Here is a 113,463-nt window from a genome sequence, read left to right on the forward strand (position 1 = left end):
GAAACCACCACACAAAACCCCCCCCCCCCCCCCCCCCCCCCCCCCCCCCCCCCCCCCCCCCCCCCCCCCCCCCCCCCCCCCCCCCCCCCCCCCCCCCCCACCTCAGGTCGCGGGGGTTCAGGCGGTCACTTCCGTTCGCACAGCGCCGAGTCCAGCACCTGTTCCATCTGCGCCGCGGGGATGTTGGTCGCGAGGTGCGCATTGGTCACCACGGCGGCGTGCCGGCCGTCCTCCGTGACCAGCGTCTGCGTGTAGTACCCCGGCACCATGCCGTTGTGCCCCCAGGCCACGCCCCCGCACGGCAGCGGCTGCCGGATGAGGCCGAGCCCGTACCCCCAGCCGGCGGCCGGGTCCCCGACGGCGACCGCACGCTTCATCTCCGCCAGGCCCGCCGGCGACATCAGCCTGCCGCCGAGCAGCGCGTGGTAGAAGGCGGTCAGGTCCTGCTGGGTGGAGACCATCGCGCCGGCGGTGCTGAAGAAGGAGGGCTCGAAGGGCAGTACGTCGGTCCAGAAGAAGAACGAGCCCACCCGGACGCCGTGGTACCCGCGCACGGTGGGAGCGGGCAGGCTCCGGTCGCCGGGCGCCGGGAAGCGGGTCTGCGTCAGGCCGAGCGGTTCGATGACGCGGCGCGTGATCACCTCGTGGGCGCGCCCGCCCGTCACCTTCTCGATGAGCATGCCGAGGATCTCGTAGTTCGTGTTGGAGTACTCGAAAGCGCTGCCCGGCGCGGCGGCCGACGGCCGGCGCAGCCCGTCCTCGACGAGCGCCGCCAGAGCGTACGTGCCGTCCGGATTCGCCCGCGGGAGGGGCGCGTTGTTGACCGGGATCCCACTGGTGTGCTGGAGCAGGTGGCGCACGGTGACGGCGTTGCCGTCGTGCCCGTTCCCGGTGACCACGCCCGGCAGGTACCGCTCGACGGGCGCGTCGAGGGCGACCTTGCCCTCGTCGACCAGTTGCAGCACGGCCACCGCGGTGAAGACCTTGGTCTGGCTGCCGATGCGGTAGTGCTCGGTCGGCTGGATCGGCCGGTCGGTGTTGATGGTTCCCGTGCCGACGGACAGGCTCCAGGAGCCGGTGGCGTCGCCGGCGCGGACCGCGGCGCCCGGGCCGGCGTTCGCCTGGAAGGTCTTCAACGCCGCCAGCGTGGCCGCGTGGTCGGCGGGGGAGGGGGCCTCGGACCGGGCCCGGGTCTGGGTCTGGGGCTGGCTCTGGGGCTGCGGCCGGGTCCCGGGCAGTGCGGGGGACTGGGCGGCACGGGCCTGAGCCGGTAACGACAGCGCGAGCACCGCGGCGCAGACGGCAGCGGCCGCCGCGGAGAACCGGACCTGGCGTGCGATCGGGGGCATGTCTTCTCCTTGGTGGTGGGAGGGGCTCCTCGGGGGGAGGGAGGAGTGATCACATCCGGCCATGGGGCGCCGGGTGGTGGCGGTCCGGCCGGCCGTGCACGAGGGGCGCGGCGCCGCAGCGGCCCCCTTGGCAAGGGACCCCACGGCCAGGCTGACCCGAAGGCCTGTGAAACACCGCACAGCCCGCGCACGGGGGAAAGGCTCCGCGCCGCACCCCCATGCGGGTTGGATGAGTTCCCGGACGCCGCGGCCGCACACCCCCCACGCCGGATGTGATCCGTGGTCATTCAAACGGGCGACGCGGTCCGTGTCCCGGCCCGGTGACCTCGCCGAACGGTTCCCGGACAACCGCCGGACATCCGGCGTCCGCCGCGCCGCCGACGCGCTGCCCACGGACGAGGAGGAACGACAGATGGGACGCCGGGAACAGCCGCTCGACCCCGACCGGAGCCCCCTGGCCCGGTTCGCCCACGACCTACGGGAACTGCGGCGGCAGGCCGGGAGCCCGCCGTACCGCCAACTGGCCGCCCGGGCCCACTACTCCGCCTCCACCCTGGCCGAGGCCACGGCGGGCCATCGCCTGCCGAGCGCCGCCGTACTGGCCGCCTTCGTGAACGCTTGCGGGGGCGACCCGGAGGAATGGGAACGGCGCCGCATCGACACCCACCGCCTCATCACCGCGCCGGCGCCGGCCCGCGCCGCCCCTCCGGTCCCCGCCCTTCCAAGCCCTGTGCCGCCGGACCCGGATCCGGTCCCTGCTCCACTCTCCGCGGCCGCGGCCCCGGCCCGTACCACCCCCGGGCCGCCGGGGCCGACGGCCGGGCGCCGCCGAGCGGCCGGCCTCGTCCTCCTGGCCGGCCTCCTCACGCTCGGCGCGTTCACCGCCGGGGACACCGGCCCCCGGAACACCGCCGCTCCCGGCTTCGACGGGACCCGCGCCGCGGCCGCGAACCCGGCGGCCACGGACCCCCGACTCCCCGACGAGGGCCGGTGGTTGCGCGCCGACTCGGACGTCCCGGAGCGCTACCGTGCCCTGATCGTCGGGGCGGGCACCACCTGCCCTGTCCCGCAGGTGACCCCGGTGCTGGTGGCGGCCATGCTCAAGGCCGAGAGCGGGTTCGACCCCGGGCTCAGCGACCCGGCCAAGGACGAGTACGGCATCGCCCGTTGGACGCCGCGGGTCCTGCGCTACTACCTGCCGCCCGACCGGCAACACACGGTGCCGAAGCCGCCGTTCACCCCCGAGGACTCGATCCCCGCCATGGGCCGGATGCTCTGCGCCCTCGCCCCCGCACTGGAGGGCGTGCCCGGCGACCCCGCCCTCAACCTCGCCGCCGCCTACCGCACGGCCACGTGGATCGTGCAACGGCAGGGACCCGAGCTGGACCGCATCCGGCCCTATCTGGAGCAGGTCCGTACGGCCATGCTCGACTACGACCCCGGGCCGCCCCCGCCCCCGGCCGTGGCCGCACCCGGCGGGCAGTGACCCGGACGGAACCGGGGTCCGCGGGTCACCCGTTCACCAGGTCACCGGGTGGCGGCGAGGCAGCCGAGGCGGTCCGCCGTGACCGGCGCGCCCTCGACGACGTTCCGGTCGTAGGTGACCGGCTTGACGGTGACGGCCCGGGCGCCGACGGCCACGTCGAGGTACGCGTCATGGCCCGGAACGACCTGCCGGCGGGCGCCCGGCAGGGCCGCGGCCAGGGTGGCCGCGTCGCTCTCCCGCCCGGGCGCGTACCGGATCATCGGCGGGCCCGCCGGGCGTGCCTTCGGCGCCGCGGCGGAGGTGTCGGTGACGACGAACCCGCCGGCCAGCAGGGCCGCCGCCACGGCGGCGTCGTCCACCCGGACCTTGATCCCGGCGGGGTTGGTGGGCGCCGGGGTCTCTGGAACGGGCTGGATGCGCCGGTCGCCGGAGACGGGCCGGTCCGCGGCCAGCGCCGCCCACAGGGCACGGGAGCGTTCCTCGTCCCACAGGAGGGTCGACCCGACGCCGGGCACCCGGTGGTCGAAGGCCTTGATCGGGACGGTCGCGAACTCGGTCCGCTCCGGCCGCAGCCGCCCGAAGGCCGTGCCCAGCCGGACCAGGTCGGCGAGGTCGGTGCCGGTGTCGGTGCGTACGGACAGGAGCAGGGTGCGGGCCGTCTCCGCGGCGGTGAGGGGATCGGCCAGGGCCCCTTCGACGGTGAGGCGGGTCAGCAGGTCCGAGACGGCGCGCTGTTGGCGCCGGACGCGGCCGAGGTCCCCCGGGCGATCGACGTGTCGGGCGCGGACGTAGCGCAGGGCGCCGTTGCCGTCGGCGTGGTGCATGCCCGCTGTCAGGTCGAGGCCGGAGTTCTCGTCCTTGAGGGGTTTGTCGGTGCACAGGGCCGCCCCGCCCAGCCCGTCGACGGCCCGTTCGAAGCCGGTGAACCCGGTTTCGAGGTAGTGGTCGATCCGCAGGCCGGTCGCCTTCTCGACGGTCCTGACCGTCAGCGGACCGCGGCCGCGCGCGTACGCGCCGTTGATCTTGCCGAGGAACCCGCTGCCGTCCGCGTACTCGACGTACGAGTCGCGCGGGATCGACACGATGCTGGCCCGACGGGCGTCCTGCGACAGGTGCACCAGCATCATCACATCGGTGCAGTTGCACCCGGCGCCCCCGACGTGCAGCCGCTCCTTGTCCGCCTTCGACAGCCCGGCGCGGCTGTCGATCCCGACCACCAGGACGTTCGTCCCGTCGCCCGGCGCGGAGCGGTCGGCGGGCGCCGGCGGACCGGCCCAGGCCGCACCCGAAACCAGCGTCGTCAGCAGGGTCAGCGCAGTGGCAAGACGGAGCAACGCCTACTCCCAGGGCCGGGCGGACCGACGGGCCGGATGCCCGCCGGTCGGCGGATCGGACGCCGAACGCTAGCGATTGCGGAGCGGGCCGTGCCGGCGGCGCGCCGAGACGGCCCGGCCACCGTACGGAACGCCGCCGCGGGCAGCGGCGCACATCGAGCGGAACCAGAAGCGGAAGCGGATTCCGGGGCGGTCGGCTTGCGGCTACCGGGAGAGCGCGGTGCCGGCGTCCGGGGCCGGCAGCACCTCAGGACGGTCGAGGAAGGCCAGCACGGCCTGCTTCTCGGGGAGGTACACCTCGGGCAGGTCGATCTCCGGCAGGGTGATCTCCCCCTGCCGGACGAAGCCGAGCCGGTTCAGCATCGCGAGGGCCTTCTCGTTGCGGGCGTCGGGCTCGCCCACCGCACGCAGGACCGCCGGGTCGCGGAACGTGAAGCGGATGAGCGACCCGACGAGAGTGCGGCTGAAGCCGGGGCGCGGCCGGCCGGCCGCCGGGGCCAGCATCAGGTGGACGCCGATGTCGCCCTCCCGTACCTCGTAGCACTCGCTGACCCGGTCCTCCTCCGGCTGGTACGTCTGGAACAGCGCCACCGGCTCGTCGTCCAGCCGGACCATGAAGGCGTGATGGGTGTCGCGGCGGTCCACGTCCTCGTAGATCTCCTGGACCAGTTCACGGCTCGCGCCGTTCATGCCCCAGAACGATGCGCGCTCCTCGACGACCCAGGAGTGCAACACGGCGGAGTCCGCCGCGGGGTCGACGGGGGTGAACCGGACGGTGCCGAAGCCTTCGACGGTCTCGGTGTGGACGTCCGCGCGCGGGGAAACGAGGGCGGTGGAGTCGGGTCTCATACGGTGTTCTGTTCCTTCGTGTCGTCCATGTCGTAGGGCGGTGACCTGCGGGGTCGGTGCACACATCGCCGCCCAGATGCATTAGGTTAGGCTCGCCTAACTGTATCGGGGCTCAGGGGAAGGGGCGGACATGGGCGTCGCCAAGGGTTGGGAGGGCGTGGTCCTCAAGCTGCTGCGGGGCAAGGACTTCACGTTCACGGTCACGGCAGCCGAGCAGGTCACCCCGCACTACCGTCGGGTGTGGTTCACCGACGGCGGGCTGCTCGCGGCCGCGGGGGAGTCCCTGCACCCCACCATGTGGGTCCGACTGTGGTTCGACGACGACGGCAAGCCCCACCAGCGCGCCTACACCCTCGTCGACCCCGACGCCGAGACGGGCGCGTTCGCCCTGGAGTTCGCCCTCCACGACGGCGTGGCCAGCGACTGGGCGCGCAACGCCGCCCCCGGCGACACCGTCGAGGCCACCGTCCAGGGCACCGGCTTCACCGCCCCCGAACCGGCGCCCGAGCGGCTGTTGGTCATCGGCGACCCGGCCTCCCTCCCGGCCATCAACTCCCTGCTGGACGCCTACCCGCAGACCCCGGCCACGATCTGGTTCGAGACCCAGCACGAGGCGGACGCCGACCTGCCGGTACGCCTCGACCCCGACCGGCACGACATCCGCCGCGTCCCCCGCTCCGGCGACGGCGCCGCCCTCGTCGAGCGGATCCGCGCCGAACTGCCGGACCTGGCCTCCGACCCGGAGTCGGCGTACGTGTGGCTGGCCTGCGACACCGTGACCACCCGCACCCTGAACGGCTACCTCCGCAAGGACCTCGGTCTGCCCAAGCAGCGCGTCCACAGCCTCGGCTACTGGCGGGCCGCGGCCTGACCGCCGCCCCGAGGCCTCGCACGCCCGCCGTCGCGATGGCAGGATGCCGGGAGCGGGGCGGGCCCGCGCGACCTCCGGGGGGACCGTTGCAGGGGCTGGACGCGGTGGACTGGCACGGGCTGGAAGCAGAACGGCCCGACTGCTCGGCGGGGGAGATACCGAAGGTGCTGCGCCGGCTCGCGCGGGCGGACACCGCCACCCCGACCGGCACGCTCGAGCGGACCCAGGGCGAGCTACAGGACCTCCTGCTGGAGCACGGCCGGGTCACCGAAGCGGGCACGGCCGCCCTGCCGTTCCTGGTGGACCTCGCGCTTCGCCCGGACACGGTCGGCCGGCCGTTCCTGGTGGACCTCCTCGCCGACCTCGCCCACGACGGCGCAGCCGACCACCCCCGGGCCACGGCCTGGCGACAGCAGTGGCCCCGCGTGCGGACCCTGCTCGCCGACGCCGACCCGGAAGTACGGCGCACCGCACTGCGGTTCATCGCCGACCGGGCCGCCGCCCTGCTGGAGCGGTGGCAGCAGGAAACGGACCCCTCGGTCCGGGTGCCCCTGCTCCTGGCCCTGGGCAGGGCCGCGGCCGCCGGTGCCCCGGCCGCCGGCAGCCGTGCCTCCGACGGCCCGGCCGCCGAAGTACGAGCACTGCTGGACGGCCTCCTCCACGGCGACGACCGCGTCCTGCGGGTCACGGCCGTGGTCGCCGCTGCGCCCCTCGACCCGCAGACACCGCAGCGCGCCCTGCCCGTGCTGCTGGAACTCCTCGCCGACCCGGCCCTCGCCCCGGAGTTCGAGAAGGTCTGGTACGAGATCGACTGCGAGTACCCGTACGACCGCGACGACGTCGTGTCCCGGGTGGTCCACCTGCTGGAACAGCACGACCCGCAGACCACCCTCGCGTTCGTCGCCGACCTCGCCACGGCCGGACGCCGCACGGGCGACGCGGGCCTGCGCCGGTGCGCGCTCGACGGGGCGTGGGAACTGCTGCGGGACCAGCCCTCCACGGCCGCCGCGGTGCTGCCGCTCGCCGCCGGGCTGCTGGAGGACGAGGACGACGGCGTGCGCTACCGGGCGGCACACCTGCTGGCGGTGCTCGGCCGCCGGGCGGCACCCCACGCCGACCGGCTCGCCGCACGCCTCGACGACCCGGGCGAGGCGGAGTTCTTCGACGGCACCGTCGGCGACCACGCCCGCTGGGCCCTGACCCGGATCGGGGACCCGCGCGCCCTCCCGGACCTCGTCGAGCGGCTCGTCGCGCCGTACCGGGACATGCAGGGCCGGGGCTACTGCATCGGCGACCCGCGGCAGCCGGACGTCGCCGACGTCCTCCGGCCGCTGCGCGCCCACGCGCACCTGCTCCTGCCCGCGGTGCGGGAGGCCCTGCGCGACGAGGTCGCCCGGACCGGCTGGCTCGTCCGGGACCTCCGGGACGTGCTCCGGGCCTGGGGCGAGGACTCGCTGCTCCCCGGCGAGACGGACCTGCACCACCCCCACTGGGCACCGCGGCCGATGGAGCCCGCCGATGCGGAGGCGACCGTACTGGCCTATGCCGCGGACGGCGAACTCCTCGGGCGGTTCGGCCACGCCCTGGATTCGATCACCGCCCGCGGCCACCTCGACTCCGGGCCGGTCCGGGAGGCGCTGACGGCCCTGCGGGCCGCGGACCGTAGACTGACGGCGTACGGCGACTACCGCGCCTTCCTCCAGGACGAGGAGATCCGCGCTCAGATCGACTCGGTCCTCGCCCTGCCCGACGGCACCGGCGCCCGAGGAGCACCCGGGGGAGGGGCCCACGGATGAAGATCGCACTGCTGGGGACGGGCGGCGTGTGCCACGCCCTCGCCCCCGCCTTCCTCGCCCTCGGGCACGAGGTGACCGTCGGGACCCGTGACCCCGCTGCCACCCTGGCCGGCAACCCGGCCTACGCACGGCTGGCCGCCCGCTGCCCCGAACTGGACCTGCGCACCGTCGAGGAGGCCGTACCGGGCGCCGACCTCGTGGTGAACGCCATCGACGGGCCGTCCTGCGTCGCCGCGCTCACCCCGCTGGCCGGCCTGCTCGCGGGCCGGACCGTCATGGACGTCTCCAGCCCGTACGACTGGTCCGCCCCCGGGGGCGTCCTCGACCCCGTCAACACGGACAGCCTCGGCGAGCAGCTCCAGCGGGCGCTGCCGCAGGCCCGGGTCGTCAAGACGTTCAACACCCTCGCCGCCGAGGTCATGCCGGACCCGGCGGCCGTCGGCGACGGCGACCACACGGTCTTCGTCAGCGGCGACGACGCGGAGGCGAAGGAGACGGTGACCGCCCTGCTGACGGCCCTCGGCTGGCGGGACGTCCTCGACCTCGGCGGCATCCGCACCGCCCGGGCGACCGAGATGATGCTGCGGATGTTCATCGACGCCTCCGCCGCCGTGGGCACCCACCTGCTCGGCTTCAAGATCGTCCGCTGAGGGTCAGGAGCAGCGGGCCCGCTGGTGGTCCACCCGGTGGTGCATCCACACCACCACGTCGCAGACCCGCAGCGCACTGACCGTCCCGGGAAGGCCGGCGGCCCGCCGCAGGTCCGTCAGTCCGCGCTGGAGCGCCCGGCCGTCGGCGCGCAGCGCGGCGTGCAGGTCCGGCCAGAAGGACTGCGGCCGGCCGAGGGCGCAGCGGACGACCTGGTCGTAGACGGGCAGGAGCCGCGGCCGCTTCCGGGCGAGGAGCTTGCCGGCCGTGACCCACCCGATTCCGGGCCGGTCGTGGAGGACGTCCCAGGCGGTGTGCGCCGGCGACCCGGGAGCGAGGTCCGCCGCCTCGGCTTCGGCCATGTCCAGGTCGTGGGGGATGCGGCTCAGCAACTCGGACAACCGGGCGCCGAGGTCGCCCTCGAGGAGGTCGAGCGCAGCCCGAGCGGGAATCCTGACCGACAGGGTCTGTACGGCGATCAGGTCGTCGGCGGTGACCGTGTGGGCGACGGCAGGGCGGTCGCCGCCCCCGGCCAGGTGCTCGAACCGGGCGCCCGCGAACGGCACTTCGCGCCGACCGCCGGTTCCGAAGCAGCGCCGCAGGTCCGACGCGGCCCGAGGGGAGGCGATGAGACCGGCCAGCCGCTGCCGCAGCGTCTTCACCGCCGCAGCCAGGCGGCGAAGGCCTCGACGAGGCCGGCGTAGAACCGCTCGTCCGGCACCGATCCGGGGTTCTTCGTCGCGTCGTAGAAGGCCACGTTGGTGAAGGCGGCGGAAGCGGACGCGTTGAGGTTCCGGTAGAACGCCAGCTTGCCCCGGCCGAATCCGACGAAGAGCCAGAAGACCCCCAGGGGTGCGGTGTTCTGCAGCAACGCCCGGACCTCGGCCTTGTCCAGGGGCTCGTCACCGACCTGCGTCACGACGAAGGCGGGGTCGACGGCTCCGGACTCCTGGTAGTGCCCCACGGCGCGACGCATCGCCGCGGCGATGTCGCCCCAACCCCAGTCCACCTGGGTGTGCAACCGCCCGATGCGGCGCCGGTAGTTGTCCAGCCGGATCTCCTCCAGGAACGGCTGCTCCCCGCTGGAGAAGATCACCGGCACGGTGCCGTCGTCGTCCAGGTTGGCCGACAGCGCCAGGACCCGCTCGGCGAAGGCCTGCACGGCGAACGACTCGTACAGCTCCTCCATGTGCCAGTCGTGATCCAGGATCAGGTACACCGCGGCCCGCCGGTCGGCGATGCTGCGGTCCGCGAGGATCCTGCCGGCCTGCCGCGCCGGGGACACCAGCCCCGGCGCGAGGCGTTCGACCTTCGACAGGTCCACCTCTGCCCCCGAAGGGCCCGGCTTCCCGCCCTCCCGGGCGGGCGGCGGCAGCGGCGGCGCCGCCGCGGGTTCGGATTCGACGTCGACGTCGACGCCGTAGTCGGTGGCCACCCCGGCGAGGCCCGACGCGTAGCCCTGCCCGACGGCGCGGACCTTCCAGCCGGCGGCGCGCCGGTAGAGCTCCGCCAACACCACGACGGTCTCCCCGCACGTGAAGTCCGGAGCGGTGAAGGACAGCGCGGGGGATCCCGGCTGGGTGATCAGCAGGAGCGGTGCGCGGGTGAAGACCGCCCCCGGCTGCAGCGGGTCGGCGCTGGCCATGACGGCGACCCGCTCCACGCCGGCCGGCACGCGTGCCAGGTCGGCCGTGACCGTCGAGCCGTCGACGGACACGGCGTCCTGGGACGGGTGGTTGTAGAACACCAGGTCGTCGTCACTGCGGACCTTGCCGTCCGCGCCCAGCAGCAGTGCGGAGACATCCGCGGCCAGTCCCTGAACGGACACGGCCAGCGTCACCGGTGCCGCCCTGAGCGCGGCGTTCTCCCCTTTGCGCAACGACGTCATGTGCTGCTCCGCCCCCCTTGATCGCCGAGAGGGAAACCGTAGCGGCGCCGTGCTCGACCGTTGCGGGTTTCGGTGGAATCCGACCGGCTCGCCCCCCGGCGGGGTGCGGGAGCAGTGGCGCCCGCGCCGACGGGAGGGGGCGGTCACCCGGCGTCGGACAGGCGGAGGCGGAGCACCGCATCCGAGACGTCCTCCAGGTGGGTCAGGAACACCCACATGTGACCCGAGGGGTCCTTGAGGATGACGGTGCGATCACCGTGGAACATGTCCGTCGGCGGCTGGAGGACCTCGGCACCAGCGGCACTCGCGCGTTCCGCGAGGTCGTCGACGTCCGGAACGAAGACGTGCAGCGTGACGGTGGTGCCGCCGCCGAGCGAGGCAGGGGAGGTGAAGGCACCGGCCTCCGCCTCGTCCACGCTGGCGTCGCCCAGCATCAGCACCGACCCTCCGATGCTGATCTCGGCGTGCAGGATCCCGCCGCCCGGGGCGCCGATCCGGAATTCCTCGCGGGCGCCGAACGCCCGCTGGTAGAAGTCGATCGCCGCGGCGGCGTCATCGACCATGATGTGCGGGATCACGGCGTAGCGGTACCGGTCGGGGGTCGCGGCGTGCTCGGTCATGGTGAACTCCTCGGCCAGGCGCCCCGGGTCGACTCCCGCGGGCACTGCCAGGACCGTAAGAGCTCAAGTTTGGTTCAGGTCAAGCGTCCGCCGCGGCCGGGCGCCCCCGCGACCGGAGGCCTGGGTTCCGCCAGCGGCGCGGGATGGGTTAGGATCGATCTCGAGCTCGCCGCCGCAAGACGTGGTGGTGGGTCCGGCGTTGGTGGTCCAAGGAAAGGCACCCCACTTCCTGTGGGGGGATGCAGGTGCAAGGCCTGCCCAGCGCTCGATCAAGGCCCCGGCCTCCGCGAGGAGACCGGGGCCTTCGCCGTGCGTCGGCCGGGATCAGGCGGGCTGCTTCACGCAGGTGCCGACCACGTATCGCGTGACGCCGTGCTCGGTGACCTTCACCCAGCGATCGCCGGTGATGCCGCACTTGGCGTGGAACCGACCTGCGGGCGGTGTACCGGCGGCGGGAACGGCCGGGCGCCGTGCCGCGTCCTCACCGATGAGGGGCGCGCCGGATGCCGGATGCCGGATGCCGGATGCCGGATGCCGGGCGCCGGGCGCCGGCGGCAGGTCGGGAAGGACGGGAGGCGGCGCGGTGCGCGGAGAACGGCGGTCAGGGGCGGGACTCGTGGTGCTGGCCGTGGCGTTGCCGCTGGTCGCGGCGGCGGTCGTGATGGCGGTGGTGTTCACCGGAACCGGTGCGGCGGGGCGGAGTCCGCTGCACCGGGCCGCGCACGACTACCTCGACGTCGTGGGCCGCGGCGGGCCGGCACCCGCGGCCGGCCCCGGAACCGACTGTCCGGGCGGGCAAGGGGATCCGGCGGCCACGCTGCGCGGCCTGGCACCGGTCTTCGGACACCGCATCGTGTCGTCCACGCAGAGCGGTGGCACGGCGGAGGTCAACGTGGACCTCACCCCGCCGGACGGCGCCCCGGTGGCCGTCGTCCTGGAGCTGCGCCGGACGGGAGACCGCTGGGACGTCTGCGCGGCCTCCACCGGCCGCGTGGTGATCGACCCGTTCTGACGCGCCCCGTCAAGACGCCGCCCCGGCCTCAGCTCGTCCGGTGCGCCGTGAGCAGGAGGTACTCCCACTCCATGGCGCCGTCCCGGGTGTGCTCCTCTGCCAGCGCGTCGAGTTCGCCGTCCAGCGCGGCCTCGCGGTCCCGGTCGTCACCGAGGGCGCGGTAGACGGCGATCGTCGGGCCGTAGCAGGCCTTGAAGAACGTACGGAAGTCCCCGCGCTCGGGGAAGGCGTCCACGCGGACGGTCATGCGACGGGCGTCCACGTCGGTGACGCGGTCGCCGAGCAGCCCGTACACGTGCTCCTCGTCGCCCCACAGGGGCGGCGGCTGGGCCCCGGGCGGAGGTGGGGGCGCGTACGGCTTCATCGCCGTGAACATCCGCCCGATGAACCCGTCCGGCGTCCAGTTGGCGAGGCCGACCGTGCCGCCGGGGCGGCACACCCGGAGCATCTCGTCGGCGGCCGTCTGGTGGTGCGGGGTGAACATGATGCCGAAGCAGGACATGACGACGTCGAACTCGCCGTCCGCGAACGGCAGGTGTTCCGCGTCCGCCTCGCGCCATTCCAGCTGGGCGCCGCGCACCGTGGCCAGGTGCTGGCCCACTTCGAGGAGTTCGGGGGTGAGGTCGCTGGCCACCACGTCGGCCCCGGCGAGAGCGGCCGGGATGGCGGCGTTGCCGGAACCCGCGGCGATGTCGAGTACGCGGTCCCCGCGGCGCACGCCGCACTCGCGGACGAGTTCGGCACCGTTCTCCGGGATGACGTGGGAGGCCACGGACGGGTAGTCCCCCATGGCCCACACGGCCCGGTGGCGGGCCTTCAGCGCGAGATCGGCCGCGACCGGATCGGTCGCCTCGGACATGACCGCCTCCAGGGCTCGGACGTGCCCCTTGTCCGAGCATAGGCGGGTCCGGCCGGAGCCGCCGTTCGGGTGAACGGCGGCCCCGGGGCCGGCGGGCTACCGGGCCGTTCGGGACAGGGCCGTACGGGACCGGGCCCACGCCCCGGCGAACTGTTCGTGCGGCGGCAGCGGCGGGAGCAGCCGCAGCAGCGGGGTGTGCAGGATCGTGCCCGATGCCGAGGCCAGGTGGGCTGGGAGCTTGTCGCCCTCCACCGGCAGGTGCGGCGCCTTCAGCTGGACCCACGGGCCCGGCGCGAACAGGGTGCGTCCGGCGCGGGCCCGCTTGCCGCTCTCCACGGCCCCGGTGGTCAGCAGTTCCGCCTGGGCGGCTTTGTGCCGGGCGGCCGTCCAGCCGTTCCAGCGGCGTACGGCGCGGTCGGTGGGCCGGGCGAGGGCCAGCAGCTGGAGGTACAGGGCCGCCGCGTCGGGGCCCGTACCCAGCGCGGCGGCGACCTCCGCCACCAACTCGGGGGCGCTGAGCGCCGGGTCGTTCTCGTAGCCGCCCTCCGGAACGGGCGTGGTCGTGGCGCGGGCCGCGAGCCGGTCGAGCCCGTCGAGGAGCTGCTCGGTCTGGCGCAGCTCGGTCAGCAGCCACGGCCGGCTGTCGGCGGCGGCCAGGGCCTCGGCCCGTGCCAGGCGGGCCGGGTCGGCCAGGGCGGCGGGCCGCAGGAACGCGTCGCCGGCGGGTACGGCGACGACGAACAGCCCGTCGTCGACGGCGGTGGAGACGGACGGCGCCTTCTCCCACAGCGGTTCGGGGCAGGGCCGCACCTCGCCGCCGTACGGGACGAACGCCGGGTCGGCGGCGGCCGTGGCGGCGAGGTCCTCGAACCCGCCGAGCGGGACGAGCGTCCCCGGGTCGTCGAGCCGGGCCCGCAGCCGCCGGTACAGGGCGAGGGCGCCCCGGGCGGCGGGATCGCCGACCGGGCGCTCGGTGAGCGCCCAGGCGATCACGGAGGCGGCCGTGCGGTGCGCCGGCTCGCCGGGCCGGACGTAGCCCCAGACGGACCGCTCGGGTGCGCGGTGCTGGACGACGAGGCCCCCGGTGCGGCTGCCGGTCAGGACGAAGCCGGCCTCGCCGTACGGCGCGTCCTCGGGAGCCCGTCCGGCGGGCAGGCTGCGGGCCCAGCCGTCGCAGAGCCCGAGGTCGGCGGCGAGGGCGGTGGCGAGCTCCTCGTCGGCGTACTCGTCGGCGCCCAGCAGCCCGGTCCAGACGGCGGCCATCCGCTCGGCCGCGGCCGTCGTGGCGGCGGGCTCCCACAGTTCGGCCGGGTCGCCGGGCAGGCCGGCGGCGAGGACCGCGCGCCGCCCGGCCGGGCCGAGCCGGCGGCACAGCTCGTCGTAGAGCGGGATGACGTCCTTGCCGGCCTTGTACGGGGCGGAGCCGAGCAGGGCGAGGTGCTCGTCGTGGCGTTCGCGGCCGGGGAGGCCGGCGAGGACCAGGGCCGCGACGGGCACCCGCACGCCGGTCAGCCGGGCGAAGGCCTCGACCGCCTCGGGGCCGGCGGCGACCGGGCCCCGCTCGGCGAGCAGGGCGAGGAGCCGGGGCAGGCGTGCGGCGTCGTCCTCCTCGACCGTGACGTCGGCGGTGTCGGCGGCGCCGTCCGGTGCGGGCGCTGCGGACGGCTGGACGAACCAGGCCGCGCCCTCGCGGACGGCGCCCGAGGCCAGCGGGTGGCGGGCGTCGGCGGCGCGGCGGGCGGCCAGGGCCCCGGGGGTGGCGCGGCCGGTGCGCCAGGTGCTGCCGCGGACGGCGAAGGGCTGGCCGCTCCAGGTCTCCAGCAGGGAGACGAGCGCGGCCCGGTCCGTGTCGGAGGTGGGCGCGACGGCGGCGCGCCAGGCCGCGGCGCCGATCCCGCCGCCCAGCAGGGCCTGCCAGGCCTCGGGGGCGGCGGGCAGGGCCAGGACGCGGGTCTCGTCGTCGATCTCCCCGCGCAGGTGGCGGCCGTCGGCGGCGACGGCGGTGAGCAGGGCCGGCTGCGGTGCGGGGCCGGGTTCGTCGTGGCGCCGCCGGGCGTCGGCCAGCAGCCCGTGCAGGGCCGGGACCAGGACGCTGTCGGGGGTCTCGGCGGGCAGGGTCACCACCGGCCCGGCGCGCATCACCGCGACCTTGCGTGACAGGGCGCGGCGGCGCCGCAGCACGTCGGCTGCGAGCAGGGCGGCCCGGCCCGCACCGGCTGCGATCCGCGGCTCCAGAGGTCGGCCGGGCGCGGAGTCGGGCAGGGCTGCGGTCAGGGCGGCGTCCGGTTCGCCGCGCAGGGCGGCGTCGAGGAGGCCCCGTACGGCAGGGTCGGCGACCGCGCGCAGGGCGGCGGAGGAGTCCGCGCAGCGGGGCGTGAGGAAGTGCCAGAACGCGGGCGGCGGGAAGGGGCCGGCCGCGTCCCCGAAGCCGGTGGTGCGCCGGCTGCCGGAGCCGGGGAAGCCGTGGGTCTGCCAGAGCAGGGAGTTGTCCTCGGCGGCGTGGACGCGGAAGGTCTCCTGGCCGGCCAGGACCGCGTCCTCGCCGCCGGCCGGCATCCGGATGACGCCCCAGGGGCGGCGGCCCCAACGCCGGCTGCGGTAGGCGGCGGTGCGGCCGTCGATGCCCTCCAGGACGAACGAGGTGGGGGAGGGGCCCGCGTACGGGGTGTGGCACAGGACCCGGCAGCCGACGAGCCGGCCGTCCTGGCCGAGCGGGGAGGCGGGGGCGCCCGGGGGCAGGGCGGCGAGGGTCAGGAGGTCGCCGAAGTGGGCGGTGCCGGGCGGGAGCGGGGTCGCGGTGTGGAAGGCGGGCAGGTTGCTGCCGTCCGAGAGCCGGGCGTGGCGGGTAGTGGCCCGTCGGGCTCCGGTGCCGGCGTCGAGGGGGGCTCCGGTGGCGGGGTCGAGTCGGGCGCCCGTGGCGGGATCGGCCGGCATCCAGCTGCCCGCCGAGCCGAAGACCTCGGTGGTCCACAGCCGCCGGCCGTCGCTCATCTGGACGTCGTGGGAGCCGATGCCCTCGCGGCCGCCGGGCCGCAGGACCCGTTCGCCGTCGTACCGTCCGCCACCGTCCGGGGTCTCGAACTGGTAGCCGAGGCCGCCCTGGATCATGCCGCCGTAGCGGCGCAGGCCGAGTTTCTCCGCCGGCTCGAACACCTCGTCCGGGCGGTCGGACCAGAAGGCCAGCTCGCCGAAGGAACTGCCGTCGCCGCGGCAGGTCCAGCTGACGAGGAAGCGACCGCCGACGTAGTGCACGGCGTGGGCGACCGCGTCCTCAGGGAGACGGAACGCGCAGGTGGCGCGGGTGCCCGCGTGGTCGACGGCCACGGCCCGGTCCCGGCCGTGGACGGTGAGCACCGGCCAGGTGGAGGTGACCCCCGTGACCCCGGTGGCTCCGGTGCCCCCCGAGCCCCCGGTGGCCCCGCCGGCGTCGAAGCCGGCGACGGCCTCCTCCAGCGCCGGCCACCCCCACTCCTCCGGCAGCCCGGCGCGCAGGGCGCGGGCGAGCGGGCCCGTCAGGTCGAGGGCGGCGAGCGCCTCCTCGATGCCGTCCAGGGCGCGGGCGGTGGGCCGGTCCAGCAGACCGTCGAGTTCGCGGACGGCCTCGTCGGCGGCGGCCAGACCACCGCCGCGCAGGGCATCGAGCAGGGCCTCTACCCGGCCGTGCACCTCGGCGGTGATGCCGGGGTTGCGGGGGAGCCGGGTGATCGCCGTCCCGGAGCCGCGCAGTCCGGCGTGGACGGTGCCCTCCAGGCGGGCGCCGAACACGGGGTCTGCCGCCAGCGCCAGCAGGTCGCGCCGCAGGTCGCCGTCGCGCAGGACGAGCGGCACGGCCGGCCCGGGGTCCACGACGGCGATCCCTTCGGCGAGGCAGGCGTCGAGGAGCTCGGCGTCCAGCCCGGGCCACTGGTAGCGGTCCTCGTGCAGGGTGAGGGGCGCGGCGGCGGCCCGCAGTCGCGGGGCGAGCCGGGTGAGCACCTCGAACAGCTCGTCCGGCAGCGGCTGCCGGGTCACACCGCCCCCGCCGGCGGGACGGTGCGAGTAGCGCTGCGCGTACCGGCCGAACCACGCGCCGGGGCCGCCCTGCGGGACGATGCGCCCGGCGGCGGCGGCGTCGACGGCGCCGCACCCGAGGAGCAGCCGCAGCCAGGCGGAGCCGTCGCCGCGGGTCTCGGGGAAGAGGTCCAGGAGCAGGGCGTCGGTGGCGTCGCCCTGCGGGTGGGCGGTGAACAACTCGCGGGCGGCGTCGAGCAGCCGGTCGGGGACGGCCTTGCCCTGCGCCGCTCCGAGTACGTGGCCGAGCACGCGGGCCTCCTCGGCGGGGCCCAGCCCGGCGGTGCGGGCCGAGAGCCGGACGCGGCGGGCCAGGTCGGCGGGGAGGTCGCCGGGGGAGGCGGCCCAGGCGCGCAGGACCCGTACGTACTCCTCGTGGGCGGCGGCCGGCTCCGAGCGGTCGGCCAGCCAGGTCTGGTGCTCGCCGAGGGCGGCGGCGGGCAGGGCGCCGCCGGCGGCGAAGACGAGCACGTTGGCCCGGTGCCAGTCGGGGTCGGGGGCGAGTCCGTGCGTGCGCTCGGCGGTTCGGGCCAGGGTGTAGGCGCGGGCGGCGGAGCGGGCGTGCCAGGCGATGAGCCGGTGTCCGACGGTGTCCCAGAACCAGGGCAGGTGGGCCGGATCCAGGCCCCGTACGCGCCGCTCCAGACCGTCGACGAAGCGGCCGGGCCTGTCGTAGGCGCGGTGGATGCCGCCGCGCACCTCGTCGAGCAGCCCGGTCGCGGTCTCCTCGGCGGCGGGGCCCTGGAGGCGGGCCCAGTCGGTGTAGGCGGTGGAGGACTGCGGGTCGGCGGGCGCCGCGATCTGGATCTTCATGCGCCCGATCCTGGCACGCCCGTCCGACACCGCCCGCGGCGGCCACCGGGACCGCCGCACCCGCGGGACACCGACCCGCGGCGGCATCCGGTACCGCCACGCGCCCCGGCTTCCCCGCCGAACAGCGGCTCAGCGCGTGTACAGGCGCGGCCGGGGCACGTACGCGACCGCCACCAGCAGCACGACGGCCGACGCGACCAGCAGGAGCCCGGCCACCGGCCAGCCGGCGTGCACCCAGGCCGCGCCCGCCACACCGCCCGCGAACATCGCCCCGACCGAGGCCGCGCGCCGGGCCGTCGTGGTCGGCCCGCGGGCGAGGAGGTCGTCGTTGCCGAGCGCGGACCCGGCCATGAGGGCGGTCATGGCCCGGGTGACCAGGGTGGTGGGCAGGTCGGGGACCTGCACCCGCAGGGTGGTCACGTTGCGGACGCCCATCGCGGTCGACAGCACGGCGATGGTGGTGAGGTGACGCGGGGTGGGGGCCCGGTGCACGGGGTGCAGGCCCCAGGCCGTGGCGGCGGCCGCAGCCACCAGCAGGGCCTCCGCCACCAGCGCGATGACGAACCACCGGTGCCGGCCGGTCTCCAGCCGGGTCTCCAGGCGGGCGCCGAACAGGGCCCCGGCGAGGAACGCCGCGAGGGACACCGCCGGCGCCGCCACCGACAGCCCGCCCTCGCCCACCAGGCCGAAGCCGAGGAAGAGGACGTTGCCGGTCTGCATGGCCGTGAACACCGGCCCGAGGGTGAGCAGACTGGCGGCCTCCACCAGCCCCGTCGTCACCGTCAGCACGACCATGTACGGAGCCAGCGCCACAGCGGCCTTCGCCTGCACGTCCCCTCCCGAGCGGCCCGGGGCCACCGACGGGCGACCCGCCCCCAGTCTCGGCGCCGTTGCCCGCCCCTCGCCGCGCCGTGGACCGCGTCGCGCCGCACACCGCACCTTCGGCGCAAGCGGCCGGGCGAGTGGCCGGGCGAGTGGCCGGGCCTCAATAACGTACAGTGTACGTAGAGAAGGGAGTGGAACCATGTCCTCACGAACCGTCAACACCCCCGTCCCGAAGCCCGCCCGGGTGCCGCCGCCCGGCAAACCGCCGCTGTCCGCCCGGCTGATGCGGGCGACCTGGCGCGGCCTGCCGGCGAAGCGCTACGAGGTCGGCCTGGAGCAGGGGCTGGAGGTGCCGGCCGCCGACGGCAGCCCGCTGGTCACCGACCACTACTTCCCGCGCGCCGAGGGCGACTTCCCGACGCTCCTCGTGCGCTCCCCGTACGGGCGGGGCCTGCCGTGGTCGCCGATGTACGGCCTGCTCTTCGCCGAGCAGGGCTTCCACGTGGTCCTGCAGAGCTGCCGGGGAACCGGCGGGTCCGGCGGCCGGTTCCACCTCTGGCGCAACGAACCCGCCGACGGCCGGGCCGCGGTGGCCTGGCTGCGCGAACAGCCCTGGTTCGACGGGCGCCTCGCCACCCTCGGCCCCAGCTACCTCGGCTACGTCCAGTGGGCCCTGGCCCTGGATCCGCCGCCGGAGCTCAAGGCGATGGTCGTCCAGCTCGGCCTGCACGACCCCCGCGCCCTGTTCCACGCCGGAGGGGTGCTCCACCTGGATACCGCCCTGGCCGTCGGCGCCGGCATGACCTACCAGCACCGCGGCACCGGCCCCTTCCTGAGGGCCACGATGCGCCTGCAGCGGAGCCTGCGCGCCATCACCACGGCCCGGCCGCTGCGCAGGGCGTACGAAACCGCGCTCGGCGAAGTGCCCTGGCTGGACGAGGTGATGACGCACCCCGAGGCCGACGACCCGTACTGGGACGGCGCCTCCCTCGCCCACGCGGCGGACCGGACGACGGTACCGACCGCCCTCGTCACCGGATGGCACGACGTCCTGGCCGACCAGGTGTTCGAGCAGTACGACGGGCTGCGCCGCGCCGGCTGCGAGACCACCCTCCTCGTCGGTCCCTGGACCCACACCTCCGCCCTGCAGCAGGGCTGGCCCGCGGTCTTCGCCGAAAGCCTGGCCTGGCTGCGCGCCCACCTGGACGACGACCGCTCCGCGCTCCGGCCCACCCGCGTACGGGTGCACATGGGCGGGGCCGAGGAGTGGCAGGACGTGCTCGACTGGCCGCTGCTCACGCCCCCCACGGCCTGGTACGCGACCCCTGACGCCCATCTCGGCCCCGACGTCCGGCCCTCCGCCGGGCCGGCCCCGCTCGCCGCCTTCCGCTACGATCCGGCCGACCCCACCCCCTCCGTCGGCGGCCGCCTGCTCTCCCGCACCGCGGGCGCCCGCAACAACCGCACGCTGGAGGCCCGCGACGACGTCGTCACCTTCACCGGACCGCCGCTGACGGCCCCCGTGGAGATCCTCGGCCCGGTCACGGCGCGGCTGACGCTGTCCACCGACACCGGCCACTGCGACGTCGTGACCCGCCTGTGCGACGTCTCCCCCGACGGCCGGTCCACGAACGTCTGCGACGGCGTGGCTCAGGTCCGGTCCACCCCGGACCTACCGACCGAGGTGACCGTGTCCATGTCCTCCGCCGCCCACCGCTTCGCCCCAGGCCACCGCATACGCTGGCAGATCAGCGGCGGCGCCCACCCCCGCTACGCCCGCAACCCCGGCACGGGCGTACCACCGGCCGAAGCCACCGAATTCACCCCCACCCGCATCACCCTCCACACCCCCTCGACCCTGCTCCTCCCCGAACGCTGAGAACACCTGCTCCCCGCCGAGGAGTTACACAGGGGCCTGGCGGGGGCTCAGGGGGACAGGGCGGTGCCGAGGGAGGCGGCGGCCAGGGGTCTCGGGGCGCCCTCCTCGTAGAACACGTCGAGTGCGGTGATCACGAAGCCCGCGGCCGTCAGCATGCCGACCGTCGACCGGGTGAGGTGGCAGCCGCCGAGCAGCCGCTTGTTGACCGGCTCCAGGCGCCGCTGCCAGCGGCGTACGCCCTCGTCCTCCTCCGGGGCCAGGCCGTGCTCCACGAAGTGCAGGGTGCCGCCCGGCTTCAGGACGCGCCGCAGCTCGCGCAGCGCCGCCACCGCGTCCGGGACGGTGCACAGCGTCCAGGTGGACAGGGCCGTGTCGAACGTGTCGTCCTCGAAGGGCAGTGACTGCCCGTCCAGGCCGGCCCGCCGTACGGGGACGGGGGAGGCAAGGACCCGGTCGCGGGCCAGCCTCCACCCGACGTCGGAGGGCTCGACCGCGGCCACGCCGGTGACGGCCGGCGGGTAGAAGGGGACGTTGTGCCCCGTGCCGAAGCCGATCTCCACCACCTCGCCGTGCAGCCCCGCGCACACCCGCCGCCGCAGCGGCCGGGCGACCTCGGCGCCGCAGGCGACGTTCACGATCCGTGGCAGGACCTGGTCCGCGTACCAGCCCATCGCGGCCTCCCTCTCCCGTCGCACCAGCATGGCACCGCAACGGGCCGCACGTCCGTCGGCCGCCCGCCCGACGCCGACGGTACGACCGCCGCCTCCCCCGTCCGGGGGAGGCGGGTCGGGACGCGAGCAGGACGTGGCCCGGCCGCCGCCCACGCCAGGCTGGACCCATGCCCCGAACCCCGAACCGACCCCGAACGCAGCTGGCTGCAGCCGTCATCGCCTGCCTCGGTGCGCTCGCCTACACCGTCAGCAAGGTGGACCTGGCGCGGAACGACGAGCTCGGCATGCCCGGTTTTCCCGCACCGGCCGGCGCCTACGCCGAGGTCGCCGACGTCGGGCCCGCCCAGCTGGCCAACGCGGCCCTGGGCCTGCTGATGGCCGCCGTCGCCCTGCTCCTCGCCCGCCTGCCGCAGACCCGCCTCGTCCGCTGGCCCGTGCTCGCCGTCTCCTGGGCCGGCATCGCGATGGTGGCAGCGGGCGTCCTGGGCTTCGGCGGCCGCGCGGCGGGCCTGGCGCCGGGCCTCGGGCCCACCCCGCCCGACCTGCCCACCGCGCTCGCCGCCCTGCTCGTCGGCGCCGCGTGGGCAACGGCCTGGACCATCGCCACGGTCACCGCGGTACGTGCCGGCCGGCATCTGCACGTCGAGGCACTGCGGGGTAGCCGCGGTACGAACCGGTTGGCCCTGACGGGCGGGCCGGCGCACTGCGCGAGCGTGGCGGTCCCGGGATGCGGGCCGGCCCGTGCTGCAATGCCCCGGGTCACTCGTCTGTCGGCGATCGGGAGGCCGCCATGCCCAACCGGTGGTTCGGGGCGCTGCCCTCGCCGTTCTCCCGGCAGGCGGGCCTGCTCGCCGGAGTGCTCGCCGCAGGCCTCGTCAGCCTGCTGCTCTACGCCGTCCACTGCGCCCAACCGGCGGCCGTGATCGGCTCCGGTCTGATGGTCTTCGGGGCCGCAGCACTGGTCGGGGGAGGCATCGGCTTCCTCTTCGGCGTTCCCCGCACGATCTCGTCCGGTGACGCGTCCGGGGGCGACGGCGGCGAAGCGGGCACCGCCGCCACGAAGACCCTCTACGAGCCCAACACGAACCTGGAACAGGTCTCGGACTGGTTGACCAAGCTGCTGATCGGCGCAGGGCTGACGCAGCTCCCCGCGCTGGGGCAGGCCTTCCGGCGGCTGGCGTCTGCGCTGGCGCCCGCCCTCGGCGGGCGGCCGGACAGCGCGGCCTTCGCCGGTGCCCTGGTGGCGAGCTCCTTCGTGTTCGGCTTCCTGTGCGGCTGGCTGGCCACCCGGCTGTACCTCGCACCGGCGCTGCGGGGAGCCGACGTCCGGGTGCTGGCCTACCTGCGGCAGGCGAACCGGGCCGAGTCGACCGGCGATCGCACCTCGGCGGACGAGCTCCGCTCCAGGGCGGCCGCGACCCTGCAGGGCAGCCGGCGCCCCTGATGCTGCGGCAGGTCGTTCCGGGCAGCGGCGCCGGTGAACGGCCGGGCCCGTCCGCCGGTATGACATATGTAACGGATCGTCAGTGAGTCGCTTCCTCCCGGAGGTTGAGACGGGAAGCGGGCGACTCGTCCCGGTGGAGGACGAAGCGGGGTGGAACGCGGCGGAAGAATCGAGGTGTTCGTGATCACCAGGCCCGGGACCCGGGCCGCCGACCCAGGAGAGACCCGTGGACCACTCCCGCCCCGGCCGTTCCCACCCCCGCAGCCCCCGTCGGCTGCGCCGTGCCGCGGCGGCGAGCGCCGTCGCCGTCGCCCTCCTCGCCGGTCTCGCCCCCACCGCGTTCGCCGCCGGCCCGGACACCGCCGTTGCCGCCGCTCCGGCCGCCGGCCGCCTCGACCGCGCGGAGCTCGACAAGAAGCTGCGGGCCGTCCACGAGGCCGGCATCTACGGCATCTACTCGACGGTCCGGGACGGGCAGTCCCGTTTCGACGGGGCGGCCGGCTTCGCGGACGTGGACACCAGGCGCCCGGTCCGCCCGGACTTCCGGCACCGCGTCGGCAGCGTCACCAAGACCTTCACCGCCGTCGCCGTGCTCCAGCAGTCCGCCCGGGGACGCATCGAACTCGACCGGCCGGTGGGCGACTACGTGCCCGAGCTGCTGCCGGGCGAGCGCGGCCGCAAGGTGACCGTACGCATGCTGCTCAACCACACCAGCGGCATCAACGACTACATAGCGGACGCCTTCCCCTCGCTCCTCAAGGGCACCACCGAAAGCCTCGACGACCACCGGTTCCGCACGGTGCGCCCGGCCGAGCTGATCGGATACGGGGTGGCCCGCCCGCAGCTCAGCGAACCCGGTGCCGAGTGGCACTACTCGAACACCAACTACGTCCTCCTCGGCGAGATCCTGCGCAAGGTCACCGGTGAGGACCCGGAGCGGGTCATCACCCGGGACGTGATCCGCCCGGCCGGCCTGCGGAACACCTACTTCCCCGGCACCGACCCGAAGATCCACGGCCCGCACGCCCGCATGTACGAGAGCTTCTACGGGCTGATCGACCCGCCGCGCGACTACAGCGACTACAACATGACCTGGGCGGGCACCGCGGGCGCGCTCGTGTCGACCACGCAGGACCTCAGCACCTTCTACCGGGCCCTGCTGAAGGGCGACCTGCTGCCGCGGGCCCAACTGGACCAGATGCGCACCACCGTGGACGTCAGGACCCCGTCCGGGGAGGTCGCCATGCGCTACGGCCTCGGCATCTACTCCATGGACACGCCGTGCGGGCCGGCGTGGGGCCACGACGGCGGCGTCTTCGGCGCCGGCACGTGGGTGCTGTCCAGCCCCGAGGGCAAGCGGCAGTTCGCGATCGGCTACAACCTGATGAAGTACCAGCGCCTCAACGAGGCCGGCACGGAGCTGCTCGACCACCCGGCCGACGCCGCGATGCGGGCGTACAAGGACCAGGCCCTGTGCGGCAGTACGGCCCCGGCCCCGACTCCGGCCCCGGCCGCCCCCGTGCCCGACGCCAAGCGCGGCGGTCCGGCGGGTCCGCCGCTCACCGACGCGCCGGCGGCCCTGGTCGCCCCGCGCGCCGCGCAGCACCGCTGACGCGCGCCGGTCACCGGAGCGCCGCACCCCGCACCCCGCACGCCGCACCCCTGGCACTGTGGGGTGCGGCCGTTTATCCGGGGGCAGCGGGGAAATGCCCAGGACGTACCGCCCGTACCGCCCGTACTGCCTGTCCTGCTTTCACCGTGAACGGGGAGATCTGATGAGCCACCGTCCCGCCGCCCCCACCTGCCTCGCCGCCGCCGCCGCCGTCGCGGCCGTGGCGACCGCCGCCCTGGCGGCGCCGTCCGCCGCCGCCGCGGACGGGCCCGCCTTCCTGGACGCCCGCGAGCTGCCGCGGCAGACCGGCACGGCCTGGCACGCGGGCCCGGTGACCGCCGGGGCCCCCGACCCGCTGCCGTTCTGCGTCGGCGAGGCGCTGCCCGGTGCCACGTCACGGCACCGCGCGTTCTGGACGGACGTCGACACCAACGCGGTCCAGGTCACCGTCGTGGAGCGCGACGAGGCCGCGGCGCGCTCGCTGGCCGCGCTGTTCAACGCGGCGGTCAAGAGCTGCGCGGACCGCGTGGCGCAGCAGGATCCGGACGTCAGGGCCGAGTGGCGCGACTTCGGCCGCGTCGAGGTCGAGGAGGGCGCGCGCGTCCAGGGCGTACGGACCACGCACGCGTGGGCCGGCAACGACGTCCACCTGTTCGCCGTCGGCAGGGACGGGCGCACCGTCACCGTCGTGCACTGGGGCCGCATGGGCACCTTCCAGGACGCCCCCGTGAACGCCTTCAAGAACACCACCCGTACCGCGGTGAACAAGCTCTACCGCGGCTGACCTCCCTCGCCGCCCCGCCGGCCCCGCGGCTCCGGCGGATCCCGGCTCCGGCCCGCGCCGGCGGGGGCTGGGATATCGTCCCCGGCATGAAGATCATCGACCTCGGCGTCGGCGACCCGCGCCTGACGTCCGACCTGCTCCCCGTCCTGCGTGAGCTGCGCCCGCACCTCACCGAGGAGCTGTTCCGCCAGGTGTACGAGCGCGGCCACGACCAGGGCCTCCGCTTCACCGCCGGCTACGCGGACGACGGGGCGTGCGTCGCCGCGGCCGGCTGGCGCATCGTCGACACCACCAGTTGCCTGCGCAAGCTCTACGTGGACGACCTGGTGACGTCCGAGGCCGCCCGCTCGACCGGTGTCGGCCACGCGATGCTCGCCCACCTGGAGGCGCACGCCCGCGCCGCGGACTGCTACGAGTTCAGCCTCGACTCGGCCACCCACCGCACCGGCGCCCACCGCTTCTACCTCCGGGAACGCCTCGACATCGTCGCCTTCCACTTCGCCAAGGAGCTGAAGCCGCTGGAGGGTTAGGGCGGGGCATGGATGGGCCCCGCCCGGGGGTGCGTCCGGGCGGGGCCGGGGGCCTCTCCGCGGGGGAGGGGGAGGGCCGCCGTGCGCCCAGCATTGCACTGTTTCCAGCCATGCAACAGGGGTGTTGGCCGGAAAGAGTCAGCCGAGGTCGGCACGTGTCACGGCCCCGCCGACATCGCCGTCCGACCCCGCTACGGGGCGCAGTGGTAGGCGAACTCCACCGCCGCCGTGCGCCGGGCCGGCTCCAGCAGCTCCCGTTGCGCCTTCGCCGGGTAGTTCCCCGTGCCCTGGAAGGTCCACTCCAGGTGGAGCCGGGCCTCCTGCTGCCCCCGGGCCACCCGCTCCGTCAACCGCTCGGAGCGGGTGCCGTCGCTGCGGATCCACCGGTAGGCAATGGTCCCGGGGCGGCCGTCCGTCCGTACGACGGCGACCACATCGGCGGTCGCCCCGCACCCCGGTCCGGCCGGATCGGTGGTCACGGCCGCGTCCCGCACCGCGACGCCCGGCCCGTACTGCTGCCAGCACAGGTAGCCGAGGACGCCGGCCAGTACGGCGCCCGCGAGCGCGTACCGGCGCAGGCCGCCCCCGGACCGGCGGGTGGGCGCGGGTTCCGGCACGACCGGGAACGGTGCCACGGCGGCGGCGGTCACCCCGGGTCCGAAGCGCAGCACGGAGCCGTCGACCCGGTCGGGGGCGACGTCCGGCCGTTCGGCGGGGGGCCCGCTGATCCAGTGGCTGCCGAGCGCGGTCGCGCTGTACTCGTCGTCGTTGCTCATCGGATGTCGCACCGCCTGATCAGGAACTGCTGGACCGCTGCCCCGCCGCCCGCCGCGGGCGTCGTCGTGGCCCGTACGCCCCAATAGCAGCCCGCGCCGCGGAACGTGAGGGTCCGGGCGGTCGCCGCCGTCGAGGAGGGGAAGGTCAGGGAGCCCTCGGACGCGCCGAGCGAGCCCCGGGCGTCACTGCTGAACCACTCCAGCCGGACGGTCGCCGGGCCGGATGCGTCGACGGACAACGTCACCTGCGCCGCGGTGACACCGGTCTGCCGGAACGAGGTCACGCTCACCGCCCTCACCTTCACCGCCGGGGAGGGCGTGGGGGACGGGGGCGGGGTGGTCGGCGGCGCCGGCGTCGGCTGGGCCGGGCCCGTCGGTACCGGGGCGGACGACGAGCCGGGACCGGGGCCGGGACCAGGGGAGGCTCCCGCGGAGGCCGACGCCGAGCCGGACGGCGACGCGGACGGCGAGGCCGACGCGTCGGGCGAGGCCGAGGCCGAGGGGGACGCCGAACCCGACGGCGACCCCGACGGGACCGGCCCGCCCGTCGGCGGCGCCGCGCTGGTCGTCGCGAAGGAGCTCAACGCGGCCGCACCGACCGGCCGGTCCGTGGCCGCCGCCTGGGTGACGACCACCAGCAGCCCCAGCACCAGCGCCACGCCCGCGCCCAGCCAGCCGCGCCGCCCGGGCGCCCACAGCGAGGTCGTGGCGAACGCCGTGGTGGTCGCCGGTGCGCCGCCCGCCGAGGGGAACAGCAGCGGCAGGAGCGCGGCCAGCGCCGCCAGCTTGCGCTGGCCGCGCTCCTCCCAGTCCGGGCCGTACGCGCCGCGGGCCACGGCCTCCAGCTCGGCGACGAACGCCTCGGCATCCTCCGGGCGCTCGTCCGGCCGCTTCGCCAGGCCCCGCCGGATCAGCGGGCGCACCGGCCCGGGGGCCTCGGACTCGGGGACCGGGGCCTCGATGTGCTGGAGCGCCAGCTCGGCGAAGTTCTCTCCGGCGTACGGCTTGCGCCCGGTCAGGCACTCGAAGAACGTGGCCGTCGCCGCGTACACGTCGGCCGCCGGGGAGGCGGGCCGGCCCTGCCACTGCTCGGGCGCCATGTACGCGGGCGTACCGGCCACACCCGGCGTGGCGCCGTGGTCCGTGGCGATACCGAAGTCCACCAGCTTGGACGAGCCGTCGGCGGCGACCAGCACGTTCTCCGGCTTGTAGTCGCGGTGCACGACGCCGGCCCGGTGCGCGGCCGCCAGGCCCAGCAGAGAGCCCTTCAGTACGACCAGGGCCGCCTCGGGGCCGGTGCCGCCCTGCCCGGACTGCTTCAGCAGCTCGCGCAGCGCGACGCCGTCGACGAGCTCCATCACGATGGCGGCGCCGTGGGGCGCCTCCACGTACTCGTACAGCCCGACGACGTACGGCGACCGGAGACCGCCGAGCAGGCGGGCCTCGGCCCGGAAGCCCTGGACGAACGCGGGGTCGCCGCGCAGCCGGTCGTTGAGGTACTTCACCGCGACGGGAGTTCCCGTCCCGTCGTGCACCGCCAGTACGACCCGGCCACTGGCTCCCGAGCCGAGTTCTCTGGTCTCCGTGTACCCGGGGACCACCCACGCCTTCATCTACCCGCCCCTTCGCCGTGGATCCCCACCCCCCTGGAACCCGGGCGAACGAACACGGGACCTTCGATGTGGGTGCCGTCGTCGTCAGCGCCGTGCCGCGCTGTCGCGTACGGCGTCGCCACGCAGCGCCGGGAACGGCGCCCGGCCTGCAGCCGGGGTCATGATAGGGGCAGTCGGTGACGGCCACCGCGGAGGGGCCCCGGGTGGATCGGTCCCGCCGGGCGGCGACGGTCCGCCGCCCGGCCTGGAGCCGTTCAGAACGCCGCGTACCCGGACCTGACCTGTGCGAAGGCGTTCATGGCCCGGATGCCGGGCGCCGGGGCGGCGGCGTCCGTGAAGGACATCACCGTGCCCAGCGAGTCCGTCAGGGACTTGAGCTTCTCCAGCGTCACCCGGTCGTCGACGAACTCCGCGGCCGGATGGGCGTCGTGGACCTGCTTGAGGACCTGGATGTGTTCGGTCAGCCTGCGTCCGGCGGCGGCGCGGTCGTTCTCGTACAGGTCGTCCAGCGCGTGGTACGTGACCTCGCTGGTCCGCAGTCCCACGGCGTGCACGAGTACCGTCTCCCCGGCCAGCAGCGGCCCTTCCGCCAGGGTGATGCTGCGGCTCCGGCTCTCCCGCGCGACGGTGTCGGCGTACTGCACGGTCGCCGTGCCGAGCCCGTCCGAGGCCGTCCGGCCGTCCGGGACCTGCACCTCCAGGACCACCCAGTACGTCTCGCCGAACGCCAGGTCGGGGGCGAAGATCCGGATGCCGTGCTCGTCGGTGATCAGGTCGGGCAGCACGGCGGTGCCGTACTCCGCCAGCGCGAACCGGGCCGCCTCCTCGGCCTCGCGGAACACACCGGCCCGCGCCCTCGGGTCGGACACCAGGTCGTGCCCGTACAGGTGCCACACCACGACCTCCGGGTCGATGTCGATCCGGAGCTGGATGTCGATGGCGGCCAGGTGGTCGCGCCGCTCCAGGTCCTCCAGGAGGCCGGTGCCGACCTCCTCGGGACGGGTGACGAAGGTGGCGTGCCCGCCCGCGGTTCCGGCGAGCGCCGACAGCTCGTCCATCCGCGCGTCACCGCCGAAGCCGAAGCAGGAGACGGTCAGGTCGCCGCGCAGCTTGACCGCGAGGTTCTTGCGGATGACCGTCCAGTTCGTCTCGCCGGAGGTCGGGTCGCCGTCCGAGAACAGGTACAGCCGGTTGACGGTGCGGGCGGTGCCGGCCCGGCGGCCGATCTCGGCGATCCCGTACTGGATGCCGAGGTTGATGTCGGTCCCGCCGTCGGCCTTCATGCCGGCGACGAGCTGCGCGAACCGCTCGGGCGGCAGGTCGTCCTTGCGGGTGGCCGGGAGGAGGGTGGAGACGTTGGTGGCGAACGTGACGATGCCGAGGGTGTCGGTGGGCCGCAGCCGCCGGTGGATCTCCTGGAGGGCCGCCTTCACCGTGTCGAGCTTGCTGCCCGTCATGGAGATGCTGGTGTCGACGACGAAGACGAGGTTGACCGGCAGGGGCTCCTCGGGCTGCGCCGCCCCGCCGGACGGCGCCGCGCCGGCCTTGAGGGCGATCTCCACGAAGTGGGTGGTGGCGTCGTGGGCCTTGGAATCGCCGGGCACCGCCGCGAGGCCGTGGCTGACGGCGACCGCCTCGCCCTCGGCAGGCCCGGGCACCCGGTCGGTGCGCGAGGCGACGAAGTCGTCGAAGCGGATCTGGTCCTGCCCGATCAGGACACCGTTGTCGATGAGCTCCGTGATCCCGAGGTGGGCCCGGGTGCCGTAAGCGGTGGTGCGGCGGATGAAGAGGCCGTCACGGGGGAGGGGCTGGCTGGGGTCGCGGCGGGGCGGTTCCGGCTCGCGGGGCGGACGCACGAAGGCCGGGCCCAGGAAGTCGGGTGAGGCGTCGTGGTCGCCGACGATGAGGTGATCGGCGTACGCGTCTTTGGCGGTTGCATGGAGGTCGATGAAGGCGGGACGGTCGTCCAGGGCCGCATCGGCGGCGTCCCAAGCGTCGTCGTAGTAGACCTCCGGTCCGGCTGTCGGCTCGGGCCCCGGTTCGATGTTCTGCTCCCGCCGCAACCGGTCCATGCGACGCTCTTTCGGACGCGAGCGGAGGTGGCCGCGCAGCTCGTCCACCCCCTCCGACTCCTGCCCCACCCGCCCCGCCGAGTGGACGACCGCGCCCCGGCTCAGCCAGCGCCAGACCGGGCTCTCGTGGCGGTGCGGCCGCCCGTGGATGTCGGGGCCCCCGGTGGACGCCGCGGGGTGGATCACGACCGTGACGCCCGCCGCAGCAGGGCCGGAGCGGAGTTCCTCCTGCACGAAGTCCATGTACGACGGGTAGTCCCGGATGCGACTGCCGGGCCGCAGTCCCAGTCCCCGCGCGTACCTCTCGCAGGCCGTCGTACGGCGCCACTCCTCGTCGGGGAGCAGGCTGAGCGGGGCGAACGGGTCGGTGACCAGGAGCACCGCCTCGGCACGTGCCCAGTGCCGTACGGAGACGCCCGGGGCGGGCCCGGACTCCTCGTCGCAGACGACGAGCGTGGCGCCGAGGGCGATGAGGGCGTCGACGAGTTCGTGGTCCCCGTCGAGGAGCGGCCGGAGCAGTGGGCGGTGGCCGGGGAGCGCGGACTGGACGAGCACGGCGGCGCCCGGGTGCCGGTCCAGTAAGGAGTCCACCTCTTCCGGTTCGCGGGCCGTCCCCTCCGCCAGGTGTAGCCCCCGGCTCCTGCCCCGGCGGCGGATCTCCTCCTCGGCCTGTGGGGCGGCCCAGTGCCAGGGGCCCGGTCCCGAGGGACGCGGGATGTAGAGCACGGCGGGGGAGCCGTCCATGGAGCCCCCGAAGTCGATCGTCATGCGCACCTTCTCCGAATTCCTGATTCCGTGTTGCGTGTTCCGTGTTGCGTGTTCCGTGTTCCGTGTTCCGGCGCGGTGATCCGTCCGCCGGTGTACGAGGGGTCGGGGCGGCCCGGCTCAGCGGGACGCGGCTCGGCCGCCTTCCCGGGCGGGCAGCGGGCAGCGTTCGTCCAGGGCGGTGTTGGTCCGTACGCCGACCTCGAACATGCCCTCGGCCCGCAGCCGCCGCAGCCAGACGTCCAGCTCCTCGCTGAGGCCCTGGCCGTTCTCGGCGAGCTGCACGGCCCGGCCGAGGTCCGCCGGGTCCTGGCCGACGAGCAGGATCCTGATCTTCAGCGCGAGGGCGTGCGGGTTGCGCGGTTCGAGCTTCAGCGCCTCGTCGACGTAGCCTGCGGCCACCGCGGTGTTCCCGCCGGCCAGCGCGATCCGGGCCTTCCAGTACCAGAACTCCTCGGAGCTGCGGTCCGTGCCCGGAGCCTCCAGTGCCCGTTCGGCCTGCACCGGCTCACCCGCGGCCACCAGCCGCGCCACCCGGGCCAGGGTCCGTTCCTCGGCGGCCCCGCCGTCCGACCCTCTGCGTCCCGGGTTCACGAACCGGCCCGCCAGCAGCAGCGCCAGCAGCAGGAAGGCGAGCAGGACCCCGACCAGCACCATGAACCGCCTCGCCCCCGCCCCCTCCGCGAGCGTGGCGAAGATCCCGAGGATGGCGATGGCGAAGGTGAAGGTGATCACGGCTCCGAAGAGTCCGGTGGCCTGCGCGGGCGTCAGCGTCCGGAACATCTTCTGCCGGATGAGACTGCGGACGAAGTCCCGGTAGACCACGAACAGAACGCCGAGGGCCACGCCCCCCAACCCGGCGATCGCGCCGAGGAGTTGAAAGTCCAACATGCAACGGACTGTAGGACCTCGGGCCAGGGCCACGCAGGGATACGGCCCGAGAACCCCCTGTGGGGGACGGGGAGGGCGTGACTTGTCCGGCGCTGTTCCGCCGCCCAGTATGGGGCGGTAACGATCTCGTGAGGGCGCCGGCCGCGCGGCTACGGCGACCAGGTGGAGGGGGAACGCAATGACATCCCGAAGGGACCGGGGACCGGTCATCGCCGTGCTGGCGGACGACCTCACCAGTGCCGGCGACGGCGCAGCGCCCTTCCGCCGGACCGGCCACGAGGCCCGCATCCTCTTCCGCCTCCCGGCGGCGCCCGCGGTAGCGGCCGGTCCGTCCGGCGGCGTGACCGCGGTCGACCTCGGGACGCGCGTCGCCGACGAGCGGACCGCCGCCGCCCGTATGCGGGAGGCCGCCCACCGGTACGCCGGCGCCGGCCTGCTGCTGAAGACGGTGGACTCCACCCTCCGGGGGCACGTCGCGGCGGAGATCCGGGCCGCCCGCTCCGGCTCCGGGCGCCGGGCCGTGATCGTCGCCCCCGCCTTCCCCGCCGAGGGCCGGGTGACGGTGGGCGGGGTGCAGTACGTACGGGGCGTCCCGGTCCACGAGAGCGAGTTCGCCCGCGACCCCGCACACCCCGTACGGTGCTCGGACCTCGCGGAACTGCTCCCGGAGGCCGTCCCGGCCGGCCCGGACCGGGTCGCCGAACTGCCCCGGCTGACCGGCGCGGGCGCGGTGGTGGCGTACTCGGCCCAGCAGGACGCCGACCTCGACCGGCTCGTCGAGAGCGTGCCCCGCCCCGAGGAGGTGTTGTGGGTCGGCTCGCCCGGGCTCGCGGCCGCCCTCGCACGGCACTGCGCACGGGCCGCGGTCGTCCCCCCTCCCCTACCCGGTCCGGCCCGGCGGACGCTGGTCGTCGTCGGCAGCGCGAATCCCGCCACCCGCCGGCAGCTGGCCGTGCTGCGCGCCCGGGTGGACGTACGGACGGTGACCGCCACCGACGACCCCGCCGCGACGGTCGCCGACCTGAGCGCCGCGACGGCACCCGTGCTCGCCCTGCACACCCCGGACGAACGCCGGCCGCGGGACGCCGCCCGGGCCCTCGGCCGCGCCATGGCCGACGCCGTGCGCAAGCTCGTCGAGGAGGACCGGATCGACGCGCTGGTGCTCACCGGGGGAGAGACCGCCGCCGAGGTCCTCGACGCACTCGGCGCCCTCGGGGTCACCGGCATCAGCCTGGCCGACGAGCCCGAGCCCGGCGTGGCACGCGGAACCCTGCTCGGCGGCCGGCCCGCCCTCCCCGTACTGGTCAAGGCGGGTGGCTTCGGCGACGACACCACCCTCCTACGCCTGTGCCACCTCGTCCGGCAGCAGGGCGACGCTTGACGGTACGACGGGCCGGAGGGGGCGGGCGGCTCCCGGCAGCGGTACACCGACGTGCGGTCAGGTGACCGGCGCCGCCGTTCGGCCCCGCCCGGATTGCCGGGCCCCCGCGGATCTCCTGTGATGGGTCGGGGCGTTTCTGACGCCCCGTGGACTCGATCTCCCGGAGGTTTCTGTGGCATTCCCCCGTTGGTGCGCGAGCCTGGCCACGACGGCCGGGTTCACCGGTTCCGTCCTGCTCGGCGCCCTCCCGTTCACTGCCGTGGAGGCACAGGCCTCCACGGTCGGCCAACCCCCGGCATGGGCAGCCTCGGTCCCGCCCCCGGCCCCCGGGCGGGCGAGCGGCGACGAGGACGACAAACGGGACGAGGGCAGGAAACACAAGGGCGACAGGGAAAAGGGCAAGGGGAAGCGGAAGGAGCAGGAGAAGGGCCAGGGCCAGAGCCAGGAGAAGGCCCAGGAGAAGGAGAAGGCCCAGGAGAAGGAGTCCGGGCCCGCCCCGGAGGCACAGACCGGTTCCGACGCCAAGACCGGCGCGGAGTCCGGGACCGGCCCGGAAGCGAAGACCACCGGCTCCGAGGCGAAGACCGGGTCCCAGGCCAAGAGCACCGAGTCCGACGCCAAGAAGACGCGCTGCCTGGGGCTGGTCCCCTCGCCCTACCCGTACGCGCACACCGAGTTCAAGTGCAACGACTGGCGGTTCGGCCCGGCCAAGCTCCCCACCACCGGGGTGCTCGGCGCCATCCTCACCGGCTACCAGCGGTTCGGTGAGCTCACCCCGGTGGAGTTCCTCAACACGTGGTGGGACCCCACGGCCGACAGCGGGCTGGGCGGCTACAAGTACCCGAGCAGCGACGGCTTCGCCCGCGACGCGAGCGGCCAGATCATCGCCACGGAGATCACCCTCGAGCCGGGGCTGTTGCTGGACCGCTTCGGGGCCGAGTTCGGGAGCTTCCTCGCACCGGCCGGCACCAAGTACGGCGAGCGCTCCATCCCGCCGTCCAACCTCAACACCCAGGACCCCCGCTGGCCCTTCGACTACCACCTCTACCGGGTGAAGAAGCCGATCCTGGTCTGCGCCGGCCCCACCCTCCCGTGGTTCGAACAGCCCGGCCTCGGCGTGCAGTACGTCACGAGCGTGAGGCCCGCGCAGGGCGACTCGTACTGCCCGAACGTCCAGACGGGCACCCGGGTCAGCAACCTCGTGGCGGACGGCTCCCTGGAACGGGCGAACTGACGCCGAACGCCGAAACGCCGAAGGGAGGCCGGGGCATGGACCGCCACCGGCTGTGTGAGGCACTGCGCGAGGCCGGGGTTCCGCCCGGCCTGTACGAGGTGCCCGACTGCCCCGGTCCTCCCGGTCTCCCCCGCGCGGAGGACCGCCTCTACCTGGCGGAGCAGGCCGGCACATGGGTGGTGGGCGTCCGCGAGCGGGGGGCGCGCACCGTGCTGGAGCGGTTCCCCGACGAGGACCGGGCCTGCCGCAGCCTCCTCGCCAGGCTGACGGACGCGGGCCCGCCGCCCGTGCCGCTCACCCCCGCGGAGACCGGGATGCTGCTGCGCGACAGCGAGGGGCCGACTCCGGACGACCACGCCCCGCCGCCCCCCGGACGCCGCACATGACGGTGCCGTCGCCGGGTAGGCGCGGTCCATGGACTCAGACCGCATGCACCACGCGGCAGTGGCCTCCGGCCCGGGACCGCTGCTCTCGGCCGTCGAACGCCTGGAACGGGCGCCGTACGCCGATCCCCTGATCCGCACGCTCCGCCGGGCCGTACGGGCGGTGCCGCTCGGACCCGTGCGCGACGTGCTCCACGGCCGCCCGCTGGGCCATCCGGCACACCCCCTGCTCGTCCAGGTCCCGATCGGGACCTGGCTGTCGGCCGCACTGCTGGACCTCGGTCCGGGCCGGTGCCGAGCCGCGCACGTCCTGGTGGGCGCCGGTCTCGCCGCGGCGGCGCCCGCCGCGGTGTCCGGCTGGGTGGACTGGGCGGAGCTCCCGCCCGAACAGGCCCGCACCGGGCTCGTCCACGCCCTGGGCAACACCACCGCCGTCGTGCTCTACGCGAGCTCCTTCGCGGCCCGTACGCAGGGCCGCGTCCTGCGCGGCAAGGCGCTCGGCATGGCCGGCCTCGCCGTGGTCGGCGCGGCGGGCGCGCTGGGCGGCCACCTCGCCTACCGGCAGGCCGCCGGCGCCAACCACGCCGAGCAGGTCACCCACCTCGTACGGGAGGGCTGGCACCACCTCGGAGCGGTGGCCGCCTTCCCCGTGGGCCGGGCCGTACGCGCCCGGGTGGACGACGTGGACGTACTCGTCGTACGCGAGAGCGGCGGCGCCGTCCGCGCGCTGGCCGACCGCTGCGCCCACATGGCGGGGCCGCTCGCGGAGGGGGAGATCGCGGACGGCTGCGTACGGTGCCCCTGGCACGGCAGCGTGTTCCGCCTGGCGGACGGCTGGAACGTCCGGGGCCCCGCCACCGCACCCCAGCCCGCGTTCGACACGCGCATCGTGGACGGGCACGTGGAGGCCAGACTCCAGCACGGCCACCACCGACGTCCGCCGACCGGATGAGCGAGGAGGCCCCCCGTGCGCGCACTGACCTGGCAGGGCCGGGAGGACGTCCGCGTCGAGACCGTCCCCGACCCCCGCATCGAAGAACCCACCGACATCATCGTCAGAGTGACCACGACCGGCATCTGCGGATCCGACCTCCACCTCTACTCCGTGCTCGGCGCCTACCTGGACCCCGGCGACGTGCTCGGCCACGAGGCGATGGGCGTCGTGGAGGAGACCGGCCCCGAGGTCCGCACCCTCGGGCGCGGGGACCGCGTGGTCGTGCCGTTCAACATCTCCTGCGGCACCTGCTACATGTGCGGCATGGGGCTGCACTCCCAGTGCGAGACCACACAGGTCCGCGCACACGGCAAGGGCGCCGCCCTCTTCGGCTACACCAAGCTCTACGGGCAGGTCCCCGGCGGCCAGGCCGAGTACCTGCGCGTCCCCTTCGGCGACACCCTGCCGGTGAAGGTCCCCCCGGAGCCGCCCGACGAGCGCTACGTCTACCTGTCCGACGTCCTGCCCACGGCCTGGCAGGCGGTGGAGTACGCCGAGCTGCCCCGGGACGGGACCCTCACCGTCCTCGGCCTCGGTCCGATCGGCCAGATGTCCGCGCGGATCGCACAGCACCGCGGCGCCCGGACCGTCATCGGCATCGACCTCGTCCCCGCGCGCCTCGCACGGGCCCGCAGCCAGGGAGTCCACACCCTCGACCTGCGCGCCCACGGACCGGACGGCGTGGTCGAAGCGGTCCGCGACCTCACCGACGGGCGCGGAACGGACTCGGTCATCGACGCGGTCGGCATGGAGGCCCACGGCGGTCTCGCCGCGTCCCTCGCCCAGAAGGTGACCGCGCGGCTGCCCGACGCCGTCGCACGCCCCCTCATGGAGCGCGTCGGGATGGACCGCCTGAACGCCCTGCACACCGGCATCGAACTCGTCCGCCGCGGCGGCACCCTGTCCGTCTCGGGCGTCTACGGCGGCGCCGTCGACCCGATGCCCCTGCTCACCCTGTTCGACAAGCAGATCAGCCTGCGGATGGGCCAGGCCAACGTACGCGCCTGGACCGATGCCATCCTGCCGCTGCTGACCGACGCCGACCCCCTCGGCGTGGAGGGCTTCGCCACCCACACCCTGCCGCTCGAGGAGGCGCCCGACGCATACGCCCGCTTCCAGGCGAAGGAGGACGGGATGATCAAGGCGCTCCTCGTCCCGTGACGGTCGGGGGAATGAACGGAAGGAGCTTGTGATGGACGACATGGACCAGGGAGGCGCCGGAGGCGCTCCCCTCCACGACGACGACCCGCAGAGCCGGCGCAGGCGCCCCTCGGCCCGCGGCGACGACAAGCCGGCAGCCGGCCGTGACGCGTCCGCCGAGGACCTCGCGGCCGCGTCGGGCAAGGAGGGCGAGGCCGCCGATGCGCTCAGCCCGAGTCCGCGCGCACAACGAGATTCCACCCGCAGAACGTGACCGAATCGGTCGGCGGCTCCGGTTCCCGACGGTCACGGCGGTGACTCCGCCCAGCCCTCGGGGCCGGCGCCGCGCCATTCGACCACCTCCGGATCGCCGAGGTCGAGGGCTTCGGGAGCGGCGACTCCGGCCCGGCGCAGCAACTCGACGACGTCGCTGGGCCGGTCTGCGGTGCCGAGGACGGCGCCGTCGTAGCGGACCTGGCGGCTTCCGTTCTCGTCGGGCGGGTGGATGGTCAGCCTCGCGGAGGTCATGGTCCCAGCCTTGCCGCTCGGCGGTCGGCTCGCATTTCCGCGTCTTCCGTAGGAGCCTGCCCGTGTCGGAGGTTTGCGCGCCCGGACGGTGGTCAGGCGCGTGGGCAGCAGCCCTCCTGGCGGTGGGCTGGGGCCCACCCGCACGCTCGTGCCGGGAGGCCCCGCTCGGCACCTGCGTGCCGAGAGGAACGGAGGTGTGCCGTGACCGGCCGCGGTGAGAGCCCGTACCGCGCCCGCGCGGGCCGGTCCGGCCTGTCGGCGTTGGACGACGCGCTGAACGACGCCATCCAGCGGACGGGCGCGTCGGCCGGCGGCCTGTACCTCTGGAACGGGCAGCGGGGGAACCTGGGGCTGGCGGTGCTGTGCGGACTGCCGGAGGAGGTCGTCCGCCCCTGGCTGCGGATCTCCGCGGCGGCTCCGACACCCGTCGCCGCAGCGGTGCGCGAGGACCGGCTGGTGTGGGTCGGCTCCCAGGAGGACCTGGTCCGCGACTTCCCCAGGGCCGCCGCCGGCCTGCCCTACCGGTTCGCCCTGGCCGCGGCGCCGCTGCCGGGCCGCAAGGGCGTCAGGGGCGCGCTGCTGCTGCTCTGGCCCGCCAGCCACCCGCGCAGTGCCAGCCGGCGCGAGCAGCACCACATCACCGCGGCCGCCCGCCGCATCGCGCGGCTGCTGGACGTCCCCGGGCCCCCGCCGCCGGTGCCGGAGCGGCCCCGCGTCGTCCCGGTCGCACCGACCGGCCCGCACGGCGTCGACCGGGCCGCGGAGGCCGCCGCCGACTGGATCGATCGTCTGCCCGAGGGGGCCCTGGCCCTGGACCTGCAGAGCCGGATCACCTTCGTGGACGGCACCGCCGCCGCCCTGCTCGGCCGCAGCGCCGCCCAGCTGCTCGGAACCCGGCCCTGGCAGTCCCTGCCCTGGCTGGAGACCCCGCTGGTCGAGGACCGCTACCGCACGGCCGTCATGAGTCGCGATCCGGTGGAGTTCACCACCCTGCACCCGCCGGACGACTGGCTGCACTTCCAGCTGTACCCGGACGCCGGCGGCATCAGCGTCCGCATCACCCCCACCGGCCGCCCCGCGGCGACGCAGCAGCCCGGGCCGTCGCCCGGCGGCCGCCCGCAGACGGGCCGGATCTACCAGCTCCTGCACCTGGCGGCAGCCCTGACGGAGACCGTCGCCGTCCGCGACGTCGCCGAACTGGTCGCCGACCAGGTCCTGCCCGCGTTCGACGCCGACGCCCTGGTGCTGTCCACGGCCGAGGCCGGCCGCCTGAAGATCACCGGATCCCACGGTTACGACGCCGCCACCCTCGACCGCCTCGACGGGCTTCCGCTGGACACCGGCGCGACCCCCGCGGGGAAGGTGCTGACCAGCGGTGTCCCCGCCTTCTTCGACGACGCGGAGGAGATGGCCCGCCTGTATCCGGGCGCCCCCCGCATCAGCGGCAAGCAGGCCTGGGCCTTCCTCCCGCTGATGATCTCCCGACGCCCGGTCGGCTGCTGCATCCTCTCCTACGAGCGCCCCCACACCTTCACCGCCGACGAGCGCGCCGTCCTCACCTCCCTGGCCGGACTCATCGCCCAGGCCCTGGACCGGGCCAGGCTCCACGACGCCGCCCACGACCTCGCCCACGGCCTCCAGCAGGCGCTCCTGCCGCACTCCCTGCCCGACGTGCCCGGACTCGAGATCGCCGCCCGCTACCTGCCCGCCGGCCACGGCATGGACATCGGCGGCGACTTCTACGACGTGATCCAGCTCGACACCACCACCGTCGCGGCCGTCATCGGCGACGTCCAGGGGCACAACGTCGCCGCCGCCGCGCTGATGGGCCAGGTCCGCACCGCCATCAGGGCCGCCGCCGGGGCCCCGCCCGGGGAGGTCCTCACCCGTACCGGGCGCCTCCTGGAGGACCTGGACACCGGGCTGCTCGTCTCCTGCCTCTACGTCCACTTCGACCTCGCCCACCGGCTGGCCATCCTGTCCAGCGCGGGCCACCCGCCCCCGCTGATACACCGCCCCGGCACCCGCCCCCACCTCGTGGACCTGGACCCCGCCCCGCTCCTGGGCGCCGACTCCGACACCCCGTGCCCCGTCACGCACCTGGACCTGACCCCCGGAACCCTGCTCGCGCTCTACACCGACGGCCTGGTCGAGAAACCCACCGCCGGCGGCATCGACCCGGACCGGGCCACCCTCGAACTCGCCTCCGTCCTCACCGCACGCCCCGGAGCCGACCTCGACACGCTCATCGACGCCCTCGTGCACGCGCCCGCCCCCGCCTCCCCCCAGACGGACGACATCGCCGTGCTCCTCCTGCGCATCTGAAGGGCCGCCGGCCGCCGGCCGCCGGCCGCCGGCCGCCGGGCTGGGCTGGGGCCGGCGGTGTCGGTGCGGTGTCCTACAGTCGGGCCGCATGACCACCCCGATCACCCCGATCACCCTGATCACCCACGCCGGCCCGGCCTCACCCCACGCGGCAGCGGTCACCCGTATCGGTGGCGTGCCCGTGGCCGAGCCCGGGACGGCATGGCCGACCTGCGCCGAGTGCGCCGGCCCGCTGAAGTTCCTCGCACAGATCCGCCTGGACGCGTCCGGTTCCGCCCTAGCGGGCCGCGGCCGGCTGCACACCCACCTGCTGGTGCTGTTCGCCTGCCAGAACCGCCCGGGCTCGTGCCAGGACTGGAGCCCGTCCTCCGGCGCCAACCTGGCCCTGGTCCTCCCGGCCCGCGGCCTGCGCCGCATACCGCGGCCCCGGGCCGTCGACGGCGAGAAGCTGTTCCTGGGCGCCGCCCACGCCGCCGAGCCGCAGGTCCTGGCGGACGCAGCGGACTACGACGGCGCCCGCGCCGCCTGGGCCGCGCGGACCGGGCGGCGCGTGAACGACGTCCTCGGTCAGCTCGGCGGCACACCGGCCTGGCTCCAGGACGACGAGACCCCGGCCTGCCGGAACTGCGCCGCGCCGATGAGGCTGGCCGTGCAACTGCAGGAGGGGCCGGACCCCGTGACCGCCATGAACTTCGGCACCGGCCGCGGCTACGCCTTCACCTGCGGACCCTGCGCCGAGGCGACGTTCCTCTGGCAGTGCTGACCGCCCGGCCGGCCGGTCACGCCGTACGCCGGCGCGTGACGCCTCACGCAGGGGACCCGGCCGAGGCGTAGGCGCAGGGGCGCAGACGTATCCGCTCCCCGTCGAACTCCACCGTCTCGCCCGGGAGGACCAGCAGCCCCGCTTCGGCCTCCGGGCACGCGCTGTCGATGCGGCGGACCTGGACCGCCGGGCCCAGGACCCCGGCCATGAACACGGTCGGGTCGATCTCCCAACCGTGCCGGGCCAACCAGCGCTCCAGTTCCTCGCTGTCGGCCGCCTCCGCCCCGCGCGGCCACGTGTACGTGCTCGCCATGCCTACCCCCTGTAGCTGGTCGGATCACCGCGGCAGATGGTGTCACCCGCCTCTGACAGCGGCCCGGCATTTCGGTGGCGCGCGCTCCCCGCGGCCGGCACCTTCGGCTGGGCCTCGGCGGGGAAGAAGGGCCCAACAGCCTGGGATCGAAGACCGAAGCCCCCGGCGAGGCTTCGATTCCTCACTTTCCGTGTGTGTGCGACACCACTCCGACACGGCGGCGCACGCCCCCCGGCGCGACCGGACGGGGGATCCTCCCCCCTTCGGCGGTCATCCCGGCGGGCGCGCACCGCATGCCGTCCTCCGCGCGGCACGTCACGCTGCGACCAAGGGCAGCCATCACCGCACAGACGAGGACCGATCCATGTCCCACCTCCGGCATATCGGCGTCATCACCGGGGCGGCAGTTCTGCTGCTCACGGCCACGGCCTGCTCGGCCGGCAAGACCACCGTGGGCACGCTCACCTTCCGCGGCCACGACTCCCCGGTCGTGCTGACGTACTCGAACACGCCCGTCCAGGGCTGCCACAAGATCCGCCTTCAGGACGGCGCGGCCCACGTCGAGAACAACACCCAGGCCGACGTCATCCTGTTCCGGACACCGGAGTGCGAGAAGACCGACAAGGCCCCCGGCGTCTACGTCCCCATGTCCAGTGCGAACGTCACCGCGCCCGGCACGCTGCCGTGGCGCAGCTTCTCCGTCGTCCACTGACCGACTGACCGACTGACCGACTGACCGACTGACCGACTGACCGACTGACCGACGGACCCGGCAGGTTCCGGGACCGGCCCGGAACCATGTCGTGCTCCGGGGCACGCCCGCCCCGTTCAGCGGCAGTCGGCGGCGGGCCGGTCGTGGGTCAGGGCGCAGATCATCTGCTCGCCGCGGCGGCCCGGGTAGGCGGTGTGCACGGCGGCCCGGAAGTCGTTCCACTGGCGGGTCACGTCCCGGGCGGCGAGGTCGGTGGCCCGCCCGAAGTTCCCGTGGGCCGAGCGGCGGGCGGCCGGGGTGTCCTTGGCCAGGGTGCCGTTGTGCCGGACGCGTCCGTCGCAGCCGACGGAGCGGGTGCCGGTGGAGTCGAAGTCGGGGTAGCAGCCGGTGCTGAGGTCCTCGGGTACGAGGGCTGCGGCTTCGGCGGTCCAGACGGCGTCCGCCATCGTGCTGTAGCGGCCCACGGCGAGGAACGGGGCGACGGCCGTCCGGGCCAGGCCGGGCGGGTTGGTGACGCCGAGGGCGCCGGTGGTGCGGTCGGACCAGTTGCTGTGCGCGTAGAAGTCCTCGATCTGGTGCCAGCCGCGGCCCAGTTCTTCGAGCACCCGGCATTTGGCGCGGTCCGGTCTCCCGTCCCAGGTGCAGGGAGTTCCGAGGTCGGTTTCGCGCGCACGGACGCGGCCTTCGGCATCCACGAGCCCGTCCGCCGCGCGGACGGCGGCGCGGAAGCGGGTCACGGAGCTGCGGATGCAGGCCAGGAGCTCGGTGGTCGCCTCGTCCCGGGTGCGCGGGTAGGCGGGGGCGTGGCGCGGGGCGAGGTAGTCGGCGTTGTCGCAGTGCAGGATGCCCAGCGTGAAGTACTCGCCGTGGTCGTTCGCGTTGATCGCGCCCGTGCGGGCGTCGGCCAGGGCCGTCAGGGTCCGTGACTGCCAGGGCAGTGCCGCCCTGGTGATCGTCTCGTGGTCGCCCCCGGTGAAGGCCCGTGCCGGGGTCGGTGCCAGGACGGTCGTGGCGGCGACCGCGCAGGCCAGCGTGACGAGCGCCGTGGGCGGACGCCGCCGTGGCGCCCCGGGGGCGGGGGTGAGGGGCACGCGGGCCTCCTCGCGGGAACGGTTCGGCCGTGGCCCCAGGATCACCCGGCCCCCCGGGTCCTGCATCCGCGGGCGGGCCTCAGCCCGCGCCGCCGAAGCTCCAGGCCTCGATGTCGCGGTAGTGGATGGGGCCGGGGCCGCGGCCGAAGTTGCTGCCGACCAGGTGGAGGCGTTCGGTCCGCCAACGGCGGCCGGCGAACCCGGCGAGCCCCGCGGCGGCCGCCACCGCGCTCGAGGAATCGGCCCGGCGGGACCGGGCCAGCGTCAGGTGGGGGTTCAGCGGCCGCCCCTGGAACGGGACACCGCTGTCCTCGACCAGGGCCCGTACCTCGGCGGCGAGCAGGTGCAGTCCTTCCAGGTCCCCGTCGATCCCGCTCCACAGCACCCGCTCGTCGAAGTGCCCGCCGCCGCGCAGGCCCAGGTGCAGCGGCCGGCGCGCCGCAGCGAGCTCGGCGAGCGGCGGCTTCAGCAGCGGCACGGTGGCGGCCGGGACCTCGCCCAGGAACGCGAGGGTGATGTGCCAGTCCTCGATGCGGTTCCACCGCATGCGCGGGTACGCCTCGTAGGCGGGCCGCAGCTCCCGTTCGAGCTCCACCTTCGCGTCGTCGGGCGGTGCGAGCGCTATGAAGACGCGGAGGGTCTCGGCCCGTGTTTCTTCCTTCACGAGAGACTTCGTACCGCGTCCGGGCGGGTTCCGTCACATCCTGCCCCGTACACCCGTCGCAGCCGCCGCCCCCGAGAACCTGTTCGCCGCCCGCGGGCGCGGCTATCGTCCTCCCGGGCGGGGCCGCCGGCCGGCCGGACGAGCGGAAGGACGCCATGTCGGTCGGACGACGCAGGACGAGCACGCCGCGGCTCCCGCCGCGCTGGTTCATCCGTCTCGTCTGGTCCCTGCACCGCGGGGCGTACCGGGCCCTCGGAGGCCGGATCGGGCTGTGGCGGCCACGGGCCCGCGGCTGGGGCGCGCTCCGGCTCACGACCACCGGGCGCCGCACCGGCCGGTCCGGTGCGGTGCCGCAACCGGCGACGAGCGGTCGCGGCTCTGGGCCCGCTGGCGGGAGATCGACGCGAACCTGGACGCCTACGCGGCGCTGAGGCCAGCCGAGACGGCGGTCGTGAGCCTGGAGCCCGATCCCGGCGGACCCGACGCGCCGCGCAAGAACTGACCGGCCCGCCGCTCCCCGGGAACCCGGGCCGTCCCCCGCGTGCAGGCGGTCGGGGAGGAGGTGCGGGCAGGCCGCTCAGCCGAGGACGAGGGGGAGCCGCGCGCCGAGCCCGCCCCGCCGGTCCGGCCCGTCCGTCCCGGCCAGCACGGCCTTCTCCGCGTCGGTCGGGGGCCGCCGCCCGGTGCCGACGAGCAGTACGTCCCGGTCGGAGAACGACGGGGGGAACGCCGCCCCGGCGATCCGCTCCAGCATCCGGCGCGACCAGGCGAGGCCCTCCGCGGGCGGCCCGGCCGCGTGCGGGAGATGGGCGACGAGGTCGAGGTGGTGCAGCGTCCACTCCAGGACGTACGCGGACAGGTAGTCGCCCGCGGTCAGGACCTCGCCGCGGGTGCCGACCCGCAGGTCGGGGTCGGCGAGGTCGGCGGCCCGGCCGGCGGCGGAGCCGACGTCGTCGAGGTGGAACCTGAGCAGCCACGGCTCCCCGTACGCGGCCGCCAGCCGTACGGTCAGCGCGTCGAGCGGGTCGTCCCCGGTCGGCGGGGCGCCGGTGACTTCCCAGTAGGTCACCGCGTCGCGGGTCGGCCGGCCCGCGACGGGGGTCACGAGGGTGATCAGAACGTCCTGGGCGTCGATGACCAGGTGGCAGACGAGGTCCCGCACGAGCCAGCCGGCACATCCGGAGGGCCGCGTGAATTCCTCGTCCGGAAGTTCGGCAACGGCCGCACGCAAGGCGGCCCACGAGCGTGAGAAGAGATCCACGGCGGCACGCTAGCGCGCCCGCCCACCGCGCCGAACCGTATGGACCTGCGCGTTGGCCGAAGCTCGATGATGCCGACCTGCCACATCCCGACCTGATGCGTCGGAGCCTTCGCCCGACGCAGCGGCCCGCCCCCTCCAGCGCACGGTCCTCGACGCCGGGCCCGGCCAGGCGTCCCGGCTGATCGACGAACACGCGCCGAGCGTGCCGCTCGCCACGCTGCAGGGCCCCGTACTCGCCGGCGCGGTCGAGCGGGTCCTGACCGCCGCCGCACGGGAACCCGGCCTGCCGGTGCTCGCCGGCCTGCGCACCGAGGCGGACCGGGAACGGTCACCCTGACCGCGACCGACCGCCACCGGCTCTCCACCCGCGCCCCGGCCCCGCCGAACCGGCCGGCGCCCCCTGGGCCGCCACCGTCGACGGGGACGAACTGCGGGCCGCGGCAGCCGAGATCCGCCGCAGCCCGCTGGTGCGCGTCGAAGCGACCGCTGAGCCGGCCCGGGACGCCCGCGGCCGCCGGCCCCCTACACCTCCCCGGAGGCGGATTCGAGGAGGGCGATTTCTCTCGCCACGGCGGACGCCTCCTCCCCGCGCTCCATGAGATTCAGCTGATCCCGCAGGGACGCGAGCGATCGGAGGAGAACTCCCTGACGGCCCGATTCCAGTTCGCACAAGCGGCGTGCGGCGTCGACGGATTCGACCCGCAGGGCCAGTGCTATCTCGGGCCGGTCGGCGAATTCCTTGCTGTACTTGATGAGGTCGACGGCCAGTCGGGACAGGTACGCCAGCGGGCTGACCTGCACCAGAACCCGGTAGGCCGCGACGCGCCGACGGACCGGGGGCTTCTCCGACTCCAGGAGGGAAACCCTGGCGCGCAGCACTGCATGGTGATTGATATTCGCCGAGTGATTCATGACCGGAATTCTGAAAGACCGACAGTCCCTGAACAAGGCCGAGAACATGTGCCGTTCGCCCTACGAAAAACCCGTCAGACCTGTCATGATGGATACGTCTTAACCCGTGCGCCCTCCCCCGGAAGCACCCCGAAGCTCCCGGAAGTCGCCCGAGGCCACCCGGACGGAGCGGTTTCCCCGGAACCGTCGGCCCCCCGGCCGCGGCCGTGCGAGAGTGGGCCGTGAGGCGGGGCGGGGTGAGCAGGGGGCAGGGTGGGCGTGCGCAGACTGCTGTCGTTATCGGACGCGTTGGTGCTGCTCGGGGGTGATCCACCCGCCGTGGCCGCCCTGGACCGGGCCCTGGGCGGGGCGCTCAACGCGGCGACCGGGGGCCTGGGGGACGGACTGCTGCGCGTCGCCGACGCCCGCGGAAGCGTCCTGGGCCTGGGCCGCGACGCAGTGCGCGGCCTGGGTCGGCGCCTCGGCCGCGCGCAGGGCCGGGCCGAGCGCACGGACCTGCTGCACGCCGCGCACACCGTGATCGTCGTCGTCGCCTGGTTCCAGGCGCTGGAGGAGTCGGACCTCCCGTTCCGCATCGACGACCTCGAACTCACCCGCGCCGAACAACTCGGCCTCGCCGGCGCCCCGCAGCCGGGACCCCGCGGCACGGCGTTCGCGCACGCACTCGCCGCGGTCGACGCGCCCCATCCCGCACCCCACCGCCCCTTCGAGGACGTGACGACGGAGCTGCGCCGGTGGTACGGAGGGCTGTCGGAGCGGTTCGTCGTCTTCGCCGAAGGGCTCCGCGCCTGGGCCGACCTGACGGAGTCCGACCGGAGCACCGCACTGCGCGTCCTCACCACCCGCCTCCCCGACACCTCCGTCCGGCACTACACCGACCTGTACGCACAACTGGCCCAACAGGCACCCGAGTTCGGTTTCTGGGCCGCGCAGGTCGAGCACCAGGCCACCCGCGACCGGGTGCGGACCGCGCTGGCCGGAGTCGAAGAACTGCTGTCCGCGGCGGCGCACACGATGCGCCCGCCCACCGACGTCGCGGCCGCCCTCGCCCGCTCCCACGAGGCCGCCCTCACCCGGCCCGTGCTCGACGCCTCCACCGCGCCCGACGGCATCAGCGTGCCCGCCCTCCAGGACATGTACCTCGACCCGGACTTCCGGGTGCGGGCCGTGGCCGGCACCGGCGGCCCCGCCAGCGAGTCCTGGTGGGAGGAGGTCCCCGTGCGCCGCGACCTGACGGGCTACCTCGCGGGCGCCCTCACCTCTCCCGGAGGGGCGGGCTCCCCGCTGCTGGTGCTCGGCCAGCCCGGCGCCGGCAAGTCCGTGCTGACCCGGATCCTCGCCGCCCGGCTGCCCTCCGCCGGCTTCCTCCCCGTCCGGGTCCCGCTGCGTGACGTACGCGCGGAGGACGACCTCCAGGAGCAGCTGGAGCAGGCGGTCCGGGCGGCCACGGGGGAGCGGGTGACCTGGCCGGAGCTGGTCCGCTCGGCCGGCGGCGCGGTCCCCGTCCTGCTCCTCGACGGCTTCGACGAGCTCCTGCAGACCACCGGGGTCCACCACAGCGACTTCCTCGTCCGCGTCGCCCGGTTCCAGCAGCGCGAGGCCGAACAGAGCCGGCCCGTACGCGCGCTGGTCACCAGCCGCACCGCCGTCGCCGACCGCACCCGCTACCCGGAAGGGCTCGTCGCCCTGCGCCTGGAGCCGTTCCGCCCCGCCCAGATCCGCCGCTGGCTGGAGCTGTGGAACGACGCCAACGCGAGCAGCTTCGCCGCCCGGGGACGGCAACCCCTGCCCTGGGCCGCCATCGCCCGGCGCGAAGCGCTCGCCGCGCAGCCGCTCCTGCTGACGATGATGGCCCTGTACGACGCCACCGGCAACGGACTGCGGCGCGACGGCGACGACCTGCTCGACGAAGCCGAGCTGTACGAAGAACTCCTCACCTCCTTCGCCCACCGGGAGGTCGACAAGACCGCCCCCGGCGCCCTCCCCGAGCACGGCCTCGCGGAGCGGGCCGAGCAGGAACTCCAGCGCCTGTCCCTCGTCGCCTTCGCCCAGCTCAACCGGCGGCGGCAATGGGTGTCGGCCGCCGAGCTCGACGAGGACCTCACGGCGCTGCTCGGCCGCCGCTCCACGGCCGCCTCCGGGTTCCGGGCCCCGCTCGGCGCCGCCGAGGAAGCGCTGGGCCGCTTCTTCTTCGTCCAGCGCGCCCAGTCCATCCGCGACGGCCGGATGCTGTCCACGTACGAGTTCCTCCACGCCACCTTCGGCGAATACCTCGTCGTACGGCTCGCACTGCACGTCCTCACCAGCCTGCTCACCGACCGGCCGGCCCTCTCCCTCGGCACCAGCCGCGTCGACGACGACCTGGCCTACGCGCTGCTGTCGTACGCCCCGCTCTCCTCGCGGCAGATCCTGCGGTTCGGGGGGTCGATGGTCCGGCGGATCCCCGACGGCGAACGCGAACGGCTGGGCCGCCTCCTCGTCCGCGTCTTCCACCAGCACACGACCCGCACGGACGACCCGCACCCGGCCTACCGGCCCGCCGTCCTGCGCACCTCGTCACGGCACGGCATCTACGGAGCCAATCTCGTCCTCGTGGTGCTGCTGCTGACCGGGGGCATCACGGCCGCAGCCCTCTTCCCCGGCTCGGCGGACCCCGTCTCCGCCTGGCACCGGCACGCCCTGCTGTGGCGGTCGTCGTTCGACGAGCAGCAGTGGACGGACTTCGCACTGTCGCTCTCCGTCCACCGCAGTCGCGCGGAGAACGACCGGAGTCTGGAGGTCCGCCTCAGGTCCGGGGAACTGCGGCCGCCCGAACCGTTGGACATGTACTGGCTGTTCCGCACTCCCGGACCGGGCGTCGCCTTCTGGTCCCGGACCTACTGGGACGAGCTGTGGCACAAGATGGACGTCTCCTCCGGCACCAACGACTCGGTGGTACGGCACGCCATGGATCCGGTCATGGAGTGGCTGGGGCCGACCGTGACCATGTTCACGTGGTCCAGGGAGGGGCAGCCGGCCACCTCGCTCGCCCATGACCTGCTGCGCCTGACGATCGGCGGCAGCGTCGGGCTCTCCGCCGACGAGCTGATCGGCCTGTACCTGCGGGCCGCCGGCACCCTGGCCCGACTGCCGGAGGACTCCCCGGTCGTGGAACCGGCGACCCGGCTGCTCGCCGACATGTTCGACCGGGACCGCCCGGCGCTCGGGAGAAACGCCTCCGCCGACCTCCGGGACCACTTCCGCTCCCTGTCCCGTCTCAACGAGCGGTTCTGGCCCCTCGACGCGCCGGACCGGACGGTCCCGGAACAGCACTGACGAGCCGGCGGTACGATCCCGCCGGGCGCAACGTAGGGGGGCGCGTAGCGGCGAATTCACCTACTGGTCGGTAAGCGGTTCTCGGGCAGCCGCCCACCCGCGAGAGCGTGTCGCCGCCGACGCCAATCCCCCCTGAGAGAAGGAACATGACGACACGTCCTGTGGGACGCGCTCTCGCGCTCGTCCTGGGCGGGGTGCTCGCCGCCTCGTTCGCGCTGCCGGCCGAGGCCCACGGAATCAAGGCCGTCCACCCGAGGGCCGAGACCCGGGCCCTCTTCGACGACGAGGCCGGCGGCGACGCCAACGCGGACGACCCGGCGATCTGGCGCAACCCCGCCGACCCGGGCCGCAGCCTGGTGGTCGCCACCGCCAAGCAGGGCGGCCTGCGCGTCTACGACCTGGACGCGAAGGAGGTCCAGTCGCTGCCGGCCCCGGCCGGTCCCGGCGCCGACGACGCCCCCGGCCGGTTCAACAACGTCGACCTCGTGCACGGCCTGCGCATGCGCGGCGCCCGCGCGGACGTCGCCGTGGTCAGCGACCGCGGCAACGACCGGCTGAGGATCTACCGGATCGACCGCGACCGGCCGGGCGGCCCGCTCACCGACGTCACCGACCCCGGTGCACGGCCCGTGTTCTCCGCCGACCAGGCCGAGATCAACGAGCAGGCCACCGCCTACGGCCTGGCCACGTGGACGGACCGCGCCACCGGCCGGTCCTACGCGCTGGTCAGCCAGCGCAACCGCACCCGGATCGCACTGCTGGAACTGGTCACGACCCGCTCCGGCACGGTGGACTACCGCCGCGTCCGCACCCTGGACCTCCCGTCCTCCTTCCGGCTGCCGAACGGGACCACCTGGGCGCCCTGCGCCGAGCCCGGCGAACTGCCGCAGGTCGAGGGCATGGTGGTCGACCCGGCCGACGGCACGCTCTACGCGGGCCAGGAGGACGTCGGTATCTGGCGGATCAGGGCGGACCTCACCGGGACCCCGCAACTGATGGACAAGGTCCGCGAGTACGGCGTCCCCGGCACGTACGACGAGGCCACCGAGGAGTGCACGCCGGGCACCGACCCCGGCTACGGCGGCACGCACCTGTCGGCCGACGTCGAGGGCCTGACCCTGGTCACCGAGCCCGACGGCGACGGGTACCTGCTGGCCTCCAGCCAGGGCGACAACCGGTTCGTCGCCTACGACCGCGAACGCGACGAGGACAACGAGTACGAGGGCTCCTTCCGGATCACCGCGGCCTCGGCCGTCCTCGACGGCTCGGAGGTCTGCGACGGCGCCGCCGCACTGAACGCGCCGCTCGGCGCCACGTACCCGAAGGGCCTGCTGGTCGTCCAGGACGGACAGGAGACCCCCGGCGACGGCGCCCGCGAAGCCACCGGCTTCAAGTTCGTCGACCTGGGCGACGTCCTCCACGCCCTCGACTGAGCCCTGCCCCGGTCCGCACGCCCCGCCGTTCCCGAAAGGAGGCGGGGCGTCCGGCTCCCGACGCCGCGGCCGCGGCGCCGGCCGCAGGCCCGGTCAGCTGCGCGAGGTGGCCCGCCGGGGCGGCGCGATGCGTATCCGCTGCTCCTCGGGCGCGTTCTCGATGTCGTCCAGCTGCGCGAGGATCGTGCTGCGCAGGTCGTCGTAGTCCTCGAAACGGTGGTCGTTGAAGAGCGTGTAGCCCGTCCACATCAGGTTGGCGCACACCCGGGCCGGTACCCGGCCCGTCCGGGCGCCCATGCCGACCAGGGCCACCGAGCGGATGCTGCCCGGCTGCGCCAGGTTCTGCCGGTGGACCGCCTGGAACGCCGCGGCGCAGGCCAGGGCCACGTTCAGCGTCTCGCTCACGTTCTGCGAGGACGTCTCCATCGTCGGCGTCGAGATCAGGAACCTCGGGTTGACCGCCCCCGAGGGAACGCACACCGCGCTCCCCACCGGAAGACCGCCCGCGAACTCCTCGCGGATCGCCCGCTGCACCCGGAGCTGGATGCCCGCCCCGAGGTGCCGCTTGATGACGGCGTCCACGCCGCCGTCCATCCGGCCCCGGGAATTGGTCGGGCTGACCCAGGCGTCGACCTCCTCCGCGAGGATCGACCCCTTGCGGATCTCGATCTCCGGGGTGTCGGCGAACGCGGCCCGCCACGACTCCACCACCTTCGTGTTGACGTCCGCCAGCACCACCCGGAGCTGCGGCTGCACACGGTTCACGGTCATGATTCGACTCCCGTCGACAAGGGTTCTGCCCACCGGGAACGACGCTATCGGCCCCCACTGACAACGCCCCTTCCCCAGCGCCCCGGTGATCGACCGTCACGATTGCGGGGCGTCCGGCGGGGTGTTAGCCTTCCGCCGGATTCCCGGTGATCGAGCTTCGGCGACGTGTGCCCACCCGCCCCGCCGCATGCTCCCGGATCCGTTCTTCCGCTTCTGTGTCCGCCGCTGCCGCGGGGACACCGACCACCGCGCCCACCGTGCCCGAGCCGGCACGGTGTGATCCTTCGGAGTGCCTCCACCCATGAGCGACGCCCCCATCCAGGCCCAGTCCGACCCCAACGACCCGCTGGCCCTCGCCGACCTGTTCAAGGGCGGCGGCGAGCCGTGGCTCCCCCTGCTCAAGCCGGTCATCGAAGCGCAGCCGGACGCCGCCGCGTTCATCGGCCCGGGCCGCGGACCGGAGGTCGTTCCCGTCCGCGAACTCACCTTCCAGGCGCTCAAGCCCAACCCGCCGCACAAGTGGCGGGTCGTCGTCTTCGGCCAGAACCCGTACCCGCGGCCGGAGAGCGCCACGGGCATCGCCATGTTCGACAACACCTTCCACGACTGGACGGACAGCCAGTTCGGCCGGGTCGTCAGCATCCGCTGCATCATCAAGGCGGCGGCGATGTGGAAGTACGGGATCCCCAAGAAGACCCCGATCGCCGACGTCCGCGCGCTGCTGAAGAAACAGGACACCGTCCAGCCGCCGGAGTGGTTCCAGGCGATGCTCACGCAGGGCGTCCTGCTGCTGAACGCGGCGCTCACCGCGGGCAGCGACGGCTCGACCGGGGCCGACCGGCACACCGCGTTCTGGCGCCCGGTCGCCGAGCGGATCGTCGAGGAGATCCTCAAGGCCAAGCAGGACGCCGACGAGGAGGACCGCGGAGTCGTCTTCGCCTGGTGGGGCGCCCACGCGCGGAACCTGAAGAAGGTCGTCCTCCGACTGCAGCAGAAGTACCCCGACGTCGAGGTCCGGCACATCGACCACCCGAACCCCGCGGCGCAGGGAGACGTCTTCTGCGAGGGCGACCACTTCGCGATGGTGAACGAAGCCCTCGCCTCGCTGGGCGCCGACCCGATCGACTGGCTGCCGAGCAAGGGCTGGAACCAGGCCGCGGCGGACGCCACCGGGCCGGACGGCGGTGTCGCCGAGCGCATGGGGGCGTTCATCGCGTCCACCATGGAGCTGCACCAGCTCTACCTGGAACGACTTTCCAGCGTCAAGGACGAGGGACTCGTCCTCCCGGCGATCACGGGCGTGTTCGACACGCCGCTCATGGAGTTCCAGGACGCCGTCACCCCCGTCGCCAGGCTGCTGGCCGGGCTCGACGGGCACGTCAAGCGCTCCCACGAGTTCGGCAAGAGGCGCGCGGACGAAGCCGCCGGCGGCCTGTCCGCCGACGCGATCGCCGCGCTCTACCTCTACACCTGCGAGTCCGCGTTCTACCGGGAGATCAACGCCGTCCTGCGCTCCCCGGACCGGGCCGAGCTCGTCCCGTACCTCCCGTACCTGCGGCTGCTGTTCTCGGCGGTCTCCCAGCTGCCCGCCCGCACCGACCCCCTGTTCCGCGGTGTGGCGCTGGACCTGCGGGCCCAGTACCCGGTGGGCCGCACCGTGACCTGGTGGGGCGTGTCCTCGTGCACGCCCAAGCTCGGCGTGGCCCGCGCGTTTCTCGGCAGCCGCGGCAAGCGGACCCTGTTCGAGGTGGTCCCCTCCCGGGCGGTGGGCATCCGCAACTTCTCCGCCTTCACCGAGGAGGAGGAGTACATCCTCGCGCCCGGTACGCAGCTCAGGGTGACGGAGGTCAAGACCGAGCGCGGCGGCCTGTGCACGGTGAGGCTGGCCGAGCTGGAGGAGGGGCCGCTGGTGTCCTGAGCCGGGGCGGCGGACCGCCGGGCGGCGGCGGGGAAGGCGTCAGAGGGTTTCGCTCAGCGAGTCCGCCAGGCGCCGCCGCGCCGCCCGGGCCGCCGGCAGTGCCGCGGCCGTGACGGCACCCAGCACCGCCCCGGCGACCACCGTCACCAGCACGGGCAGCGGCGGCAGCTGGGCGATCCCGGAGCCGATCCCGCTCGACGCCCCCTGGGCGTCCACCAGCCAGCGGCCGGCGAGCGCACCCGCGACCGTCCCCAAGCCGGCGGACAGCAGAGCGGTCAGCCCCGCCGCCGTGACGATCATGGCCCCGATCTGCCGCGGCGTGAGGCCGATCGCCTTCAGCGCGAGCAGGTCCCGGCCCCGGTCGCGGACGCCCGTGCTGATCAGCGTCAGCAGCTCGGTCAGCCCGATCAGGGCCAGCACCGCGACCAGGGCGGCGATCACCGCGCGCGCCGGCTCCAGCCGGTCGGCCGGATTGGGGGTCTCGCGGACCTCCAGCGTTCCGGCCGCCGACCCGGCGAGCGCGCTGCGCACGGTGCGGGGGTCCGCACCGGCCTCCAGCACCAGCGCGTGGTAGTCGGGCCGCAGCTGGGGATCGCGCTCCCGCAGGGCGTCGACCGTCGTGGTGATCACCCGGCCGCCGGAGTCGGGCTCGATCGTGCGGCCGACGAGGTGGAGGATCTGCGGCCGTCCCGCGACGGTCATCCGCACCCAGTCGCCGACGCGGACCCCGAGGAGGTCGAGCAGTCCCTGCCCGGCCACCGCCTCGTCCGGACCGTCGGCCGCGCGCCCCTCCACCACCGCCGAGGGGTACGGGTCCCGGGCCGTGCCCAGCCCGCGGAGCGTGATCGTGCCGGTCTGCCCCGGCACGAGCGCCGCCAACTCCGCGCCCGGATGGACCGCGGCGACACCCGGGACCGCCGCGAGGCTCCGCTCCAGTTCCGGGTCCGACGGGCCGCCCGGCTGCTGGGCGCGGACGGTCAGCGCCGCGGGCACGCCGACCGTCGCGGGCCGGCTGCGGAACTGGTCCAGCGTGGACCAGGCGACGAGCGCGACCGTGATGAGCGCCAGCGGCAGCGCGAGCCGGAGCACCGGCACCACCGTCCGCCAGCGGCGCGGGAACGCGGCCCGCCACCCCAGGACAAGCGCCGGGGGCACCCGTATCCCGAGCGCCCGCCGGCCGAGGGCGGTCATCGGCGCGGCGGACGGCAGCGCCGCCCGCGCCACCGGCACCGGAGGCACCCGCCCGGCCCGCCAGGCCGACAGCCCGGTCGCGGTGGCGATCAGCAGCACCGCACCGCACGGGATCCCGATCATCAGGGCGGTGTGGCCGGGCAGGTCCTGCCACACCCCGGCCGCGTCCCCGATCCGCCCCGGTATCCGGGCGCCGAGCAGGGCGATGGCCGCCGTCCCGAGGGCCACGCCGAGCAGGGCGAAGGCCAGGTGCTGGACGAGGAAGCCCCGGACCACCTGGCCGGGGGTGAAGCCGACGGCCTTGAGGACGGCGATGTCCCGCAGCTGACCGCGGACCCGCGCGGCGATCGCCCCGGACGCGGCGAGCGCCGCCGCGAGCAGCGCACCGAGCCCGAAGACGGCGAAGACCTGCCCGAGGAGCCGGTCGTCCCCGCCCGCCTCGGCCCGCGCCTGCTGCCACTTGGTGACCTGGGCCACGCGGTCCGCGCCGAGGACGGTCACGGCCCGCTGGACGATGAAGTCGGTGTCGCCCGGATCCTCCAGGCGCAGCCCCACGCTCTGCCCGAAGGGTCCCCGGGCCATGGCGTCGAGGGTGGGGGAGAGGACCCATCCCGTACCCGGTGCACCGCCCGGCCGGTAGCGGGGCTCGGCCGTCTCGGCCACGCCGCTGACCCGCAGGGTGCGCGGGGCGCCGTCCGGCCCGGTGACCCGTACGGTGTCGCCCGGCTCGGCCCACAGTGCGCGCGCGACCGAGGCTTCGAGCACGACGGTGCCGTCCCGGTCGGCGGCGCCGTCCGGCGGGGTCAGCCAGCTGCCCGCGGTGACGAGCGGCCGCCCCGTCTCCGGCGGCGCCGTCCCGGCGGCGCGCAGGGTCACCGCGGCCCGGGCGCCGCGCGACTCGACGGTCGCCGCCGCGGTGCGGAACGGCCCGGAGACCGCGGCGACCCCGTCCAGTCCGGACAGGGCGGCCACGTCCGCGCCGGCCCGCGTGTGCAGCCAGACGTGCGCGCCCCGGGACTGGTTGAAGCTCCGCTGCCAGGGGTTCGCGGCATAGCCGAACAGCGCGCCGGCCAGCAGCAGCGAGGCGATGATCCCGGCGCTGGCCAGGACGACGAAGAGGGCTTCGCCGCGGTGTGCGCGGAAGTCGGCGTGCGCCCAGCGCAGTGTGGCCCGCACGGTCAGTCCTTCAGGTCGAGGACGCGGGACACGCCGCCGGCCCGCCCGGGGCGGCCGTCCCCGGCCCCGAGCCGGGCGTCGTCGGAGATCTGCCCGTCGAAGAAGCTGATGACGCGGTCCGCGGCGCTGGCCATCCGGGCGTCGTGCGTGACCATCATGATCGTCTGGCCGCGCTGGTGGAACCGGGAGAGCAGCCGCAGCACCTCGCGGGTTCCCTTGCTGTCGAGGCTGCCCGCCGGTTCGTCGGCGAGGAGCAGGGCGGGGTGGTTGACCAGGGCCCGGGCGAGGGCGACCCGCTGCTGTTCGCCGCCCGACAGTTCGCCGGGCATCGCCCGCTCGCGGCCCTCCAGGCCGAGCTCGCAGAGGAGCTCGGCGCGGGACGCCCGGGCTGCCTTGGGGGAGGTGCCGGCGAGCAGGGCGGGCAGTTCGACGTTGTCGGCGACGGTGAGGTTGGAGACCAGGTTGAAGAACTGGAAGACGATGCCGATGCTGCGGCGCCTGAGCACCGCCCAGCGGGCCTCGCGGTAGGCGTCGACCCGCTCCCCGCCGATCCACAGGCTGCCGGCGTCCGGCCGCTGGAGGCCGCCGATCAGGTGCAGCAGCGTGGACTTCCCGGCTCCGGAGGGCCCGGTGACCGCGACGAACTCGCCGGGCTGGACGGTCAGGTCCACCCCGCGCACCGCGTGGACCGGGGCGCCCTCGCCGTGGTGCGTCTTGGCCAGGCCCTCGGCCCGGACTATGGGCACGTCCGGAGCGGCGGTGGCGGCGTCGCTCATTCCAGCTCCTCCTGGCAGCGTTCCAGCCAGTCGAGGTCGGCCTGCAGGTGCAGCATGGCGCCCTCGATCAGCAGTTGGGAGATCTTGTTGTCGCGGTCCTCGGCGGCGGCCAGCTTCGACAGGTCCCGCATGGTGTTCAGGTACTGCCGCCGCTGCTTGTTGATCAGCGCGATCGGATCGGCCATTCCCGATTCCGGTGCGAGGGCGAGCTTCATGAAGAACTCGTCCCGTACCCGGGGTTCCTCGGCGGTGTCCTCGAACCAGGCCTGCACGGCCTCGCGCCCGGCGTCGGTCAGCCGGTACGTCCGCTTGTTGGGCCGGCCGGACTGCTCGACGTCCTCGCCTGCGATCAGGCCGCTCTTCTCGAGCCGCCCGAGGGTGACGTAGATCTGGCCGACGTTCGGCTGAGGGTACGCGGCGCCCAGGAGCTTCTCAAGGTCCTGCTTCAGCTCGTAACCATGGGCCGGGCCGCGCGTGAGGAGTGCCAGGAGCGGCAGACGCACTCGCTCCCCCCTCCTTTTCGCTCCGTAGCCGACCGTTCACCGGGCAGCGCACCGGTCGGCGCCGCCGCCCACCCCGTCTGCCTGGGCATCTAGTATCGCGCATGCCTAACAGGTATATATAGGCCGCATGCGTCGGCAGCGCAGCCGGATCGTGCACCAGGAGGAACCTATGCGGTGGATGCGTGCCGCGGGTAGGGCTCTCCTGGTCGCGGCGGTCGTGCTGACGGGGTACGTCGGCTTGGGCGTCCCCGCCGACGCGGGCGCCTCCGGGGCCCGCGGCCCCCTGACGCTCGCCACGGCGGGCGACCTGACCGACTACCTCTCCCCGCTGCTCGCCGACTGGAACGAGGACCATCCCGACGAGCGCGTGACGCTCGTCGAGCTGCCCGACTCGGCCGACGAGACCCGGGCCCAGATGATCAGCGAACTGCGTTCGGGCGGCAACCGCTTCGACGTGCTCAACATCGACGTCGCCTGGACGTCCGAGTTCGCCGCGGCCGGATGGATCGCCCCGCTGGAGCGCGGCCGCTTCCCGCTGGACGCGTTCCTGCGGCCGGTCGTCGACACGGCGACCTTCGACGGCCGGCTCTACGCGGTCCCGTACGTCACGAACGCGGGACTGCTCTACTACCGCAAGGACGTCCTGGACCAGGAGGGCGAGCAGCCGCCGCGGACCTGGGCCGAACTGGCCCGCCAGGCCCGCACCATCGCCCCCAGGCACGGCCTGGACGGTTACGCCGGCCAGTTCCTGCCCTACGAGGGGCTCACCGTCAACGTCACCGAGGCCGTGCACTCCGCGGGCGGATCGATCCTGCGGGACGACGGCGCCCGCGTGGCCGTGGACTCCGACGCGGCCCGCGCCGGCCTGAGGTTCCTCGCGGACGGCGTGCGGGACGGCTGGATCCCCCGTGAAGCCCTCGGGTGGAAGGAGGAGGAGTCCCGGCAGGCCTTCCAGGACGGCCGGCTGCTGTTCCTGCGCAACTGGCCCTACGTGTACGCGAACGCGGGCGCCGCGGGCTCGAAGGTCGCGGGCCGGTTCGGCGCGGTTCCGCTGCCCGGGGCCGACGGGCCCGGCGCCAGCGTGCTGGGCGGCTCCAACCTCGCCGTCAGCAGCCACGCCCGGCATCCGGCGACGGCCGCCGACCTGATCTCCTACCTGACCAGCGAACCGGTCCAGCGGAAGGTCCTCACGCAGGGTTCGCTGCCGCCGGTGCGCGCCGCGCTGTACGAGGACCCCGAGCTGGTCCGCGCGTACCCGTACCTGCCGACGCTCCGGCAGAGCGTGCTGTCCGCCGTGCCGCGCCCCAAGAGCCCGCGTTACGACCAGGTCAGCATCGCCGTGCAGGCGGTGGCCCAGGACCTGATGGCGCTGCGGCAGACGCCGGAGCAGGCGGTGGCCCGGCTCACGCGCGAGCTCGAGGCCCTCTCCCGCAAGGGCTGATCGCACTCCTGCTTCACCTCCCCCGAAGGGCATCTACTTACATGTTAAGTAGATGCCCTTCGTCGTGCTACCCGGATGTACCGGTACAAACCACCCCAACTTCCGGCTAGTTCTGGACACATCGTTGACACCTTTCGGTCGCCGCTACTTAACATGCATGCATAACAGCGCACCTGATCAGGGCGCTCTCGCATTCAGCAGAAACAGGTCGACGCGAGATGCTCAGCACCCTTCCGGCCGACACCGGCCTCCCCTCCCGCAGCGCCCCGGCACGCGACGCCTGGTGGCGCGACGCGGTGATCTACCAGGTCTACGTCCGCAGCTTCCTCGACAGCACCGGGGACGGCATCGGCGACCTGGCCGGCGTACGGGCCGGGCTGCCCTACCTCCGCAAGCTCGGTGTCGACGGCATCTGGCTCAGCCCCTTCTACCCCTCGCCGCAGCACGACCACGGCTACGACGTCGCCGACTACTGCGGCGTCGACCCCGTCTACGGCGACCTCGCCGAATTCGACCGGCTCGTCGCCGACGCCCACCGGCTCGGCCTCAGGCTGCTGCTCGACATCGTCCCCAACCACTGCTCCAGCGAGCACCCGTGGTTCCGCGAAGCGCTCGCCGCGGACCCCGGCAGTGCCGCCCGCTCCCGCTTCCACTTCGCACCCGGCCGCGGTCCGGACGGCGCGCAGCCGCCCAACAACTGGCACGCCATGTTCGGCGGCCCCGCCTGGAGCCGGGTCACCGGCCCCGACGGCTCCCCGGGGGACTGGTACCTGCACCTGTTCACCCCCCAGCAGCCCGACCTGAACTGGCGCGACCCGGCCGTGGGTGACGACTTCGAGCAGGTCCTGCGCTTCTGGCTGGACCGCGGTGTCGACGGCTTCCGCATCGACGTCGCCGCCGGCCTCTTCAAGCACCCCGACCTGCCCGACTCGGACGACCCGGCGGCCGACGAGCGGGCCCGCGACGCCGTCAACCAGCTGGCCTGGAACCAGCCCGAGGTCCACGGCGTGTGGCGCCGCTGGCGCGCGGTGTGCGAGGAGTACACCGCCCGCGACGGACACGAGCGGCTGCTGGTCGGCGAGGTCTCCGTACCGACGGCCCGCGAGCACGCCGAGTACGTCCGACCCGACGAACTGCACCAGGCCTTCTTCTTCGACCTGCTCAGCGCACCCTGGGACGCCGACGCCTTCCGCCGGACGATCACCGAGGCGATACGCGACATCGCGGGCACCGGCTCCACCGTCACCTGGGTCCTCAACAACCACGACCAGGTCCGCACCGTCACCCGCTACGCCGGCGAGCCCGGCGTGGAAGGCAGCGGACTGGGAGCCGCCCGCGCCCGCGCCGCCGCCCTGCTGATGCTCGCCCTCCCCGGCGCCGCCTACGTCTACCAGGGCGAGGAGCTCGGCCTCCCCGAGGTCCTCGACCTGCCCGACGAGGTCCTCACCGACCCGATCTTCCACCGCACCGGCAGCCGCAAGCACGTCCGGGACGGCTGCCGCGTCCCCCTCCCCTGGTCCGGCCACGCCTCCCCGTTCGGCTTCAGCCAGGCCGCCGCCGACGTCAGGCCCTGGCTGCCGCAGCCCGCCTGGTTCGCCGAGCACGCCACCGACCGCGCCCTCGCCGACACCCGCTCCTTCTGGCACCTCTACCGCGAGGGCCTCCAGCTGCGGCGCAGCCTCCCGCAGCTCGGCGACGGCACCCTGCGCTGGCTGGACACGCCCCCGCAGGTGCTGGCGGTCGTCCGCGGCGACGGCCTGGTCTGCGCCGTCAACTTCGGCACCGAGCCGGTCCCCGCCCCCGTTCCCGGAACCCCGCTCCTCGCCAGCGGCCCCTGCCCCGACGGGGTGCTCCCCGCCGCCACGGCCGCCTGGTGGACGGGCGAGTTCCCCGCCCCGTCAGCCCCGTAGCCCCCGTACGCACCCCCGCCCCACCCCGCCCCGACCGCCCCTCACCCGCCCCTTCGAAAAGGAGCCGATCATGCGACGACCCAGCACGACGCCCCGCCGGATCGCCGCCGCCACCTCGGCGGCCCTCACCCTCGCCCTCGGTGCCACCGCCTGCGGCGGCGGCACCACCGCACCAGCGTCCGGCGGCGAGCTCAGCGGCCAGACCGTGACCGTGGCCGGCGTCTGGACCGGCAGCGAGCAGAAGAACTTCAAGAAGGTCCTGGACGCCTTCACCGCGAAGACCGGCGCCAAAACGGTCTTCGTCCCCTCCGGCGACAACGTCTCCACCTTCGTCGGCAGCAAGATCGAGGGCGGCAACGCCCCCGACGTCGTGATGGTCCCCCAGGTCGGCGTCCTGAAGCAGTTCGCCAAGGAGGGCTGGCTCCAGCCCCTGTCCGAGCAGACCGCCAAGACCGCCGACTCCTCCCTCGCCCCGGTCTGGAAGAACTACGGCACCGTCGACGGCACCTACTACGGCCTCTACTTCAAGGCCGCCCACAAGTCCACCGTCTGGTACGCCCCCGACGCCTTCACCCAGGCCGGCGCCGGCGAGCCCAAGAGCTGGGCCGACCTGCTGAAGACCGGCCGCTCGCTCGCCGACTCCGGCCGCCCCGCCTTCGCCGTGGCCGGCGAGGACGGCTGGACCCTCACCGACTGGTTCGAGAACGTCTACCTCTCCCAGGCCGGCCCGGAGAAGTACGACCAGCTCGCCCAGCACAAGATCAAGTGGACCGACGACAGCGTCGTCAGGGCCCTCACCACCCTCGGCGAGCTCTTCAAGGACGACCAGCTCGTCGCCGGCGGCGCCCAGGCGGCCCTCCAGACCGACTTCCCCTCCTCCGTCGAGCAGGTCTTCGGCCCCGCCCCCAAGGCGGGCATGGTCTACGAGGGCGACTTCGTCGGCGGCGTCGCCAAGGACCAGTTCGGCAAGAAGCCCGGCACGGACGCCAAGTTCTTCCCGTTCCCCGCCGTCGACGGCGGCAAGGCGCCGGTCGTCAGCGGCGGCGACGCGGCCGTCGTCCTCAAGCAGGGCAAGAACGGCAAGGCCGGCATGGCGCTGGTCGAGTTCCTCGCCTCCCCGGAGGCGGCCGAGGTCTGGGCCGGAGCGGGCGGCTTCCTCTCCCCGAACAGCAAGGTCGCCCCCTCCGCGTACGGCGACGCCACCGCCCGCAGCACCGCCGAGTCCCTCGTCGCGGCCGGAGACTCCGTCCGCTTCGACATGTCGGACCAGGCCCCGGCCGCGTTCGGCGGCACCAAGGGCGCGGGCGAGTGGAAGCTCCTGCAGGACTTCCTGCGCGACCCCTCGGACCCGCAGGGCGCCGCCGCCAGGCTCGAGGCCGAGGCCGCCAAGGCCTACGGGAACTGAGGCGTCCGCCATGGCTGACACCTCCACCGCCCGCGCCGCGGCCGACCCGCGGCGCCGGGCCCGCAGGAGGCAGCGGCGCCTCGCCGTCCTCTTCGTCCTGCCGGCCCTGCTGCTGCTCGGCGCGCTGGTCGTCTACCCGGTGGTCTTCTCCTTCGTCCGCAGCCTTTTCGACGCCAGCGGCGACCGGTTCGTCGGCGCCGGGAACTACGCGGCGATCTTCCAGGACCCGGCCACCCTCAAGGCGATCCGCAACAGCACCATCTGGGTCGTCGTCGCCCCGACCCTGCTCACCGGCCTCGGCCTGGTGCTCGCCGTGCTCACCGAGAAGGTGCGCTGGGCGACCGCCTTCAAGCTGGTGCTCTTCCTGCCGATGGCCGTGTCGTTCCTCGCCGCCGGCATCATCTTCCGCCTCGCCTACGAGCAGGACCCCGACCGTGGCGTGCTCAACGCGGTCGCCGTCGGCATCCACGACACCTTCGAGGACGCCGCCGCCTACCCGACCGCCCGTCCCCGCGAGGGCCACGGCCTGACGGGGGGCACGGGCGGCCCGTACGGCACCTCGCAGCCGGTACGCCCGGGCGCCGCCGCGGTCCCCCTCGGCTTCGTCGGGGTGGCCCCCGGGGCGATACCGGCCGGAGCCGAGGCCGCGGCCGCACCGCCGGCCCCCGGCCCGGACGCCATCGCGGGCGTCGTCTACCTCGACTTCGCGCCCGGCGGCACCGGCACCCCCGGCAAGGTCGACCCCGGCGAGAAGGGCCTGCCCGGCATGACCGTCGAGGCCGTACGGAACGGCACGGTGGCCGCGACCACCACCGCCGGCGCGGACGGGTCGTTCCGCTTCACCGGACTGGCCGCCGGCGAGTACACCGTCCGGCTGCCCGCGGCCAACTTCGCCGCCCCCTACCAGGGGGTGAACTGGCTCGGCCCCGCCCTCGTCACGCCGGCCATCATCGGCGCCTACCTGTGGGTGTGGACCGGCTTCGCGATGGTGCTGATCGGCGCCGGGCTCGCCGCCATCCCGCGCGACGCGCTGGAGGCCGCCCGGATGGACGGCGCCACCGAGGGCCAGATCTTCCGCAAGATCACCGTGCCGCTGCTGGCGCCGGTCCTCACCGTCGTCTTCGTCACCCTCGTGATCAACGTGATGAAGGTCTTCGACCTCGTCTACATCATCGCGCCCGGACCGGTCCAGGAAGAGGCGAACGTACTGGCCACCCGCATGTGGCTGGTCTCCTTCGGCGGCGGCAACGACCAGGGCCTCGGCAGCGCGCTCAGCATGGTGCTCCTCCTGCTGGTCGTCCCCGCGATGGTCTTCAACATCCGGCGGTTCCGAAGGAGTGGAACATGAGCAGCCAAGGCACCATCGAACGCCGGCCGCCCCGCCGCGCGACGGCACCGCCGGACGCCGCCGCCCCCGCCGCGTCCGCCCCCGGGCGGCGCCGCGGGAACGGGCTGACGCGCCTGCTGAGCAGCTCGGCCGTCCAGGTCCTGCTCATGCTGGTCGCCCTCGTGTGGATCACCCCGCTGGCCGGTCTGCTGCTGTCCTCGATGCGCTCCGAGCAGGACAACGCCTCCGGCGGCTGGTGGACCGCCCTCGCCGACCCGGCCCAGCTGTCCCTGGACAACTACACGGCCCTGCTGGAGGACTCCGGCATCGCGGCGGCCTTCGGCAACACCGTCCTGATCTCCGTGCCCACCACCGTCCTGGTGGTCGGCATCGCGGCCCTGGCCGGCTACGCCTTCGCCTGGCTGGAGTTCCCCGGCCGGGACGCCGTCTTCCTGGTGGTCGTCGGACTGCTGGTCGTGCCCGTGCAGATCGGCCTGCTGCCGGTGGCCAAGCTGTTCGGCGCGGTGGGGCTGTTCGGCACGATCGCGGGCGTCATCCTCTTCCACGTCGCCTACGGGCTGCCGTTCGCGGTCTTCCTGCTCCGCAACTACTTCGCCGAGATCCCGCGCGAGATGTTGGAGGCCGCCCGGATGGACGGCGGCAGCGAATGGCGGATCTTCTTCCGGCTCGTGCTGCCGCTCGGCCGGCCGGCCATCGCGAGCCTGGCCATCTTCCAGTTCCTCTGGGTCTGGAACGACATGCTCGTGGCGCTGCTCTTCGCGGACAGCGGGTCCCAGCCGCTCACGGTCGCGCTGCAGTCCCAGATCAGGCAGTTCGGCAGCAACATCGGCGTCCTCGCGCCGGGCGCCTTCCTGTCCCTGGTGGTCCCGCTCGTCGTCTTCTTCGCCTTCCAACGGCACTTCGTCCAAGGCGTGATGGCGGGGTCGGTGAAGTAGCGCAGCCGGTGGAACGGCGCCGCCGGGCCCGTGCCCCGCAACGGCTTCCCCCTCCCGCAGCCCGGGGGGGTGGAAGCCGTTCGGCGTCAGGTCGGGGTCAGGCCGACGGGGCCTCGCCGACCGGGCGGATCACCACCGGGTACTCGGGGGATCCCGCCGGCACCGGGCACTGGGTGATCCGCGCGGCGATCTCGGTGACCCGGTCGAGGCCGGTGCACTCAAGCAGCCAGTAGCCGGCGGTCAGGACGTCGGTGTCGGCGTACGGGTGGTCGGTGACCACGGGCTCGCGGCCGGGGGAGCCGGTGACGAACCGGGCCTCGGCCGGTGCGGTGAACCCCTGCGCGTCCAGGAGTTCCCCGGATCCGGCGAGCTCCCGGTTGAGTTCGCTCATGAAGGCGACCATGGCCGTGATGTCGTCCCGGCTCCACAGGGGGGAGTCGGGCGAGGCCTTCCCCTCCATCGCGTCGTAGTCCACCTGGTTCGCCTGGACGGTCACGAAGTACTTCATCCCCCCAGCCAACCAGCTCCGGCCCCGCAGGGCCCGTTGCTCCGGCCGGGGGCGGTCCGTGTCGTCCCCCGGCCGGAGCGGGGTCCGGCGGCCGGGCGGTCAGCGGGTCAGGAGCGCCCGGTCCCCGGTTCCTCTGCGAGCCGCCCCTTCTCCGCCTTGAGCTTGCGCCACACCGTGCCGAGGGCCTCGATGTCCTGCGCGTCGAGGAGGTCCGTGAAGACCGGGGCCAGGGCCTCCCGGCGGGTGGCGTCGGCCTCGGCGAAGACCCGGTGGCCCTCGTCGGTGAGCGAGACCTCCACCGACCGCGCGTCGCGCGCCGAGGGCGTACGGGACACCAGGCCGCGGGACTGGAGGGCGTCCACGACCCGCGAGACCTGGCTGCGGCTCAGCATGGTGCTGTTGCCGAGGACGGAGGCGGGCACCGGTTCGGGGCTGGCCGCCAGCCACAGCATGACCTCGAACCAGGACACGGGGAGGCCGTGCGCCTTGGTGAGGGCCCGGTCGACGCGTTCGGTCATCACCGTGCCGGCCCAGACAAGCCCGTAGAAGGCGTAATCGGCGGCTGGCATCTCGGCCTGGGTCAGTTTTTTCGGCATGGACGAAGTATAGGGATGGGGTTGCGTGTGCACACACACAAGTCTATGGTTGTGTGTGCACGCACATAAGACTTTCGTCCGAAAGGCCCCGCCATGTCCACTGCGCCCGCCACCCCCCGTACTGTCCTCATCACCGGCACCTCCTCCGGCATCGGCCTCGCCGCCGCCGTCGCCGCGGCCCGCGCCGGCTGGCGCACGGTCGCCACCCTCCGCGACACCACCCGCGCCGACGCGCTGCGCAAGGCCGCCGCCGAAGCGGGCGTCGAGCTCGACATCCGTCAGCTCGACGTGACGGACGAGGCGTCCGTCGCCGCCGCCGTGGACGGCGTGATCGCCGACTACGGCCGGCTCGACGCCGTCGTCAACAACGCCGGCGCCGGCCACGTGGGCACCCTGGAGAACGACACCCTCGACGACGTCCGCAAGGTGATGGAGGTCAACTTCTTCGGCGTGCTGGCCGTCTCCAAGGCCGCGCTCCCGCACCTGCGCGTCACCGGCGGCCGCCTCGTCACCGTCACCAGCGTCGGCGGCGTCGTCGGCCAGCCGTTCAACGAGGCCTACTGCGCCGCCAAGTTCGCCGTCGAGGGCTACATGGAGAGCCTCGCCCCCGTCGCCCGCACCCTCGGCGTGACCGTGTCCGTCGTCGAGCCCGGCGCCGTGGCCACGGAGTTCGTGAACAACATCGGCATCGACATCGAGGGCGACCTCGACGCCGGCCCGTACACCGCCGCCCTGCGCACCTACGTCGACCGCACCGTCGCGCAGTTCCTGGACGGCACCGCCCAGACCCCGGCCGGAGCCGCGGAGGCGGTCATGGAGGCCCTCACCGCCGAGCAGCCCGCCTTCCGGCTCCAGACCACCGACTGGGCCCGCGGCTTCGTCGGCACCAAGCTGGCCGACACGGACGGCTCCGCGGTCCAGGCCCTCACCTCCGCCTGGGTCTCCTGACCCTGACCCCGACCCCGACCCGGGGCGGCCGTCAGTTCCCGAACGCGGCCAGGGACAGGCGCTGGGCCACCCCCAGGGCGCCGTCGCCGGAGGAGGACGCGGTGCCGACGGCGTAGACCGCGCGCCGGCCCAGGTCGCGGGAGGCGAAGACGCCGCTGCGGTACCCCGGGTCGGAGCCCGTCTTGCCCCACAGGACCGAGCCGTCCGGCAGCGGCACGGACATCAGGCCGACGCTGAAGCAGGCCGTACCCCTGCCCGGGCCGGTGTTGCAGTTCGAGCCGTCGGCGTACGGCAGCGGCTTGCCGTCGACGCCCTTCGGCACGGCGAAGAGCTCCGCCGTCTGCTCCGGGCCGAGCAGCCGCCCGTCGAACAGGCCGCGGATGAAGCGGTCCAGGTCGCCCGTGGTGGAGGTCATGCTGGCGGGCAGCCCGCCCTGCACGTTGACGTCGACCAGCTCGCCGCTGCTGCGCGGTTGGTAGCCGGGCAGGTACGGCCGCGGCACGGGCGTGCTGCGACCGGGCGCGGCGGGCCTGGTCTCCCGCATCTTCAGCGGCTCCAGGACGCGGGTGGTCACCTCGTGTTGGTACGGGTGCCCGGTGACCTCCTCGATGAGCTTGCCGGCGACGCGGTAGCCGAAGGAGTTGTACTCCTGCCGGGTCCCGGGCCGGAAGCGCGGGCCGGGGGCCGGCCTGCCCTCGGGGCGGAGCGTCTGCCGGATCACCTCGTCGAAGGTGAGGTAGTCGAAGCGGCGCTCGATGTCCTCGTCCGGGGACGAGTCCGGCGCGCCCTCGAAGTCCCGGGGCAGGCCGCTGGTGTGGTCGAGCAGCTGCCGTACGGTGATCGGCTCCTTGAACCGGTCCTCCGGCAGCAGCCCGGGCAGGTAGTGCTGGACGCTCTGGTCCAGGTCGACCCGGCCCTCGGCGGACAGCTGGAGCAGGATCACCGCCTCCATGGGCTTGCTGATGCTGCCGATCCGGAAGTGGGCGTCGGGGCTGATGCGCTTGCCGGTGACGACGTCCCCGGAGGTGCCGCGCCAGGTCTGCCCGTCCTTGTGGACCTCCGCCAGGACCCCGGCGGCGCCGTCCGCCGGGCGTACGGCGATCGCCCCGCGCAGTGCGGCGGGGTCCAGGCCCGTGCCCGGCGCGGCGCCGGCTGCCTGCGCGGGACCGATGGTGCAGAGCGCCACGGCTGCGGCGAGGGGGACGGACAGGGACAGGGGCAGGGCGGAGGGTCGACGCACGGCGCGACTCCGTTCGGACGGCGTGAACAGGACTATTCGATCTTGTTCCGCCGATTCGTCCGGAGCCTCGGGGATCCCCCGGTCCCCACCCCGAGCGGACCCTGACTCCGTATCGGGGATGCCGCTCGGGGAGGTCGCCGGGAGTCACCGCGTGCCGGTGCGTCCTCCCGTACGCCTCAGCCCTCGGGGTGCGGGGGCTCCACGTCCTTGGACAGGGGGACCTGCCCCGTGTTGTCGACGTGCCGGGCCGAGACCCACACGGGCCTGTCGCGCAGCAGGTACCAGATGGTGTTGCCCTCGATGGACTGGGCGTTGACCTTGCTCATCAGGCCGATCTCGGTGCCGTGGGTCAGGGTTCCGGTGATGGCGGAATCGGTGCTGGGATACCGGCGCAGGTTGACGCCGTTGGTGCTGACGACCGTACCGAAGGGCTGCTGCGGGCTGGACATCTCTTCCTCCAGGGCAAGTCCGGTGGTGACCGCGCCGCCCGGCACGGGGGCGCGCTGACCGCAGCGTAGCGTCACCGGGCCGACGCGTTCGGTGATGCTCGCGGTGCGGGGCGTCACGTTGCGTGTCACCGTGGGGAGGGCCATCCACGCGTCAGGAGGAGTCGTCGTCATGGGCGGAACGCAGGACAAGCGCCAGAAGCCGGGCAAGGGCCGCGAGGAACAGCAGCGGACGCACCGCACCGGCGAGGATCCCACCCAGTCGGGCACCGGCCAGGAGGGCGGCCGGGGCAAGAGCCCCGAGGAGCTCAGGCTCCGTCAGGAGGAGACGAAGCACCGGCGCGACGAGGAGGGGATGCACGAGGACGAGCCCTGACCGGGCCCGTGCCGTCGCGCCCACGCACGCAGGACCCGGCCGGGGTTCGCCGTCTTCACCTCGGCCGGGTCCTGATGTGTGGTGCTCAGGCGAAGTGGGGCGCGCTCACGGGCCATCGGGCGTCGGTGATCCAGCGCTGCACGGCCGCGTTGGCCGTGTCGTCGAGTGCGGACACCGCTTCGATGGCGTGCAGGTCGCCGGCGAGCGGCGGGATGCCGGCCGCGGTCAGCGCCGCGTGCAGCTCCAGGCGCCGGCGGTGGACCGCGCTGACCCGGCTGCCCGGCTGCTCGGTGCGGTCCCGGACCGGGTCCGCGGCCGGGAGGGGGGTCAGGGCGTCGTCGTCGCCGCCGAAGTCCCGCGCCCCGGGGAAGCGGTAGGGGTCGAGCGCGTCCTGCGGTGTCGGCTCCGGGGACGTGGCCCGCCACGCGTTCATGTGAGCTCCTCCTGAATTCTGTCGCTGGTGGGGCAGGTGGGTCATCGCTGCTGCTGGTCCTGGAGCGCTCGGGCGCCGGCGGTGATCACCTCGGCGAGCTGGTTGGCGAGTGCCACGCCGCAGCCGCCGAGCCGGACGAAGCCGCGGCAGCCCACGGGCCCGTCGTTCGCGAGGGAAGGGAGGACCAGGCCTGCGAGCGCGAGAGCGGCCTGCAGATTGGCCACGGCGTCCTGGCCGGACTGGTAGGCGGCGTCCTGGAGCTGCCGATAACGGACGCGGTCGGCGTAGGAGGGCTCGTGCAGCATGTCTGCTGTCCTCTTCTTCGGGAGGTGGGAGGGGAAGGGGGAGGGGGCGCGTCGCGCGTGCGTCCGCGCGGGAGAGTGCCGAGGAGTCGCCGTGCAGAGATTGCGCACAGCCCGTGACCTGTCGGTTTAGACCGTCGTTCCTGAGGTGAAAACGATCATTCCGGTGAGCACTGGGAAGGACCGCGTTCTCCATGCAGTTAGCGGCTGTCGCCTCTTCGCCCGCGTTCTCGTTCCGGGACGCGGCCGTCATGCCCCGTAGTGGAACGAGGGGCTGGGGGAGGCCGGCATCCGGTTGCGGTGGCGCGGCACGGGGTTGCGGGGTGGCCGGGTGAGCGTGATCTGGCGTACGAGCTGCTGGAAGCAGGCCAGTGCCGCAATGGCGGGAAGGGTGGCCGCGGCCTGGGCTGCCAGCGTCCTGGGGGCCTGGGCCACGCACAGGAACGTGGCGAGTGTGGAGAACAACAAGACGATGGACCACGAATGGACTGCGCGGCGCTGGTGCAGGGCGGCCCTCAGGATGGACAGGGAGGCGACCATCCAGGGCCCGTAGATCAGCAACGGCCACCAGCTGACCACGTCGTGGGCGGTCCGGGGTGCGGCGCTGTGCCGCAGCGCGTCGCAGATGGCGAGGCCGCTGAAGACGCTCACCACGGCGGCGATGACGGCGACCAGCACCGCGGTGAACAGGCTGCCCGTGCGCAACAGGGAACTGAACGGCGACTTCGACGCGGCGTGCCGGTGCCCGCCGGAGGGCGGTGTCGGTGCCTGTGTCGGTGCCTGTGCCTGTGCCTGAGGCAGTCCGACCACGCTCGGCGGTCCGGCGAACATGGTCGCGGAGCCGAGCGTCTCGGTCGTTTCGTCGAAACCGGGACGGTCGAAGGACTCGGTCTGCCGCGGTGCCATGGAATCCTGCAGCAGGTAGGCGAGTTCCTCCGCCGGGTCCCACGCGCCGCCGGTCTGGCCGAGCACCAGTGGTGACGGCATCGACGTGGTGTGGTGTTCGACGTCCGGGCCCGGCCAGAACAGGCGTGGCTCGGGCTGGGGGAGGGAGCCGTTCATGTCGTGGTGACCGTACGTCTCAAACACGGGAGGCCATCCCTGCGTGCTCGTCGACGCGCGTGCCGGATGCGGTCGGGGGCGTCGACCGTCGGTTGAATTCGCTGCGGATCGTGCTCATCGCGTGCAGGAAGTCCTCCAAGATCGAGGAGGAGTAGTTCAGCTCGATCTTCTTGCCTTCGTACTGCAGCGTCGCGTTGGCGACCGGGCCGCGGCCCAGGCCCGTCGAGCCCGGTGTGAACGTCCAATGCCCCATCCGGGTGGCCCCGCTCATCAACGGGCGGCCCTCCTCTTCCGCATGCCGACGGAAGCCTGCCGAGTGGTTTGCTGTTGTCATAGTCCAACCAACGCTCCTGGCGCCGGACTGGGTATGCGCCAAGCAGGTGATGATGACGCGGGCGACCGGGCGTTGACCCGTGCACTGACGGCCGTGCGACCGTCGGACCGCTACGGTGATCGGCCACCGCCTCCCGTCCGCCCTGCATCGCCGCAGCTCAACAACGTGCCGATGCGGAGACCGGGTTCGCCGTGACCGTGGCGTGACCTGATTCCGGGGGGCGCGCGGTGTAGCGCGTACGGGCGAGCGCGTGCCGGCGGAGCGGCGTAAGTGGCTGCAATGAGGTGACAAGGCGCAACCCTGCATATGCCGCTGCGTTATGTCGAGGTGTTGCCGAGGGTCCTTCTGCGGGCCCCTGTTGATCGAATCACCGCCGGAAAGGATCCGCCGTGCCAGACGTCTTCCTGAGGATCATGTTGGTCTGTGCAGTGCTGGCTGTCTTCGGGGCCGCATGGAGGTCTTCCGGGGTGGGCGGACTGTGCCAGAGGGACGCCCTCGAACTCAGGCGCCAGCAACGCTTCAAGGACGTGCTGACCCTGAACACGCATGCCATCTGGGTCGCTCAGCAGGAAGCGGCTGCGGCGGCGGCAGCAGCGGTAGCGGGGGTGGAGGTCGTGCCGGACCTCGCCCGGAAGGCGCAGTGTGCTGCGTGCGGAGCCTCGTCCGGCGTCATCGGCTGGCAGGAGGCGTAGCGGCGCGGTGCCGACCGCTCACGGGACCCGTCGCAGCCGTTCCGGACCCGGGCAGGAGTGGAGGACGTCGCCGATGAACCGGCGGCTCTGCTCCGGTCCGAGGGCCTGTGCCTGCAGGTGGTCGTACATGAGGTGGTACGGGTGGCGGTCGGCGGGCTTTTCCAGGTAGAGGTCGCTGGTGAACCGTTCCAGGTAGACGACCCCCGCGTCGGTGTCCGAGAAGGCGAGGATGGAGAACTGCCCTGAGACGCCGGGGTGGGCTCCCGCACTGTGCGGGAGGACCTGCACGGTGATGTGCGGCTGGGTGCTCAAGTGGTCGAGGTGCTGCAGTTGTTCACGCATGATGTCGGGGGTGCCCACGCTGCGCCGCAGGGCGGATTCGTCGAGGATCGTCCATAACCGGAAGGGGCGGGCGGGGTGGTGGGCGCGGTGCTGGCGCTGCAGCCGCAACTCGAGTCGTGCCGCGACCTGTTCGGTCGTGATGTCAGGGTTCGACTCGGCGATGACCGCCGCGGCGTAGGCGCGCGTCTGGAGCAGGCCGGGGATCACGAGCGGCTCGTAGGAGTGGATGGAAGCCGCTTCCGTCTCCATGCCGATGTAGATGCCGTAGGGCACGTCGCCGTAGGCGACCCACCAGCCCTGCCGGCCCGACTCCTTCGCCATCCGCATCAGCGAGCCGACGATCAGCTGGTCGTTGATCTCGTAGAGTTCGCACAGATCGCGCACGTCACGGGGGTTGATGGCGCGGCGGCCGGTCTCGATCAGACTGATCTTGGACTGGGACACCAACAACCGGCCGGCCACCTGCTGGTGCGTCATGCCCGCGGCGTGGCGCAGCCGGCGCAGTTCCGCGCCCAGGCGGCGCCTCCTGATGGTGGGACTTCCGTTCACCGCCATGGGCGGTCCACCTCCAACTCCAAGACCTCGCGCAGGAATGTGCGCACCCCAGGGCCGAAGAGATCAAAAGCATTCTGCATACCCGGACCGACGCGGAGTGAACCCCGACGGCGAAGATCACCTATCCGGCTCAAAAGAGCACTGCGACGGGCGCTGAACGTTGCTCCGTCAACCGCTGTGCGCCGTCCCCCGGTCGGCCCGAGGCAACCTGACGCCCCTCACGTCCCCCTCGGTGACACCCCCAACGATCTGTCGCCGCACGGGACACGGGCTCGTACCGGATGGTTAGTTTGATCCTATGAGTGACCTCGGTGTGCGGCCGGCCGCGCCTCAACCGCCCGTTCGTTCGAACCCGTTCGCAACCGGTCGGGACGACGCGCCGAGGATGCGCCGGAGCCAACGCGTGCGGGCCTCCCGTGCGTCGCGGCTGAGCGCGGCCTGGGGGGCGAGGGTGTCGAAGCCGTGGAAGGCGCCGGGCCACACGTGGAGTTCGGCCCGGCCGCCGGCCTGCCAGATGGCGCTCGCGTAGGCCACGTCCTCGTCCCTGAAGGTCTCGGCCGACCCGACGTCGATGTACGCCGGGGGCAGCCGCGACAGGTCGGTGGCCCGGGCGGGAGCCGCGTAGGGCGGCACGTCGGCGGTGCCGTACCGGTCGCCCAGCAGCGCCTGCCACGCGGTCGCGTTGGAGGTGCGGTCCCAGGTGTCGATACCGGCCATCTGGTGGCCGGATACCGTGCCGTTGCGGTCGTCGAGCATCGGGCACAGCAGCAACTGCCCGATCGGTACGGGCCCGCCGCGGTCACGGGTGAGCAGGGCGAGGGCCGCGGCGAGGCCGCCGCCGGCGCTCTTGCCCCCGATGACGATCCGGTCCGCGTCGACGCCCAGTTCCGCCGCGTGGCCGGCCACCCAGACGAGCCCCGCGTAGCAGTCCTCCAGTGGGCCCGGGTACTGCGCCTGCGGCGCCAGCCGGTACTCGACGGAGACGACGGCCAGCTCCAGCGGGCCGGCCCAGGTGCCCAGCAACTGCCGGAGCACGGACCAGGCATTGCCCATGATCATGCCGCCGCCGTGCATGTAGTACAGCAGCGGCAGCGGTCGGGCGATCCCGGCCGGCCGCGCGCTCACGAGGGTGACGTCCGGCCCGCCCGGCGCCCCGGGCACGCGCAGCTCCGCCACCTCGAACCGGCCGTCGGCCCGCAGGTCCCGGGCCGTCGGTCGGGGTCTGGCCGCGGTGTCCCGCTCCTGCCGTGCGGCGAGGTTGTCCGGAGTGAGCGGCTCCCTCGCCCCGGCGCCCGAAGCCGCCAGCGCGGCCGCCAGTTCGGGGTCGAAGGGGGGAGCGTCCCCGGCGGCACCATCCATGGACGGTAGTCAACCACCCTCCCCTGCGGCCCCGGAGCGTCGGGTCAGCCGGGGGATTCCTGCAGGTAGGCGGCGATCAGGGCGAGGTCGTTCGCGATGGCCTCGACACCGGCGACGTCGGCGGTCGGTGTGGACGCGCCGTTGACGCCCGCGTAGAAGGTGTCGAAGCGGCCGCCGCCCTTGTCGAGGTAGCCGGCGATGGTGATGGCGCCGACGGCGAGCCGGTCGTTGAGCGAGTCCCCTCCGACGGCCGCGCCGGTCTTCGCGAACACCTTGCCGCGGGCCGGGCAGGTGCGGCAGTTCTCGGCGAGCAGCCCGTCGACCCCGAGGACGGGCAGGGCCTCCCGGAACCGCTGCGCGTCCGGGGTGCGCTGCCAGTACGCGAGCATCTGCACCACCGCCCGGGGCGTGGCGCGGTCGGCGGGGTTGCCTCCGCGGCCGTCCATGAGCTGGACCTGCTTGCGGTCGACGCCCGCCCGGTCCAGGAAGTCGGCGAGGACCGGGAAGCCGTCGGCGCACTGGTGGCTGCCGGTGGTGACGGCCATCAGGCAGATGCCCAGGTTGGCACCCAGGTTGTGGCTGACCTTGAGGATCAGCTTGGCGTACTGCTCGTACGGCGGTGAGGTGTACGCGGCCACCCGCGGCCGCCCCTGGTAGTCGCGCGGCAGCCGGGCGGCCGGGTTGGGACCCGCCGCATCGGCGGTGACCTGCACCCCGGCCCGGCGCAGCGCCTCGATCAGGGCGGTCCGGCCGAACGCTGCCGGGTCCGCGACGGGGGAGACGCGCAGCAGCGGCGCCGCGTCCGCCGCGATCGTGCCGGACAGCCGGATCCGGGTGCCGCCGTCGGTCGCCGTCACCGTGACGTCCGTCGGCTTCCCGGCCTCCACGGTCTTCACCGTGGACGTGACCTGGTACGGCACGACCTTCGGCCGCCAGTCCAGTCGGGCGTCGGTCCCCGGCCGGGCCCCGGGCGTGGTCAGCAGGTCGACGAGGTTGTCGTTGATGATCAGCGGGGTCGGGACGGGGTTCAGGACCGGGTCGGGTGCGAAGAGGCGGCTGTCGACGATCACGTCTCCGTCGACCCGGGTGATGCCGGCGTCACGGACCTGTCGGGCGAGCAGGTCGATACCGGCGAGCGGGTTCTCCGGGGTGAGGGTCGCGCCGGGGAAGTCGTTGGCGTAGGTGTGGTCGAGGTCGGTGTACGCGACCGTGCCGTCGGGCCGGGTCCGGCCGCCCATGGTGAGGTCGCCCTGGGCCACGAGATCGAGGTCGCCGGTCAGGGTGGCCCCGTTCCGCTCGCCGACCGCGTAGACGGGGGTCACGAAGCGGTGGTCCGGGCCGAGGGTCTGCCAGGGGCCGGAGACCGAGAACAGCTTCGCGGTGGAGCCCGGGACGAAGAACTGGCCGGGGAACATGCTGTGCAGGACCCGCCCGTCGTCCGGGTCGGTCTGCAGCAGGCCCCACTGGGCGTGCCGGTACTCCGGCTTCTGCATGATCTGTGTGATGCGCGGGTCGAGCCGGCCCGGATCTCCCGCACCCGGCGGCCACGGCGACGGGGACGCGGACGCGGGCGCGGACGGGGTGGGCGAGGGGGAGGGGGCCGCGCCGGTGCTGGTGGCCGAGGCGAGCGCCACCAGCAGCAGGGCCGCACACCCGGCGGTCAGCCGGCGCCGTACTGCCGCGATGCGCATCGGTGTGTCCACAGCGCGCTCCGTTCCTCGCGGCTGCCTGCTGCCTGCTGCCTGCTGCCTGCTGCCTGCTGGCGAGGGGCCGGGGCCCGGGTCCCGGCCTGTGAACAGGGTGGCACGGCCCGGAAGGGCCCGCACGTCACCCGGTCGGCGGAGCCCGGAGCACCTGCCCGAGCTGTGCACCCGACGGAACCGAGCCATCATGGCGGAACGGGAGACCCCGGAGGGCCGCTCGCGGGCGCCCCGCACGCAGCGGCGACGGCACGTTCCGGTCGGGAGGCGAGGCATGCACCTGGACGAGTCCCAGCGGGCCTGGGCCACGATCATCGCTGTTGTCGCCGTCATCCTCGCGGACATCGCTGCGATCATCCTGATGAACGTCCTCAGCCGCTGATCCGACGAGCGGCCCGGTCCGGTCCGACCGGAGCCCGGAAGGGCCGGAATGCCGGGCGTCGGCAGGGCGTCGGCCGGCCGACGGCGCCCCCGTCCGAGGGACCGCGGAGCCTGAGCCCGCGTCCGTCGTCCCGCGTTCCCGTTCCGCGGGAAACGGGCCACCGGGCGGGGTGCTCTGTCCGGAATCGACGGTCGGCAGGATCAAGGCGCTGGCCTGCGCCCTCGGCGTGAGCGCGCTGATCGCGGCGACGCCCGCCATGGCCCCGACCGGGGCGCCCGGCACGCAGGGCTTCGTCCAGGCCCAGGGGGCGGCTCCCGAGGTCGGGATCGACTTCTACCCCGACGACGACCCGGGCCAGTGCTCGGGTCCGCGCCAGCAGTGGAACCTCTCCCCCGACTGGACCGCCCCGGTCCGCATCGACACCGACAGTCGGCGGGGCGGTTGCCAGATGGCGTTCGGCGTCGCCGACCCGTCCGGCGCCCTCGCGGGTGCCGACATCACGTACACGTGGCGGGCCCGGCAGGGCGGCGACGCGGGCCAGTGCGGGAACCAGGGCACCCACGTGATGCCGGTGGCGCCCGTGCGCACCTTCGGCAGCCACATCCGGGTCGACATCGCTGGCCGGCCGGCCGGCGGCTGCGACCTGACCTTCGCCGCGTCGGGTCGCACCGACGTCGGGCTCGACGTCCAGTTCCACGGTGACGGCGACCTGGGCCAGCGCCCGAGCCATCTGCCGGCGGGCCAGTACCGCACGGCCTCGTACGCCGGCCCCGTGACGGTCAGCGTGGACGCCGACGGGCGGAACGGCGGCTGCTGGCCGGCGCTGCGGCTGCGCCGCCCGGGCCGGTGGCGGCGCCCGGACCGACGTCACACCGCCTGCTCCGCCATCCTGCGACGCCGGGGCCGGGTCAGTTCCCGGACCCGGCGCCGTACCGGGTCACCCCGTGCACCGCCGCCCTGCCCTTGTCGTCGTAGTCGTAGTCGTCGTAGTAGTCGTCGCCGCGCCCCAGCGACGACAGGCTGCTCACGACGAGGCCGAGCACCAGGAACGCCACGACCAGCACCTTGGCCCCGGTGGACAGCACCAGCGGCCGGGTGGCGTTGGCCGCCGCCGGGGTGCCCGCGGCTGCGGTCGGCGCGGCGGCGGCTGCGGCCGGCATTCCCGCGGCTGCGGCCGGCGCGGCCGGGGCGCCGTAGCCGAGGGCCGGGGGAACCGGGTCGCCGAACAGCCGCTTGGGGTAGGCCGAGGTCAGCATCATCGCGTACGCGAGGAACCGCATCCGGAACCGGAGCACGGCGGCGGAAGCCTCGAAGATCGGCTCCGGCATGCGGCCCAGCACCAGCGTGATCAGCCAGAAAACCCAGCAGATGACGGCCCAGCCGTACTGCAGCAGGTAGCTCACGATCGCGGCGGGGATCATCAGGATCAGACGGAACAGCACGGCCAGCCGGTTCAGCTCGCCGGGCCGCAGCTCGATCTGGACCGGGTAGCCGGGGGCGGCGAGCGCGAACGGCGGGTAATGGTCCACCAGCAGCATGGCGCTGGCCGTGACCCGGGTGGCGTAGGCGAGGTAGTCGCCGAGGAAGCGGGCGATGCCGTGCGGGAGCCGCCCCTGGACCAGTGCGGCGAACCAGCCGGCGATCGTCAGGAAGAAGGCCGCGATGCCGAGCAGGGCCACCACGATCATCTGAGGGATCAGCAGAAGCCAGCGCAGCAGCACGGTCCAGCGCCGCTGCCGGCCCGGATCCGGCATGTCGAGCTCCGGCAGGTGCTCGCCGGCCGGCCCGGAGGCGGCGTCGGGCGGGCGGGGGGTCCAGCCTGTGGTCATGGGGGCCTGCCTACGGTGGCGGTGGGCGGGGCGGACGAGCACCCTCCGCGGTACCCGTTCGGGAACCTCCCGGGTTCCGCGACGCGCGCGTGGGACATGCGTACCGCGCCCGCCCGCCGGTCAAAGCAGCCGAACGGCAAGTTGGCCCGGCCGGCGGCACGCGCCGTCCGGCCGGGCGGCGGGCTCACTTCCGCTGGAAGACCACTTCCGGATCGGCGGCCGTCGGCCCGTCCAGCCGCGGCGCCGGCAGGCCCTTCAGGTGCCGGTCGAGGAAGTCGCCCACGTAGGCGCGGGTGATCTGCTGGGCGCGGGTCCCGGACAGCGGGGTCTCGGGGTGCGGGTATCCGGCCTGGTCACCGAGGACGGGCCAGTCGGTGAAGCCCGGGTGCCCCATGCCGGTGACGGTCAGCCACCGCTTCCAGCCGTCCATACGGGGCCAGGCCTCCTCCCAGCTGTGGTCCTCGAGGTCCGGCGGCAGCAGGGCCGGGTCGCCGCCGAGCAGCAGGAACGGGCGTCCGCCCAGCCCGGCCTCCGGGAGGGGGTTGAAGAAGGTGCCGTCCATGTTCACGCCGGCGTCCACGCGCGGGTCCGCGGCCATGGTCGCCGCCGCCGAGGCCCCGCCGATGGAGTGGCCGGCCATGCCGACGCGCCGGGCGTCGATCAGCCGGGAGTACCGCCAGGCGGGCCGGTCGCCGGTGAGCCGGTCCAGCAGGAAGGTCACGTCGCGGGCCCGGGCGTCGGACACCTTCCCCACGGACCGGTCGGGGAAGACCGCTTCGCAGGCCTTGCAGCCGAGCACCCGGCCGCCCGGGAAGGTGGTGGCGTCCGACTCGTACGCGTGGTCCACCGCGGCGACCACGTAGCCGCGGGACGCGAGGTCCTCCGCGAGCGTGGTCAGCGAGGCGCGGGGCAGGGTGAAACCGGGGGAGAGGACGACCAGCGGGTACCGTCCGTGCCCCCACCGCGGTACGGCGCCGGCGCGTGCGTGGGTCCGCACCGCGGCGATCTGTTCGGGGGTGGTGTGGCGGCCGAGCTCGCCCCGGTCGGTGAGCAGCGCCTGCGCCTCGGCCACGGTCATGTAGTCGGCCGGGCTCCCGGTCCCGGCGACCGCGGGGTAGTACAGGGACAGCAGCAGCTCGCGGTCGGCGGTGGGGACCCACGGGTCCTTGCGGCCCGGGTCGACCAGGTGCAGGGTGTCCCGCCCGACCGCTAAGGGGCCGGTGGGGCGGGGGAGTTCCTGCTTCCCGGTGCTCTGCGCGGCCGGCGCCGCCGGGGGTGCGGCGACCGCGGCCGGCGCGCCCGCCAGCAACAGCCCCGCCGCTGCCGCCGCTGCGGCGTACATGCGGATGATCTTGTTCATGGCTGCACCGTACAGCATTTGAGGTTAGCCTAACCTAACTATTGTTCCCGGCTGTTGGGCCCTTCTCGCCCGCCTGCCGCCCCCGCCCGTCAGGTGCGGCCGTGCGGGGCGATGGCCAGCAGGGCCACGTCGTCATGGAGGTTGCGGGTGTGGCGGGGGAGGTCGGTGTTGAGGAAGTTGGCCACCTCGGCGGGGCCGGGGGCCGGGCGGCCCGCGAAGCGGTGGTGGAGCCGGTCCAGCAGCGGGTAGAAGTCGCCGTTCTGGTCACGGGCCTCCACCAGCCCGTCCGTGACCAGGACCAGTACGTCGCCCAGGGTGAACCGGTGGCTCCACACCGCCGGTTCGTCCGTCGCGGCCAGTCCGCCCAGACCGAGGGGGAGCGCCGGCGGGCCCGCGAGCACGCGCACCTCGCCGTCGGAGATCAGCACCGGCTCGACGTGCCCGTGGTTGGTGACGGTGACCCGGTGGGCCAGGCTGTCGTACTCGACCAGCACCGCCGTGGCGAACAGCTCCTCGTCGGGGATCTCCTCGGCCTCCCGGGCGAGCCGGCGCTCCAGCCGGGCCGCGACCGCCGCCAGGTCGGTGTCCTCGTACGCGGCCTCGCGGAAGCTGCCGAGGATCGCCGCGACCGTGCGGACCGCCGGGAGGCCCTTGCCGCGCACGTCGCCGATGATGGCGCGTTCGCCGGCGTGGGTGGCGCGGATGTCGAAGAGGTCGCCGCCCACCATGGTCCCGGCCTCGCTCGGCCGGTACAGACTGGCCGCCAGCACGTGCCCGACCTGGTGGGGCACGGGTCGCAGCAGGGCCCGCATCAGGGCCTCGGCGACCGAGTTGGCGTGGACGAGGCTGCGTTCCTGGCGGGTGCGGTGCGCGGCGAGCGCCGTCGAGAGGATGCCGACGACGGCGGTCGCGATGTCCGCCGTGACGTGGTGGGTCTCCCACAGGTGGTGGGCCGTGCCCGCGAGGAAGCCTTCGAGGAGGATCGCGAACACGGTGAGCGCCGCCACGGCGACGGGCCCGAAGGCGTACGCGGCGATCGCGGGCAGGGCGACGAGGAACAGGCTCACCGCCCATTCCTTCCCGTTCGTCGCTTCGAGGACGACGACGAACACCACGTAGACGAAGGGCAGCCAGCGCATCCACGGGGGCGGTGCGGGCGTTTCGAATCCCGCCTGGTCCTCGGCGACCGTGACCGGCCGGTCCGGGCGGCGGCGCCTCACCGCCCGCCCCCGGACCCCGTCCGGGCCGCCGCCCTCCGACGGGACCTGTGCACACGCGCCTCCTGACACGAACCGACGGTCACAGCGTGAGGAGGAAGGCGGGCCGAACCGTCCATTACGCCGTACGCGGCATGTTGACCGGTGGCGGCCCGGCCCCGGTGCACCGCTCCCGCAGCGCCGTTCGTCAGGAGGGCTTGGCGGCCGAGTAGGCGGTGACGGTCGCCTTGTTGTCGCACAGGGCGAAGACGCCGTCGTCGAGGGCGATCTGGTGCGCTCCCGCCCCCGGCACCCCGACGACGAGCGTGGGGTACGTGGCCGGGGTCGCTCCGGAGGTGCAGTAGCCGTCCGCCTCGCCCTGCACGTTGACGAAGGTGAGCTTCGTCCAGGCGTGGGCGCCCGGGGCCAGGTTCACGGTCGCGGCCGAGCCGCTGTGCGTGGCGGCGAGCGGTACGTTCTTGTCGGGAGACCCGTTGCCCGCACCGGCGGCCGTGGGGAAGCCCTGGAGCGTGCAGGTGCCCTTCGAGGTGTTGGTGACGGTGATGACGGCGGCGCCGGTTCCGGTGCCCGGCGGCCGGACCGCGGCCTGGCGGGCCTCCGTGACCTCGACCTCCTTGATCGTGCACGGCTTCGCCCCGCCGCCCGACGTCACGGGCGAGGCCGGGGCGGCGGGCGTCGCCTTCCCCGCGCCGCCGGACCCGCCGGCCGTGGCCCCGGGGGTCGGCGGCTGCGGCTGCGCCGACCGCGACGGCCCGCCGGGCTGGGCACCGTCCTCGCCGGACGGCGTACAGCCCGTCACCAGGAGGGTGGTGGCCACGGCCGCGACCAGCGCGGTCACGGTCTGCCGGACACCTGCTGCGTACTGCATGGGAACCTCCCGAGGCCCACGACCGGGCCCACACCGGCCCGTACGCCCACGGACACAACACCGCGCCGCCCCGGAGTTCCCGCCGCCGCACTGCTGTGCTCTTCCCGTGACACCTTCATGACCTACCGCGCCGTCACCGGGGTTGCTGCTTGCGTCAGGCCCGTCCGGCCGGCACCGCGGTGCGGACCTCGACCTCCCCGGTCACCTGCCCGCCCGCCGAGCCGGGCCCGGTGGGGGCCGCCGCCGGGAGCGCCTGTTCGAGGGCGTCGAGTGCGGCGCGGGCCTCGCCGAGGCGTCTGCGGATCTCTTCGACGTCGGCGGGCTGCGGCTCCACGACCGCCGCGGCGGCCGCTTCCGCGGCGGCGCGTTCCTCCTCCGCCTGGCGGGCCTCCTCAAGGGAGTTGATGACCACCCCGATGAGGAGGTTGACCAGCACGAACGAGCCGATCAGCACGTACGTGGCGAAGTAGAGGAGGGTCCACCGCGAGACCTCCAGTCCGGCCCGGACCGCATCACCGAGCCCGTCCAGGGTGACCAGCAGGGACAGCGTGAGGGCGGCGCGGCCCAGCGAGCCGAAGTGCTCGGGGTCGTCGTCGGCCAGGAAGACCCAGCCGACCATGGAGTACACGTACAGCAGCAGGGCCCCCACGAGCAGGAAGCTGAGCGTCCCCGGCAGGCTCTTGCCGATGGCGACGATCACGATGCGGACCTGGGGCAGGAACCGGGCGGCGCGCAGCACCCGGGCCAGCCGCAGCAGCCGGAGCACCGTGGCGTTCTCGCGGGCGAACGGGGCGAGGGCGAGGGCGACCACGGCCAGGTCGAAGAGGTTCCACGGGTCGCGGAAGAAGTCCCCCGGACGGTCGGCGTGCGCGGCGGCGCGCAGGAGGACCTCGACGGTGAAGGCGGCCAGGATCAGGTGCTCGACGAGCTTGAGGCCGTCGTGCCAGTCCTGTACGACGCCGTCGTAGGTCTCGATGCCCATGAGTGCGGCGTTGCCGACGATGAGGCAGAACACGGTGGTGGTGAAGGCGGCCGAGTCGACGATCCGCTGGCTGCGGGCGGCCAGGGCGTGGCGTGACGGGCTGCCGGACCGGTGTGGCATCGAGGAGGTCCTCATCCTTGTGGAGCCTGATGGTTCATCAATTCGAGTGGATCTTAAAGGGGAGAGCCCTTGTCGAAAGGACGGGCGACGGGTGCGCGGGCCGGAAAGCGCCCGCGCCCGGCCGGGGCGTCCGGGCGGGTCGGCCGGCTGTCAGAGGGCCCGCTTACGCTGGCTCCTGTCCCGCACCCGTTCCGCGGGGCCCCGAAGGAGAGCCGCCGCCATGCCGACCGCCCCGCCCGCGCCCCACGCCGTACCCGTCGAGGGCCGCGCACCCTTCGGCCGGCGCTTCGCGCTCGTCGACCGGGCGGGACACCTCGTCCGCCCGCCGGACCTCACCGCCGTCGGGCCGTTCCACGAGGACGGCCGAGACGGGCTCACAGCCCCCGCCGCGGACCTGGCCGGCGCCTGGGGCTACCTGGACGGGCAGGGCCGCTGGCTGGCCGAGCCGGTGCTGGAGCACGCCACCGGGTTCGACGGGGCGGGTCTCTCGCGGTTCCTGTCCGACGGGCTGTGGGGGTACGCCGACACCGCCGGGGCACCGGTCGTCCCCGCCCGCTTCGAGGAGGCCGGACCGTTCCGGCACGGGCTGGCCGTCGTGCGTACGGAGACCGGCGTCGGGTACGCCGACCCCACCGGCGCCGTCGTGATCGGCGGGGCGTACCGGCAGGCCGGGACGTTCGGGGCGAACGGCCTCGGCGCCGTCCGGCAGGCGGACGGCCGCTGCGGCTACGTCGACCGGGAGGGCCGGCTCGTCATCGCCGCCCGCTTCGACGGCGCCCGCCCGTTCACCCCGGAGGGGACGGCGCCCGCCATGATCGGCGAGGAGTGGGGGCTGATCGACGCCACGGGGGAGTGGGTCGTCGAGCCGCGCTTCCGACTGTTCAACGCCTTCGACGAGAACGGCCTCGCGTACGTCATCGGCGGCGTCATCGGCGATTCGTTCGCGGGATTCGTCAACCCCCGCGGCGAGGTGGTCATCCGGCGCAACGGGGAGATGGACGACGCACTGGCCTGCGGGCTGCTGAAGGTCGGCGACGACTTCGTGCGCGGCTTCCTGGACGCCACCGGCGCGTGGGCGATCGCGGACGAGTACGAGTGGGCCGACCGCTTCGACGCCGGCGGCGCGGCGGTGGCCCGGGCCCTCGACCCGGAGGCGTGGGGCGTACTGCGCGCCGACGGCTCCTTCACCGTCACCCCGCACCGTGAACCGCTCACCGACTCCGACAGCTGGATCGTCGGCTTCGACGGCGGGCACGGCCTCGCCCCCTTCCTCACCGACGAGGGGGACGTCGTCCACGTCGGCCGGGACGGCCGGGACGTGTGCCGGGTCGAGGCCGGCGCCGGGGACGGCAGCGCCGTCACCCTGCGGAACGCGGCGGGCGAGACGGTCTGGCGGGGCTCCGCAGCCCCCGGCACCTTCGAACGCCACGACCCGTTCCTCGCGGGCGACCCCCGGACGTACGTCGACCACACCGAGGCCTGGGAGGGCGACGTCGCGACGGTGGTGCAGGAACTCCTGGACCTGCCGGCCCGCGCGTTCCACCCCTGCTCACTGATCTTCGACCGCAACGAGGACCCGTACGACCTGTCGGAACTCGACGAGTACGACCTGGAGTGCACCGAGAACGGCGCGATGCTCGTGATCGCGAGCACCTGGCTGGCCGCCGAATGGCTCTCCGAGTACCCGTTCCTCCTGGAGAACGCCCAGACCTGCTTCGACGAGATGCTCGACACCCTGGAGCAGCGCCTGCGCGAGCGCTTCGGCGATCCCCTCACGGACGTGGTGAGCTGCCTCCGCAGCGGCGACGGCGAGTGGTCGGCGACATGGGAGACCAAGGACGGCCGCCACCTGGTCCTCCAGTCCTACTGCCTGGTCGGCGACGGCGACCACGAACTCCAGATATGGCTGGCCGTCACGGACGCCTGACCGCCCGGCACGAGGCCCCGGGGCGCCGGATACAGTCCATGATCGTCATGTGATCGCCGCCGCCCTGGTCCGGGGCACCGAGGAGCCGTCGATGCCCCACTTTGAGTCCCGCCACGCCGCGCGGCTGGCTGCCTACGGGGCCACGGCCACCCGTCTGTCCCTGCTGAGCGACCGGCGACTCGGCGAGGTCGTGGCGTCCGCTCCTCCGGTCGGATCCGGCATCGGCGGCCGGTGCGCGGAACTGGACGTCGACGGGACGCGGGTCTTCGTCAAGAGGGTGCCGCTGACGGACGTCGAGACCCGGCCGGAGAACGTCCGGTCCACGGCGAACCTGTTCGGCCTGCCGACGTTCTACCAGTACGGAGTGGGCTCGGCCGGGTTCGGTGCCTGGCGGGAGCTCGCCGTCCACACCATGACCACCCACTGGGTCCTGGGGAGGGAGTACGAGGGCTTTCCCCTGACGTACCACTGGCGCGTGCTGCCCGACTCCCCTCCCGAAGGGTTCGTGGACGCGTTCGGGGGAGTCGACGGCGCGGTCGCACACTGGGAGGGGTCTCGGGCCGTACGGGAGCGGCTGGAGGCCATCGGCCGCTCCTCCCGCAGCCTGGTGCTCTTCCTGGAGCACGTGCCGCAGACACTCGGTGCGTGGCTGCACGAGCACCGGGAGAACGCGGCGCCCGACGGGGACGGCTCTCCCTACACGTGGGCGGAGGACGCCCTGGCGCGGGGTGCGGCGTTCATGAGCTCCCGCGGGCTCGTGCACTTCGACGCCCACTTCCGCAACGTCCTGACCGACGGCCGGCTGATCTACTTCGCGGACTTCGGACTGGCCCTGAGCTCAGGGTTCGAGCTTTCGGCGGCCGAGGAGCAGTTCCTCTCGGACCATCTCGCCTACGACCGCCACTACACGGCGGCCCACCTCCTCCACTACCACCTCGTCGATCGCCTCCGGGGCGGTACGGAACCGGGCGCGTTCCTACAGGAGTGGATCGAGGGTCGAAGGCCCGACGGTGTGCTGCCGGAGATCGCAGCGATCGTCGAGCGGCATGCGCGGGCCGCCGTCGTCCTGGACGGCTTCCACCACCGGCTCCTTTCGGAGAGCAAGAGGACACCCTTTCCGGCCGCCGAGCTCGGCCGAGCCACGGCCCCCACCGAAGGGGTGCACGGCTGAGAAAACGCGGCTGCCCGCCCCGTCTGCGGGCCGCGCTCGGGGCCGCACGCCCGATCCGCTACGCGGCGGTGAGGGCGGCGGCCAGGCGGCGGGCCGGCGCGGCCGGGCGGTGGGAACCGCGGCGGGCCGCGACCGCCGCCACCTCGGGCGGGACCGGTTCCCGCGCCCCGCTGCGTTCCGCGCAGTCGGCGGCGACGGCCAGCAGTTCGCCCGCAGCCCGCGCCGACGGCAGGAAGCCCGGGAGCGCCTCGGCGAGGACGGCCCACACCGTGGCGCACGCGCCCGCCTCCGCGACCGAACGGACCGCGTCCGCCAGCCGGTTGGGTTTGACCGTGCCGAGGACCGCCACGGCGGCGAGTTCCCTGCCGAGCAGCCCGGCGTCGAGCTCGCCCCGAGCTGCCAGCACCAGCAGGGCCTGCACCGCCGGACGTCGCTGCTCCGGGTGCTGCGCGCCCAGCCGGGCGAGGTGCGGCAGCATCCAGGCGTCCCCGTGGGCGCTGACCGTCGCGGCCAGTGTCACCGACGGCAGCAGCCACGCGGCCTGCGCATCCCGGTCCTCGGGCAGCACCGAGGCCCGTACGGGGTGCCCTCCGTGCCAGTGGTAGCACTGGGTGAACCCCTCGTGCGGCCGCCCCGGCCAGTGGAAGGCGTCCGGGAAGTCCCGCAGCAGGGTCGGGCGTCCACCGCTTGCGAAGACGACCTGCGGCACGGCGGCCCCGGGCCGAGCCCAGGACCGGTGGGCCCGCGGGCCGGGTCCGCCGATCCGGCGCAGCGGCGTCCCCGGCGCACCGTCGGGGCCGAGCCAGGCGGCGAGCCGGTCGCCCTCGGCGGTCCCGAGCCGGGCCGCGGCCGCGGCGGCCGCCGCGGCGTCCGGGCCGTCACGGCGTACGCGCAGGAGCGCCTGACCGAAGTCGGCCGCTCCGGGCCGGACGCCCGAACGCCGGTACTCCGCGAGCCGTTCGACCAGCTCGGCCGCGTCCAGCGCGCCCGTGTCCCAGGTCGGCGTGGCCAGCAGGAACGGCAGGGTCCGCCCGGACAGCAGCGCGTACCCGATCTCGCGCACGCGCGCGGCCAGCACCAGATCCAGCCCGCCCTGTGCACACTCCTCGGGTCGACGGTCTCGGCGATCCCGGTGAGCGGTGCGGCGAGCCGGCGCACGGGCGCCACGGGCGGGAGGACGTCCTGAGCAGTGGTCCGGATCATGCCGCAAGGCTAGGGACCCCCACTGAGACCATGGGCCCGCCCGATCCACCGTGCACGCACCAGGCAGGTGCACATCGGTACAACGGAACGAAAACCGGCATTCGCAACGACTTGGTCCGATAGCCTCGTTCCCGACAGGCAGGCGACGTCCTCCGGGAGGCATCTTGAGCGAGCGGCCGGTCCTTCTGCCCTACGCCGATCCGGCCTTCGTCGCGGACCCCTTCCCCCTCTACCGGCAGCTGCGCGAAGAGGGCCCGGTGCGCCGCGCCGTCATCGCGGGCGGCCTGGAGGCCTGGCTCGTCACCCGCTACGAGGACGGGCTCGCGGCCCTCTCCGACTCCCGCCTCAGCAGCGACGTGCGCGACGCCGCCGACCAGCGGCTCCTCCGGCAGCTACCCGAGACGGAGCGCGACTCGATGCTGAGCAACATGCTCCGCAGCGACCCGCCCGACCACACCCGGCTGCGCCGCCTGGTCTCCAAGGCGTTCACCGCCCGACGGGTCGCCGCGATGGAGCCCCGCATCCAAGCCCTCACCGACCGGCTGCTGGACGCGGTCGTCCCTGTCGGCCGGGCCGACCTCGTCGCGGACTTCGCGCTCCCGCTGCCGGTCGCGGTGATCGGCGAACTGCTCGGGGTCCCCGTCGACGACCGCCACGACTTCCAGCACTGGACCGACCGCATGCTCACACGGGGAGCGGAGCCAGTGGACCCGGCCGTGGTCAACGAGGCGTGGCAGCACATGCGCGCGTACGTCACCGGCCTCATCCGGGACAAGCGCGCCCACCCCGGCGACGACCTGCTCAGCGGCCTCATCGCGGCCCGCGACGAGGAACAGCAGCTCACCGAGGACGAACTCATCGCCATGGTGTTCCTGCTGCTGGCCGCCGGCTACATCACCACCGTCAACCTGATCGGCGGCGGCATCGCCATGCTGCTGGCCCACCCGGACCAGCTCGAACTGCTGCGCTCCGACCCCGAGCTGCTGTCGGGCGCGGTCGAGGAGTTCCTGCGCTACGACGGCCCGGTCAGCCCCGGCATCGCCCGCTTCGCCCGCGAGGACGTCGAGATCGCGGGCGTGGCGATTCCGCGCGGCGCGACCGTGCTGATCGCCTCGGCCATCGCCGACCGCGACCCGGGGCGGTTCCCGGACCCCGACCGCCTGGACATCACCCGGCAGGACAACGCCCACCTGGCGTTCGGCCACGGCGTGCACTACTGCCTGGGCGCTCCGCTGGCCCGGCTTGAGGGCCGGATCGCCATCGGCACGGCCCTGCGCCGACTCCCGGGGCTCGCCCTCGCGGTGCCGCCGAAGGAGATCCACTGGCGCCCCGGCGGCCTGCGCGGCCCCATGAGCCTCCCCGTGACCTTCGCCCCCGGCGTCTAGGCGGGCCCCACACCGCAGGCATCCGGTGTCAGAGGGTGGTGGCAGCATCGTCGCCATGAACATCGTCCGTACCACTCCACCGCGACCGCTCGACGTCACCTCGGTCTTCCCCCGACTGGCCCCGCTGGCGCGCACGGCGACCCGGTTACATCCCCGCCGAGGAGCTCCTTCGGTGCACGACAGTTCGATCGGCGGGCCGCTGCTGTGGCCCGCCGACGAGCCGTGGCCGCACTGCGACGCCCCGCACGAGGGTGGGGAGCACGCGCTGGCCGAGCTGCGCCTCGAGCAGCGCATCCGGGCGAGCGAGGCGATGCACCCGGACGGCGCTCCCCAGGTTCCCCAGTACACGCCTGAGGAGCAAGCGGTCCTGGACCGGCTCAACTCCGACGAGACCTGGCACGACAGCACATGGCTCGAGGGCCCGGTCGCCCTGGTACCCCTGGCCCAGCTCTACGTGCGTGACATCCCCGAGTTGCGCCCGCCCGCGCACGGCGGGGCGGATCTGCTCCAGGTGCTGTGGTGCCCCTTCGACCACCCTCCGGAGCACTACATGCCCAGGACCGTGCTGGTCTGGCGGTCCGCAGCCGCTGTCACCGAGATCCTCACCTCGCCCCCGGAGCCGCCCCTGGTGGTCGAGGAATACCTGCCGGAGCCGTGCGTGCTCGCGCCGGAGCAGGTCACCGAGTACCCCGACCCCATGGAGTTGAGCAAGGAACTGCGGGAGCAGATCGGGGATTGGAGCAGGTGGCAGGCGGCCGGCGCCGGTGTGGACAGCTCCTACGCCCCCTACCCGGCCTCGTTCTACGGGAGCCACCTGTCCGTCGCCCCCGGCTGGAAGGTCGGCGGCTGGCCCATGTGGGGCTACACCGACCCCGCTCCCCGGCCCTGCCCCGCGTGCGACACCCCGATGGACCCGCTGCTGAGCATCGACACGTTCGAATGGGACAGCACCAGCCGCAGCTGGATCCCGTACGAGGACCAGGCCGCCGCGTCCCCGGCCGACCCCCGCCACCGCGACACGCTGCAACCGACAGGGATCCAGATCGGCAGCGGATACAGACAGCAGGTCTACGTCTGTCCGGCGGCGCCGGAGCATCCCCACATCGAGCTGATGCAGTAGCCGGCCGGACGGCAACCTCCCTCCCCGAGTGGCCGCAGGGGTCGCGGGCGACGGCCGTGGGCCGGGGGCGCGGGCGGGCGGCAGGTGTCGGCCCGCGCCCCCGACCCGGCCGGACGGCGGCCGGAGGGCGTTACGGCGTCCCGGTGCCCGGAGCCGCCCTGGGGCTCCAGCCGCGCTGGGCGTACGAGAGGACGCCGGTGAGGGCGATCCTCAACAGGGCGCGCAGCTCCACGTGCAGCGGAGCCCGGCTCTCGGGCGCCTGGGTCCAGCGGTAGAGGAGCCCCAGGTAGGCGTCCCGGAGCAGGTTGCCGGCCAGCACCGGGTCGACGTCGGCGGCGACCTCGCCGCGGGCCTGGCCCGCAGAGATCACCTGGGTGAACACGTATCCGGCGTAGTGCGGCTCCTCCAGGAGCGGCTGGCCCGACTTCACCCAGGCCGTGAGCATCACCCGGGTCAGGTCCTGTTCCGCCTCGTTGAAGTCGGCGAGCGTGGCCATGCACCGCTCCAGCTGCACGGTGACGTCGTCCTGGAGGGCCAGGGACGACTCCATCGCGCGTTCGAGGCTCTGGCGGCGGTGCTCGGCCCAGGTGGTGACGAGGTCCTCCTTCTTCTGGAAGTGGTTGAAGAAGGTGCCCCGGGCCACATCGGCCCGCTCGGTGATGTGGTCGATCGTGGTGCCGTCGTATCCCTGCTCGGCGAACAACTCGAGGGCTGCCCTGTACAGGTTGTCGTGCACGCGCCGCCTGCTGCGCTCGCGCCTGCCGGCTGGTGGTACTTCATGCGTGTGCTCGACGGTCATAGGCTGTCTCCTCTTACGGCCCCAAAGGGCTTGTCGCGTGTTCCCGTTGACGGGTGGCGAGCTCCCCCGGCCGCGTGGGCGGCGGCATGCCTCGCCCACCCATTTCTGCACCATAGTCCATCGATGCATCACGGTTCAATGGAAGGGGTGACGGCTGACTCGATCCCGGCGGCGGTCTCGCCGTCGAGGAGCCGGCGCGTCGGGATGTCCGTCCCGAACTCGACCTGGAGGATACGCCGCAACTGCACGGCCATGAGGGAGTCCAGGCCCAGGTCGGCCAGCGGCCGCCTGCGGTCGAGGCGCTCCGCGCTCGTGCCGAGCACCGCCGCGATCCGGGCGTGGACGTCCGCGGTGGCGACGGGCGACGCCGTGACCACGGCGGGCCGGGCCCCGGCCGCAACTGCCGTTCCCGCAGCCGCAACCACAGCCGCCGCCGTAGCCGCCGCCGACAGCGGCGCGGGAACCGGTTCTTCCCCGTGGGGCGTCAGCGCGATGCCCCGGAACTCGGCGAGCACCCGCCCGTCGGCCCCGACGAGCGCCACATCGCAACGCGCCCCGCCGCCTCCCGGCCCGGGCGCGAACCCGGCCGTGCTCCAGAACTCACCGACGGGCTCCTCCCCGAGGAAGACCCGCTCGAACGACACCGGCAGGTAGGCCCGGGTCCGGTCCTCCGGGGCGCCGTACCGCGGCCAGGACCCCAGCATGGCCAGCAGGCCCGCCTCCACCGCGGCCCCGCCCCCCGCGGCCGTGTGGAGCCGGGCCACGGCCTCGCCGTCGCGCCGCCACAGCTGCCGCACGCCGCGCAGCGCGGTCGATACGCTGTAACCGCGTCCTTCCGCCCGTCGGTAGAACTCGCCGGCCGGTACGTACTCCCCGCACCGGGTCAGCGCACCGTCGAGGTCCACGGCTTGCGGCTGCCCGCAGGGCCGGGCGGTGCCCGACACGCACCGGACGATCGTGCCCGCGCCATCCGTCCCACCACCGGGGACCGCATCGACGACGAACCGGTACGCCTCCTCCCCGGGCGCAGGTTCGCACACGATCCGGAGCATGGTCGGCAGCTCGTCGGCCGATCCCGCCGCGGGAAGTCGAAGGGCTCCCTCCAGCCGGACGTCCTCCAGCGTCACCGGCCCGTCTCCCGCGAGGTCGCGTACGGTCTCGGCCACCAGCCGCAAGTACGCCACCGGAGGCACCACCGCCCGGCCCCACGCCTGCACGCCCCCGCCGTACTCGGTCAGTCCGAGCCGCGACAGCCGCACCCGCCGCTCGAACCCGCCGGCTCCCGCCGCGGACGCCGGGGCGGTGACCGCCGGTACGGGCGCCGCCTGCGCTCGGAGCTCGTCGGTGTCCCAGGCGTAGCGCGGCAGCGGCACCCGTGCCCGGCCGCCGCCCGCAGGGCGGTCCCCGTACAGGCGCCGCCAGTCGACCGCCGCGCCCAGGGCGAAGGCCCGGCCCAGAGCGCGCAGGACGGACAGGGGCTCGTCCTGCTGCCGGGCGAGCGTCGTCACCACGGCCACGGGCACGCCCGCCTCCTCCTGGCAGTCGATCAGGGCCTGGGCGAGCAGCGGATGCGGGCCGACCTCGACGAACACGACCTCCCCGGTCTTCACGACCTGCTGCACGGACTCCGCGAACCGCACCGTCAGCCGGAGGTTGTCCATCCAGTAGTCGCCGTCCAGCTCGGCGTCCTGCACGGGGGCGCAGCGCACCGTCGAGAACATCTGGATCCCCGGGACGGCCGGCCGCAGCTCCCGCAGCCGAGCGGGCAGTTCCCGGCGCAGTTCGTCCATGACGGGGGAGTGCGAGGCCACGTTCACCTTGACCGGGCGACTGAAGACGGCGCGCTGCTCCAGTTCCGCCCCGATCGCGGCGAGGGCCTCGGGGTCGCCGGCGAGCACGGTCGCCCGCGGGGAGTTCTCCACCGCCACGCACACCCGGCCCTCGTGCGCCGACGCGAGCTCGCGGGCCTGCTCGGGCGGCAGCTCGGTGGCGAGCATGGCGCCGCGCCCGGCCAGCCGCTGCATCAGCGTGCTGCGGCGGCAGATCACCCGGGCCGCATCGCGCACCGACAGGGCCCCGCTGACGCAGGCCGCGGCCGCCTCGCCCATGCTGTGGCCCACGCACAGGTCGGGATCCACCCCCATGGCCCGCCAGTGCGCGGCCAGGGCCACCTCGACGGCCCACAGGGCCGGCTGCACCACCTCGACGGCGTCGGATATATCCCCGCCGCCGCGCAGCAGGTCGGCCACCGACCAGCCGAGCTCCTCCCGGACGGCCGCATCGCACTCCTCCAGGGCCGCGCGGAACGCGGGGGAGGAGGCCAGCAGTCCGCTGCCCATGCCGCGCCACTGCGACCCCTGGCCGGGGAAGACGAAGGCCACCCGGCGGGCGCCGCCGAACCCGGCCTCGTGGACGCCCCCGTCCGGGGTCGGCTCGCCGGCCGCCAGCCGGCGCAGGGTGCGGGCCAGCTCGTCGTGGGTGGTGCCGACCGCCCAGAGGCGGAAGGGGTGCGCGTCCCGGCCCGTTGCGGCGGACCGGCACGTCTCGCGCAGCGGGTGCGGCCGGCCGGCGCCACCGGGTTCGAGGTGCGCGGCGTACCGCTCGGCCAGCGCGAGCAGGGACGCGGACGAACGCGCGCTGAGCACGAGCAGCTCGGCGGCCCCGGACACCCCACCGGATGCGCTCTTCGCCCGTTCACCCTCCGCCCGGCCCCTGCCGGACTCCGCCCGCTCGTTCTCCGCCCGGCCCGGTTCCCGGTACTCCCCGACCACCACGTGGGCGTTGGTGCCGGAGAGCCCGAAGGAGCTGACCCCCAGCACGGCGCGCTCGCCCCGCGGCTGCAGCGGCGTGGTGTGACGGACCAGTTCGACCGGGGACCCCTCCTCGGCGAGGAGCGGGTGCGGGGTGGTGGCGTGCAGGGAGGCGGGTACCCGGCGGTGCCGGGCGATCAGGACGGCCTTGATGAGGCCGGCGATGCCGGCGGCCGCCTCGGCGTGCCCGATGTTGGTCTTCACGGATCCGGTGAGCAGCGGACGGCGCCCGCGGTTCCCGATGCTCCGGCCCTCCCCGGCTCCGCCGTGCTCCCCGTCCTGCTCCGCGTCGTCGGCGGCCAGTGCCTCGGCCAGGGCGCGGAGTTCCACGGTGTCGCCCACCGTCGTGCCGGTGCCGTGCGCCTCGACGTAGTCCACCTGCCCCGGGGCGATCCCGGCGCTGCGCCAGGCCGCGGTGAGCATCGCCACCTGGCCCGAGACGGCGGGCTGGAGCAGGAGCCCGCTGCCCCGGCCGTCGTTGGTGACGGCGCTGCCCAGCAGCAGGGCGTGGACGTCGTCGCCGTCCGCGAGGGCGTCGGGCAGGCGCTTGAGCAGGACCGCCCCGATCCCCTCGCTGCGCACGAACCCGTCGGCGGACGCGTCGCCGAACTTGCAGCGGCCGTCCGGCGAGAGCATCTCGCCCTGTGAGTAGGCGATGGCGTCGCGCGGGGAGAGGATGACGTTGACCCCGGCGGCCACGGCCAGGTCGCACTCGCCGGCGAGCAGGCTCTGACGCGCGGTGTGCACGGCCACCAGCGAGGAGGAGCAGGCCGTGTCCAGGGTGAGGCTCGGTCCGCGCAGGTCCAGTGCGTGGCTGACCCGCCCGGAGGTGACGGCCCGCAGTCCGCTGCCCGCCATGGCACGGATGTCGCCCGTGCCGACCGCGCCGAGCGCATCGGCGTACTCGGCGGTGGCCTGGCCCACGAACACGCCGGTGGTGCTGCCCGCGAGGGAGGAGGGCGGGATGCGGGCGTCCTCCAGGGCCTCCCACACGACGTGGAGCAGCATCCGCTGCTGCGGGTCCATCGTGCGTGCCTCGCGGGGCGAGATCCCGAAGAAGGCCGCGTCGAAGGCGTGCACGTCGTCGAGGAAGCCGCCGTGCCGGGATCTCAACCGGCCCGGGGCCGGGGCGGGTCCGGCGTAGAGGGCCTCCGCGTCGAACCTGTCGCGGGGCACGGCGGTGACCGCCTCGCCGCCCCGTTCGAGCAGGTGCCAGAACTCGTCGGTCCCCGCGGCTCCGGGGAACCGGCATCCCATGCCGACGATCGCAATCGCGCCAACTGTGTCCACTGAAGCGCCTTCCTGATCGGTGACCAGTCCAAAAATACATGTAAGGCCAAACTTGTTCTCCAGTCCTTTGTAAAGACGGCGTTAAAGGCCTGCGACCTGCTCTGTTACCTCGCAGACCCGCCCGGTTCACCCGGAGTTGGCGACATCCGCCCCGTGCTGGCCGGGCCGCTCGCGGCTGATCGTCGAAGTCGAATCTGGCCTTGGGTCAACAGTTGAACTCAAGTACATGTTTGTGCTTGAGTTCCGGTCGTGAGTGGCCGGTCCGGCCTCCCCCGCCCGGTCCGGCCCCTTGCCCCAACCCCGCCTTCTCGAACAAGGAGTGACGCATGCTTGGATTGCGCAAGCTGGGCAGCCAGGGCCTCGAAGTCTCCGAACTCGGCCTCGGCTGCATGGGAATGAGCCAGTGGTACGGCGCCACCGACGACCGCGAGTCCATCGCGACGGTGCACCGGGCCCTGGAACTCGGGTACACCCTCTTCGACACGGCCGAGGCCTACGGCCCGTACGACAACGAGGTGCTGCTCGGCCAGGCCCTCAAGGGGCGGCGCGAACAGGCCGTCATCGCCACCAAGTTCGGCTTCCCCATGAAGCTCAAGGACGGCACCACCGCCGAGGCCGACAGCCGCCCGTCGCACATCGTGGAGGTCGTCGAGGCCTCGCTGAAGCGCCTGGGCACGGACCACGTCGACGTGCTCTACCAGCACCGCGTCGACCCCAAGGTCCCCATCGAGGAGGTCGTCGGGGCCATGGCCGGCCTGGTCGAACAGGGCAAGGTGCGCTACCTCGGCCTGTGCGAGGCCGGCGTCTCCACGATCCGCCGCGCCCACGCCGTCCACCCGCTGTCCGTCGTGCAGAGCGAGTTCTCCGTCTGGGAGCGCAACCTGGAGGACGACGTCCTGCCGGTGCTCCGCGAGCTCGGCATCGGACTCGTCGGCTTCTGCCCGCTGGGTCGCGGCTTCCTCACCGGCGGCGTACTGCGCGCCGAGGACTACCCCGAGGACGACTTCCGCCACCACGACCCGCGCCTGCAGGGCGCCAACTACGACCAGAACGTGGCGGTCGCCGCCACCGTGCGCGCACTCGCCGAGGCCCGCGGCCTCACCCCCGCCCAGCTGGCCATCGCCTGGGCGCTGCACCAGGGCGAGGACATCGTGCCGATCCCCGGCACCAAGCGGCGCAGCTACCTGGAGGAGAACACCGCCGCGGCCGCCGTCCGCCTCGACGCCGACTCCCTCGCCGCCGTCGACGCGGCCGTCCGCCGCGACCAGGTCGCCGGGCCCCGCTACAACGACCGCATGATGGCCTACATCGACCGCTGACCGCGCCGCGGTTCCCCTCCCACCCCTCCGTCCCCTGACGTTCGAGACGTTTTCGGGCCGCAGCGGCCCGGATCCATACCTTTTCGGGAGCAGTTGTGGACATACCGCATTGGCAGAAGCACTGGCTGGAGCGGCGCGAGCCCTTCGCGCAGGAGTGCCGGCAGGCCCGCCAGGACCTGCTGGTCGACCTGAAGGACCCGCTCACCGCCCAGCGCCGGGTGCTCGCCGATGTCATCGACATGAGCGCCGGGTCGGTCCACTGGCGCGAGCGCGGCTACGACGCCGTCGCCGCCGACCACGACCGGTTCCGCTCGGTCCTGCCGGTCATGCGCTACGAGGACTTCGTCCCCGAGATCGAGCGCGAGACCCGCACCAAGGGCGGCATCCTGACCTGCAGCCCCGTCATGCGCTGGCTCAAGACCAGCGGCACCACCGGAACCCCGAAGCGGGTCCCGTACACCCTGCACTGGCTCCTCACCTACCGCATCCCGGCCATGAAGGCGATGTGGGGGACCTACCTGGAGCACCATCCCGAGCTGCTCGACCACCCGTACGCCACCCTCGACACGCAGACGGTCCGCGAGGACGTCTTCGACTTCGTCCACGGCATCGAGCACCAGGCCGTCAGCAACCGCCACCCGCAGATCAACAGCCGTGACTGGAACCCCCCGTGGTTCGAGTCCCCGTGGTTCGGGCCGGACGTCCCCGCCGGCCACGAGGGCCGCATGTACCACCGGCTGCGCCACCTCGTCGGCAAGGACCTGCACTACATCTCCTCCATCAACCCCAGCACCCTGCTCTCGCTCCGCGACCTGGTGGAGGCGCACGGTCCGGCCCTGGTGCGGGACCTGCGCGCGGGGACCCTGGAGGGCCGTCCCCACACCGAGCCGGACGAGCACGCAGCGGCGCACCTGGAACGGGTCCTGCGGACACCGCGGTTCACGCTCAAGGACCTCTGGCCCTCCCTCACCCTCTACACCTGCTGGCTGTCCGCCTCCGCCGGGCTGTACGCGGCCCAGCTGGACGCCGTGTTCCCGGGCGTCGCCAAGCTCCCCTTCATGAGCTGCGGCACCGAGGGCGTCACCACCATCCCCGTCGACGACTCCCTCCACAGCCAGCCCCTCGCCGTGGGCCAGGCGTTCTTCGAGTTCGTCCCGGCCGACGTGCCGCTCGGCGAACTCGTCGAAGCGGGCGGGCGGATCGACACCCTGCTCGTCCACGAGGTCGAACAGGGCCGCGACTACCACCTCATCATGACTCAGGGCAACGGCCTCTACCGGCTGTGGACCGGGGACGTCTACCACGTCGACCGGGTCGTCGACGGCACCCCCTGGGTCCACTTCGTGCACCGCGACGGCATCTTCCACTCCTTCACCGGCGAGAAGATCACCGAGGCCCAGGTCACCGAGGCCATCACCCGCGGCCTCGCCGCCTCCGGCCTGCGCACCGGGCTCTACATGTGCGGCCCCCGCTGGGCCGAACCGCCGAGCTACGTGGTCGTCGCCGAAGTGCCCGAGCCCTCCGCGGAACTCGACCGCACCCTCTCCGCCGCCGTCGACGGCGCCCTGCACGAGATCAACATCGAGTACGCGTCCAAGCGCGACAGCGGCCGGCTCGGACCGATCGAGGTGCTCACCGTACGACCCGACGCCATCAGCGCGTACGTCGAGAGCCGCAGGCAGGCCGGCAACGCCACGCAGTACAAGTACAAGCCGTTCCAGCGCGACATCGACTTCGTCGACGCCGTCACCGCACACTGAAGGGGAGCGCACACAGATGATCGAGACCAAGAGGCCTCCGCAGAACATCCGTCGGGAGATCATCGGCCTGCCGGTCGACGGCGCGGAACTCGCCCTGCACCTGTGGCGCCCCAGGGGCGAGGTCAAGGGCGCCGTCTTCTACTTCCACGGACTCCAGTCGCACGCCGGCTGGCTGTGGGAGGTCGGGCCGCAGTTCGCCGACAACGACATCGCCTTCTTCGTCCTCGACCGGCGCGGCAGCGGCATCAGCGGCGGCCCCCGGAACGAGCTGCCCGGCGCGCGGACCGTCCTCGACGACTACACCACGGCGATCGCGCACGTCCGGGGCATGATCGGGGACGAAGCGCCGCTGTCGCTGTTCGGGCACTGCCTCGGCGGCTCCTTCCTCGCCGCCCTGCTCCACCACCCCGGCTTCACCACCCGCTACGACGCGGCCGTCTTCTGCTCCGCCTGGCTCGGCAAGCTCCACGCCACCCTCGACGAGGACCAGCGGCGGGCGCTCGCCGCCGACACCGGCGAGGAGCCGTGGGACGCCGGACTGAAGTCGGAGGACTTCACCGACGACACGCGCCACCGGCACTTCATCGACCACGACGACCTGGCCGTGCGCCTGCTGACGCGCCGCTCCCGGGCCACCCTCCTGGAGCTGGAGCGCATGTACATGGACCCGCAGCGCACCCTGCCGTCGGTGCCCGCGGCCTTCGTCTCCGGGATCACCGACCCCATCGTCGACCTCGACGACGCGCAGGCGACCTTCCTGCGGATGACCGCCAGCGACGGCGCACTCCTCCGCTTCGCCACCGACAAGCACTACCTCTTCTACACCGACGTGCGGTCCCGGCTGGTCGACTGGGCCTCGGCCTTCACCCTCCTCCAGGGGCTGGACCGCAATGCCTGAGCCGGCAACGGCCCGGCTGTACCGGGTCGAACTGCCCATGGCGGTCGGCTTCGACCATCCCGCCCGCAAGCGCTCCGCCTCCGACAGCCTCGTCCTCGCCCTCGACGTCGACGGCTTCCGGGGCATCGGCGAGTGCGCCCCGAGACGGTACGTGACCGGCGAGACCACCGCCTCGGTCACGGCCGCCCTGCAGGGCCTCCCCCTGGAGGCCGTCGCGGCGAGCCTGCGCGGCGCCGACCCGGTGGACCTGCTCGCCCGGCTGCTCCGCGAAGGCGCCGCGGCCGTCTACCGTCTGCCCGGCGGCACCAACCTGCACTGCCTCGTGGAGACCGCGCTGCTCGACCTGCTCGGCAAGCGGCTGGGCCTGTCCGGCGCGGAACTGGTTCCCGGCGGACCGCGTGACGCAGCCGCCGGGCCCCCCGCGGCCCTGCCGGTCTCCCAGGTCCTCGACCTCAGCCTCGACACCGACGCGTTCCTCGACACCCGCGGACCGTTCCACTTCATCAAGGTCAAGGCCTCGTACGACATCGCGCACGACGTCCGCACCGTCGCCCGGATCCGGGCCCGCCTCGGCGAGCGGGTCCCGGTCATGGTGGACGCCAACATGAGCTGGACCCCGTACGAGGCCCTCGGCCACGTGCAGGCCCTGCGGGACGCCGGAGCCACCTTCATCGAGGAGCCGCTGCCCCAGCGGGCCTGGGCGGAACTCGCCCGGCTCCGCGCCGAGGGCGGTCTGCCGATCATGCTGGACGAGTCCGTGTGCACCCTGGACGACGCCCGCGCGGCCGTCGCCCACGGCGCCTGCGACGCCCTCAACATCCGGGTCGCCAAGAACGGCGGCCCGGTCGCGGCGGCCCGGCTCGCCGCGTTCGCCCGCGAGCACGGCCTCGGCTTCCAGATCGGCGTGCAGGTCGCCGAAGTGGGGCCGCTGATCACCGCGGGCCGGGCCCTGGCCTTCCGACACCCCGACGCCCTGACCGTCGAGGCCGGCCAGTCCGACCGCTTCTTCCCCGACATGATCGTCTCCCCGCGGCCCGCCGTGGACCGGGAGGCCAACACCGTCCGCCCCGTCACCGGCCCCGGCTTCGGCCTCGAACTCAACGCCCGGGCCGACCGCTGGGCCGTTGCCCGACGCACCGAGGGCGACCCGGCCTGGCGCCCCGCGGCGCCCGCCGCCGCCCACTCCGCCGCCGCCCACCCCGTCGGCGCCCACTCCGCCCCCCGTACCGACCGCATCGAGGACCACCACGCATGACGACCACCTACTTCTCCGACCTGGTCGTGGAGTTCCTGCACCAGCAGGGCATCGACACGGTCGTCTTCAACCCCGGGGCCTCCTTCCGCGGGGTCCACGACTCCCTCGTCCACGCCGACAACGCCGCCGTCGCACCGCAGATCGTGATGGCCTGCCACGAGGAGATCGCCGTGGCGATCGCCCACGGCTACCACAAGGCCAGCGGCCGCCACATGGGCGTGCTCGTGCACGCCAACGTCGGCCTGCTGCACGCCTCGATGGCCGTCTTCAACGCCTGGTGCGACCGGGTCCCGCTGTTCGTGCTCGGCGGCAACGGCCCCGTCGACGCCGGCAAGCGGCGCCCCTGGATCGACTGGATCCACACCTCGCAGAACATCGAGTCCGTCGTCAAGGACTACGTGAAGTGGTGCGACCAGCCCGTCGGCCAGCGCGCCACGGTCGAGTCCCTCACCCGCGCCTTCAAGCTGATGAACACCCCCATGCACGCCCCGGTGTTCGTCGCCCTCGACTTCGACACCCAGGAGCAGCCCCTGGAGGACGGCGTACGCCTCTACCCGGCGACCGCGACCGAGCCCACGCGGCTGCCCCCGCTCGACGGGGAGACCGTGCGGGACCTCACCGGACGGCTGCTCGCCGCCCGCATGCCCGTCCTCGTCGTGGACTTCTCCGGCCGCGACCCCGAGACGGTGGCCCCGCTCGTGGCCCTGGCCGAGTCCCTAGGCCTGGCCGTCATCGACCGCGGCAACCGCCTCAACTTCCCCAACACCCACCCCCTCAACGTCAGCCACACCGGCACCGAGGTCGTCGCCGATGCCGACCTGGTCATCGCACTGGAGGTCCAGGACCTCGTCGGAGCGCTCGGCGCCTTCCTCCCGCTGACCGACCAGGGCCTCCCCGCCAACGGCGCCGACGTCGTCACCCTCGGCTTCAACGAGCTCCTCACGAGCAAATGGGCCGCTGACTACCAGCAGTTCGTGCCCGTCACCCGGTCGATCGCCGCCGACACCGCGGCCTCGATCGCCGCCCTGCGCACCGTCGCCGACGACCCGGCCGGCCCCTTCGCAGACCCCGGCTTCACCGCGCGCCGCGACGAGCGCACCGCGGCCCTCGCCGGCGCCCACGTACGGGCCCGCGCGGACTGGTCCCGCGAGGCCGAGGAACTGAAGCAGCGTGAGCACATCCATGTCGCGGGTGCCGTCGACGAGATCCACAAGGCCGTCCGCGACGAGGAGTGGATCCTCGCCAACACCGGCAGCCTGACCATCGACGGCTGGGTCAAGAAACTGTGGCCGCTGGAGCGCCCCGGCAGCTACCTCGGCCTCAACGGCGGCGGCGGGCTCGGCTACGGCCTCGGGGCCTCCGTCGGCGCGGCGCTCGCCCACCGCGACGACGACACCGTCTGCATCGACCTCCAGGCGGACGGCGACTTCCTCTACACGCCGAGCGCCCTGTGGACGCTCGCCGCACAGGACGCGCCGCTGCTCGTCGTCGTCATGAACAACCGCCTCTACCTCAACTCCACCCAGCACGCCCAGCGCATCGCCGGCAACCGCGACCGCGACATCGACCGCGCGCACATCGCCACCAGCTTCTACGACCACCCCGTCGACTTCGTCGCCATGGCCCGGTCGTACGGGCTCCACGCGCTGCCCCGCGTCGAGAAGATCGGCGACGTCGCACCCACGGTCCGCGAGGCGGTCGCCCATCTGAAGGCCCACCGCAAGCCGGTCCTCGTCGAAATCCTCATGGACTGACCCCGACGCCCGACGCCCGACGCCCGACGCCGACGCCGACGCCCGATGCCCCCGCACCCCGACCCTCCGACGTACTGACGCGCAGACGCCCCAAGGAGATCCGACCATGACGGTGCTCTTCGAGTGCACCCACGACCAGGCCCGCCACATCGGGCTGGGCATCCCCGACGACGACGCCCCGCTGCGCCTGCACCGGCTCCGCGAGGACGACGACCTCGCCGCCCTCCTCGCCCGGACCGGTGGCGCGGACGACCGGGCCGCCGCCGTCACCGCACTGCTGGCGGACCGGCCCGCGGTCGAGGTGTCGGCCGAGGACCGCCACCTGGTGCGGATGCGACCGCCGCTGCTGCCCGCCCACATCGGCGACGCCCTGGTCAGCGGCTTCATGATGACCCACAACGTCAAGATCGACACCGGTGTCCCGGACCAGCCCAACTGGTTCGTCAAGGGGCTCGGCGACACCCTCAGGCTGCCGGGGGAGCCGCTCTCGGTCCCCGGGGACGCCATCGCCGTGTGCGAGGAGGCCGAGGTCGTCCTCGTGTACGTCGGCGACGCGGACGGCGTGCCCCGGTACGCCGGCCACACCTTCGGCAACGACCTCACCGACATCGGCCGGTTCAAGCAGCACGCCGGCCACCTGTCGTACGCCAAGCTCTGCGACGCCGGCATCGCCCCCTGGCTGCACCTCGACGCCCCGCCGCGCTCGGCGACCGGCGAGGTCGTCATCGAGCGCGACGGCGCCCCGGCCTGGAAGGGGACGTTCACGACCGGCACCGACGCCATCCACTACGACGTGGCGGCCATGATGGACCGTCTGTTCGCCCACCGGTCCCTGCACCGGCCGGGCCGCGTCCACTACGTCTACATCGGCGCCGACCGCAGCAGCTTCCACGGCGGTTTCCGGACCGCCGACGGCGACCGGGTGGCCGTCGACGTGACCAGCCACGGGGTCCGGTTCGCCCACCCCCTCGCCTGGGGCCGGCCCGCGGACGGGCGCAGCGGGCAGGAGTGGGGGCGGTGAGCCCGGCCGGTGCGCCGCTCCCGGCCGGTGTGCCGCGCCGGCTCAGCGATGTCGAGGCGGCGTTCGCGTACACCCACGCGCTGATGCGCGGCACCACGCAGGTCGCCACCCGGCTCTCGGTCCGCGGCGCCCTGCCGGACGCCGTGCTGGAGCGGGCGGTGCGCGGCTGGGCGCAGGACGTGCCGCTGCTGCGGCTGCGGATCGAGGAGCGGCCGGACGGGCTGTGGTTCCGCGAGGGGCCGCCGGGCCCGGAGGCCGAGCAGATGCGGTACGGACCGTTCCCGGGGGCCCGTACCCCGGACGAGGTGCTCCGTGCGGAGCTGAACGACGTCCTGCCGACCGGGGGCCCGCTGTGGCGGCTGCGCGCGGTCCGGGCGACGGGGGAGACCCACCTGTTCTTCACCCGCAACCACGCGATCTCGGACGGGCATTCGACGGGCGCCGTCCTGCGGGCGCTCCTCGACCGCCTGCCGGTCACGGCGGGCCGCGGCGCGGCGGCCGTTCCGCTGGCCGGGGCCGGGGCCGGGGCCGGCGCCGGGGTGGTGCAGCCCTTCACGGACGTTCGTCGCCTTCCGCCGGACGCGGACGAGCTGGAATACCGCCCGCCGGGTGCGCCCGAGGCGCCCGGCGAGCCCCCGGCCGTGCTCCCGGAGCCCGTGCCGTTCGCGGCCGCCGCCCGGTGGGCGGACCGCACGGCCGACTTCACGGCCCTGGAACTGACCCCGCAGCAGACCACCGCGCTGAAGTCCTGGTGCCGCGCCCGGGGAGTGACGGTGAACCAGTTCCTGGGCGCGGCCCTCGCCGAGGCCTGGACCGGGGTCGCGGGCCGCCCGGAGGTCCGGCTGCTCACCGCGGTCTCCCTGCGGGGGCGGTATCCGGAGGCCGTGCTCCCCGACGTCGGCTGTTTCATCAATGTGGTGGGCGTCCCCGTACGCCCGGACCCCGCCGGCCGCACCGACGCGACCGCCCGGGCGTACGGGGCGGCGCTGCGGGAGGCGGACGCCCGCTGGCTCCCGCCCCGGCGCGACCACGCAGCGATCCGGCAGGCGGTGGGGGCGGCGGCCGCCGCGACCGCGGCGCCCGGGATCTGCATCACCAACGTGGGCGTCGTCGATCCCGCGCTCGGCACCCACGCGGGCCGGGTGACCGCTTTCCGGACGGTCGTGAACCGGACAGGAGCCAACTACGCGCTGGTGCTGCACGCCGCGACCTTCGCCGGCGGGCTCTCCCTCGCCCTCGCCCACGGCACTCCGGCCACGGACCCGGCCACGGCGCGGGCGGTGGCGCGGGCCCTGCACGAGCGCCTGCTCCGGCCGGGAGGCCCCGCCGGCGCCGGTCCGTCCGCAGCTCCATCCGCGGCTACGGCCGCAGCACCAGGTCGAGCAGTCCGGGAAAGCGCTCGTCGAACTCCGGCCGCCGCAACCGGTTGAGCCGCTTGGGCCCGGAGTCGCGCTGCTCCAGCAGCCCGGCGTCCCGCAGGACGGCGAAGTGCCGGCTCAGCGTCGCCTTGGTGACCGGCACGTCGAAGCTCCCGCAGGACCGCTCCCAGTCGTCGGCGCCCGCGAGTTCGCGGACGAGGGTGCGCCGTACCGGGTCGGCCAGGGCGAGCAGGGCCGCCTCCAGCGGTACCTCGGCCGGGTCGGTGTGGACCGGCGGTACGCGGTGGCCCGGCGCGTCCGCGGGGGGCGCCGCGACCCGGCGCCGCTCTGCCGGCGCGGGGTGGGCGTCTGCTGCCGCCATGGCGGTTCTCCGTCCGTTCCGGGGTGGCCGGATCGCGCCGGTCACCGATTGCGGAGTGTTCGACGCCGTGCGTACACTCCGAAGTGTTCGTCTCTCGACGAACATTCTACGGAGTCGCCCTGTTCCGCGACCCCCGTGCCGCCCGGGGCCACCGGGGCCACCGGATCCGCCCGGCCACCGGGCCCCTCCGGGCCGTGGGGCCGGTCAGAGCCCGTGCGGCCCTGCGGCGCCGGGCACGTCGTGCCGGCCCGACCGACCCCCGCGGTCGGGCCGGCCCGATCCCGCACCGAGCGCCGCCGAGACCGGCTCGCCCCGCCCCGCTCCGCCCCACGCCCCGCCGGGGCCGACCCGGGTCGGCCCCGGGAGCCCCAGCCCCTCCGCACCGACGAAAGGACGAGCACGTGACTCGCCATGAAACCCCCGCCGCAGCCCGGCCCGGACCGACCCTCTTCGCGGCCTGCCTGGGCTTCGTGGTCGTGATCCTCGACGTCAGCGTCGTCAACGTCGCCACCAAGGCCCTCGCCGCCGACTTCGGCGGCAGCCTCTCCGGCCTGGAGTGGGTGATCAACGGCTACACCCTCACCTTCGCCGCGTTCCTCCTCACCGCGGGGGCGCTCGGCGACCGCTTCGACCCCAAGGGCATCTTCGTCCTGGGCTTCGCGCTCTTCGCCGCCACCTCCCTGGCCTGCGGAGCCGCCCCCACCCTGGTCACCCTCATCGCGGCCCGCGTCCTCCAGGGCATCGGCGCGGCCATGATCGTGCCGTCCTCGCTCTCCCTGGTGAACACCAACTTCCCCGACCCGGCCCGCCGCACCCGCGCCGTCAGCCTCTGGGCCGCCGCCGGCGGCCTCGCCCTCGCCCTCGGCCCCGTCGTCGGCGGCCTCCTCGTCGACTCCCTCGGCTGGCGCTCGATCTTCTACGTCAACCTGCCCATCGCCGCCGTCGGAATCCTCCTCACCCAGCGCTACGCCCAGGCCGCCCCGGCCCGTGACCGTTCCCGCCGCCGTTCCCTCGACCTGCCCGGCCAGCTGCTCGCCATCGTCGGCCTCGGCGCCCTGACCACCGCGGTCGTCGAGGCCAACGCCCAGGGCTGGGGCTCCGCCCTGGTCGTCACCTGCCTGGTGGTGTTCGCCGCCGCACTCGCCGGCTTCCTGGTCGTCGAGGGCCGCAGCGCCGACCCGATGCTGCCGCTGCACCTGTTCGGCCGCCGCGCGTTCAGCGCCACCTCCCTCATCGGTGTGCTGCTGAACTTCGCCTTCTACGGCCTCATCTTCGTCTTCAGCCTCTTCTTCCAGCAGGTCTGGGACTACTCGCCGATCACCGCGGGCCTCGCGTTCCTGCCCATGACCGGCGCCATCATGGCCGCGAACCTGTCCTGCGGCCCGCTGGTCAAGCGGTACGGCGCCCGTGCCGTCCTGCTCGTCGGGAACGTCCTGGCGGCCCTCGGCTACCTGGGTACCATCCCGGCCGTCGGCTCGGGCTCGTACCCGGCGGTGATCGGGCAGTTCCTCGTCGCCGGCTTCGGTATCGGCCTCGTCGTCCCCGCCATGACCAACGCCATGCTCGGCGCCGTCGACCCGGCCAACGCCGGCATCGCCTCCGGCGTCCTCAACGCCTCCCGCCAGCTGGGCGGCCTCATCGGCGTCGCCGCCATGGGCCTCCTCGTCGGCCAGGCCGCCTCCGAGCACTTCACCTCCGGCCTGCGCGCCGCCCTCGTCTCCGCCGTCATCGCCCTGGCCGTCGCCGCCGCGCTGAGCGCGACCGGCATCCGCAAGGCCGCGGCCCCCGCCCCGGCCGCCGCGCGCACCGCGGCCCCCGCCGCCACCCGCTGACCCGCTGACCCCCTCCGAAAGGTCTCCCATGCCGCACCTCGTCCTCGAATACTCGGCCAACGTCCGCGACCCGTTCGCCCCGGTCGCCCTCTTCGCCGAGGTCCACACCGCCCTGGCCGCCGCCGGCGGCTACCGCCCCCAGGACTTCAAGAGCCGGGCCGTCCGCATGGACGCGTACGCCCTCGGCGACGGCAGCCGCGAGCAGTCGTTCGCCAACCTCGACGTGCGCACCTTCGCCGGCAAGTCCCCGCAGACCAAGGCCGCCATGGCCGAGGCTGCCCTCGCCGTCCTCACCCGCGCCTTCGCCCGCACCCTGCGCGAAACCGCCTGCGACCTCTCCGTGCAGATCACCGACCTGGAGCGGGCCTCGTACGCCCGCCTCCGCTCCGAGGACCTCCCCGCGCCCGTACCCACGACCCCCGCCGCCTGACGCCCCTCCACCACCCCCATCCCCCAGCAACAGGAGACGGAACACCCCCATGACCAGCTACGCAGGCCGCCGCGTCCTGATCGTCGGCGGCACCTCCGGTGTCGGCCTCGCCACCGCCCGCGACTTCGCCGGGCGCGGCGCCGAGACCGTCATCGCCTCCCGCTCGCCGCACAAGCTCCAGGCGGCCCTCGCCGAACTCGCCCCGCTCGCCGGCACGTCCACCGCCCAGACCCTCGACATCCGCTCCGACGACGAGGTCGAGGAGTTCGCCGAGGCCGCCGGCACCTTCGACCACGTCGTCGTGTCCGCCGCCGAGACCCCCATGGGACGCGTCGACACCCTCCCCCTCGCCGACGCGTACGCCGCCATGGACAGCAAGTTCTGGGGCGCGTACCGCGTCGCCCGCTCGGTCTCGATCGACCCGGCGGGATCCCTCACCCTCGTCGCCGGCTACCTCTCGCAGCGCCCGGGGAAGGCATCCGCCCTGCAGAGTGCGGTCAACGCCGCCCTGGAGGCCCTCGTGCGCGGCCTGGCCCTGGAGTACGCCCCGCTGAGGGTGAACGCCGTATCGCCCGGCCTGCTGCGCACCCCGCTGTGGGACGGGCTGGCCGCCGAGGCCCGCGACGCCATGTACGGGGCGGCCGCCGGCCGCCTGCCCGTGGGCCGCGTCGGCGAACCGGCCGACGTCGCCGCGGCCGTCCTGTTCCTCGCCGACAACCCGTACACCACGGGCTCGACGGTGTACGTCGACGGCGGCGGCACCATCGCCTGACCACGGGCGGCTCCGGCCCCCGGCCGGGGGCGGTCGGCTGTCAAGACCCGAGAAGTCGGAACGTGACGTGCCCCGCGGCCGGGGGCTTACTCGGGACATGGGCTCACGGAGAAGAGGGGGCCCTGCCCGCGTCCACCCGCGGAGGTCGTCACGGCAGCAAGGAGCGATCACATGCCGACCACCATCGTCCTTCCGATGTCCTACGCCGGGGGGAGAGCGTCGTGACGCCCGTACCTCCGCCGCCCGGGCGCCCCACCGGCCCGCCGTCCGGTCCCCTGTCCAGCCGCCCGTCGAACGAGCGGCCCCCGCCGCCGGGGCCCCCGCCGCCGGGACCTCCCCTGCCTCCCCCGCCTCCGCCGCAGGGGCCTCCGGGGCCGCCGACCGGCGGTGGCGATCCGGGTCCGCCGCCGGACCGGAGCCGCCCTGACGCGCCGACCCGCGGATGGCGGTCGCGGCGGACGCTGCTGAGCGCCGGCACCGCGGTGGCCATGACGGCGGCAGCAGTGCTCGCCTTCACCGTCATGGGCGGCAACGAGGCGGCCGGCGGCGAGGTCTTCCTCCAGGCCGCGGCGGCCGCCGGCCCCGATCCGTTCACGCCCTCGACGGTCACGGCGGCCGAGGCCCGCGACCCTGGACCGGTCACTCCGGCCGACCCCACCGCGGCCGCCGCGCCCCGCACCGGCACCCGTACCCTCCAGGTCAGCGGGACCTACCCAGGGCTTTACGGGGGCACGCGGAACATCGCGAGCTGCGACGTCGAGCAGCAGATCGGGTTCCTCGCCCGACACCCGGACAAGGGGAAGGCCTTCGCCGCCCCCTTGCACATCCGGCATTCCGAGGTCCCGTCCTACCTGCGGTCCCTGACCCCGGTCCGGCTGGGCTGGGACACCCGCGTCACCAACCACGGGTACAAGAACGGCGCGCCCACCAGCTACCAGGCGGTGCTGCAGGCCGGCACCTCCGTCCTGGTCGACGACCGCGGTGTGCCCCGCGTCCGCTGCGCCTGCGGCAACCCGCTGGCCCCGCCCGTCGCCGTCAAGGGCAAGCAGACGTACAGCGGCAGGGAGTGGTCGTCGTTCCGGTCCGCCGACCTCGTCGCGGTCAAGCCCGCCCGGAAGCCGGTGAAGGCCGTCACGGTGTTCGATCAGGGCCGGAAGGCCTGGTACGAGCGCCCGAGCGGCGGGGTGAAGGCCGGAAGGCACGACCAGGAGGTCGCGCCGCCGCGAGGCCGGACGCCCGACGCGCCGTACCCGGTCCTGCCCCCGCTACGACCCGGACCGGTGGAGGAGCCTGCCGACGCGGGCACGCGCAAGGCCCACGACGAGGAGGCGCCCGCGGGGAGGCCTCCAGGTGCAGGCCGGGGCCAGAAGCCCGCGGTCCCCGGAAAGGACCAGGTCCGCGATCCGCATGCGGACTCCGATGCGCCCCCGGGCAAGGGCACGGGAAAGGTTCCGCACCGATACGAGGGGGAGAAGCCGGAGAAGACCCCTGCGCCGGACCCGAAGAAGACCCCTGCGCCGGATCCGGAAAAGGCACCGGCGAAGGGCTCGGGGAAGGGCTCCCGCAAGGGCTCGGGTGAGAGTCAGGGAGGAAAGGGCCGCAATTCCGAACGCTCCGAACACTCCGAAAAGGGTTCGGTGCAGGTGCAGGAGCAGGAGCAGGAGCAGGATCCGGACAGGACTCCGGACAAGGGCGAGGCAAACGCCCCGAGCCGGAATTCCGGCCCGACGGACCCCGGCAGGGTTCCCGGACCGGCCACCGAGCGGGGGCCCGCGACGGACCCGCCGGTCAAGCACGGCGAAAAGCCGGACCTGAAGCCCGCCCATCCCGTCGAGCAGCCGGACCGGAATCCGGGCAAGGCGCAGGACCGGAATCCGGAAGAGGGGACCGGGATGGGTGCTGACACGCCGGACCCGGCACAGGGCCAGGGCCAGGGCCAGGGCCAGGGGAAAGGGAAGAGCCAGGGCCAAGACCAAGGCCAGGGCCAGGGCCAAGACCAAGGCCAGGGCCAGGGCCAGGGCCAGGGGAAGGGGAAGGGGAAGGGGAAGGGGAAGGGGAAGGGGAAGGGTCAGGGTCAGGGTCAGGGAAAGGTAAAGGAGAAAGGCTCGGGGACCAGCTCCGACCATGATCCTGTGGGAAGCCAGAACCGGAAGCCTGGCAACCCTGAAGAGGGGTCCGATCACGGCACTGCGAAGCCCCCGGGCCAGAAGCACGGGGAGAGCCACGGGACAGGCCCCGGAACGGGTGCCGAGAAGGGGTCGGGGACGGTCCCCGGCACGGATCCGACGCAGAACCCGGGCGAATCCACCGGCCGGCACCCCGGAAGGTCCGGCAAGGAACCGCACCAGGACCCGGCTCAGGTCCCGGGGAGTTCCCAGGGCCGGAGCCCGGGGGAGCACACCGAAAACGTCCCTGGTCAGACCCCCGGGAAGGGCACCGGGGCGGACCCGGAGACGGGTCCGGGCACAGGCCGGGGGACGGGACGGGGGACAGGGCAGGGGAAGGGCAAGGGGGCGGGCGAGGAGAAGGATCCGGGCGGAACGCCGGAACGGAAGCCTGGGAACTCCGGAAAGGATCCGGGTCTGGGAACAGGAGTCGACCCTGGCACGAGCCCGGTCCGAGAACCGGGAAGTGCGGAGCAATCCGGATGATCCTGCGGTTCGGCGCCTGGGAAGGGGTGCGCCTCGCGGGGTGGGCCGCGGAGGCGCGGGCCCGTCCTTGTCCCAGGCGCCTCGCCGTCTGTCAAGACACGAAAAGCGGGGACATGACCCCGCCCGCGCGGCAGGGCCTACTGGAGGTGCGGGTCAACGGGAAACGGAAATCCCCCCACGGCCCGCACCACACCACGCACCCCTCCACGAAGGAGTCACGTCATGACCCGCACGTCCCGCAAGCAGCGAATCGTGATGCTCGGCCTGTCGACCGCGCTGGCCGCCGGAGGAGCCCTGTTCTCCTCCACCGCATACGCCGCCCCCGCCCAGCCGTACACCAGCACCATCACGAAGACTGTGGAGGGCAAACCGGCGCATGGTGACTCGAAGGGCAAGAAGAGCGACCACAACGGCGGCAACAAGAAGGGCAAGGGCAAGAAGGGCAACCAGGCCCGCGACATCGAGAACATGCCCGGCTGCAAGTTCGTGAGCGGCAAGGTGTACTGCGAGTTCAAGCCCCCCACGGACACGAAGCCCCCCACGGACACGAAGCCCCCCACGGACACGAAGCCTCCCACGGACACGAAGCCTCCCACGGACACGAAGCCCCCCACGGACACCAAGCCCGGTGACACCAAGCCCGGTGACACCAAGCCCACGGACGTGAAGCCGGACGACAAGGTTCCCGCACCCGCCCCCGGGACGGCGCCCGCAGTGCGGACCGGTGGTCCCACGGGGAAGTAGCCGTAGCGGCGAAGCCCACGGCCGGCTCGCAGGGGGAGCACGTCCGATCGCTCAGATCGGGCGGGCTCCGCTGCTGTCCGGGCACGTGGGCTCGTGCGTTCAGCGGTCGGGTCGCGTCGACAGCGCCCGGTGCAGGCATTCGACGAGGCGGGCTGCGATGGTGCCGTCGGGGTCGAGCCGGGGGTTGAAGACGGTGACGTCGAGGCCGACGGCCCGCTCGTCGGCGAGCGCCACCCGCAGCACCGCCTCCAGCTCCGCCCAGGCCAGTCCCCCCGGCAGCCGGTAGTCGACGGCGGGCATGACCGCGTCGTCCAGGACGTCGGCGTCGAGGTGGATCCAGTACCCGGCGGCCCTGCCGCGCGTCAGCCGGTAGACCGCCCGGCGCGCCGCCGCGGCGGCTCCGACGGCGCGCACGTCCTCCAGGTCGACCGCGTACAGCCCGTCCGGCAGCGGTTGCATCCCGGCTTCGGCCGATTCGGCGGCGTCACGGAAACCGAAGGCGACGACGTCCTCGTCGCGGAGCAGCGGCCCGAGTCCTTCGAGGTCGGTGAGCAGCCGGGGGCCGCGGCCGGTGGCCAGGGCGAGTTCCATCGAGGCCGCCTCGCCGGTGGGTTCTGCCGACGGCTGGTAGAAGTCGGTGTGGCCGTCGAGGAACAGCAGGCCGTACTGTCCTCGCCGGCGCAGTGCCAGGAGGTTGCCGAGGAGGATGCTGCAGTCGCCGCCGAGGACCACCGGGAAGCTCCCGACGTCGAGGGCCCGGCCGACCGCGTCGGCGAGTGAGACGGAGTAGCGGGCGATGCCCACCGGGTTGAGGATCCCGGTCCCGGGGTCCCGCGCCGGGTCGTACGCCGGAGGTTCGACCCGCCCGGCGCGCAGCGCTCCGGGGCGGTCCAGCAGACCGGCGCCGATCAGCGCCGCCGGCAGGTCCTCGACGCCGGACGGTCGCAGGCCCAGCACGGACGGCGCCTCGATGACGGCCAGTTCCTGCACGTTCCGGTCCCTCCGCCGACGACCACCACCCGCCCATGGTGGGCCACGGCCCGCCCGTGAACGCGTCAGACATGCGGCATCGCCCCACTGCGCCGCGGACGGCGGCGGGTCGCGGCCCCGTCGTCCGGCCGCGGCGACTACCCGACCCGGGCGGCGGCCGCGGCCAGGGCCTCCGCGAAGGCGGCGGCATGCGGTGCGGGTCGACGGCGGCGGGGCATCGCCACGCCGATGTGGCGGGCCGGGCGCGGGGGTTCGACGTCGACGACGGCGAGGCCCGGGGCCGGGGCCAGCGAGACCTTCGGGACCAGCGACACGCCCACCCCGGCCGCGACCAGCGTCTGGGCGAAGAAGTAGTCCGTGGTGGAAGCGGCCACCTGGAGGTCGAACCCGGCCCGCTGCGCATGGCGGCGCAGGTACGCCTCGGTCTTCAAGCAGCCCAGCACCCACCGGTCCGCGGCCAGCTCCCCGAGGTCGATGCCGGCCCGCCCGGACAGGCGGTGGCCGCGCGGCAGGACGACCGACAACGGGTCGTCCATCAGCGGGGTCCAGTCGAAGCCCGGCCGCTCGGACGGCGGGACCGGGAGGGGGCCGTCGAAGTGGTAGGTGAGCGCGAGATCGGCCTCGCCGCGCCGGAGCATCGGTAGGGCCGTCTCCGGCTCGCTCTCGCGGACGGTCAGTTCCACCTCGGGGTGCGCGGCCACGAACCGGGCCAGCGCCTCGGGCAGCAGGTAGCGCCCGCCGCTGGTGAAGGTGGCGACGGTCAGCCGGGGCCGGGCGGCGTCCAGCCGGTCGATCTGCCGGCGTACGTGGTCGAGTTCCGCCGAGATGGTGTCGGCGGCCTCCACCAGGAGCCGCCCGGCGTCGGTCAGGGTGGCCCCACGGGTGCTGCGGACGGCGACCGGTCGGCCCAGCGAGCGCTCCAGCACGGCGATGTGCTGGGAGACGGCCGACGGGGTGAGCAGGAGCGCGGCGGCGGCCTGGTTGAAGCTGCCGTGCTCGGCGACCGCCCGCAGGACACGCAGCCGCTGCACATCGATCATCAGTTTTCCTTCATACTCGTTCAGTAGATGACCAGTTCTGCTGGGGACCGTACCGCGGCAGAGTCGAGGCATGCGAAACGTATGTGTGATCGGCGGGAGCCGGTACTTCGGCAGGCACCTCGTGGAACTGCTGCGCGGGGCGGGCTCGCACGTGACGGTGGTCAACCGGGGCTCGGCCCCCGCACCGCACGGCGTGACCCACCTCGTCGCCGACCGCGGCGACGAGCGGCAGCTGCGCGCCGCGCTGGGCTCCCGAACCTTCGACGTGGTCCTCGACCAGGTCTGCTACACGCCCGAGCAGGCCGAAGTCGCCCGCCGGGTCTTCGCCGGCAGGACCGGCCGCTACGTCATGACCTCGACCGTCGAGGTGTACGACCCGGCGACGCAGTCACCCGCCACCGCCACCGCCACCGCCGCCGCCGCCCCCGCCCCCGCCTCCGTCCCCGTCCGTGGCGTCGGGGTCGCGGTCACCGAGGGCCTCTTCGACCCGGTCGGCCGGCCCGTCCCCGGCGTCCCGGCCGGCGCCGACGAGGCGACGGCGTACGCGGAAGGCAAGCGGCAGGCGGAGAGCGTGCTGCTGACCGACCCCGTCTTCGCGACCGCCGTCGTGCGCACCGCCCACGTGCTGGGCGGCGGCCGGGCCGACTTCACCGGACGGCTGGCGCACCACGTCGACCGGATCCTGGCCGGCGAGCCGGTCCTGGTCCACCGGCGGGCGTACCCGACCACGTTCATCCACCACCGGGAGATCGCCGAGTTCCTGCACTGGACGGCCGGGGCGGCGTTCACCGGACCGGTCAACGCCTGTTCGCACGGCACGCTCACCGTCACCGAGCTCGGCGACCTGGTGGGCGAACGGGTCGGGCGCCCGCCGCACTACGCGCTGGTGGAGGTCGGGGCCGCCGCGTCGCCGTTCTCGTACGACCGCCACTACCCGATGGACAACGGGCGGGCGGCCGGGCTGGGCTTCGCCTTCGGCCGGGTGGCGGACTGGATGCCGCAGGCGGTCGACGAGGTCCTCGCCGAGGTCTCGGTCGCGGGCCGGAACGGGGGCGCGCAGTGAGCGCCGAGCGCTCCGTCGGCGGGGTGCGGGTGTCGGCCGTCGGCCTCGGCACGATGCCGCTCTCCGTGGAAGGCCGTCCCGACCGGCGGCAGGCCCTCGCCACCCTGCACGCCGCCCTGGACGCCGGCGTCACCCTCCTCGACACCGCGGACTCGTACCACTGGCACGCCGACGAGACCGGCCACAACGAGGAACTCATCGCTCAGGCGCTGGCAGAGCGCGGCGCGGGCCCGGACCGCGAGGCCGTCCTGGTCGCCACCAAGGGAGGCCGTGGCCGGCCCGGCGACGGTTCGTGGACCGTCGACGGCCGTCCCGCACACCTGCTGCGGGCCTGCGAGGCGTCGCTGCGCCGGCTCGGGGCGGAGACGGTCGGGCTGTACCAGCTGCACAAGCCGGACCCGCAGGTGCCCTGGGCCGAGTCGGTCGGTGCCCTGCGCGAACTCGCCGAGCAGGGCAAGATCCGCGCGGCCGGGATCTCCAACGTCTCCGTCGAGCAGCTCGACGAGGCCCGGCTGATCCTGGGCGACCTGCTGGTCTCCGTACAGAACCAGTACTCTCCCGCCGTCCGCGACAGCGAGCCCCAGCTGCGCCGCTGCGCCGAACTCGGCATCGCCTTCCTCCCGTGGAGCCCGCTGGGCGGGATCTCGCGCAGCTCCCTCGACGGCCCGTCGGGGCCGACGTCGTCCGGTACGGCCTTCCACGAGGTCGCCGCCGAACACGGGGTGAGCCCCCAGCGGGTGTGCCTGGCCTGGCTGCTGTCCCGTGCACCGGTGGTGATCCCGATCCCCGGCGCATCCCGCCCGCACAGCGCCCGGGACTCGGTGTCCGCCGCCGGACTGGTACTGACCGAGGCCCAGCGCACCCGCCTGGACGCCGCCGTGGAGACCTGGCGGACGGGGGCGGGCTGACCGCCGGATCACGCCCCCGAACCGCCCCCGGATTGCCCCGGTACGTACCGGCCGGCCACTGCCGGGCTGCTGCCGGCTGCCGCTGGGCCGCCGAGAAAAGGGAATGCCCCGCTCTGCGGCCGTCGGCTACGGTGGCCGCATGGGCAGTTCCTCCTTCTTCCTCTGATTCCCGGGACCGGGAACGCACCGACCCGCCGCAGCGCGCCCCGATCCGGCGGCGCCCCCGGTCGTCGCGTTCCCCCGACACGTCCCGTGCCCACAGCGGCCGGCGCCCCTCCGCCGGGGCCGGCCGGCCGCCCACCCCGTCAGGGAAGAAGAACATGCGCGCACGCGCCCATCGTGCCTCGGCCCCCGCGGGGCCCCCGACCGTTCCCGCCGAACGGTCCCAGCTCGCCGTCCGTGACCTCTCCAAGGCCTTCGGGCCCCGCAGCGTCCTCGACCGGGTCTCGTTCACCGTCCGCCCCGGCGAGCGGGTCGCCGTCGTCGGCGAGAACGGATCCGGCAAGTCCACGCTGATCCGCCTCCTCGTCGGCCTCGACACCCCCGACGAGGGGCGGATCACGCTCCACGCCCCCGGCGGGGTCGCGCACCTCGCCCAGACCGCCGCCCTGCCGTCCACGGCCACCGTCCGCGACGCCATCGACGCCGACCTCGCCGAGCTGCGCGCCCT

General features: G+C 74.1%; 98 protein-coding genes (1 of these 98 only partly in view). 52 read left to right on the top strand and 46 right to left on the bottom strand.

The window, feature by feature from the left end; all coding sequences use genetic code 11:
- Nucleotides 1–125: 125 nt before the first annotated feature.
- Nucleotides 126–1,349 carry a serine hydrolase domain-containing protein gene (locus ACZ4VL_RS02520; protein WP_468194771.1) on the bottom strand — a complete coding sequence of 408 codons (1,224 nt, stop codon included), beginning with the start codon at nucleotides 1,347–1,349 and terminating at the stop codon, nucleotides 126–128.
- A gap of 307 nt (nucleotides 1,350–1,656) precedes the next feature.
- Between ACZ4VL_RS02520 and ACZ4VL_RS02525 the strand changes: the two genes are divergently transcribed.
- The gene (locus tag ACZ4VL_RS02525; protein WP_468194774.1) at nucleotides 1,657–2,835 is read left to right on the top strand and encodes a helix-turn-helix domain-containing protein; all 1,179 of its coding nucleotides are present in this window, start codon (nucleotides 1,657–1,659) and stop codon (nucleotides 2,833–2,835) included.
- Nucleotides 2,836–2,876: 41 nt separating this feature from the next.
- Here ACZ4VL_RS02525 and ACZ4VL_RS02530 read toward each other — a convergent pair whose 3' ends face one another.
- The gene (locus ACZ4VL_RS02530) at nucleotides 2,877–4,169 is read right to left on the bottom strand and encodes an LCP family protein (RefSeq protein ID WP_468194777.1); all 1,293 of its coding nucleotides are present in this window, start codon (nucleotides 4,167–4,169) and stop codon (nucleotides 2,877–2,879) included.
- A 204-nt stretch (nucleotides 4,170–4,373) separates the two neighbouring features.
- Nucleotides 4,374–5,018: a GNAT family N-acetyltransferase gene (locus tag ACZ4VL_RS02535; RefSeq protein WP_468194780.1), complete on the bottom strand. Its 645-nt coding sequence runs from the start codon at nucleotides 5,016–5,018 to the stop codon at nucleotides 4,374–4,376.
- 130 nt (nucleotides 5,019–5,148) lie between these two features.
- On the opposite strand from ACZ4VL_RS02535, the gene ACZ4VL_RS02540 reads away from it, so the two are divergent.
- From ACZ4VL_RS02540 to ACZ4VL_RS02550, 3 genes are all read left to right on the top strand, one after another.
- The gene (locus tag ACZ4VL_RS02540; RefSeq protein ID WP_468194782.1) at nucleotides 5,149–5,889 is read left to right on the top strand and encodes a siderophore-interacting protein; all 741 of its coding nucleotides are present in this window, start codon (nucleotides 5,149–5,151) and stop codon (nucleotides 5,887–5,889) included.
- 86 nt (nucleotides 5,890–5,975) lie between these two features.
- Nucleotides 5,976–7,685 (top strand): HEAT repeat domain-containing protein, encoded by a 1,710-nt coding sequence (locus ACZ4VL_RS02545; protein ID WP_468194785.1) that lies wholly within the window; start codon nucleotides 5,976–5,978, stop codon nucleotides 7,683–7,685.
- On the top strand, nucleotides 7,682–8,335 hold the full coding sequence (locus tag ACZ4VL_RS02550; RefSeq protein ID WP_468194788.1) for an NADPH-dependent F420 reductase: 654 nt from the start codon (nucleotides 7,682–7,684) through the stop codon (nucleotides 8,333–8,335). The genes ACZ4VL_RS02545 and ACZ4VL_RS02550 overlap by 4 nt, the downstream gene beginning before the upstream one ends.
- A gap of 3 nt (nucleotides 8,336–8,338) precedes the next feature.
- Here the strand turns inward: ACZ4VL_RS02550 and ACZ4VL_RS02555 are convergent, their stop codons facing one another.
- The 3 genes from ACZ4VL_RS02555 to ACZ4VL_RS02565 form a co-directional block, all read right to left on the bottom strand.
- The gene (locus tag ACZ4VL_RS02555) at nucleotides 8,339–8,995 is read right to left on the bottom strand and encodes a DUF6308 family protein (protein WP_468194791.1); all 657 of its coding nucleotides are present in this window, start codon (nucleotides 8,993–8,995) and stop codon (nucleotides 8,339–8,341) included.
- Nucleotides 8,992–10,221, bottom strand: a complete 1,230-nt coding sequence (locus ACZ4VL_RS02560; RefSeq protein ID WP_468194793.1) for a VWA domain-containing protein — start codon at nucleotides 10,219–10,221, stop codon at nucleotides 8,992–8,994. The genes ACZ4VL_RS02555 and ACZ4VL_RS02560 overlap by 4 nt, the downstream gene beginning before the upstream one ends.
- Nucleotides 10,222–10,364: 143 nt before the next feature.
- The gene (locus ACZ4VL_RS02565; protein ID WP_468195167.1) at nucleotides 10,365–10,841 is read right to left on the bottom strand and encodes a VOC family protein; all 477 of its coding nucleotides are present in this window, start codon (nucleotides 10,839–10,841) and stop codon (nucleotides 10,365–10,367) included.
- 583 nt (nucleotides 10,842–11,424) lie between these two features.
- Here ACZ4VL_RS02565 and ACZ4VL_RS02570 point away from each other — a divergent pair.
- Complete coding sequence (locus tag ACZ4VL_RS02570) at nucleotides 11,425–11,853, top strand: hypothetical protein (RefSeq protein WP_468194795.1); 429 nt, start codon at nucleotides 11,425–11,427, stop codon at nucleotides 11,851–11,853.
- Between the two features lie 28 nt (nucleotides 11,854–11,881).
- Here ACZ4VL_RS02570 and ACZ4VL_RS02575 read toward each other — a convergent pair whose 3' ends face one another.
- From ACZ4VL_RS02575 to ACZ4VL_RS02585, 3 genes are all read right to left on the bottom strand, one after another.
- Nucleotides 11,882–12,712, bottom strand: a complete 831-nt coding sequence (locus ACZ4VL_RS02575) for a class I SAM-dependent methyltransferase (protein WP_468194800.1) — start codon at nucleotides 12,710–12,712, stop codon at nucleotides 11,882–11,884.
- Nucleotides 12,713–12,808: 96 nt separating this feature from the next.
- Entirely contained in the window at nucleotides 12,809–17,575 is a 4,767-nt protein-coding gene (locus ACZ4VL_RS02580; protein ID WP_468194802.1) for a hypothetical protein, read from the bottom strand.
- A 129-nt stretch (nucleotides 17,576–17,704) separates the two neighbouring features.
- A complete protein-coding gene (locus ACZ4VL_RS02585; RefSeq protein ID WP_468194804.1) occupies nucleotides 17,705–18,406 on the bottom strand; it encodes a YoaK family protein in 702 nt (233 codons plus the stop codon).
- Nucleotides 18,407–18,599: 193 nt separating this feature from the next.
- Here ACZ4VL_RS02585 and ACZ4VL_RS02590 point away from each other — a divergent pair, with 193 nt between their 5' ends.
- Nucleotides 18,600–20,279, top strand: a complete 1,680-nt coding sequence (locus ACZ4VL_RS02590; protein ID WP_468194806.1) for a CocE/NonD family hydrolase — start codon at nucleotides 18,600–18,602, stop codon at nucleotides 20,277–20,279.
- A gap of 47 nt (nucleotides 20,280–20,326) precedes the next feature.
- Here the strand turns inward: ACZ4VL_RS02590 and ACZ4VL_RS02595 are convergent, their stop codons facing one another.
- Nucleotides 20,327–20,950 carry a class I SAM-dependent methyltransferase gene (locus tag ACZ4VL_RS02595; protein WP_468194807.1) on the bottom strand — a complete coding sequence of 208 codons (624 nt, stop codon included), beginning with the start codon at nucleotides 20,948–20,950 and terminating at the stop codon, nucleotides 20,327–20,329.
- Nucleotides 20,951–21,117: 167 nt separating this feature from the next.
- Between ACZ4VL_RS02595 and ACZ4VL_RS02600 the strand changes: the two genes are divergently transcribed.
- The 5 genes from ACZ4VL_RS02600 (at nucleotide 21,118) to ACZ4VL_RS02620 (ending at nucleotide 25,320) form a co-directional block, all read left to right on the top strand.
- Complete coding sequence (locus ACZ4VL_RS02600; RefSeq protein ID WP_468194809.1) at nucleotides 21,118–21,873, top strand: hypothetical protein; 756 nt, start codon at nucleotides 21,118–21,120, stop codon at nucleotides 21,871–21,873.
- Complete coding sequence (locus tag ACZ4VL_RS02605; RefSeq protein ID WP_468194811.1) at nucleotides 21,807–22,394, top strand: hypothetical protein; 588 nt, start codon at nucleotides 21,807–21,809, stop codon at nucleotides 22,392–22,394. Before ACZ4VL_RS02600 ends, ACZ4VL_RS02605 begins: the two co-directional genes overlap by 67 nt.
- A 226-nt stretch (nucleotides 22,395–22,620) precedes the next feature.
- Nucleotides 22,621–24,006: a serine hydrolase domain-containing protein gene (locus ACZ4VL_RS02610; protein ID WP_468194814.1), complete on the top strand. Its 1,386-nt coding sequence runs from the start codon at nucleotides 22,621–22,623 to the stop codon at nucleotides 24,004–24,006.
- 163 nt (nucleotides 24,007–24,169) lie between these two features.
- Nucleotides 24,170–24,790: a hypothetical protein gene (locus ACZ4VL_RS02615; RefSeq protein ID WP_468194817.1), complete on the top strand. Its 621-nt coding sequence runs from the start codon at nucleotides 24,170–24,172 to the stop codon at nucleotides 24,788–24,790.
- 86 nt (nucleotides 24,791–24,876) lie between these two features.
- Nucleotides 24,877–25,320 carry a GNAT family N-acetyltransferase gene (locus tag ACZ4VL_RS02620; protein ID WP_468194820.1) on the top strand — a complete coding sequence of 148 codons (444 nt, stop codon included), beginning with the start codon at nucleotides 24,877–24,879 and terminating at the stop codon, nucleotides 25,318–25,320.
- 191 nt (nucleotides 25,321–25,511) lie between these two features.
- Here ACZ4VL_RS02620 and ACZ4VL_RS02625 read toward each other — a convergent pair whose 3' ends face one another.
- From ACZ4VL_RS02625 to ACZ4VL_RS02640, 4 genes are all read right to left on the bottom strand, one after another.
- Nucleotides 25,512–26,096 (bottom strand): hypothetical protein, encoded by a 585-nt coding sequence (locus ACZ4VL_RS02625; RefSeq protein ID WP_468194823.1) that lies wholly within the window; start codon nucleotides 26,094–26,096, stop codon nucleotides 25,512–25,514.
- Nucleotides 26,093–27,709, bottom strand: coding sequence for a protein kinase domain-containing protein (locus ACZ4VL_RS02630; protein WP_468194826.1), 1,617 nt, complete (start codon nucleotides 27,707–27,709; stop codon nucleotides 26,093–26,095). Before ACZ4VL_RS02630 ends, ACZ4VL_RS02625 begins: the two co-directional genes overlap by 4 nt.
- Before the next feature lie 254 nt (nucleotides 27,710–27,963).
- Nucleotides 27,964–30,549, bottom strand: coding sequence for a VWA domain-containing protein (locus ACZ4VL_RS02635; RefSeq protein ID WP_468194829.1), 2,586 nt, complete (start codon nucleotides 30,547–30,549; stop codon nucleotides 27,964–27,966).
- Between the two features lie 117 nt (nucleotides 30,550–30,666).
- Nucleotides 30,667–31,437 carry a hypothetical protein gene (locus ACZ4VL_RS02640; RefSeq protein WP_468194831.1) on the bottom strand — a complete coding sequence of 257 codons (771 nt, stop codon included), beginning with the start codon at nucleotides 31,435–31,437 and terminating at the stop codon, nucleotides 30,667–30,669.
- Between the two features lie 178 nt (nucleotides 31,438–31,615).
- Between ACZ4VL_RS02640 and ACZ4VL_RS02645 the strand changes: the two genes are divergently transcribed.
- The 6 genes from ACZ4VL_RS02645 to ACZ4VL_RS02670 all read left to right on the top strand — a co-directional run bounded on the left by ACZ4VL_RS02645 (nucleotide 31,616) and on the right by ACZ4VL_RS02670 (nucleotide 36,843).
- Nucleotides 31,616–32,818 carry a four-carbon acid sugar kinase family protein gene (locus tag ACZ4VL_RS02645; RefSeq protein WP_468194834.1) on the top strand — a complete coding sequence of 401 codons (1,203 nt, stop codon included), beginning with the start codon at nucleotides 31,616–31,618 and terminating at the stop codon, nucleotides 32,816–32,818.
- 172 nt (nucleotides 32,819–32,990) lie between these two features.
- Nucleotides 32,991–34,052, top strand: a complete 1,062-nt coding sequence (locus ACZ4VL_RS02650; RefSeq protein ID WP_468194836.1) for a TNT domain-containing protein — start codon at nucleotides 32,991–32,993, stop codon at nucleotides 34,050–34,052.
- A 35-nt stretch (nucleotides 34,053–34,087) separates the two neighbouring features.
- Nucleotides 34,088–34,438: a hypothetical protein gene (locus tag ACZ4VL_RS02655; RefSeq protein ID WP_468194839.1), complete on the top strand. Its 351-nt coding sequence runs from the start codon at nucleotides 34,088–34,090 to the stop codon at nucleotides 34,436–34,438.
- A 28-nt stretch (nucleotides 34,439–34,466) separates the two neighbouring features.
- Nucleotides 34,467–35,387: a Rieske (2Fe-2S) protein gene (locus tag ACZ4VL_RS02660; RefSeq protein ID WP_468194841.1), complete on the top strand. Its 921-nt coding sequence runs from the start codon at nucleotides 34,467–34,469 to the stop codon at nucleotides 35,385–35,387.
- Nucleotides 35,388–35,402: 15 nt separating this feature from the next.
- A complete protein-coding gene (locus ACZ4VL_RS02665) occupies nucleotides 35,403–36,590 on the top strand; it encodes a zinc-dependent alcohol dehydrogenase (protein ID WP_468194844.1) in 1,188 nt (395 codons plus the stop codon).
- Between the two features lie 31 nt (nucleotides 36,591–36,621).
- On the top strand, nucleotides 36,622–36,843 hold the full coding sequence (locus ACZ4VL_RS02670; protein ID WP_468194847.1) for a hypothetical protein: 222 nt from the start codon (nucleotides 36,622–36,624) through the stop codon (nucleotides 36,841–36,843).
- Between the two features lie 32 nt (nucleotides 36,844–36,875).
- Here ACZ4VL_RS02670 and ACZ4VL_RS02675 read toward each other — a convergent pair whose 3' ends face one another.
- On the bottom strand, nucleotides 36,876–37,097 hold the full coding sequence (locus ACZ4VL_RS02675) for a hypothetical protein (protein ID WP_468194851.1): 222 nt from the start codon (nucleotides 37,095–37,097) through the stop codon (nucleotides 36,876–36,878).
- Between the two features lie 201 nt (nucleotides 37,098–37,298).
- Here ACZ4VL_RS02675 and ACZ4VL_RS02680 point away from each other — a divergent pair, with 201 nt between their 5' ends.
- A complete protein-coding gene (locus ACZ4VL_RS02680) occupies nucleotides 37,299–39,422 on the top strand; it encodes a GAF domain-containing SpoIIE family protein phosphatase (RefSeq protein WP_468194854.1) in 2,124 nt (707 codons plus the stop codon).
- 88 nt (nucleotides 39,423–39,510) lie between these two features.
- Nucleotides 39,511–40,185 (top strand): hypothetical protein, encoded by a 675-nt coding sequence (locus ACZ4VL_RS02685; protein WP_468194857.1) that lies wholly within the window; start codon nucleotides 39,511–39,513, stop codon nucleotides 40,183–40,185.
- Between the two features lie 43 nt (nucleotides 40,186–40,228).
- Here ACZ4VL_RS02685 and ACZ4VL_RS02690 read toward each other — a convergent pair whose 3' ends face one another.
- Nucleotides 40,229–40,498: a hypothetical protein gene (locus tag ACZ4VL_RS02690; protein WP_468194860.1), complete on the bottom strand. Its 270-nt coding sequence runs from the start codon at nucleotides 40,496–40,498 to the stop codon at nucleotides 40,229–40,231.
- A gap of 364 nt (nucleotides 40,499–40,862) precedes the next feature.
- Here ACZ4VL_RS02690 and ACZ4VL_RS02695 point away from each other — a divergent pair, with 364 nt between their 5' ends.
- On the top strand, nucleotides 40,863–41,210 hold the full coding sequence (locus ACZ4VL_RS02695; protein WP_468194863.1) for a hypothetical protein: 348 nt from the start codon (nucleotides 40,863–40,865) through the stop codon (nucleotides 41,208–41,210).
- Between the two features lie 116 nt (nucleotides 41,211–41,326).
- On the opposite strand, the gene ACZ4VL_RS02700 is transcribed toward ACZ4VL_RS02695, so the two are convergent.
- Both ACZ4VL_RS02700 and thpR read right to left on the bottom strand, forming a co-directional pair.
- Nucleotides 41,327–42,301 (bottom strand): CinY protein, encoded by a 975-nt coding sequence (locus ACZ4VL_RS02700; protein WP_468194865.1) that lies wholly within the window; start codon nucleotides 42,299–42,301, stop codon nucleotides 41,327–41,329.
- A 79-nt stretch (nucleotides 42,302–42,380) separates the two neighbouring features.
- On the bottom strand, nucleotides 42,381–42,965 hold the full coding sequence (gene thpR, locus ACZ4VL_RS02705; protein ID WP_468194867.1) for an RNA 2',3'-cyclic phosphodiesterase: 585 nt from the start codon (nucleotides 42,963–42,965) through the stop codon (nucleotides 42,381–42,383).
- Between the two features lie 271 nt (nucleotides 42,966–43,236).
- On the opposite strand from thpR, the gene ACZ4VL_RS02710 reads away from it, so the two are divergent.
- Nucleotides 43,237–43,467: a hypothetical protein gene (locus ACZ4VL_RS02710; RefSeq protein ID WP_468194870.1), complete on the top strand. Its 231-nt coding sequence runs from the start codon at nucleotides 43,237–43,239 to the stop codon at nucleotides 43,465–43,467.
- A 75-nt stretch (nucleotides 43,468–43,542) separates the two neighbouring features.
- Here the strand turns inward: ACZ4VL_RS02710 and ACZ4VL_RS02715 are convergent, their stop codons facing one another.
- Entirely contained in the window at nucleotides 43,543–44,226 is a 684-nt protein-coding gene (locus ACZ4VL_RS02715) for a maleylpyruvate isomerase N-terminal domain-containing protein (protein ID WP_468194873.1), read from the bottom strand.
- 202 nt (nucleotides 44,227–44,428) lie between these two features.
- Between ACZ4VL_RS02715 and ACZ4VL_RS02720 the strand changes: the two genes are divergently transcribed.
- Nucleotides 44,429–44,563 carry a hypothetical protein gene (locus ACZ4VL_RS02720; RefSeq protein WP_468194876.1) on the top strand — a complete coding sequence of 45 codons (135 nt, stop codon included), beginning with the start codon at nucleotides 44,429–44,431 and terminating at the stop codon, nucleotides 44,561–44,563.
- 185 nt (nucleotides 44,564–44,748) lie between these two features.
- Here the strand turns inward: ACZ4VL_RS02720 and ACZ4VL_RS02725 are convergent, their stop codons facing one another.
- Entirely contained in the window at nucleotides 44,749–45,138 is a 390-nt protein-coding gene (locus ACZ4VL_RS02725) for a hypothetical protein (RefSeq protein ID WP_468194879.1), read from the bottom strand.
- Nucleotides 45,139–45,390: 252 nt separating this feature from the next.
- Between ACZ4VL_RS02725 and ACZ4VL_RS02730 the strand changes: the two genes are divergently transcribed.
- On the top strand, nucleotides 45,391–48,453 hold the full coding sequence (locus tag ACZ4VL_RS02730) for an NACHT domain-containing protein (RefSeq protein WP_468194881.1): 3,063 nt from the start codon (nucleotides 45,391–45,393) through the stop codon (nucleotides 48,451–48,453).
- Between the two features lie 146 nt (nucleotides 48,454–48,599).
- The gene (locus ACZ4VL_RS02735; RefSeq protein ID WP_468194884.1) at nucleotides 48,600–49,886 is read left to right on the top strand and encodes a phytase; all 1,287 of its coding nucleotides are present in this window, start codon (nucleotides 48,600–48,602) and stop codon (nucleotides 49,884–49,886) included.
- 93 nt (nucleotides 49,887–49,979) lie between these two features.
- On the opposite strand, the gene ACZ4VL_RS02740 is transcribed toward ACZ4VL_RS02735, so the two are convergent.
- Nucleotides 49,980–50,657 carry a macro domain-containing protein gene (locus ACZ4VL_RS02740; protein ID WP_468194886.1) on the bottom strand — a complete coding sequence of 226 codons (678 nt, stop codon included), beginning with the start codon at nucleotides 50,655–50,657 and terminating at the stop codon, nucleotides 49,980–49,982.
- A gap of 301 nt (nucleotides 50,658–50,958) precedes the next feature.
- Here ACZ4VL_RS02740 and ACZ4VL_RS02745 point away from each other — a divergent pair, with 301 nt between their 5' ends.
- On the top strand, nucleotides 50,959–52,575 hold the full coding sequence (locus tag ACZ4VL_RS02745; protein WP_468194889.1) for an ADP-ribosyltransferase domain-containing protein: 1,617 nt from the start codon (nucleotides 50,959–50,961) through the stop codon (nucleotides 52,573–52,575).
- 39 nt (nucleotides 52,576–52,614) lie between these two features.
- Here ACZ4VL_RS02745 and ACZ4VL_RS02750 read toward each other — a convergent pair whose 3' ends face one another.
- From ACZ4VL_RS02750 to ACZ4VL_RS02760, 3 genes are read right to left on the bottom strand one after another with little or no spacing between them, the layout of a single operon-like run.
- The gene (locus ACZ4VL_RS02750; RefSeq protein WP_468194891.1) at nucleotides 52,615–54,942 is read right to left on the bottom strand and encodes an FtsX-like permease family protein; all 2,328 of its coding nucleotides are present in this window, start codon (nucleotides 54,940–54,942) and stop codon (nucleotides 52,615–52,617) included.
- A gap of 2 nt (nucleotides 54,943–54,944) precedes the next feature.
- Nucleotides 54,945–55,718, bottom strand: a complete 774-nt coding sequence (locus ACZ4VL_RS02755; RefSeq protein WP_468194893.1) for an ABC transporter ATP-binding protein — start codon at nucleotides 55,716–55,718, stop codon at nucleotides 54,945–54,947.
- Entirely contained in the window at nucleotides 55,715–56,221 is a 507-nt protein-coding gene (locus ACZ4VL_RS02760) for a PadR family transcriptional regulator (RefSeq protein ID WP_468194896.1), read from the bottom strand. The genes ACZ4VL_RS02755 and ACZ4VL_RS02760 overlap by 4 nt, the downstream gene beginning before the upstream one ends.
- Nucleotides 56,222–56,390: 169 nt before the next feature.
- Here ACZ4VL_RS02760 and ACZ4VL_RS02765 point away from each other — a divergent pair, with 169 nt between their 5' ends.
- The 5 genes from ACZ4VL_RS02765 to ACZ4VL_RS02785 all read left to right on the top strand — a co-directional run bounded on the left by ACZ4VL_RS02765 (nucleotide 56,391) and on the right by ACZ4VL_RS02785 (nucleotide 63,260).
- Nucleotides 56,391–57,662, top strand: coding sequence for an ABC transporter substrate-binding protein (locus ACZ4VL_RS02765; RefSeq protein ID WP_468194898.1), 1,272 nt, complete (start codon nucleotides 56,391–56,393; stop codon nucleotides 57,660–57,662).
- A 218-nt stretch (nucleotides 57,663–57,880) separates the two neighbouring features.
- Nucleotides 57,881–59,572: a glycoside hydrolase family 13 protein gene (locus ACZ4VL_RS02770; RefSeq protein WP_468194901.1), complete on the top strand. Its 1,692-nt coding sequence runs from the start codon at nucleotides 57,881–57,883 to the stop codon at nucleotides 59,570–59,572.
- 67 nt (nucleotides 59,573–59,639) lie between these two features.
- Nucleotides 59,640–60,977: an ABC transporter substrate-binding protein gene (locus ACZ4VL_RS02775; protein ID WP_468195170.1), complete on the top strand. Its 1,338-nt coding sequence runs from the start codon at nucleotides 59,640–59,642 to the stop codon at nucleotides 60,975–60,977.
- A gap of 10 nt (nucleotides 60,978–60,987) precedes the next feature.
- Nucleotides 60,988–62,325 (top strand): ABC transporter permease, encoded by a 1,338-nt coding sequence (locus ACZ4VL_RS02780; protein ID WP_468194903.1) that lies wholly within the window; start codon nucleotides 60,988–60,990, stop codon nucleotides 62,323–62,325.
- Nucleotides 62,326–62,471: 146 nt separating this feature from the next.
- Entirely contained in the window at nucleotides 62,472–63,260 is a 789-nt protein-coding gene (locus ACZ4VL_RS02785) for a carbohydrate ABC transporter permease (RefSeq protein ID WP_361087488.1), read from the top strand.
- 97 nt (nucleotides 63,261–63,357) lie between these two features.
- Here the strand turns inward: ACZ4VL_RS02785 and ACZ4VL_RS02790 are convergent, their stop codons facing one another.
- Nucleotides 63,358–63,768, bottom strand: a complete 411-nt coding sequence (locus ACZ4VL_RS02790; protein ID WP_468194906.1) for a YciI family protein — start codon at nucleotides 63,766–63,768, stop codon at nucleotides 63,358–63,360.
- Between the two features lie 107 nt (nucleotides 63,769–63,875).
- Entirely contained in the window at nucleotides 63,876–64,364 is a 489-nt protein-coding gene (locus tag ACZ4VL_RS02795; RefSeq protein WP_468194909.1) for a MarR family winged helix-turn-helix transcriptional regulator, read from the bottom strand.
- Nucleotides 64,365–64,457: 93 nt separating this feature from the next.
- On the opposite strand from ACZ4VL_RS02795, the gene ACZ4VL_RS02800 reads away from it, so the two are divergent.
- A complete protein-coding gene (locus ACZ4VL_RS02800; RefSeq protein WP_468194912.1) occupies nucleotides 64,458–65,312 on the top strand; it encodes an SDR family NAD(P)-dependent oxidoreductase in 855 nt (284 codons plus the stop codon).
- Nucleotides 65,313–65,343: 31 nt separating this feature from the next.
- On the opposite strand, the gene ACZ4VL_RS02805 is transcribed toward ACZ4VL_RS02800, so the two are convergent.
- The gene (locus tag ACZ4VL_RS02805) at nucleotides 65,344–66,552 is read right to left on the bottom strand and encodes a serine hydrolase domain-containing protein (RefSeq protein WP_468194914.1); all 1,209 of its coding nucleotides are present in this window, start codon (nucleotides 66,550–66,552) and stop codon (nucleotides 65,344–65,346) included.
- A gap of 176 nt (nucleotides 66,553–66,728) precedes the next feature.
- The gene (locus tag ACZ4VL_RS02810; protein ID WP_468194917.1) at nucleotides 66,729–67,172 is read right to left on the bottom strand and encodes an SH3 domain-containing protein; all 444 of its coding nucleotides are present in this window, start codon (nucleotides 67,170–67,172) and stop codon (nucleotides 66,729–66,731) included.
- On the opposite strand from ACZ4VL_RS02810, the gene ACZ4VL_RS02815 reads away from it, so the two are divergent.
- Nucleotides 67,171–67,374, top strand: a complete 204-nt coding sequence (locus ACZ4VL_RS02815) for a hypothetical protein (RefSeq protein ID WP_468194920.1) — start codon at nucleotides 67,171–67,173, stop codon at nucleotides 67,372–67,374. The genes ACZ4VL_RS02810 and ACZ4VL_RS02815 overlap by 2 nt on opposite strands.
- Nucleotides 67,375–67,459: 85 nt before the next feature.
- Here the strand turns inward: ACZ4VL_RS02815 and ACZ4VL_RS02820 are convergent, their stop codons facing one another.
- The 4 genes from ACZ4VL_RS02820 to ACZ4VL_RS02835 form a co-directional block, all read right to left on the bottom strand.
- Nucleotides 67,460–67,807, bottom strand: a complete 348-nt coding sequence (locus ACZ4VL_RS02820) for a hypothetical protein (protein WP_468194922.1) — start codon at nucleotides 67,805–67,807, stop codon at nucleotides 67,460–67,462.
- A 41-nt stretch (nucleotides 67,808–67,848) separates the two neighbouring features.
- Nucleotides 67,849–68,112: a hypothetical protein gene (locus tag ACZ4VL_RS02825; RefSeq protein WP_361087134.1), complete on the bottom strand. Its 264-nt coding sequence runs from the start codon at nucleotides 68,110–68,112 to the stop codon at nucleotides 67,849–67,851.
- A 246-nt stretch (nucleotides 68,113–68,358) separates the two neighbouring features.
- Nucleotides 68,359–69,198, bottom strand: a complete 840-nt coding sequence (locus ACZ4VL_RS02830) for a hypothetical protein (RefSeq protein ID WP_468194927.1) — start codon at nucleotides 69,196–69,198, stop codon at nucleotides 68,359–68,361.
- A complete protein-coding gene (locus tag ACZ4VL_RS02835; RefSeq protein WP_468194930.1) occupies nucleotides 69,191–69,442 on the bottom strand; it encodes a hypothetical protein in 252 nt (83 codons plus the stop codon). Before ACZ4VL_RS02835 ends, ACZ4VL_RS02830 begins: the two co-directional genes overlap by 8 nt.
- Before the next feature lie 452 nt (nucleotides 69,443–69,894).
- Between ACZ4VL_RS02835 and ACZ4VL_RS02840 the strand changes: the two genes are divergently transcribed.
- Nucleotides 69,895–70,197, top strand: coding sequence for a hypothetical protein (locus ACZ4VL_RS02840; RefSeq protein WP_468194933.1), 303 nt, complete (start codon nucleotides 69,895–69,897; stop codon nucleotides 70,195–70,197).
- An 18-nt stretch (nucleotides 70,198–70,215) separates the two neighbouring features.
- Here ACZ4VL_RS02840 and ACZ4VL_RS02845 read toward each other — a convergent pair whose 3' ends face one another.
- The 8 genes from ACZ4VL_RS02845 to ACZ4VL_RS02880 all read right to left on the bottom strand — a co-directional run bounded on the left by ACZ4VL_RS02845 (nucleotide 70,216) and on the right by ACZ4VL_RS02880 (nucleotide 80,911).
- Nucleotides 70,216–71,094, bottom strand: coding sequence for a helix-turn-helix domain-containing protein (locus ACZ4VL_RS02845; protein ID WP_468194936.1), 879 nt, complete (start codon nucleotides 71,092–71,094; stop codon nucleotides 70,216–70,218).
- 330 nt (nucleotides 71,095–71,424) lie between these two features.
- The gene (locus ACZ4VL_RS02850) at nucleotides 71,425–72,453 is read right to left on the bottom strand and encodes an alpha/beta hydrolase (RefSeq protein ID WP_468194939.1); all 1,029 of its coding nucleotides are present in this window, start codon (nucleotides 72,451–72,453) and stop codon (nucleotides 71,425–71,427) included.
- A 44-nt stretch (nucleotides 72,454–72,497) separates the two neighbouring features.
- Nucleotides 72,498–74,156, bottom strand: coding sequence for a D-alanyl-D-alanine carboxypeptidase/D-alanyl-D-alanine endopeptidase (gene dacB / locus ACZ4VL_RS02855; protein WP_468194941.1), 1,659 nt, complete (start codon nucleotides 74,154–74,156; stop codon nucleotides 72,498–72,500).
- 1,287 nt (nucleotides 74,157–75,443) lie between these two features.
- Nucleotides 75,444–76,364 (bottom strand): DUF4389 domain-containing protein, encoded by a 921-nt coding sequence (locus ACZ4VL_RS02860; protein WP_468194945.1) that lies wholly within the window; start codon nucleotides 76,362–76,364, stop codon nucleotides 75,444–75,446.
- 184 nt (nucleotides 76,365–76,548) lie between these two features.
- Complete coding sequence (locus ACZ4VL_RS02865) at nucleotides 76,549–77,724, bottom strand: alpha/beta hydrolase family protein (RefSeq protein ID WP_468194948.1); 1,176 nt, start codon at nucleotides 77,722–77,724, stop codon at nucleotides 76,549–76,551.
- A gap of 89 nt (nucleotides 77,725–77,813) precedes the next feature.
- Complete coding sequence (locus ACZ4VL_RS02870; protein ID WP_468194951.1) at nucleotides 77,814–78,944, bottom strand: PP2C family protein-serine/threonine phosphatase; 1,131 nt, start codon at nucleotides 78,942–78,944, stop codon at nucleotides 77,814–77,816.
- Nucleotides 78,945–79,128: 184 nt separating this feature from the next.
- Nucleotides 79,129–79,809 carry a DUF4232 domain-containing protein gene (locus ACZ4VL_RS02875; RefSeq protein ID WP_468194952.1) on the bottom strand — a complete coding sequence of 227 codons (681 nt, stop codon included), beginning with the start codon at nucleotides 79,807–79,809 and terminating at the stop codon, nucleotides 79,129–79,131.
- A gap of 154 nt (nucleotides 79,810–79,963) precedes the next feature.
- The gene (locus tag ACZ4VL_RS02880) at nucleotides 79,964–80,911 is read right to left on the bottom strand and encodes an ion transporter (RefSeq protein WP_468194954.1); all 948 of its coding nucleotides are present in this window, start codon (nucleotides 80,909–80,911) and stop codon (nucleotides 79,964–79,966) included.
- A gap of 220 nt (nucleotides 80,912–81,131) precedes the next feature.
- Between ACZ4VL_RS02880 and ACZ4VL_RS02885 the strand changes: the two genes are divergently transcribed.
- A complete protein-coding gene (locus ACZ4VL_RS02885) occupies nucleotides 81,132–82,838 on the top strand; it encodes a WG repeat-containing protein (protein ID WP_468194956.1) in 1,707 nt (568 codons plus the stop codon).
- A 91-nt stretch (nucleotides 82,839–82,929) separates the two neighbouring features.
- Entirely contained in the window at nucleotides 82,930–84,009 is a 1,080-nt protein-coding gene (locus tag ACZ4VL_RS02890) for a protein kinase family protein (protein WP_468194958.1), read from the top strand.
- Between the two features lie 58 nt (nucleotides 84,010–84,067).
- Here the strand turns inward: ACZ4VL_RS02890 and ACZ4VL_RS02895 are convergent, their stop codons facing one another.
- A complete protein-coding gene (locus tag ACZ4VL_RS02895; protein WP_468194960.1) occupies nucleotides 84,068–85,087 on the bottom strand; it encodes a DUF7824 domain-containing protein in 1,020 nt (339 codons plus the stop codon).
- A 289-nt stretch (nucleotides 85,088–85,376) separates the two neighbouring features.
- On the opposite strand from ACZ4VL_RS02895, the gene ACZ4VL_RS02900 reads away from it, so the two are divergent.
- Nucleotides 85,377–86,597: a cytochrome P450 family protein gene (locus ACZ4VL_RS02900; RefSeq protein ID WP_468194962.1), complete on the top strand. Its 1,221-nt coding sequence runs from the start codon at nucleotides 85,377–85,379 to the stop codon at nucleotides 86,595–86,597.
- A gap of 55 nt (nucleotides 86,598–86,652) precedes the next feature.
- The gene (locus tag ACZ4VL_RS02905) at nucleotides 86,653–87,717 is read left to right on the top strand and encodes a hypothetical protein (protein ID WP_468194964.1); all 1,065 of its coding nucleotides are present in this window, start codon (nucleotides 86,653–86,655) and stop codon (nucleotides 87,715–87,717) included.
- Nucleotides 87,718–87,847: 130 nt separating this feature from the next.
- Here the strand turns inward: ACZ4VL_RS02905 and ACZ4VL_RS02910 are convergent, their stop codons facing one another.
- Together ACZ4VL_RS02910 and ACZ4VL_RS02915 are read right to left on the bottom strand one after the other, a co-directional pair.
- A complete protein-coding gene (locus ACZ4VL_RS02910; protein WP_468194967.1) occupies nucleotides 87,848–88,516 on the bottom strand; it encodes a TetR/AcrR family transcriptional regulator in 669 nt (222 codons plus the stop codon).
- Nucleotides 88,517–88,644: 128 nt separating this feature from the next.
- Nucleotides 88,645–92,616 carry a type I polyketide synthase gene (locus tag ACZ4VL_RS02915; RefSeq protein ID WP_468194969.1) on the bottom strand — a complete coding sequence of 1,324 codons (3,972 nt, stop codon included), beginning with the start codon at nucleotides 92,614–92,616 and terminating at the stop codon, nucleotides 88,645–88,647.
- Between the two features lie 326 nt (nucleotides 92,617–92,942).
- Here ACZ4VL_RS02915 and ACZ4VL_RS02920 point away from each other — a divergent pair, with 326 nt between their 5' ends.
- From ACZ4VL_RS02920 to ACZ4VL_RS02950, 7 genes are all read left to right on the top strand, one after another.
- On the top strand, nucleotides 92,943–93,935 hold the full coding sequence (locus ACZ4VL_RS02920) for an aldo/keto reductase (RefSeq protein WP_468194971.1): 993 nt from the start codon (nucleotides 92,943–92,945) through the stop codon (nucleotides 93,933–93,935).
- A 95-nt stretch (nucleotides 93,936–94,030) separates the two neighbouring features.
- Entirely contained in the window at nucleotides 94,031–95,695 is a 1,665-nt protein-coding gene (locus ACZ4VL_RS02925) for a GH3 family acyl-acid amido synthetase (protein ID WP_468194973.1), read from the top strand.
- Between the two features lie 16 nt (nucleotides 95,696–95,711).
- Complete coding sequence (locus ACZ4VL_RS02930) at nucleotides 95,712–96,593, top strand: alpha/beta fold hydrolase (protein WP_468194976.1); 882 nt, start codon at nucleotides 95,712–95,714, stop codon at nucleotides 96,591–96,593.
- On the top strand, nucleotides 96,586–97,848 hold the full coding sequence (locus tag ACZ4VL_RS02935) for an enolase C-terminal domain-like protein (RefSeq protein WP_468194979.1): 1,263 nt from the start codon (nucleotides 96,586–96,588) through the stop codon (nucleotides 97,846–97,848). Before ACZ4VL_RS02930 ends, ACZ4VL_RS02935 begins: the two co-directional genes overlap by 8 nt.
- Complete coding sequence (locus tag ACZ4VL_RS02940) at nucleotides 97,845–99,602, top strand: thiamine pyrophosphate-binding protein (protein ID WP_468194981.1); 1,758 nt, start codon at nucleotides 97,845–97,847, stop codon at nucleotides 99,600–99,602. Before ACZ4VL_RS02935 ends, ACZ4VL_RS02940 begins: the two co-directional genes overlap by 4 nt.
- Nucleotides 99,603–99,708: 106 nt before the next feature.
- Nucleotides 99,709–100,623, top strand: coding sequence for an FAH family protein (locus ACZ4VL_RS02945; protein WP_468194984.1), 915 nt, complete (start codon nucleotides 99,709–99,711; stop codon nucleotides 100,621–100,623).
- Entirely contained in the window at nucleotides 100,620–102,053 is a 1,434-nt protein-coding gene (locus ACZ4VL_RS02950) for a phthiocerol/phthiodiolone dimycocerosyl transferase family protein (RefSeq protein WP_468194987.1), read from the top strand. Before ACZ4VL_RS02945 ends, ACZ4VL_RS02950 begins: the two co-directional genes overlap by 4 nt.
- Here the strand turns inward: ACZ4VL_RS02950 and ACZ4VL_RS02955 are convergent.
- Nucleotides 101,983–102,363 (bottom strand): ArsR/SmtB family transcription factor, encoded by a 381-nt coding sequence (locus ACZ4VL_RS02955; RefSeq protein ID WP_468194990.1) that lies wholly within the window; start codon nucleotides 102,361–102,363, stop codon nucleotides 101,983–101,985. The genes ACZ4VL_RS02950 and ACZ4VL_RS02955 overlap by 71 nt on opposite strands.
- 401 nt (nucleotides 102,364–102,764) lie before the next feature.
- Between ACZ4VL_RS02955 and ACZ4VL_RS02960 the strand changes: the two genes are divergently transcribed.
- The 5 genes from ACZ4VL_RS02960 to ACZ4VL_RS02980 all read left to right on the top strand — a co-directional run bounded on the left by ACZ4VL_RS02960 (nucleotide 102,765) and on the right by ACZ4VL_RS02980 (nucleotide 108,792).
- Nucleotides 102,765–104,195: an MFS transporter gene (locus ACZ4VL_RS02960; RefSeq protein WP_468194992.1), complete on the top strand. Its 1,431-nt coding sequence runs from the start codon at nucleotides 102,765–102,767 to the stop codon at nucleotides 104,193–104,195.
- Nucleotides 104,196–104,223: 28 nt separating this feature from the next.
- The gene (locus ACZ4VL_RS02965; protein WP_468194995.1) at nucleotides 104,224–104,625 is read left to right on the top strand and encodes a 5-carboxymethyl-2-hydroxymuconate Delta-isomerase; all 402 of its coding nucleotides are present in this window, start codon (nucleotides 104,224–104,226) and stop codon (nucleotides 104,623–104,625) included.
- A gap of 49 nt (nucleotides 104,626–104,674) precedes the next feature.
- Complete coding sequence (locus tag ACZ4VL_RS02970; RefSeq protein ID WP_468194998.1) at nucleotides 104,675–105,397, top strand: SDR family oxidoreductase; 723 nt, start codon at nucleotides 104,675–104,677, stop codon at nucleotides 105,395–105,397.
- Between the two features lie 488 nt (nucleotides 105,398–105,885).
- Entirely contained in the window at nucleotides 105,886–108,048 is a 2,163-nt protein-coding gene (locus ACZ4VL_RS02975) for a DUF6777 domain-containing protein (RefSeq protein WP_468195001.1), read from the top strand.
- A gap of 222 nt (nucleotides 108,049–108,270) precedes the next feature.
- Nucleotides 108,271–108,792, top strand: coding sequence for a hypothetical protein (locus ACZ4VL_RS02980; RefSeq protein WP_468195004.1), 522 nt, complete (start codon nucleotides 108,271–108,273; stop codon nucleotides 108,790–108,792).
- Between the two features lie 99 nt (nucleotides 108,793–108,891).
- Here the strand turns inward: ACZ4VL_RS02980 and ACZ4VL_RS02985 are convergent, their stop codons facing one another.
- The gene (locus tag ACZ4VL_RS02985; protein ID WP_468195007.1) at nucleotides 108,892–109,782 is read right to left on the bottom strand and encodes an arginase family protein; all 891 of its coding nucleotides are present in this window, start codon (nucleotides 109,780–109,782) and stop codon (nucleotides 108,892–108,894) included.
- 137 nt (nucleotides 109,783–109,919) lie between these two features.
- Nucleotides 109,920–110,822 (bottom strand): LysR family transcriptional regulator, encoded by a 903-nt coding sequence (locus tag ACZ4VL_RS02990; protein WP_468195010.1) that lies wholly within the window; start codon nucleotides 110,820–110,822, stop codon nucleotides 109,920–109,922.
- 70 nt (nucleotides 110,823–110,892) lie between these two features.
- On the opposite strand from ACZ4VL_RS02990, the gene ACZ4VL_RS02995 reads away from it, so the two are divergent.
- The 3 genes from ACZ4VL_RS02995 to ACZ4VL_RS03005 form a co-directional block, all read left to right on the top strand.
- Nucleotides 110,893–111,885 carry a Rossmann-fold NAD(P)-binding domain-containing protein gene (locus tag ACZ4VL_RS02995; protein WP_468195013.1) on the top strand — a complete coding sequence of 331 codons (993 nt, stop codon included), beginning with the start codon at nucleotides 110,893–110,895 and terminating at the stop codon, nucleotides 111,883–111,885.
- Nucleotides 111,882–112,793 (top strand): aldo/keto reductase, encoded by a 912-nt coding sequence (locus tag ACZ4VL_RS03000; RefSeq protein ID WP_468195016.1) that lies wholly within the window; start codon nucleotides 111,882–111,884, stop codon nucleotides 112,791–112,793. Before ACZ4VL_RS02995 ends, ACZ4VL_RS03000 begins: the two co-directional genes overlap by 4 nt.
- A gap of 320 nt (nucleotides 112,794–113,113) precedes the next feature.
- Nucleotides 113,114–113,463, top strand: the 5' portion of a protein-coding gene (locus ACZ4VL_RS03005) for an ABC-F family ATP-binding cassette domain-containing protein (protein WP_468195019.1). The gene runs 1,345 nt beyond the window's last position; the window shows 350 of its 1,695 coding nt (coding positions 1–350); the start codon lies at nucleotides 113,114–113,116; its stop codon lies off the right edge, out of view.

Source organism: Streptomyces sp. NPDC029014, assembly GCF_055564695.1.

Bases quoted from the DNA above. Each gene is read 5' to 3' on its own strand.
- ACZ4VL_RS02520 (WP_468194771.1), bottom strand. From the start codon at position 1,349: ATGCCCCCGATCGCACGCCAGGTCCGGTTCTCCGCGGCGGCCGCTGCC.
- ACZ4VL_RS02535 (WP_468194780.1), bottom strand. From the start codon at position 5,018: ATGAGACCCGACTCCACCGCCCTCGTTTCCCCGCGCGCGGACGTCCAC.
- ACZ4VL_RS02540 (WP_468194782.1), top strand. From the start codon at position 5,149: ATGGGCGTCGCCAAGGGTTGGGAGGGCGTGGTCCTCAAGCTGCTGCGG.
- ACZ4VL_RS02550 (WP_468194788.1), top strand. From the start codon at position 7,682: ATGAAGATCGCACTGCTGGGGACGGGCGGCGTGTGCCACGCCCTCGCC.
- ACZ4VL_RS02560 (WP_468194793.1), bottom strand. From the start codon at position 10,221: ATGACGTCGTTGCGCAAAGGGGAGAACGCCGCGCTCAGGGCGGCACCG.
- ACZ4VL_RS02565 (WP_468195167.1), bottom strand. From the start codon at position 10,841: ATGACCGAGCACGCCGCGACCCCCGACCGGTACCGCTACGCCGTGATC.
- ACZ4VL_RS02575 (WP_468194800.1), bottom strand. From the start codon at position 12,712: ATGTCCGAGGCGACCGATCCGGTCGCGGCCGATCTCGCGCTGAAGGCC.
- ACZ4VL_RS02580 (WP_468194802.1), bottom strand. From the start codon at position 17,575: ATGAAGATCCAGATCGCGGCGCCCGCCGACCCGCAGTCCTCCACCGCC.
- ACZ4VL_RS02590 (WP_468194806.1), top strand. From the start codon at position 18,600: ATGTCCTCACGAACCGTCAACACCCCCGTCCCGAAGCCCGCCCGGGTG.
- ACZ4VL_RS02595 (WP_468194807.1), bottom strand. From the start codon at position 20,950: ATGGGCTGGTACGCGGACCAGGTCCTGCCACGGATCGTGAACGTCGCC.
- ACZ4VL_RS02600 (WP_468194809.1), top strand. From the start codon at position 21,118: ATGCCCCGAACCCCGAACCGACCCCGAACGCAGCTGGCTGCAGCCGTC.
- ACZ4VL_RS02615 (WP_468194817.1), top strand. From the start codon at position 24,170: ATGAGCCACCGTCCCGCCGCCCCCACCTGCCTCGCCGCCGCCGCCGCC.
- ACZ4VL_RS02620 (WP_468194820.1), top strand. From the start codon at position 24,877: ATGAAGATCATCGACCTCGGCGTCGGCGACCCGCGCCTGACGTCCGAC.
- ACZ4VL_RS02625 (WP_468194823.1), bottom strand. From the start codon at position 26,096: ATGAGCAACGACGACGAGTACAGCGCGACCGCGCTCGGCAGCCACTGG.
- ACZ4VL_RS02630 (WP_468194826.1), bottom strand. From the start codon at position 27,709: ATGAAGGCGTGGGTGGTCCCCGGGTACACGGAGACCAGAGAACTCGGC.
- ACZ4VL_RS02635 (WP_468194829.1), bottom strand. From the start codon at position 30,549: ATGACGATCGACTTCGGGGGCTCCATGGACGGCTCCCCCGCCGTGCTC.
- ACZ4VL_RS02640 (WP_468194831.1), bottom strand. From the start codon at position 31,437: ATGTTGGACTTTCAACTCCTCGGCGCGATCGCCGGGTTGGGGGGCGTG.
- ACZ4VL_RS02645 (WP_468194834.1), top strand. From the start codon at position 31,616: ATGACATCCCGAAGGGACCGGGGACCGGTCATCGCCGTGCTGGCGGAC.
- ACZ4VL_RS02655 (WP_468194839.1), top strand. From the start codon at position 34,088: ATGGACCGCCACCGGCTGTGTGAGGCACTGCGCGAGGCCGGGGTTCCG.
- ACZ4VL_RS02660 (WP_468194841.1), top strand. From the start codon at position 34,467: ATGGACTCAGACCGCATGCACCACGCGGCAGTGGCCTCCGGCCCGGGA.
- ACZ4VL_RS02670 (WP_468194847.1), top strand. From the start codon at position 36,622: ATGGACGACATGGACCAGGGAGGCGCCGGAGGCGCTCCCCTCCACGAC.
- ACZ4VL_RS02675 (WP_468194851.1), bottom strand. From the start codon at position 37,097: ATGACCTCCGCGAGGCTGACCATCCACCCGCCCGACGAGAACGGAAGC.
- ACZ4VL_RS02685 (WP_468194857.1), top strand. From the start codon at position 39,511: ATGACCACCCCGATCACCCCGATCACCCTGATCACCCACGCCGGCCCG.
- ACZ4VL_RS02690 (WP_468194860.1), bottom strand. From the start codon at position 40,498: ATGGCGAGCACGTACACGTGGCCGCGCGGGGCGGAGGCGGCCGACAGC.
- ACZ4VL_RS02695 (WP_468194863.1), top strand. From the start codon at position 40,863: ATGTCCCACCTCCGGCATATCGGCGTCATCACCGGGGCGGCAGTTCTG.
- ACZ4VL_RS02725 (WP_468194879.1), bottom strand. From the start codon at position 45,138: ATGAATCACTCGGCGAATATCAATCACCATGCAGTGCTGCGCGCCAGG.
- ACZ4VL_RS02735 (WP_468194884.1), top strand. From the start codon at position 48,600: ATGACGACACGTCCTGTGGGACGCGCTCTCGCGCTCGTCCTGGGCGGG.
- ACZ4VL_RS02740 (WP_468194886.1), bottom strand. From the start codon at position 50,657: ATGACCGTGAACCGTGTGCAGCCGCAGCTCCGGGTGGTGCTGGCGGAC.
- ACZ4VL_RS02745 (WP_468194889.1), top strand. From the start codon at position 50,959: ATGAGCGACGCCCCCATCCAGGCCCAGTCCGACCCCAACGACCCGCTG.
- ACZ4VL_RS02755 (WP_468194893.1), bottom strand. From the start codon at position 55,718: ATGAGCGACGCCGCCACCGCCGCTCCGGACGTGCCCATAGTCCGGGCC.
- ACZ4VL_RS02765 (WP_468194898.1), top strand. From the start codon at position 56,391: ATGCGGTGGATGCGTGCCGCGGGTAGGGCTCTCCTGGTCGCGGCGGTC.
- ACZ4VL_RS02770 (WP_468194901.1), top strand. From the start codon at position 57,881: ATGCTCAGCACCCTTCCGGCCGACACCGGCCTCCCCTCCCGCAGCGCC.
- ACZ4VL_RS02780 (WP_468194903.1), top strand. From the start codon at position 60,988: ATGGCTGACACCTCCACCGCCCGCGCCGCGGCCGACCCGCGGCGCCGG.
- ACZ4VL_RS02785 (WP_361087488.1), top strand. From the start codon at position 62,472: ATGCTGGTCGCCCTCGTGTGGATCACCCCGCTGGCCGGTCTGCTGCTG.
- ACZ4VL_RS02790 (WP_468194906.1), bottom strand. From the start codon at position 63,768: ATGAAGTACTTCGTGACCGTCCAGGCGAACCAGGTGGACTACGACGCG.
- ACZ4VL_RS02795 (WP_468194909.1), bottom strand. From the start codon at position 64,364: ATGCCGAAAAAACTGACCCAGGCCGAGATGCCAGCCGCCGATTACGCC.
- ACZ4VL_RS02800 (WP_468194912.1), top strand. From the start codon at position 64,458: ATGTCCACTGCGCCCGCCACCCCCCGTACTGTCCTCATCACCGGCACC.
- ACZ4VL_RS02815 (WP_468194920.1), top strand. From the start codon at position 67,171: ATGGGCGGAACGCAGGACAAGCGCCAGAAGCCGGGCAAGGGCCGCGAG.
- ACZ4VL_RS02810 (WP_468194917.1), bottom strand. From the start codon at position 67,172: ATGACGACGACTCCTCCTGACGCGTGGATGGCCCTCCCCACGGTGACA.
- ACZ4VL_RS02820 (WP_468194922.1), bottom strand. From the start codon at position 67,807: ATGAACGCGTGGCGGGCCACGTCCCCGGAGCCGACACCGCAGGACGCG.
- ACZ4VL_RS02825 (WP_361087134.1), bottom strand. From the start codon at position 68,112: ATGCTGCACGAGCCCTCCTACGCCGACCGCGTCCGTTATCGGCAGCTC.
- ACZ4VL_RS02835 (WP_468194930.1), bottom strand. From the start codon at position 69,442: ATGAGCGGGGCCACCCGGATGGGGCATTGGACGTTCACACCGGGCTCG.
- ACZ4VL_RS02845 (WP_468194936.1), bottom strand. From the start codon at position 71,094: ATGGCGGTGAACGGAAGTCCCACCATCAGGAGGCGCCGCCTGGGCGCG.
- ACZ4VL_RS02850 (WP_468194939.1), bottom strand. From the start codon at position 72,453: ATGGATGGTGCCGCCGGGGACGCTCCCCCCTTCGACCCCGAACTGGCG.
- ACZ4VL_RS02860 (WP_468194945.1), bottom strand. From the start codon at position 76,364: ATGACCACAGGCTGGACCCCCCGCCCGCCCGACGCCGCCTCCGGGCCG.
- ACZ4VL_RS02865 (WP_468194948.1), bottom strand. From the start codon at position 77,724: ATGAACAAGATCATCCGCATGTACGCCGCAGCGGCGGCAGCGGCGGGG.
- ACZ4VL_RS02875 (WP_468194952.1), bottom strand. From the start codon at position 79,809: ATGCAGTACGCAGCAGGTGTCCGGCAGACCGTGACCGCGCTGGTCGCG.
- ACZ4VL_RS02880 (WP_468194954.1), bottom strand. From the start codon at position 80,911: ATGCCACACCGGTCCGGCAGCCCGTCACGCCACGCCCTGGCCGCCCGC.
- ACZ4VL_RS02885 (WP_468194956.1), top strand. From the start codon at position 81,132: ATGCCGACCGCCCCGCCCGCGCCCCACGCCGTACCCGTCGAGGGCCGC.
- ACZ4VL_RS02890 (WP_468194958.1), top strand. From the start codon at position 82,930: ATGCCCCACTTTGAGTCCCGCCACGCCGCGCGGCTGGCTGCCTACGGG.
- ACZ4VL_RS02905 (WP_468194964.1), top strand. From the start codon at position 86,653: ATGAACATCGTCCGTACCACTCCACCGCGACCGCTCGACGTCACCTCG.
- ACZ4VL_RS02910 (WP_468194967.1), bottom strand. From the start codon at position 88,516: ATGACCGTCGAGCACACGCATGAAGTACCACCAGCCGGCAGGCGCGAG.
- ACZ4VL_RS02920 (WP_468194971.1), top strand. From the start codon at position 92,943: ATGCTTGGATTGCGCAAGCTGGGCAGCCAGGGCCTCGAAGTCTCCGAA.
- ACZ4VL_RS02930 (WP_468194976.1), top strand. From the start codon at position 95,712: ATGATCGAGACCAAGAGGCCTCCGCAGAACATCCGTCGGGAGATCATC.
- ACZ4VL_RS02935 (WP_468194979.1), top strand. From the start codon at position 96,586: ATGCCTGAGCCGGCAACGGCCCGGCTGTACCGGGTCGAACTGCCCATG.
- ACZ4VL_RS02940 (WP_468194981.1), top strand. From the start codon at position 97,845: ATGACGACCACCTACTTCTCCGACCTGGTCGTGGAGTTCCTGCACCAG.
- ACZ4VL_RS02945 (WP_468194984.1), top strand. From the start codon at position 99,709: ATGACGGTGCTCTTCGAGTGCACCCACGACCAGGCCCGCCACATCGGG.
- ACZ4VL_RS02955 (WP_468194990.1), bottom strand. From the start codon at position 102,363: ATGGCGGCAGCAGACGCCCACCCCGCGCCGGCAGAGCGGCGCCGGGTC.
- ACZ4VL_RS02965 (WP_468194995.1), top strand. From the start codon at position 104,224: ATGCCGCACCTCGTCCTCGAATACTCGGCCAACGTCCGCGACCCGTTC.
- ACZ4VL_RS02970 (WP_468194998.1), top strand. From the start codon at position 104,675: ATGACCAGCTACGCAGGCCGCCGCGTCCTGATCGTCGGCGGCACCTCC.
- ACZ4VL_RS02975 (WP_468195001.1), top strand. From the start codon at position 105,886: ATGACGGCGGCAGCAGTGCTCGCCTTCACCGTCATGGGCGGCAACGAG.
- ACZ4VL_RS02980 (WP_468195004.1), top strand. From the start codon at position 108,271: ATGACCCGCACGTCCCGCAAGCAGCGAATCGTGATGCTCGGCCTGTCG.
- ACZ4VL_RS02990 (WP_468195010.1), bottom strand. From the start codon at position 110,822: ATGATCGATGTGCAGCGGCTGCGTGTCCTGCGGGCGGTCGCCGAGCAC.
- ACZ4VL_RS02995 (WP_468195013.1), top strand. From the start codon at position 110,893: ATGCGAAACGTATGTGTGATCGGCGGGAGCCGGTACTTCGGCAGGCAC.